The organism is Zavarzinella sp., assembly GCA_041399155.1.
In the GTDB taxonomy this organism is placed as follows: Bacteria; Planctomycetota; Planctomycetia; order Gemmatales; family Gemmataceae; genus JAWKTI01.
This window is the reverse complement of sequence record JAWKTI010000006.1, coordinates 1-115,343: the sequence shown is the minus strand read 5'-3', so window position 1 is coordinate 115,343 and position 115,343 is coordinate 1. Positions and strand designations below refer to the sequence as shown.

The following is a 115,343-nucleotide window of genomic DNA, read 5'->3' as shown; positions in this document are numbered from 1 at the left end:
ACCAGCCGGTGGGGTGGTATTACTTCCAGATAGCACCCATCGCAGGGAAATTCCTCTCCTTCTGGCGAACGCATCGTGGTATTGAACGCACCGCCAGCAATGAGATTGATTTCGCACGCTGCAAGCGACCACGGGCGTGGGCAGAACCAGGCTTTCAGGTGTTCGGCGATTGTCCATGCTGCCCAAATTTGCTCTTGAGGCACATCAACGACCCGCTCCAGAACCAGGTCGAGTTCAGGGTTCAAAACATATGGAACACTCATGAGTTCATTCCTTTACCGGATTTCCGTACAAGTTTCAGCAGGAGAAATGGTTTATTTCTCTCCCGCAATCCTATCAGTGGTGCAATAGAAGTGAAATGTCCGTTACAAAATCGAACTGGAAACAAAAATATTTTTAGTAGCATCGCCCAGAAGAACGTCTAGAACAAATCTACCGGAAGTTCATCCCCATCAAGGAGTTACGCGTGAAATTATCTGCGTTGATTGTCAGTTGTTCGCTGATCTTCTGCACCACATCGGTGGAGGCAGCAACACCCATCATTCTACCCAATAACCCGGCACTTTCCCCCGATGGGAAAACGCTGGCCTTCGACTGGGCCGGCAGCATCTGGGTGGCACCCAGTTCCGGTGGGACCGCAAAAAGATTAACATTTTCTAATGATGCTGATACTACGCCGAAGTTTTCGCCAGACGGAAAAACGATTGCCTTCACCAGCCGACGTGCGACCGGAACGCAGATTTTTACCATCCCCGCCACGGGTGGGCCTGTTACTCAGAAAACCTTTGATACCAACGGCTTTCAATTGTGTGATTGGCTGCCTGATGGTAAAGGCTGGCTGGTAACAACGGTGCGTGACAACGGCTGGAGCAGACGAAATGGCCAACGACTGCAAAAGGTTTTTGACTGGCAGGAAATGTCGAAGCGCCTCGCAGATGAAATGATTTTCGACGACTACGGCGCTGAGGGTGCGTTGAATCAGGCAGGAAACAAGCTGCTGTTCACTCGCGAAGGACCATCGTGGTGGCGAAAAGGATACACCGGCAGTCAAAGCAGTCAGGTTTGGCAGTACGACCTTGCCACGAAACAGTTTGAACAATTAAAACTGGGCGACTGGGACGCACGCTTCCCGATGTTTGGCAATGATGGCACCATCTACTACTGCAGTGGGCAAGGCGGATGTTTTAACCTCTGGGAACGCACGGCAGCGGGCAAAATGACTCAGCTAACCAAGTTTGCGGATGATTCCGTGGTGATGCCTGCCATTTCCCGTGACGGATCGACGATTGTTTTCCGGAATCTGGTTGATTTGTATGTCATGCTGCCTGGGAAATCCGAAAAGCCGCAGAAAATTTCCTTGTCCCACGATGAGGATTTCAGTGCCCGCGACGAGCTGAAACAGGTGCTCAGTTCTGCCACCCAGGTTGCGTTTACTTCCGATGGGCTGGAAATCGCCTTTCTTGCCGGTGGCGATGTATGGGTGATGGATACCGAACTGAAGGAACCACGCCAGGTTACGAATACACCGGAAGAAGAGCGTTCCATTCTGTTTTCCGACGATGGTAAGTTTCTGTTTTTCGTCAGCGATCGTGGTGGGAAAACGGAAATCTGGAAAGCAGAACGGAAATCGGCCAAAGAACCATGGTTTTTGAATCAGGAATTCCCACAGGTGGCCATTACGAATGATGGTGAGGATAAGACCAACTTACAGTTGCGACCCAAAACCAACGAACTGAGCTTTGTCCGCACCCGTGGGGATCTGTATCTGTGCGATTTCGATGGTAAAAAACAACGTTGTATCCTAGAATCGTGGAATGATCCGTCCTACGACTGGTCGCCAGATGGAAAATGGCTGGTTTACGCGATTTCGGATTCCGACTTTAACAGCGATATCTGGATTCATGAAGTGGATGGAGACAAAAAAGTTAATATTTCCAGCCACCCCTTTAATGAATATTCCCCGGTCTGGTCGCCCGATGGCAAAATGATTGCTTTTACTGGCCAGCGGGACACCAAAGATAATGTGGATATTTTCTATGTCTGGTTGAAGAAAGCGGATGCCGACCAATCAGAACGTGATCTGGCATTGGAAAAAGCGCTGAAAAAGTTCCCCAGCCAGGGCAAGCCGAAAGAAGAACAGCCAAAAGAGAAAAAAGACGAACCAGACGCACCGAAAAAAAATGATAACCTGGTGGAAATCGACTTTGATGGTCTCCACGATCGCCTGCAACGAATTACCATTCAAAACAGCTCTGAAGGTGGGCTGTTCTGGTCGCCCGATTCCAAACGTCTGGCGTTCAATGCCACTGTCAGCGACGTGCGTGGGATATACACGGTGGAGTTTCCCTCCAGCCTGAAGCCGAAATTACTGACTTCCACCCCAATCAGTGGGCAACGCTGGTTAAAAAATGGCCTGTTAACCTACCTTTCTGCTGGCAAACCGGGTTCATTGCGGGAACGTGGCGGTGTCACACCAACCACCACGACCTATAGTTTTTCCTGTTACCACAAGACGGACCTGGCTAAAAAACATCAGGCAGCTTTCGATATGGCCTGGAAGCGCATGCGGGACAATTGGTACGATGGCAACCTGGGCAATCGCAAATGGGATGCGGTGCGGGAAAAGTATCGCCCATTTGCCGCAACTCCTTATCCGGAAACACTTTCCACCGTTGTCAGCATGATGCTGGGTGAACTGAATGGCTCCCACCTGGGCTTTACTTACACTGGCGGTCGAGGTTCTGGTCGAGGCGGACGTGGAGCCAGCGAAGAAAGTTCTGCCACGTGGGATGAAACCACGGCCCACCTGGGGGTAATTTTTGACCCCACGTACGCAGGGCCGGGCTGGAAAGTGAAGACAGTGATTCCGAATACGACCGCAGCAGAAACGAAGAGTCAGTTATTTGTTGGTGATGTGATTCTGGAAATTGATGGCAATAAAATTGATCCCAAACTCAACCACACCATTTACCTGAACGTACCACCAAAACATGAGTTCACGCTGGAAATATTAGGAAAAGATGAGAAAAGACGCACGGTGAAGATTTTTGGGAACAGCCCCAGTTCTGTACGATTTCAACTGTACCCCCACTGGATCAGTGAAACCCGCAAAAAGGTGGAAGAACTTTCCAAGGGCACGTGCGGCTACCTGCACATTCAGGCGATGAATTTCAGCAGTTTTTCTCAATTTCAGGAAGATTTGTACCACGCGGGGGCGGGGAAAGACGGCCTGGTGATCGATGTGCGTGAAAACGGGGGTGGCAGCACTGCCGACTTGCTGCTGACCGCACTCACGCAGCCACGACACGCCTACACCATCCCACGTGGGGGAAATACACCTGGTTACCCACAGGACCGCACGGTGTTTGCTACGTGGCACAAACCGATTGTGGTACTCTGCAACCAGAACAGTTTCAGTAATGCGGAAATTTTCAGCCACGCCATTAAAACGCTGAAACGAGGTAAGGTTGTTGGTGTGCCCACTGCAGGTGGGGTAATCAGCACCGGTGGCACCACCATCATGGACGTGGGCTTCCTGCGGATGCCTTTCCGTGGCTGGTACTTAATTGAATCCGGCGAAGACATGGAATTGCACGGTGCCGTACCGGATGTGATTGTCTGGCCACAACCGGGAGACATGACTACAGGCAAAGACCGTCAGGTGGAAGCAGCAGTGAAAGAACTGCTGGCCGATGTGAAAGAATGGAAATCTCACCCACTGCCGAAGCCAATCAAAGCCACCAGCAGACCAGATTTTCCTGCGAAAAAATAGCACATTTTTTGGTGTCGCATGTAAAGCTTTTTACGTTACCGCCCAGTATCATTGGTGCCATTGGAAAACAGATTTTTCAAATTTAATGAGAAAAATTTCACAAAACTTCCTTGTTGGTCAGATATTGCGGTAATCGATCCCACAGTACAATAGCGTTGAAGCTGATGATACCACCGAATGACGGGTGGGATGCAACGTTTGCCTTTCCTTCAGCTAACTTTAGTGCACTGGAACTTGATTCCAGTTCCTTTCTCCTCTGAGTGACATCACTATGAAAAGCACAAGAATTTTGCTGGCAGCAATGTTCCTTGCCGGCGCAGTTGCGGCATGGCTCATCAAACAAGAACCGATTCTTCAGGCACAGCCTCAACCCAATCAAACGAAGCCTGAAGAACAGCCCGCCAAAATCACGAATGTCGAAGCGGGAATTAAAGCGATCACTGCCGAATATGTGAAGGCATTCAATGCTGGAGATGCCAAAGCGGCAGCGGAATTATTTACCAAAGACGGCGAATACGTTGGTGTTGATGATCTGACTTTGCAAGGTCGCGAGAAAATTGCTGAAAGCCTGGAAAAATATCTGAAAAACCACCCGAAAGCAGTGATCGAGATCAAAATCGAATCAGTTCGAGTTCTTTCCCGTGGACTAGCGAATGCCCAGGGCTTAATTTCTTTCAAGATGCCTGAAGATGAAGTTGCTTCCGAATCACGTTACAGTGCACTGCATGTGCTGGAAAATGGTAAATGGCTGGCAGCTTCGATCAGCGAATGGGCAACAGATCCAGCGATTGATGTTACTACCCGCAATCTCGATTGGTTGGTGGGTGAATGGACTTCTTCCGGCGAAGATGCTGATCTGAAAATTGTGTATGCGTGGGACAAGAACAAAGTGTTTATTACCGGCAAATATACCCTTACTTCGAAAGATGGAAACGAAATCGGTTCCGGCACACAAGTCCTGGGTACCAATCCCACGGGTGGTATCCGTTCGTGGATGTTTGACAGTTCTGGCACAACCAATGACGGACTGTGGGTTCGCGATGAAAACCGCTGGGTCTGCGAGTCCACTGGCTTGCTGCCAGATGGTTCGGAAGTGTATGCCATCAGTGTGATTGTACCCATCGGTAAAGATGCCTTTACCTGGCAGACAACGGATCGAGAAATTGATGGAGTTGCTGTAGAGGCACTACCACCGGTCAAAGTAACCAGAGTCACGAAATAACCACACCCACAACTGTAAAGGAGCAAAATATGCGTTTTACAATCAAAATAGCATTGGTTGGTCTCGTAACTGTGGTGACGGCACTGCCAGTAATGGCATTTGGCCGTGGTGTTGCGGTGCGTGGGGCGAGAGTCAGCCCGGCTGGAATACGCACTGGTACGGCTGCCCGCGGGGTCTCCACAGGACCATTTGGTGGAGTTCAGCGGGGTGCGGTAAAAACCAACACATTACGAACTCCCGGTGGTGTCACTGTTCAACACGCTGCTGGTCGTGGCGTTTCCCGTGGCCCGCTTGGTGGGGTGAAAACCGGTAGTGCTGGTGCCGTTCGTGTGACTGGTCCAGGCGGAAACAGCGTTACCCGTGGAGGTGCCAGTGGTGCCCGCGTTGGGCCTGCCGGGGGCGTGCGAGTTGGAGGAGTATCCGGGTCTTCGGTACGCACACCCGTTGGCCGATCCACAGTTACCAATCGAAGTGGCGTGGCTGTCGGGCCGTATGGGGGTGTTCGAGCTGGCAGTGCAACGCGATCAACAGTTGCCACCCCTTTTGGTGGCGCTTCCGTGACAAATCGGGCCGGTGTGGCAGTAGGGCCAGGTGGAGCACGGGTCGGAACCGTTGGCCATCGCACTACTTATTACAGCCACAATTACATGCGAACAACAGGAACCACCGTTCGCAGCACACGCTACGGCTACTTTACCCCGACATGGTATACTGCCCACCGAACAGCATGGGTAGCACCCCGCTGGGTGGCAGGTTACAACTATTGGCGGCCAGTACCATGGGTAACAACTGCAGCGTTTATCGGCCTCGCCAACACCCAGCCAATTGTTTACAACTATGGCAGCACGGTGATCATCGATAGTGGCAGCGTCTGGGTAAATGGGGAGAAAGTGGCAACTACAGAAGAGTATGCCGAACAGGCAGAGAAGTTAGCTAGTACCGGACAAGATGCGAAAATTGCTCAAGATGATGAATTTCAGCCTCTCGGTGTCTTTGGATTGATTCAAGGTGAAGAAAAAACTGCTCAACGGATTTTTCAACTGGCAGTCAACCGAGCGGGCATCATTAAAGGCAACTACTACGATGCAGTGGCGGACAGCACGTTACCCGTGGCTGGTTCCATCGATAAGAAGACCCAGCGTGCTGCCTGGTCGATCAATAACAAGAAAGATATTGTCTTTGAAACAGGCTTTTCCAATTTTTCTGAAGATGAATCGGCTGTATTAATCCACTTTGGAAAGGAAAGCACCCAACAAATGGTTCTGGTTCGCCTGGAAGAACCCACGGAAGGCGAATCGAACCAGAAGTAATGCTGCGATGATCTGTACTTTGACCATTCAGGCAACTTTCAACTAAGATAGAATAGACCACCTATCTGATGAAGGCTCTCTCATGAATTTCCATGGTATGATCGCTGGTTTTCTGGTGCTGATTGTTGCTGCTCCGGTAGTTCCCTGTTCCCGCGTCTTGTGGAACGATAATGGCCATTCGGTCATTTTCGGGCGGAACATGGATTGGTTTGAGGATATCAAAAGTAACATCTGGTTATTCCCACGTGGGATGAAACGAGATGGATTGTCGCCCACTAATCCGTTGAAGTGGACCAGCAAATACGGCAGCGTGGCAATTACCGCCTACGATACGGGCACTGCCGATGGGATGAACGAAAAAGGTCTGGCGGTGCACATGCTTTACCTGCCGGAAACCAAACCTGGCCCACGTAACGACAAAATCCCCGGCCTATCTATCAGTATCTGGCCACAATACTACCTGGATAACTTTGCTACAGTGAAAGAAGCGGTGGATGCGTTTCAAAAAGAGCCGTATCAATTGTTAATGGCTGTTGAACCATCCAGTAGTAAAGCAGCGACAGTTCATATCGCGATGAATGACGCCACTGGCGATTCGGCAATCATGGAATGCATTGACGGGGAGCTGAAAATCTACCACAGTCGGGATTTTGTGGTGATGACCAATCAACCCACATTCGATAAGCAGTTGGAAAATCTGAAACAATACCGTGGCTTTGGTGGAGAAAAGCGTTTGCCCGGCACCCACGAACCGGCAGATCGATTTGTTCGTGCGGCATATTACAGCAAAAATCTGCCAAAACCGAAAAGCGATCGGGAAGCAATTGCTGCCATGATGAGCGTGATGCGGAATGTTTCCGCACCGTTCGGGATTGCCGATCCGGAACGCCCGAATGTTTCAACCACGATCTGGCGTACGGTGGGTGATCTCACAAATGGGGTGCTTTATTACGATAGTGTTTTCAGCCCACAGGTATTCTGGATTGATCTGAAGAAACTGAACTTTGCTGAAGATGCACCAGTGAAAAAACTGACGGTGATTGAAAACTACAAGTTAAGTGGTGAAGTTTCAGCAGAATTCAAAGAGTCAAAGCCGTTTCCATTTCTTGCCCCCACGTTAGAAAGCAAGTAACGAGCATCAATTCTAGATTTACTCGATTACGGACACTACCTCAATTCTGCTTACAAACAAAATAGCTGACATATCAACTATCCGCCAAAGTCCGCTTTTTTCCACCATTTTGCTATTTTTGCCCAAAAACTTGATCATTCGGGTGGGGCAAAAGGATATATATTTAGGACGGTGCGAGCGAATGAATGCCTAACGGTCGATCTCGCCCATGACAATGTCGATGCTGCCCACGATCGCAGAAACATCCGCAATCAGACAGCCACGGCAGATTTCGTTCAGCACCGACAGATTGGAAAAACAACTGGAACGAGCACGCACGCGGAGTGGGACGTTTTCCGGATTGGGGCGGGCAACCACGTAAAAGCCCATCTGCCCACGTGGGCATTCGGTTTCGACGTAGACTTCTCCCGCTGGTATCGTGCGTGCTGGTTCGATTCGGTGAGAGTAGGTTGTTTTTGCTAATTCTGCCAGCCGTTTTGCTTCTGCCTTCTGCTCCTCGGCGGTGGCAGTCTGCATTGCCTGCTGCGATTGAGCCTGAATGGTGAGCCATTCCTGCTGCAGTTGATCGTACTTCGGTATTGCCTGCTGCAATATGCGGATGCTTTCGACCACCTCCCGCATTCGCACATAAAACCGGTGCCAGCAATCACCAATCACCGCTTCGGGTGGTGCTTCTGCAAACGGAGGCAGTGGGACATCGAAGTCAAACGAATCATACATACTGTACGGTTCAGTCTTCCGCAGATCCCAATGTGGGTCGCCATCGTTGCGGTTCAACGATGCACGCAGCATTGGCCCGGTGCAGCCATAGGCAATCGCACGATCACGCGACAGCACCCCCACGTTGGCAGTGCGTTTCACAAAGATGTGGTTGTTCGTCAGGAGGGCATGATATTCGGCAATCCGTGGCTGAAAATATTCCAGAAAGCTGGTGACCCGTGCCGTCCAGCCCGCGGGCAAATCATCGTGGGCCCCACCAATGGTTAAGTAGCTGTATGTCAGGCGGGCCCCACAGACATCTTCGAACAGATCGAGGATATGTTCCCGCTCGCGGAACGCATAGAGAAACGGGCTGAAAGACCCCAGGTCGAGGCCGTAGGCACCCATCCCAACCAGGTGGCTGGCAATCCGGTTCAATTCACAGATGATCACGCGAATCAATTGTGCTTTGGTGGGAATCTGCATGCCACATAGTTTTTCGATGGCCAGCGAATAGCCCAGGTTCATGTTCATTCCCGCCAGATAATCCATTCGGTCGGTGTAAGGAATGAACTGGATCGGTGTCAGATTTTCGCCGATTTTCTCCGCACAGCGATGCAGATAGCCCAGGTGTGGGGTGACTTCGGAAATGACTTCGCCGTCTGTTCGCAGCACCAGGCGGAGCACCCCGTGCGTGCTGGGATGTTGCGGCCCCATGTTCACCAGCATTTCATCGGTGCGAACATCAAATTCGATGAGTGTTGATTCTGTTTCGGCCGACATTATTCACCAACCTGGATATCAGCGAGGCACTTCGATGGAATTTTATGAAAAGCAGGCAGGAAAAAACTCATTTTCAGTGGGCAAGTGCAATGCAATGCCGGCACGAATCTTATCGCAACGCATCCAGAATAGGTTTCCGCATGCCACTGATACTCGGGATGATCCCGCCCAGGCGACCCATCACCAGAGCACTGAGCAAACCAATGACCAGGACATCTCGACCAAAAGCCAGTTTGGTGACAACGCTTTTCCCACCCTGACCACTGGAAATATTGCTGGAAATCGGGATACCATCGCCAAGAATGTTGAATGCTGCTTCGCCCAGTTTCAGCAGAATAATGGCCATCACTGCACCGACGAGTGCGATGCAGAGCGATTCCAGCAAAAACGAAACAAAGATCTGCACACGTTTGAAACCAATGACCCGCATCACACCAATATCCTTGGTGCGTTGGGAAATGGTGGCAAACATCACCAGCATAATACCGATGACCCCACCAAGACCCATAATGATACCCAGAATATTCACCATGTAAATCAGCTGGGCATTCGATTTGCCAAGGTCTTCGTAGTAGCGAATTTCAGATACCGCACGCAGTTTGGGATCGGTAAAGTTTCTGGTCAGGTGGGCAGCGAATATCTCGGCTCCTTCCTGGGTATCATCGGAAACGCGGATGACGACGGTCGTGGATGCTTCTTTGCCGAATTGCTTGCCTACCCGCTTCTGATTGGCCCAGGTTTCGGAGCCAAAGGTAGAGCCTTCGGACTTCATTACCCCCACCACCACCATGTTGAGGTCACCCAACTGAAAGCGGTCGTTGACACCGAATTGATCGACACCAAAATCTTCGGCGTAAGCCACTGCTGCACCCTCACCGATCACGCACGGTACTGCGGTGGAGCCATCAGGCAATTGAATGCTGCCCTTATCGTCAAACCATTCACCGTCAATCAATTCAATGTTGTGAACCTGACCAGCAATCAGGCCGTTATCGATCCCACGCAACTGAACGAAACGGCGTTTGCTCTTATCTCTGGGGTTTTCCTGGTTCACGACAAAGTAGGTTTCTTTACTGACCAGTGGCATCATTTTGCCATTGATCATTGCCTTCTTAGGCGTGATCGGATTTTTCAGTGGGGTAATCGGATCGTAGCGAACATCTTCCGTTGCTTTTTCCAGTTCGATCTTATCCATCGAACCATAACCAAGAGAACTGAACAGTTCATCGGTAGACCCTTCCGACAACACAAACACATTGCCTGGGATGCCACTTTGCTTAGTCAGGTTGTTGACGCTGTCAATAAATGCCATCATAATACTGACCAGAATCACCACCACGGCAAAGGCACTGGCGGTCATGATGGTGCTGATCCACCGTACTTTTAAGTTTCGCAGATTGTATTGCAGTGGGACACGGCCGATGAAGTAGAGCAGCACCAGGTCGGTCAGATACATGATCAGTAAAACGAACGGCCACCCACTGATCAAGGCTTTGGGCAAGCGTTTGACAATTCCTTCCGGTAACAGGTCGGTGGCAATTTTGCCAAAAATGTCATTCTGCAGCCCAACCATCGTCACAAGCTGCACCGTCAATGCCAGCAAGGCAAACAACAGGGCAAGCCCACTGAAAAACGCAAACAAGCGTCGTGGCAGGCCCTGCAACCAATTGGCTGGTTTTGATTGCACATCCTTGAGAATGTTTTCCTGGGAGAAGAAAAACGGCAGTGTGATCACCAGCCAACTGAGCGGCAGCAGGGAGATACACAGGATAATAGTGTAGGGCAGTAATGACAGAATCGTGCGTAAAAACGAATTCGGCCCCCACAGCCAGGCGGCAATAGGCACCCCACGAGTAAGGCGGGATGGCAACATGCCCGCAAGTGCCTGACCAGCAAGATTGGGTGCGGGGGAAGTATCATTGTTCTCGGCAGACATGGGAATACTCATCAGGCAATTCGGCTGAATACGTTGGTCACTTTGATGTAATAAACATTAATTGCAGGCAGAATGGTGCCGATCACTGCGGCCCCCAGCCCCACGGCAGGTCCCCACCAGAGGGCATTTTCTGGAATGAAGAACTTACCAAAAAAAGCAATTGGCAGTGGGATGCCACCCCGGGCGTTGATAATAGCAAAAGCAAGTGCGGTGGCAATGAAGGAACTCATTAAGCCAATCAACAGCGACTCACCAAATACCAGCATCATCACCATCCATGGCCGGAAGCCAAGTACTTTCAGCACTGCCAGTTCGGTGCGGCGTTCCCGCACGCCAATACTGACGACCAGCGAAATAATCAGCGTCATAATCACCAGCAAGCCCGGTGCCAGTGCCCACCGCATAAAGAATACCAGCGTTTTGAATGGCGAAAGGAAACTGGCATACGCGGATGATTCAATTTCCATTTTCACAGGCTGGCTGAAGTTCGCCGGATTATTCACCTGGGCTGAAAGCGTTTCAAACGCCTGCTTGTTCGGCAGCCGAATCCAGATCAGGTTCATGCACTTATCATGCAGTGGGTGGTAAGAGCCATTCGTTCCCTGATAACTATCTAGGGCATTATCCAAATACCGGCGGTTCATCACCGCACTTTGCTCCCAGCGGGTGCCACTTGGAAATTCTTCGATAATTTCAAAATCGAATTCAATGCCCTTGTAGTTCAAACTGGTTACTTTAATTCGATCACCAACCCGCTTACCAAGTTGGGCTAGTTTCCCCTGGCCAATCACTACCGCACGCGGGTTCTTTTCCATTTCAATAGCGGCAATTTCCAGCCGCTTGCGATACTCTTCCGACAGATCTTCAATGCCAGGGAACATTTTCAGCACTTTGCTTGGTTCGGTAGCAAAGAAAAAGAGCGAATTCTGTGGGGACATTTTTTTCGGATCGAGTGTCCCACCCACAAATGCCCAGGTCATGATGTTATCTTCAATGTTTTCCGGCTGCAAATCAGGTGGGAGTTCCGCAATCAGCTTTTTCACATTGTCCAATGTGCTGGGCTTCATCTGACTGGGAATCTGATATTTTTCGGTCACCAGTGCTTTTAAGTTGGAATCTTTTTCCACGGTCAGAGCACTTAAGAAGTCCAGCACGCTCCAGACACCCAGCAAAATCCAAACCAGCACAAAGATTGCCAGATAGGTCAGGCAGGTACGGAGAAAACTTCTTGTTAAACTGCGTAGGATCAGATTCATGCTTTTGCGGGCAAAAACGGCAACGATAATCGCTCCCAGCGGGATAGGACCTGCCAGTAGCAACAACAGCATCAGAATCCCACGGATCATGCCGATGAATTGCTGTTGCTTCTGGAACGAAGCCTGCACGGCATCCTGAACAATCTGCCGAATCCGCTTCTGTTCCTCACGGTCCAGTGGTTCCTTGTTGATTGCGGAGGGGCTTTCCGTCAGCGGACCTTTCAAAGACTGGGCAATCACACCCGCCACCCGTTCGTTGAATGCTGCCACCCGCTGGTTGTAAACAACGAGATTTTCTTCCCGCACTTTCTTCGCTTCTTCTGTCTCACCAAAGGGACCAGTTTCGTAATCCAGCTTCTTTGAAGGTGGGGCAAGATCTTCCTGGGCAATCAATCCCCGCGCCAGGTCCGGTGTTGTCGACCAGTCGATCTGGTATTGATCCGGGAAGCGTGGCACCATCTTTTCCAGCACACCACGAGTTTTGTCGTTATACTTTGCTTCAATTGTCCGCTGAATGGAACCTTTGGTGCCGTAGGGGCGTTTTTGAAAAATATCGAACCCACCAAAATAACCCAGCGAAATAATGGTGGCTGCCAGACTGAAGATGGGAAACAACACATAAATGATGTGGGCGCGAATTTTCCCTTCCCGCCTGGCTTCCGCAGCCCAGAACCAGCTTCGCAAAAACGCCAGTTTGATCAGAAAGATTGGCAAAGTTAACAAAGCAACGATAAACGCGACCAGCGTGAAGGTCAACATCAGCTTGGTAACCTGCCCCGTCGCTTCGTACAGCACAAAATCCGGAATGTAGGAATTCATTGGGTGGTTACCTCAGCCGCATCATCAGATGGAAAAACAGAGTATTGTCCAATCGCTGCACGGTTATTGCCTCTTCGCCAGTTCTGCGGTGCGGGTGTCATCAATCACCAATCGCCCTTTATCCAGGTGCAGTGTTCGCATTGCGCGATCAGCGGCGTGCGGGTCGTGAGTCACCATGATGATCGTTTTGTTCAGATCCTGGCAAAGAACATTCATCAGATTCAGGATTTCATCGGCAGACTTGGAATCAAGGTCACCGGTTGGTTCATCGGCCACAATCAGAGAAGGGTCGGTAACAATTGCACGGGCAATCCCCACCCGCTGTTGCTGCCCGCCAGACAACATTCCTGGGCGGTGGTCCATCCGCTGTGCCAGTCCCACCAGATCCAGTGCATTGGTGACCTGCTTGTGTCGCTGGGCTTTCGTCAGTGGGAGTAACAGCAGTGGCAATTCCACATTTTCGTAAGCAGTCAGCACGGGTAACAGGTAGTAGAACTGAAAGATAAAACCGACACTGCGAGTTCGCCAGCGAGCCAGTTCACTTTCACTCATTGCCGAAATGTGTTCCCCACCCACATAGATATTGCCACCGGATGGGGTATCCAGGCCAGCAATCAGGTTGAGCAGGGTGGTTTTTCCAGAGCCAGACGGGCCCATCAGTGCCAGAAACTCGCCCCGAGGTACGGTCAGGGACAATTGTTCCAGCACACGAATCTGTTCGGAGCCACGAGTGAATCGTTTGTAAAGGTCAACCACTTCAACCAGCGGTTCTTTTGCAAGTGCCATAAGTGAACTACAGTTTGTGAATCAGGATGATCGTTATTTCGGTACTAAAGAATCCCTTAAGAGCCTTTGGGGAAATTTTTCTTTGGTTCTGGTTTGGTTTTTGGTGGTGTTTCCTGCGAAATATCCGGAATAATATCCAGCTCTTCGTCTGCCAGCACCTTCTTCTTGTATTCTTCGGTCACTTTGCGGTTGTAGAACTGCACGGTCACGCTCATTTCCGGCTTCAGGTAACTCCCCTGAATCTCTGTGGGTGGGATCACCACTTTCACACGCACCGGTACCACGCTTTTGGCGCGGTTGGCGATCGGCATAATCCGTTCGACATAGCCTTCGTAAACACGGTCTGGCCAGGCGTCAGCACGTATCTTGCAGGCAAGGTCGTCTTCGATCGAACTGATATTTCGCTCCTGAACTTCCAGATCCACTTCAATTTTGCGTAAGTCAGCAATATTACAAAGACTTGTGGAAACCCCACCGACCACCGGATTCACCAGACTGCCCACTTCAGCCGATTTGGTCAGGATAATACCTGCCACCGGAGAGCGGATGGTGCAGTTATCGATACGCCACTGGGATTGTGCCAGCCGGGCCTTTGCAGAATCCAATTCTGCCTTGGCTGCGTCCAGCCGCTCCTGACGTGGGCCAAGTTCCAGTAATTTGAACGCTTTCTGCCGAGCATCTACCCGTTTGATGCTGGTGAGATAGTTCGCTTCTGCCTGTTCGTATTCCCGCTGGGAAATGAAGCCGCCGGAGTTCTGTTTTTTCAAGCGATCCCATTCCAGTTTAAACTGATCCAGAGTGGCCATGGCATCTTCCAGTTCTGCTTTGGCCTGGTCCAATTCTTCTGGTCTGCTGCCCGAAACAAGTTCCTGGTAGCGAGCTTCCGCTGCTGCGACATTTGCCACCGCTTCAGCATGCTGTGCCTGATAGGGGGTGCTTTCAATGGTGGCCAAAATGGCATTCTTGGAAAACCGTTTCCCTTCTTCAATAAACAGTTCCTTCACCCGCCCAGCCACGTCAATCGGGCTGACTGAAATCTGTTTGGTGGGAATCAAGTATCCTTTTACTTCCAGCAGCAATTCATCTGCTTTTTTCGGTTCGGTGGTGGGTGTTGTTCCCTGTGCTGAAGGTGGGCCACCTTTCATCTTGGCCAGCGGTTTCTTGCCATCATCCGGTGGGCGAAACGACTTGATCGCAAAGGTCGACCAGCCAATCCCCAGCATGATGCACAGCAGCCATGGGAGCCACGCAGTTCCGCGCGAAGTTCCTGTCTTGTCCACCCGATCCGTCAGATTCAGTTCCTTCAAACGATTGACCAATGTGGCGTGGCTGCCATTGCCATTAGAATCGTGGTTTGATTGATCATTCATGTTTATTCTCCCACCGGGGAGGCGTGTTCTGCCAACTTCGGAATCAACGGAATCAGACTTTCAATGCACAATTTCAACATTTCCTGGCGGTCAAATGCGTTGGGATCGGCGGCTAACTGCAACGTCAGCCCGTGCAGCAGTGCCTGCAGAAACGATGCCACCGTGCGGCCAGAATAACGCTGTTTCAGCCCTTCATCCGGCATCGTCACATGCCAGTGGGCACCCATCGTATTCCGCCATTCGCCATAGACATCCGCTAATTTTGCCCGAAAGTCTTCGCGAAAAGCGATTTGCGCCAAAAACGTATACTGCAACGTGTGAAATTCTTTGTTCAAGTCGCCTGGCTGGAGAATCAGTTGCAGTAACTGCTGCATGAAGTCCGCCATCGGGGGAATCCCACGTCGTTCATCAGGCTGTTGTGGGCTGGTCAGTTGCTGGTGCACCAGCAATAACATCCGGTCAAACACTGCCAGCAGAATTTCTTCTTTGGTGGCGTAATAGTAGGTCAGTTGCCCACGTTTCATGCCGGTCTGGGCTTCAATTTTGGAAAGCGACAGGCTGTGCAGCCCCTGGGCAGTAATGATTGCCACGGCAGCTTCAATGATCTGCTCCCGGCGTGCGCGAGCAACTTCAGTATTTTGGGCACGAGTTTGGGTTGCGACACTCATTACGGAAAATTCCACGAGATATGGTAATTTAGACTGATCGGTCTAATGATGTCAACGGGGATTATGTTAAAACAGATAAAATGCACCCGACTTTAACCGTTATAACCAATCTTACCCAGCGTGGTGGGGAAAAGTGTCTGTTCGAGCATCATTTTTTCACAGTTTCAGCCAAAATATTCCCACCCCGGCATGAAGATGAGAAAACCCTCACCTTTTGCTTCTTGCCTGATCGACTTCAGTGAGTAAAATTTCATTAAATTATCAATCAACTATTCATTAGTCGTGTAATAGGACCCACCGTGCTGAGTTGGCAGGCAACATCGTTTTCGTGTGAAACTCGGATTCCTGACGCGCGGGAATGACGCTTGTCGCAAGATGCGAATGACTGAATGTCGCGTTAGGTCATCTCCATCGGTTCCCGCTTCGAAGAATTGGCGCTTTTTAGACTACGTACTAACGGCGAAGTGAAGAAGATCGACAGGGTGATTCGTGTCGACTCCAAGATGTTCAAAGTAAGCATCACCTGATCGTAGGAGCCACGTCACCGAAAACCTTTTCGATGACACCCCTTCGAAAGGCTGTGGCATCAGCCCCGTTCAGCCAGTTTCTGGTAAAACTTAACATGGGCCTCAGGCGTACACCTGTTGTGCGACCAGGCGCTGAAGCCCCACCTCTCGCAGGCGACGAAGTAGGTGTGGTGGTCGGCGATTCTTAAATTATAGACGGTTTCCCATTCGCCTGTATCAAAGATTTCCTCTATGGATATCCATCGATCATCGTGCGACAGGAAGCGGTCGCCGGGGATCAAATCCTGTGCATCGATCCAGCCCTTATTCTCCACATAGAATGGGTGTTCCCAGTGGTATTAATTACCTGGCCACGAACGTGAATACTAAGAATCGGCGCAGTCTTACAAATACTTCTTCGACAACCTTCGCTTCAATTGGTGCTGTTGAGTTGTATTCATCGCGAGATAGAACCAATTCACCGACTACAAATTCCTCTAAATTCATGGACAGAGAAGAGTTTGAAGAGGAGTTCGGCAAGGTCTGGTTCGCACTTGATGCTGACATAGAACGCGGTTCAGCCTCTGCGAATTGACTTGCAGTAATCGGCAGACTGACTTCTCTTTCAAGAACTTGATAGGAAGTTGTTCTGATACTGAGGTGATGCCCTGCAACGAGCCGGTAATGCTGAGCGTGCAAGGGGCTGACAGCGGCACAGTTGGTCTGGAGCAACAGCGGCGACTATGTTTAGCATTGGACGATTATTCATCGTAGAACGAGTCATCTTCATCGCACTGCGGATCATAATTATACTTCGCATCGCATTCGCCATTACTACTCAAGTCAAGACGCAGCCCAAACCATTGTGGAGAAAACACCTCATCTTTGATTCTCCAAACTTCACCCACAATCTTCTCGATCAGGCTGTTTGTTTTCACTGAAACAACTTCGCCGGTTGATAGAACTGCTCGGATTTTCATCGACTGCGAAGTGCCATCTGTCGAGCCTCGAACATCCAAATAAGCGGATTGCCATTCCACGCTCACGTTATTCCGTATCAACTGCATTACAGCGGCAGCCATTCGACGAAGGATTTCGGAAAACAGATTCAGCTTAGGTGATGAAGACATTTGTTGCTCCAGTTAGATTGCCCCGAGGACATCGGCTTTGAAGACAGGATCGAGTTTACCTTGAGCTTCGTTTACAAATCGTTTTGTAAAAGTACGGCCGCAGAACGAGAACCTTACGTTGAAAGCGTCTGGGCGAATGCTGCTCAACTGACCATACTCTAGCATTATCTCGACATCAACCGTATGTCCACGTTGGCTGCTGATTTCCACTTAGTTTCCAAAGATTTGAACGCTCCATTGTTGAGTTTCGTGTTCCCCGGCACCAAATTGGTATAGAATGGCGATCCTTGTAGTGTATCAGCACGTAAATGGAATCCGATGTCTCCCGGCACACCACTCAACGATTCCCCGAACGGTTCGGTATGAGAAGATCTTGCAACCCTGGAATTCGGCGGATTTAACGAATGTTCATCAACCTTGAACGATGTTTTGACCAAACGTCCAGTTCCATCCGTCATGTGAACCGAACCATCTGGCGTCATGTACTTCGTGTGGGGAGTAAACACCGTTTCTTCCCCAGCAACGATTTGGCTCCGCAAGGCTATCAATTCGCTCTCGCTCAACTTAATTGGACGATTGGCCTCGTCAAACACCCGAGGGTCAAACAGACTTGGATCTGCTGCTTCGTAAGCCTGTTCGCGTGCGCCCCGATTACCTCCTGCAAAGTCTGTGATTTCATTGAGGTCAAAATATTCACTCCCCGCGTTATGTGCCCAGGCGCTGAAGCCCCACTCGTCGGAGCCCACGAAGTACGTGTGGTGGTCGGCGATTCTCAAATTATAGACGGTTTCCCATTCGCCTGTATCAAAGATATCCTCAATGGATATCCATCGATCCAGCCCTTATTCTCCACATAAAACGGATGCTCCCCGGTAGTATTAATTACCTGGCCATGAACGTGAATTGAAAGAATCGGTGCCAGTCTGACAAATACTTCTTCGACAACCTTAATTTCAATCGGCGCGGTTGAGTCGTATTCATTGCGAGATAGAACCAATTCACCAACCTTGAAATCCTCAATATTACGGGAGCCAGCAACGGAGTGCCCGCGGCGAAACATATTTATTTTGAAACTATAAGTTGAATCTAGCTTCTGCGGCTTCAGACCATTAACCGTGACGTTGACTGCCTCTGCGAACATACAAGATAACGAACGATGTTTGCCGGGGTGAGGACCACACCAAGAGCTAAATAGTAGCTAATCCATGAATTCACTACGGAATCGTCTTCCGCAGGCCAACTATGTTCTAGGTGCTTCGTCCGCAAAGCCTAATCTGCGCAATTCAGAAATTACCTTGTTGTGAGACTCCACATCACCATTCGACGGAGTAGTGAAGCAGACGTTATCAGCATTGGGAAAATACCTCAAATTATCGATGCAAACTCCAAAGATGGTCTTGCCACAGGCTTCGATGGCAGTGGAAAAGCTATGTTCTACGTTCTTGCGGCGAACGATGGCTTGCCGTTGTGGATCGTATCGGATGAGTTCTGGCGGAATACCGTACAGAGTCAGGTCTTTGGCAAAGGCAGTTGAAATGTCAATCGCCCAATCTACATCAGCGTATAAATCTCGATTAGCCTGATGAAGTGCGGCATCAAATTCCAACTCGATACAAGTTGCGTCTGACATCACACGGAAGGTGCCAACATCTCCCTTGATGGTGACTTGATCAAACAAAGCACCGTCAATACGTATGCCCCCTTCTTGCGTCCGCAATCCATCTATCGAGCAATTGCGAAAAATAGCAGGCCCAACAAGACAGTGATCTTCGGTGCAGTTCTGCAAGTGGCAATTGTTAAACACAATTCTATCTTCGAGTTCCAAGCGTCCCCGCGCTGCGCGAGGCTCGAGGACACATCGAAAAAAACTGCACTCGAGAAATTTGACATTCTCAAACTGACCTCCAGATTCAAAGCGAACCAATCTAAAATCTTGGTTATGGTATTCCATAGTTGATTAATCTACCCCCAATGAGAGTTCGTCCATGACTCTCCTCCATTGCCGCGCCAAATTGCGATGCCCAATCTCCGACCGTAGGGTCGATCAAGGTGAGGCTGTTCAAGACCCAGTGTTGTGGCGTCGTAATAAGCTCCCTGATTGTCCACCCAATCAATGTAACCTCGGGCCTCCCCTGCGCCATCTCGGTATGTCACCTGACGCTGTGGGAACACACCATGAAGCTCGGGATCTGCTGCAATCAGTTCATCGACACGTCTCTCAATCGCCTTCCCCATGTTTAAGGCTCTCATCTTTTCAGTAGTTTGCCTCTCTTCTGGTGTCAGCAGCCTTCGCAACAGTGCGGGGTTGTTTTGAACATCCAAAGCAGCCTGATCGACAACACGCTGCAACGTATTGATTTTGCAATCGGCTTGCACTGTCAGCGTCAATGGCACCTTTGCCTCTCAACTCTTGGATCAGATAGGCTTGGGTATCGGCATCCAAGTGACGGAAGATTCTTCCCAGTTCAGTCAATTGTCTTCTCGATAATGATCCGGTTTTCTCTGAACCCCCCTCAGTTAAGTAGTCGTTCCCAGCATTATGCGCCCAGGCGCTGAAGCCCCACGTTGCATCGCCCACGAAGTACGTGTGGTGGTCGGCGATTCTTAAATTATAGACGGTTTCCCATTCGCCGGAATCAAAGATTTCCTCAATCGCTATCCACTGTCCGTCGTGCGAAAGGAAGCAGTCGCCGGGGATCAAATCCTGTGCATCAATCCAGCCCTTATTCTCCACATCAAACGGATGCTCGCAGCAGGCTGGCGTGCTCTAACTTCCCAAAGAGAATGCAATTTTGCGACACCGGCCATGCAAAAGCGGGATTAAGACCCACTCTGTTGCTTAGCCAAGGAGATGCAATGCACCGTGCCGCAAATGCTGAGCTGGCAGCAGGTTGACAGCAAAACAGTGTTTCTGCCTTCACTCGACACAGAGGGTGTCGCCAGCCTTGATGAGGTCCAATCCTTCGCCAGTAACAATAACGGCTCCGGTTTGGTCGTAGAGTTCTTCGACCTCCGCTTCGTATGTAATCAGCTTCAGCATGTTCACTTGGACTGCTTTTGGGCTTCCGATCTGCTCTAAACTAATACCATTGGTATCTTTTACTGCAATCCTAGTACAGAGTCGTGTAAAAACCTGTATCACGGCGGATTTTTCCATCTGCCGCTCCTCGGAGGACCAAACCCTCCTTGATGGGTTCAATGCTTGCGATGTAAAACTCGGTAGTCACTGTCAACCTCCTGCCTGTTTCAAGAACTGTGCAACCTGTTCTGGAGACATTCGCGGCAAGTCAGCTAACGCATTCTCAATCGATTGCTGCACGCGTTGGGAAGTCAAGCACTTGATAGTTCTCAATTCGACCACATAGGATCTGGTATCCACCGTGGGACGAAATGGGATACAGTCGGTCTTCATCCGACGTGCACTTAGGCTGCAATCGTTGAAGCATTCTTGTATCAAGGCTTGTCATAAAGGTTTTTTCGGCGGCCCTCCACATCAAATATCGTGTCTAGCGGCATAGTCATTGATCGTAGGAACTCTCGAAGCTCATCAATGACCTGCTCAGCGTCTTCGCTTTCAATCTCAATATCGATGTTACCGCCTGTCGCCCCACCGCCACCTCCGGTGACCTCTCCACGGCTACCAAGGAAATCTTCGATAGCTGATTCGAGATCATCACGCGGAACTCCAAGTTTCGAGAAGTAATAGATGAATACATGCATGTTTTTCCCTCGTTAGTTGCCGGACGTCCTGGCACGTATCACGTCCAAGTATGCTTGAATCTTAGTAATCGACTCATTAGCACGGTCTACGGTCTTGTAGCTGAGGGCAGGATCAACGTTCTCAAGATGTATGCGCTCCCCATAGCCGAGGCGGTACACCTCCTCAGCTCCCTGAACAGCCCTCTTGCTTGGCAATACCTCCACTACTTCGCGCGTCAATCCATCTCGCCAGTGATCGTGACCACGGGAAATCCTGCCTCGGAGAACTTGTTCGGGAGTACCACGACCACTCGCTCTCCCAGTGTAAACTATCGTGTCCCCATCTTTGAAGACGTAGATGATGTGGTTCCTTTTGGCCCCCGTACCATCAGAGAAAGAGTGAAGAGCGACGGGGTGGCTTGTGTCGACTCCAAGATGTTCAAAGAGAGTGTCACCTGGACGTCGGGGCCCTGTCACCCCGAAAACTTCTTCGATGACACCCGTTCGAAAGGCTGTGGTGTCAGCACCCTCTCTCGCAAGCTTCTGGTAAGATTTAACCAGCTCCTCAGGCGTACAAGCATTATGCGCCCAGGCGCTGAAGCCCCACGTTTCATCCCCCACGAAGTACGTGTGGTGATCGGCGATTCTTAAATTATAGACTGTTTCCCATTCGCCCCGGATCAAAGATTTCTTCAATCGCTATCCACTGTCCGTCGTGCGAAAGGAAGCGGTCGCCGGGGATCAAATCCTAGGCATCGATCCAGCCCTTGTGCTCCACAAAGAATAAATTAATGAAAAATTGGTGAAAAAGCTTGCATTAACTGAATATATGTATACAATTTAAATAAATGACCTTCCCGCACTGATTGTGGGTGGGATCAGACATGGGTGCAGCTTCCACTGATGCCAATTCGCTGCAATGGTTCGCGCATTTTCCGATTTTCTACTCAAAAAAGTCTGAATCTCAAAATGCTGCAAGCTATCCAACGAAAGGGATGAACTCTCCAGTTTTCCATCCCATGCCCAACCTATTACATGAAGGAGTAACAGTGACACGGACCTCTCGAAGACTCATCGCCGCAACCAGCGTGGTGCTCGTGGCCGCAGGGGTAATTGCCTACGTGCGAACCAATGATCGCACCTTGCAGGCACAGGCGCAAGGAACCCCATTGACACCCCCCGCTACCGAACAAGCCACCTCCACCCAGGTGCTAGCGGGCCAGCCGGGTGAACAACCAGCCGATCCGATGGCAAAATGCCCCGTGCTTGGTGGGGTTCAAAAGCCCGCCATGCAGCGTCAAACCGCTGCTGGTGGCATGTCCAACGGCGACTGGTGGCCAAATCAGCTCAATTTGAAGATTCTGCACCAGAATTCCCAGAAAAGTAATCCCCTGAATCCAGAGTTCAATTATTCCGAAGAGTTCAAGAAACTCGATCTGGAAGCGTTGAAAAAAGATGTGATGACGCTGATGACCACCTCTCAGGAGTGGTGGCCTGCGGATTATGGTCATTACGGACCACTATTTATCCGGATGGCCTGGCACAGTGCAGGCACCTACCGCACCAGCGATGGACGTGGGGGGGCATCTTACGGCTTGCAGCGTTTTGCCCCACTGAATAGCTGGCCGGATAACGGCAACCTGGACAAAGCACGCCGCCTCTTGTGGCCAATCAAACAGAAGTACGGCCAGAAAATCTCATGGGCCGACCTGATGGTGTTCGCAGGTAACTGTGCACTGGAATCGATGGGCTTCAAGACGATGGGCTTTGCTGGTGGCCGTGCCGATGTCTGGGAACCACAGGAAGACATTTACTGGGGACCTGAAAGTGAGTGGCTTGGCGACAAGCGATACACCGGCAATCGCAACCTGGAAAATCCGCTGGCAGCCGTGCAGATGGGTTTGATTTATGTGAATCCGGAAGGTCCGAACGGCAAGCCAGATCCATTGGCAGCCGCACGCGATATTCGTGAAACATTTGCCCGTATGGCAATGAACGATGAAGAAACTGTGGCGTTGATTGCCGGTGGCCACACCTTTGGCAAGGCCCACGGTGCCGCACCGCCCGATAAAAATGTTGGCCCGGAACCAGAAGGTGCGGGTATTGAAGAGCAAGGCTTAGGCTGGAAGAACAAGTTTGGCACCGGCAAAGGGAAAGACACCATTACCAGCGGTCTGGAAGGCGCCTGGACTTCCACCCCAGCCAAGTGGTCGACTGGCTATTTTGATAATCTGTTTGGCTACGAGTGGGAACTGACCAAGAGCCCCGCAGGTGCCCAGCAATGGACCCCGAAAAATGGTGAAGGAAAAGGCACGGTGCCCGATGCACACGTTGCTGGCAAGTTCCACGCACCGATCATGTTCACCACCGACCTGGCGTTGAAGATGGACCCCGCTTACAACAAGATTTCCAAGCGTTTCCATGAAAATCCGAAAGAATTCGAAGTGGCGTTTGCTAAGGCCTGGTACAAATTAACCCACCGCGACATGGGCCCGGTGACACGTTGCCTGGGGCCGTTGGTGCCACCTGCACAGATCTGGCAGGATCCTGTTCCTGCGGTGGATCATCCATTGATCGATGCGAAGGATATCGCCGCATTGAAGAGCAAGATTCTGGAATCTGGTCTGTCGATTTCGCAGTTGACCTCCACCGCGTGGGCTTCTGCCAGCACCTATCGTGAAACAGACCGTCGTGGGGGTGCAAATGGTGCACGTATTCGTCTCGCACCACAAAAGGATTGGGAAGTGAATCAGCCAGCACAACTGACAAAAGTGATTGCTGCCTACGAAAAGATTCAGCAGGAATTCAACGCAGCACAGAAAGATGGCAAGAAGGTATCTCTGGCCGACCTGATTGTGCTGGGTGGTAATGCAGCCATTGAAGAAGCTGCTAAGAAAGCTGGCCATGCAGTGGAAGTGCCTTTCTGGCCCGGCCGCACCGATGCCACTGCAGAAATGACCGATGTGGAATCGTTCTCTGTGCTTGAACCAAAGAACGATGGCTTCCGTAATTACTTTGGCAAGACAGCAGACCGACCTGCGGAAGAATACCTGATTGACCGTGCTAACATGCTGACCCTGACCGCACCTGAAATGACGGTGCTGGTGGGTGGGATGAGAGTTCTGGATACCAACGTGGGCTACCCTGACCTGGGCAAGTTCACCAAAAAGCCAGAAACCCTGACCAACGACTTCTTCGTGAATCTGCTGGACAACAACACCACGTGGGAAAAATCGAAGATGTGCGACCACTTCTATGAAGGACGGGATAGCACCACCGGTAAGATCAAGTGGACAGCCAGCCGCGTCGATCTGATCTTTGGTTCCAACTCTCAGCTCCGTGGGATTGCCGAAGTCTATGGCAGTGCAGATTCACAAGAGAAGTTTGTGAAAGACTTCGTTGCCGCCTGGACCAAAGTAATGAACCTGGACCGTTTCGATGTGAAAGTGAAGAAGTAAGGAACTGTCGATTGATTAGGAAGTAGTTTACGCTGCGGTGCGGATGTTTTGTGGTACCCCCACTGTGGGGAAAAATGGTTCGTTCGCTTCTGCCCGGCGATACAATTCATCCGATACCTGAAACCGCCGACCGTAACGTGAACTCATTAATTGCAATTCTTCTGCAACATTCATAGCACCAAGTTCGTCAATCATTGTAAATGGTGCCCACGTGCCTGTTTGTGTGCCTAATAACAAACGGCACTGTGCATCAATCTGCTCTGGCGTGCCATAAAAATCATCTGCTAACAGGTTACCCGCCAGATTCATCAGCCGAAACTGAATACGGCGCAGCACGTGCTGGTGGTCCAGGTCGCTGCCCTGTCGGTAGTATGGTCTGGAATAAGGCAGAAAATCTCGCCAGACCAACATCCGCAGAACGTGATTGTCGCGTTTTCCCAGCCACGTGCGACGGTAAAAGCCTTCGTTCTCCGGCACGTTCGAGCCAAATGAAGCAAATATTCGCTTAAATGTCAGATTAATGACGTCGGTTTGCCAGTGTTCCGCACGTCGAGTGATCCAGCGTGCAATAGTTTCAAAGCCGATCCCATCCATAAAAGTCAGTGGGCCGAATCGAAAACCGCTTTTCAGACAAATTTTGTCCACTTCGGAAGGGGCAAAGCCTTCCGCAACCAACTGATACCCTTCGGACAGGTAATTCGCCAGTATTTCGTCGGCGGGAGTTCGCACTCCCATGTAGGTGGGAATCGTTTCGGCATCTGCCCAGGGACTTCGTATGCTATCTTGCAACATGAAACTCTTGACCTTCCTGGTTCGAGTGGGATGTATTTAAGCAAATGCCCTGAATATCGGTCAAGCCCAATAATTAATGCGACAGCTTAATGAAGTTTTTCTCATGAATGATTTGCCAGTAATACCAGGGTTTCCTGTCCACCAGGGGAAAGTTCGCTACGTCTACGATCTGGGCGAACGATTATTGTTGGTTGCCAGCGACCGCATTAGTGCGTTCGACTGGATTTTGCCCACCCGGATTCCGGATAAGGGAAAGATCCTGACGCAGATGAGCCTGTTCTGGTTCCGCTGGCTCGGCGTGGGGAATCACCTGATCAGTTCTGACCTGGCCGATTTTCCGCAACCCTTTCAGCGGGAAGAGTTTGCGGGACGTTCGATGCTGGTGCAAAAGACCACTGTTTTTCCCGTGGAGTGCGTCATCCGTGGATATCTTGCTGGCTCTGGCTGGGTAGATTACCAGAAAACAGGTGCTGTCTGTGGGGTACAACTGCCCGCAGGTTTACCGGAATCCGCGATGTTGGAACCAGCTATTTTTACCCCCGCCACCAAGGCCGCCATGGGCAGCCATGATGAAAATATTTCGTTTGCAACGATGCAGAACCTGATTGGTGAGCACGATGCGACCATTCTTCGCGACCGCAGCCTGGACATCTATGAACGTGCACGTGCGTATGCACGCACTAAAGGGCTGATTCTGGCTGATACCAAGTTCGAGTGGGGCCGCACGGCAAACAATGAGATTATTCTCATCGACGAAGTGCTGACACCGGACAGTTCCCGTTTCTGGCCGATGGACGACTACCAGCCAGGCAGGTCGCAAGTATCGTTCGATAAGCAGTTTGTCCGCGACTGGCTTCTCCGCACCACCTGGGATCGAAATTCACCCCCACCAGAACTGCCAGCGGATATCGTGGCACAGTCGCGGGAAAAGTACCTGGAAGCACTGGAACGGCTAAGTGGGCAACGTCTTGTCTGATCTGTGGACTGACAATACGAGCCCTGACCAAGAGCGACGGAAAAATCCTCCCCAAGGAATACGCCATGGTTGAGGCACCAGGTGAGGGAAACAAATGGACACCTTTCTGCTATCAGAAGAAAAATTCTGCTCTCGCTTACAGGATTCAGGCAGCTATTTTGCTAACATCTGATGTGAATTTGTTGTGAAAGATGAACTTGCAAATCGTGCTTACTTCCCATTGACAAGCATCATTTCCCGAACTAGAGAAGTGTACTGTCAGTGACGTACACCCCCTCGTATTTTCTGACAAAACATCAAAATAACAGGTAATTTCAGCTTTCTGAATGAACAACAGGTTCAGGGGTGGCACATGTCGAATGAAATAATTTATATGCTGGCTTTAACCACAATCTGTGGAATTGCAGTGGTGTGGCAGCGGACATTTTTCGTCCGGTTACAACGGATGCGTCGCAAGCGGGAACGCGTCGCATACATGCTGTGGATGGCCGCCCAGGATTAACCTGGCCCAACTGTACTTCCATGCCCACGGTGGGACTGTTTTGCATACACTACATGCAGATATGGTCCTTTCCACAGGCGATTTGTTTCATGACTACTGCGTTTAAACCCGTCAAATTAGGCATTCTGGGCGTTGCCCGCATCAATCATCGGCTCAAACCTGCTTTTGATCAGTGCGAACAGATTCAATTACAGGCGATTGCTTCACGTTCCATGGAACGTGCCAAAGCAGCCAGCAAAGAGCTGGGTATTGCAAAACCTTACGGCAGTTACGAAGATTTACTGGCAGATCCCGAAATTGAAGCAGTTTACATTCCCTTGCCCAATGCCCTGCACGGCGACTGGGTGAAACGTGCTGCAGACCATGGCAAGCATATTCTCTGTGAAAAACCCCTCTGCCCCACTGCGGCAGAAGCTCTGGAAGTAGTGGAATATTGCCGCACGAAGAATGTGAAGTTAATGGACGGCTTCATGTGGCCACACCACCCACGCACGAAAAAAATGCGGGCGATGATCGATCAGGGCAGTATCGGACAGGTGCTGCGCACCGTCACATCGTTCACGTTTATGATGGAAGAACTCAAAACCAGCGAAATCCGCCTGCAGCCCGAAATGGCTGGCGGTGGCCTCGGTGATGTGGGCTGTTATTGCATTTATGGCATCCGTTGGGCAATGCAGGCGGAACCGGTCAGTGTGTGGGCACGTGCCAACTGGTTTAACGATGTGGATGTCGATATGTGCGGTGTGCTGACCTTTGCCGATGGTCGCACTGCCCAGTTTGATTGTGGTTTTGCCCGCCCACTGCGCATGAATATGGAAATTGTCGGAAGTACTGGAGTGATCAGCCTTCCCGACATGTGGATCCCCACCGACGATGCAGCAGATTTCAACATCATCCGCAACCCAGGTGGGTTTGAATTTACATCGGAAAACCATCCCAATCCGGGTGCGGATCAGATGGTGAATATGCTGACCGAATTTGCCACCGCAATTCGGGAAAATCGTGAACCGACACCCTCACCGATGGAAGCAGTGAAATCGTTACGAGTGATGGACGCACTGCTACACTCGGCTCGAGAAAAACGCGAAATTGAAATTACTGCGTAAAAAGCATTTTTGTATGATATGCAGATTAATGATGTAACATTAACTCACCTGTCATTTAATCGCCGATTGTCGCCAAATAGCTTACGTGTCAACAAATCGCGGATTTTTTTGGCACAAGTCATCTAACTGGTAATCCACCTGCGCCCTTCCCATCTCATCGAATTGAACAACTAAACGTTGGCATTTTTCTTCGAAAGCGGTTAGCATGTAGGTGGGGTGCTGACAGGCATCCTTCTGAAAATTGATCCGAAATCTCTCAGGATGCCATCAATGCGTTGTTTGTGCTGGTTTTTGTTGTCTTGTTTTCTGCTTCCGGGCGGTGCATCTGGTGCGGACCTGTTCTCTCCCAAAGATAAAGTAGTGCTGATTGGCAGCACTCTGATCGAACGGGAACAGAAATACGGTTACTGGGAAACCGCACTGACGGTGCGTTATCCCGGGATTCAGTTTCGTAATCTCGGCTGGAGTGGCGATGATATTACTGGTCATGCCCGCCGACGCTTCGAACATAACGATCAGAACATTGGCCGTCGTCGCCTGGTGGAACTGACGCTGGCAGAAAAGCCCACGGTGATTCTGATTGCCTATGGAAACAACGATTCTTTTGCTGGGGAAGCGGGCCTGAACCCCTTTCTCGAAACTTACAACAAACTGCTCGATGAACTGGCACCCGCAAAAGCGAAGGTAGTTCTGATGACTCCCTGCCCAAGTGAGACGAAAGGGCAATTTGCAGAACTGGCGAAAACGCAGAACAAGAACAAAGCAATCTATGCCAAAGCAATTCGGGAATTAGCCAAACAACGAAAGCTGGTTGTGGCAGACCTCTTCACCCAACTGGGTGGGGAACTTGCCAGTGGTGTGGTGAATGCCACCGATAACAGCATTCATTTATCGGAAACTGGTTATGAAATCACCACGTCGGCATGGTTGAATGTGCTGGGGATTGCCAATAACGATGGTTACTCCGCACAGTGGGATGAGGTGCGGAAGCTGGTGGTTGAAAAAAATGAACTCTACTTTCATCGCTGGCGACCACAGAACGAACCCTACCTGTTTGGCTTCCGCAGGCACGAACAAGGCCGCAATGCCAAAGAAATTGTGGAATTTGACCCACTGATTGCGGCAGTGGAACAAAAAATTGTGGCAGCACTGAAAAAGTAAGTCACATCGATCTGATGCTTGCACGAATATTGAAAATGTTCCACGTGGAACACTGATACACATACGAATATTAGACTATTTGGCCCCTATTACCGACCATTGTTTCGACCCGAATTGAGAACTCTCCATGAATTGGAAATATTGTTACGCATATTTATTATTGTTGGGGCTGACACCTGCCATTTTTGGACAGGCAAAAGCCACCGTGCCGAATCCTGATCCGGAAATTGAACGCAAAAGCTTTATTCTGGGTGAAGGACTGGAAGTATCGCTCTACGCAGCAGACCCACTGTTGGCAAAGCCGATCCAGATGAATTTCGATCCCCAGGGCCGTCTGTGGGTGGCATCCAGCGAAGTTTACCCACAAATCCAGCCCGGCCAGAAAGCAAATGATAAAATTCTCATCCTTGAAGACACCAACAAAGATGGCGTGGCCGATAAAACCACCGTCTTTGCTGATGGCCTGCTGATTCCAACCGGTGTGCTGCCGGGCGATGGTGGGGCTTATGTGGCCAACAGCACCGAAATTGTGCATTTTCAGGAAGGAAAACCGGGCGAAAAGGCTACAAAAAGCCGTGTTGTCTTGTCTGGGTTTGGCACGGAAGACACGCACCACATTATTCACACGTTTCGCTGGGGACCTGATGGTGCGTTTTATTTCAACCAATCGATCTATATTCACTCCCACGTGGAAACGCCACACGGTGTTAAACGCCTCAACGGTGGGGGAATCTGGCGTTTTCAACCCAAATCGCTGAATATGGAAGTCTTTGTGCGTGGCTTTGTCAATTCGTGGGGCCACCACTGGGATCCGTATGGACAATCATTTATTACCGATGGTGCCGGTGGCGAAGGGATTAATTATGGCGTTCCAGGTGCCGCTTATATTACTGCAGTCGATGCCCCACGCATTCTGAAAGGATTGAACCCAGGCAGCCCCAAGTATTGTGGGCTGGAAATGGTGACCGGACGCCACTTCCCGGACGACTGGCAGGGCGATCTGATTACCAATGACTTCCGAGGCCACCGCGTCTGCCGTTTCAAACTTTCCGATGATGGCAGCGGCTATGCCAGTCGGGAAATGACCGAAATCATTAAAACGAATCACGGTGCTTTCCGCCCTATTGATGTGAAGATGGGGCCAGACGGTGCCTTGTACATTGCCGATTGGTACAACCCGATTATTCAGCATGGTGAAGTGGATTTTCGCGATCCTCGCCGCGATCATACGCACGGACGAATCTGGAAAGTTACATTCAAAAATCGTCCATTGGTAAAGCCAGAAAATCTGCAGCAGATGCCCACCGCAGAACTGGTGAAACGACTCCAGGCACCAGAAATGCACACCCGCGAACAGGCCCGTCGCGTGCTGCAGGAACGTGGGAAAGAGATCGTTCCCGACCTGCATCGCTGGCTCAACACCGTGAAACCGGACGCCAGTGGCGATCAGGCACGCCTGGAAGCGATGTGGGTTCTGCAATCATTAAATGTTTTTCACACAGAACTGCTCAAATCAGTTCTAGCCAGCACCGATCCCCGTATCCGTGCGGCTGGCGTTCGCATCCTGTCCCACACCACCATTATGTATCAGGATGCTTTTGCCTGGCTGAAAAAAGCCATCACCGATCCATACCCACGAGTGCGAATGGAAGCGGTGCGGGCGTTAGCCAGAATCCCACAGGCAGAAGCACTGACCGTCGCTTTGCAGGCACTTGATGCCCCAATGGATCGCTTTCTGGAAATGGCACTCTGGCTGACCGTGCGGGAATTAGAACCATACTGGCTGGCCAAGTTTGAAGCCAACGAGCTGCCACTGGCGAAAAATGCCCGCCACCTGGTGTTCGCATTGCAGGCAACCACCAGCCGTAAAACTGCCGGCAGTTTAACCCAACTTCTGACCACCGATCGTATTCCTGCTGATCAGCAACTGGAAGTGTGGCGACTGGTGGCCGATGTGGGGGGCAGTAAAGAACTGGAAATGGTCTTTGATCGGGTGAACAGAACCACTTCACTGGAAGAGAAGGAAGCCCTGCTGGCCAAACTGGCTGATACCACCGAGCAGCGAAAAGTTCGCTGGAACGCATCTGAAAAGCAGTTGCAGGAACTTTGCACCCCCACTGAACGGGTGGGTGTGGCTGTTCAGGCGTTGCGGTTAGCGGGATTGCTGAACAGCAAGTTTCTGCTGCCCCAAGTAGAGGCACAAGTGAAGAAAGAAACCACTTCGGACTATCGTAAGGCCGCTTTCGGTGCATTGTTACGTCAAAATCCGCCGGTAGGTCGTAAGTTGGTGGAAACGCTGGCCGAAAACGCCCCCACCCTGGTGCGGCAGGATGCCATCACGCAACTGGCTGCGGTGGCCCCACAACTGGCGGCAAAACATGCCAGTGGCTTACTCAGTCAGATAACACCGGAACAGTTGGATGCCGATCTGTTTCGTGCCTTCGTCAGCAGGCGGGGTGCGTCTAATCAACTGGCAGGCACCGTAAACAACATCAGCGTGGCACCCGATGTCGCCCGCATTGGCCTGCGGGTTGCACGTGCCGGTGGGCCAGACGCACAGAGCCTGGTGGCGGCATTAACCAAAGCGGGCAAGCTGGCAGAGCCAAAAACTACCCTAACTGCCGATGAACTAAAGAGTTACGTGGAAGATGTTCTGAAATCCGGCAACGCCCAGCGTGGCGAACAGATCTATCGTCGGGCGGAGCTGAACTGCATGACCTGCCACGCCATTGCAGGTGCCGGAGGCGCTGTAGGGCCGGATATGTCCAGCATTGGTGCCAGTGCTCAGGTGGATTATCTGGTGGAAAGCATTATCAGCCCGGTGAAAGCGGTGAAAGAAGGCTACCACGCCGTCCGTGTGGAACTGCTGTCCGGAAAGGCCATTGTGGGGATTAAAACCAAAGAAGCCAACGGCAAATTGTATCTTCGCACCGAAGAAGATAAGGAAGTGGTGATCGAGAATGATGACATTGCGGAAGTGAAACAATCGCGTTCGTTGATGCCTGATGGTCTCGCAGAACAACTGACGCGGGCTGAATTTGTCGATTTAGTGAAGTTTCTCTCCGAACTTGGCAAAGTAGGTGGGCCTTACGCACCGGACAAGACGCGGTATTTCCGCACCTGGAAAGTGTTGCAGGCAACACCAGAGAACCTGCACCGCACCCGCAGGACCCGGTTAACCGATGCCGGGGAAAATCCCGATTTGTATGTCTGGAACAGCACCTATTCCCAGGTGCGTGGAGAATTACCACTGGATGCACTGCCAAAACTGGTGGTCTGGAATGGCAACGACCCAATGAGTGTCATCAGCACCAGAGTTGATGTCACCACGGCAGGATCGGTGGGTCTCAAGTTCAATGATCCCACCGGGCTGGATCTGCTGGTCGATGGCCAGCCAGTCTTGTTCACCCAACTGAAGGACCTGAACTTGAAACAGGGTGTCCACACCATTACCGTGTTGATCAACCGCAACAAGCGCCAGCAGCCAGTCTCGCTGGAACTGGTCGATGTGCCTGGCTCCCCCGCCAAAGCCGCCGTGCAATTGGGTAAGTGAATGTTAATTATTTCAAGTAAGATTGATGCAAGCATCAATTCTTTGCTTGGTGTTACTTATGTATGCGATCAAAATGCGTTTAGTAAGATCACTTGAAAAATAATTTTCATTTTATTGTTGCTTATTCGCACAAGCATGGTAAGGTAAACCTCAGTTCAGTTCAGATATAAATAATTAACTCATATGATTGAACAAGCCACATTGCTTCAATTTGCTTAGAGTTTTATCTATAACTGTGCATGTGGATTTCATCATCTTGAAGTTGGCATGTTCGACCTATACCCACTAACCATTGGAGTAGCTCATGTTACATTTCAGATGGATCGCTTTGCACAGTCTACTATTTCTAGTAGTTTTTAACTCAATCTGTTTTGGCGATTTCCACGTGTATTTGAATGGCCTGCAGTGTTTTGACAAAACCGAAAGCGATGATGATGATATCTATCTTGATGTTAGTTTAGATGGCAAAGTTCTGCGATATCCTAACAAGGGTGAAGTAGGGATGTCGCCCAGCGGTAGTAAAAGATTTTGGATGACTGGTTTCAATTGGAATGTAAAAAAAAGCATCTCAATTTTTGTATGGGACAAAGACGGTGGTTTGCGAGGAAAGGATGATCATATTGGAACGATTACAATTAATGAGAAAACTGTTGAAGGTGAGTCCAGTAATACATTGACAGGTTCTAATACAAAATATGTAATTCGTTATTCGAAAGAGACTCGACCAGAACGTGATAGACGCGTACCTCAGGATTTCAGCATATTTGACAAAAAATACAATTTACTATCCGATCCGGTTGGTGATCAGGAGAACACTTCTGCTTGCGTCGCTTATTCAACTTCAGCAGCGCTGGGTACTCACTTTGTCCGGCAATACCTTAAAGTAAATCTTTCAGGGAAGCCTTCGCCGGATTTGTCAAAATTCAGCAAGGCGAGTATGAACATGTTTGACGCCGCGGCGCTCTATGAATTGCGAAGCAAGCAATACGACACTTTGGTGAAAACCTACGGTAGTTATCCGAAGCCGGGCAGCAAAGAATGGAATAATACCGGTTGGAATTTTCCATTGGCTCTTGAATTAGCAAAAACGCAAACCGTCCCATTCAAATATGGTGACAAAAATTTCGGAGTGCGTGTCAAGTCGTGGGGGAAGATTTTCAAAACTGGAAAGGTGTTTGAGAATAGCACATTATCGAGTAACGGAACTGAAATTAAAGCTAACCGTTTCACAGGTGTTTCTGAAATGCGTCGTTTGCTTGCAATGGGCTTGCCTTTGCTGGCTGATTATGATGTTTATGAAGATTTTAGTGTATTCCCGAAAGGACCGGGAGGTATTTACTACGGTCGTATTGGCGAAAAAAGAACTGGCGGACACGCTGTCATGATTGTCGGATACAATGATCCTGGTCCCAAGACACCTGGGGCAACTTACTGGGAAGTCCAGAATAGCTGGGGTAAAAACTGGGGCAATGGAGGCTTTTTTAACATCAAAGCAGGTGCTGTGTCCATTGATGATGTGATGTATTACATCCAAGATTATTATTTATGTGATTTAAATGGCAAAGCCGTATCTCAAGCAGAAGGTATTCGATTGTTGAATAGTGCAATTGATAGCATATCTAAATAATGATAATTGCTAAAATCACTGTGGAGTCTTGACGACTCAGTAACAAAATATTTATGCCTACATGTAGTACTATGGGTCTCAAGTTCAATGATCCCACCGGGCTGGATCTGCTGGTCGATGGCCAGCCAGTCTTGTTCACCCAACTGAAGGACCTGAACTTGAAACAGGGTGTCCACACCATTACCGTGTTGATCAACCGCAACAAGCGCCAGCAGCCAGTCTCGCTGGAACTGGTCGATGTGCCAGGCTCCCCCGCCAAAGCCGCCGTGCAAATAGGCAAGTGAGTAAATTTCGCTCATCGACGATCCATTTCTTTTGCAATAGGGTAATGAAAAATATCAATTAATGTTACTCCGTGGCCGCAGAAATTGATTGGGGCAAGAATTTTATCTAAGGCCGAGACGCTTCTCCATCGTGGACCTGTTTGGCGGAATTAATGAAAGCAGTGGAATACAAGACCGAGAAAGAGTTAGATGTGCCTCTGGTGATCGAGCTTTATCGAAAATCGACGTTAGGAGAGAGGCGGCCGGTAGATTCGCCCGAGATTTTCGCAGATATGATTCGGAATGCTGATCTGATTGTGACAGCATGGGATCACGGGCGGCTGGTTGGTATTGCACGAACGCTGACGGATTTCGCATATGTAGCATACCTGGCAGATTTGGCAGTAGACACGGAATACCAAAGAATGGGGATCGGAAAGGAATTGATCCGTCGAACAAGGCAGTGCCTGAAAGAGACTTGTTTCATTACGCTGCTTGCAGCACCATTGGCTGACGAATATTACCAGAAGATTGGGTTTGAAAGAAATCCAAGAGCCTGGATATTAAAGGCTGACCAGGAATTATAATTCTCCGGTACATGATTCAGTAGGTATTCACTCCGTGATTCCTCTCAAGCGCCAAACCAGTTTTTCACACCGATGAAACGTTATTGGATCGAGTATCGACCGACACGCACGCATAGCCCAATGACGTTTTGGGTCCATCGCGAAGCGGACGGAAGGCCGTGGTATGAAAGCGAGATCTTCGAACCGCCGTTGGAGGCGGTAGTTCCCGGGAAAGGTTTTCCGCTTTTTTTCGTTGAGTATCGTAACTTCACTTTTTTCTTCAGCTCATTGGCGGAAATGCGGGTCGCAATCGAGGTGCTGGGGAAGAAACTGCTTCCGACAACGAGGCGTTTATCCGCCGAACGGGCTAGCGGGATGGGTCCGAACCGTCACTTGCTCAGTCGATTGCCAGGCTTTGTGATGCCGTGGCGTTACCGTGAACGCGCAGTTGCTTACTTTGTGGAGGCGCTCAACGACTTCGAACGTGAACTCAGCCGCTCTTAGCGTACGCCGATTGTAGTCAGCTGTATTTTCTGAACCCCGCCATGGCTTCGCCACCACTCTCCAGCAAGGAATGGACAATTGCTTAACCTGTAAGTTGGCTAATCGCGGATCATTTCCAGCACCATCACGCCTGGCTGGATAATCAGTTGTGTGGGGCGGTCTTTGCCGGCACTCAGGGTGAGGGTTAATTTGTTGCCATTCAATCGGTAGATCCCACGTAACGTGGCAACTTCCCCTTTCGGTGGTGCCAGGTCAATTTCCTTGCGGCTCTCATCTGCCTCAAAGGTTGTCTGCATCAGAATCGGCCCACCCTGAAAGATAAACAGGTTCTTATCAAACGTCAGGCGGGCTTTTTCCAGGGCGGCTTTCGGTAATTCTGCCCCGTCTGGCCCCACGCCGTGGGTGACTTTCCAGATTCCTTGTAATTCCGTTGTTTTAGGTTCCGCACCAAAATTCAGCCCGCAGGTACAAAGCAGCACCAGGAAAGTGATTCGATACATGAAAATTCACCCTATGTCGTTAATTTAATCGTGTTACGATTCGTACAATCAGTGCCATCGGATCTTTTGTGGGCGTTGCGTTGGCGTAACAAGCTGGTTTCAAAGGAATTGCGGTAGATTTGCTTCGGTTTTGCGTGCTATGCTGGCTGAAGCAATCATAACGATTATGCCGATTGCAGCAATAAATACCCCCGCCTGATATCGCGGCGGCCCGATGCCTTTACGGCAGGATTATTCAATGACTCAACAAGGAATCGGTTTTCTGGGTGCGGGGCAGATGGCCAGCGCCCTCGCACGTGGGTGGGTCTTCACTGGCTTGTGCAATGTGGAACAATCCTTGGCCAGCGACCCGTTCGCCACATCTCGCCAGACTTTTCAGAGTAAAACGGGCATTACTGCAACCGAAAACAACCTGCTGGTGGTTGAGCGGAATCAGATTGTGGTGCTGGCCGTAAAACCACAGAATGTGGCCGTGGTTCTCCGGGAAATTGCACCCGCCATGACAGCAGATCACCTGCTGATTTCCATTGCTGCGGGTGTCAAAATCGCCCAAATGGCAGAACTACTCCCCACCGGCTGCAAAATTGTGCGGGTGATGCCCAATACCCCATGTCTGGTGGGGGCAAGTGCCACCGCTTTTGCGTGTAATGAGCTTGTAACCACGTTTGATAAAGAGACCGTAACTGAATTGTTTGCAGCAGTGGGCAAAGCTTTTGCCGTTGCAGAACATCAACTGGATGCAGTTACCGGACTGAGTGGCAGTGGGCCTGCATATGGCTATCTGATGATTGAAGCACTGGCCGATGGGGGAGTGCGCTGTGGTCTGCCCCGTGATGTATCATTGATGCTGGCCGCACAAACCGTGCTGGGTGCGGCCAAAATGGTATTGGAAACGATGATGCACCCAGGTGCGTTAAAGGATGCGGTCGCCAGCCCAGGTGGCACGACGATTGCGGGTCTGCACGCACTGGAAAAAGCGGGGGTCCGTGGGGCACTGATCGATGCTGTGGTGGCAGCCACGGAACGCTCGAAAGAATTGGGCAAAAATGCGGGCTGAATCACAACAAACAGTCTGAAAGCCTTCCATATTGCCTTCCAATTCAGGCAGTAAAGTTTGCGCAGATACCGTGAAGATTCGGCTGACTCGTATCTGGCAAGAGAAATCAAGCATCTTACGGAAGTGAGGGGATTCAAGTGGGTCAATCAATGGTCACTCGTGCCGGGGAAATAGCATGAGAAAAATCCTACAGTTCTTGGCCACCGAAGGTGCTTTTCTATACGAAAAGTTCGATTTTCGCATTGTGGATTCAGAGTACGTCGCAAGTTTTGGTGGAACCGGAAGTATCAAGCTCACAAACGATTTTGTTGAGTTGAATTTCTGGCTTGACCGAGATCGACTGTTCATGGATTTGAGGAGTACTAGTTCTCAGTCAAAGAACTCGTGGTTTTCCATGGACATAATTATACAATTGCTCACCGGTGAAGTGAGGGACAAAGCACTAATGGATCATGAGAATGTGAAGTTTTTGCAGGAACACTTTGAGAGGATTCAAGACTGCTTCACTAAGCAGAAATTGGCAACCACGGAGTCGACTTGCACAAAACTTGAGCGTCAGCGTTCAAAGAGGCTGTTTGGTTGAGTTACCTTTTTACAATTTTAGCAGGCTGTGCTGGTTTGAACGGTTGCACCATGGCCGGTTGAGGAGCTTTTAGCCTGCAAATTCTGGCTGCATCTTAATAATTACGCCAAAACCGACCCATCTGGGGATACTGTGTGCTATAAGTTTTACAGGCGGATTATTTGCCAAAATCGTTACAATCGCAATAACGGTTTTGAACCCGAAAAATAACGATTCGCGGCACCCGTACCGAGAACTCATGAGAACCGCACGCACCCCAAACGATTCCCATGCCCACGTGATGGTGGTATTCGGCACCCGTCCGGAAACCATTAAGGTGGCACCGGTCATCCGGCAGCTACAGCTTCATTCAAACATTCAGACAACCGTGGCATTCACTGGGCAGCACCGCAACCTGGTGGAACCACTCCTAAAACTGTTCAAAATTGATGTGAACATCACACTGGATGTGATGAAACCAAATCAACCATTGAACGGCTTGCTGGCCAATGTGCTGCACACCATCGATCCGGTGCTGGCAGAGCATTCGCCCGATCTCGTTCTGGTGCAAGGAGATACGACAACGGCTCTGGGCGGGGCTCTGGCCGCCTTTCATCGTAAAATTGCGGTCGGACACATTGAAGCGGGCCTGCGAACCAGCGATCCCCGCGTGCCTTTTCCAGAAGAAACCAATCGTCGCCTGATCAGTCAGGTGGCAGAGTTGCATTTTGCGGCAACGGGCGATAATCGCCGCAGATTACTGAAAGAAGGCATCCCACCTGCGGGTGTGTTTCAAACAGGCAATCCGGTAGTTGATGCCTTGCAGCAGATAGGCACCACGGTCAATCCATCAGATAAAACACAGACATTAATAGACAAAACTGCGCAATATCGTCGAATTGTGCTCACGACGCACCGTCGCGAGAGCATGGGCGATGTGATGGAAGGCAATTTGAAGGTGCTGGCCGATTTTGTCGAACGAAACCATGAGGCTGCTCTCATTTTTGCAGTGCACCCCAATCCGAATGTCAAAGAATGTGCGCAGCGAATTCTGGGCAATCGCCCACGGATCCATCTGGTGGAGCCACTTGACTATGCCGATTTCATCCACGTGCTGAAGCATTCGTGGCTGATCTGTTCAGATTCAGGTGGGATACAGGAAGAGGCACCCAGCCTGGGCAAACGAGTAATCGTGTTGCGAAACGAAACCGAACGTCCTGAAGCAATTGAGTCGGGATTTGCGACGCTGGCAGGTGATCCAGCGATTTTCGCAGAAAAGTTAGCTGCAATTTATCCCCACGCTGACCGTGTGCCACCTGCTAAGGACAATCCCTTTGGAAGTGGGGATGCAGCACAACGTATTGTGGAAGCGATCCAGGCCTGGTGGCAGGCAGGCAAAACCGCACCTACAGGAGCTGTTTATGCCAGTTGAACCCACGGAACAACGACAGCACATCCTGACAATCGGCCTGGAAGATTACTTCCAGGTGGGGGCGTTCAACCGCATTATTCAACGCGGACAGTGGTATCGCTTCGAGAATCGTCTGGAACGCAACACCAGGCGGATGCTGGAATTACTCGACGAAAATCAACAAAAAGCAACATTCTTCGTCCTGGGCTGGATTGCTGACCGGTTCCCCGAATTGGTGCGTTCCGTTGCAGATGCCGGCCACGAAATTGGCAGCAAAGGCTACTATCACCGTGGCGTCCAAGGGTTGACCCCAACGGAATTTCATGAAGATTTAATGAACTCCCGCCAGGCAATTGAAAAAGCCACCGGTAAACGCGTGCACGGCTTCCGTCTGGCAGATGGCTGGCTGGGTGAAGACGATCTGTGGGTTTTTGATGTGCTGGCCGATTGTGGCTTTCGCTACGATTCCAGCATCGCACCGCTGGGTCGCACCTTTGCCGATCAGGCGTTTCGTCGAGAATTGCACACCATCGATACGATGCACGGCCCGCTGGTGGAATTACCCATTTCCACCACGAAGGTGGGATGGTGGCAACTGCCATTTGCAGGAGGGAATTACCTGCGTCAATTCCCCCAGTGGTTCATTCGCAGCAAAATGCGAAAATGGCAACGCAAACAGACTTCGCCCATTGTGATGTACTGCCACGTCTGGGAAATTGACAGCGAGCAACCCACGATTACCGCGTCTGGCTGGCTCACGAAGGTAAGGCACTATCGCAATCTGCACCGCATGGAAGATTATCTGCGGTATTACTTCCAGCATTACCGCTTTACCAGTGCAGCAAATTATCTGAAGCTGCCAGTGGAGGATGCCGACACAACGGAACCCTTTACCTGGAAAGAACTTACGGATCATGCAGCAAGAAAGCCCATTGCCACCAGGTCGCACCGCCCCGGGGTGACAATTGTCATTCCGTGTTACAACGAAGAGCTGATTCTGCCATATTTGTCCAATACATTGGCCAGCGTACGGCAACATCTGGCACCTGCGTACGATTTGTCGTTCATTCTGGTGGATGATGGCAGCAAAGATGCCACGTGGGCGGGTCTGCAACAGACATTTGCGAATCAAAGCGATGTGCAACTGATCAAGCACCCTGTCAATCAGGGGGTGGCAGCCGCAATCACCACAGGAATACAGGCGGCAAACACCGAAATTGTCTGCAGCATGGATTGCGATTGCACTTACGATCCCCACGAATTGGCCAATATGATCCCCAAGTTGACGAAGGATGTCGACATGGTGACCGCATCACCTTACCACCCCGATGGCATGGTGCGAAACGTCCCCGGTTGGCGTCTGGTGCTGTCACGTGGGGCTTCGTGGTTATACCGACGGGTGCTGCACCACCGATTGTACACGTACACCAGTTGTTTTCGCGTCTATCGCCGCAGTGCGATTGTGCCACTCCAACTGACCAGAACTAATTTTTTAGGTGTGGCAGAACAATTGGGGCTGCTCGATATCCACGGTGGGAATATCGTGGAGCATCCTGCAACACTGGAAGTGCGGATGCTGGGTCGCAGCAAAATGAAGACAGTCCGCACGATTCTCGGGCATTTACGTTTGTTGTGCCACCTGACCCGCAAACGCTGGTCAACCAAAAAAACGATTCGACAACCACAATCCGTTTCCCCTGCCAAGGAAGAACAGGCGGAACAGCAACAACCGGTGTGTGTTGCCTAACTTATTGATTTCAAGGGACTTACAGAAAAGAGACTCGCATCTGATGAATATGCTGCCGAAACCACTGCAAGTAATGCAATTACCCTCTGATCAGGACGCCACCGGCCGCACGCTGGGTGCGGAAGAAATCGCTCTCATTACCGAAGCGATTCAAAGTGGCACGCTGACAGTCACCAAAGGAAAATTCGCCAAATCGTTTGAACAACAGTTCGGCGAAATGCACGCAAGTACCGCAGTGGCCTGTACTTCCGGCTCGGCTGCCATCCACTGTGCCGTGGCAGCACTCAATCCGGAGCCGGGCGATGAAATCATCACCACGTCGATTACGGACATGGGTGCTTTGACACCAATTTTGTACCAGGGTGCAATTCCGGTATTTGCCGATGTCGATCCGCTGACCGGCAATGTGACCGCACAAACGATTGCAGATCGGATTTCGGATCGCACAAAAGCGATCATAGTTACCCACCTGTTTGGCAATCCGTGCGACATGACTTCGATCATGGAACTGGCCAACAAACACCAGATTCCAGTCATTGAAGATACCGCACAGGCATTCCTGGCTACCCACCGTGGGCAGAAAGTGGGCACTTTTGGCAAACTGGGCTGTTTCAGCCTGCAACAAGGGAAGCACATTACCACTGGCGAAGGTGGTGTGGTGCTCAGCACCGATCCGGAATTAGCAAGACGGGTCTATCTGTTCGTGAACAAGGCCTGGGGCTATGGCGATCCCAAGCCGGATCACTATTTTCTGGCGTTGAACTACCGCATGAGCGAGCTGCAGGCCGCCTGTGCGTTGGGTCAATTGCCAAAACTGGCCGACATTGTGGAGAAACGACGCCAGACTGCGGACTGGCTGACCAAGCAGATCAGCGATCTGCCCGGCATTACCACCCCACCACGAGATGAAAACAATCAGCCAGTTTACTGGAAATATACCCTGCTGGTCGATCCCAAAGTCATCCCAGGTGGGACAGTGGGACTAGCACAGTCGTTAAAGCGTTGGAATATCGCCAGTGCCCCACGGTATATTCAAAAACCTGCCTTTCGCTGTCAGATTTTCAGCGAACAACGCACATTTGGCAACAGCCGCTGGCCATTTACGCTGGCACGCCCCGAAGCGGTGGATTACCACGCAGATCGATTTCCGGGCACATTCCGCTATCTCGATGAGGTATTGGTGCTGCCCTGGAACGAATGTTACACCACCGAACACCTGGAATATATCGCCAGCGCCCTCCACACGTGCGTGGGTGAACTGATTCAGGGGGCCAACAATGCCTGATCGTATTCGCTTTGGCCTCATCGGAACAGGTGGGATTGCCCAGAGCTATGTGACCGCGTTTGAAAACCACCCCGATGCCAATCTGGTGGCAGTATGCGATGTGCGTGCCGAAGCAGCACAGGCAATGGCAGAGCGTGTTCGCTGTGCCGCCTTTACTTCCATTGAAGAAATGGTCCAGCGTGGGCCGGAAATGCAGGCAGTCGTGGTCTGCACCCCACCCAGTACCCACGAAGAAATTGTCTGCAATCTGGCCAAATGGAACCTGCATGTGCTCTGCGAAAAGCCATTCGCCCTGTCGGTGGATAGTGCGAAGCGGATGATTGCGAGTGCCCAGCAGCATCGCGTGCAGTTGACCATGGCCAGCAAGTTTCGCTACACGCAGGATATGATCCGACTGAAAAGTCTGATCGCTTCTGGCGTGTTGGGTGAAATTCAGCTGCTGGAAAATGCCTTTACCGGCAAAGTGGATATGAGCCAACGCTGGAATGCGAAGCCAGCCGTTTCCGGTGGGGGTGTTCTGGTCGATAATGGCACCCACAGTGTGGATATTGTCCGTTATCTGCTGGGCCCGGTGAAACTGGTGCATGCCATTGCGATGCCCAACATTCAAAAACTGGAAGTGGAAGATTCTGCCCGCCTGCTGGTGCAGACCGCCAGTGGCATCCCCGCCAGCATTGACTTAACCTGGAGCCTGAACAAGGAACTGGATTGGTTTGTCAGCGTGTTTGGCACCCACGGTGTTGCTCAGGTGGGGTGGCGGGAATCTCGCTACAAGCAGAGCACCGCACGCGAATGGATTCGTTTTGGCAACGGTTACGACAAAGTGCAGGCATTTCGCGATGAGCTGGGCAATTTTGCCCGCTGCTGCCGTGAAAATGAGCAACTTCTCATTAATTCCGATGATGCACTGGCTTCGGTGCATGTCATTGAGCAGGCGTATCAGGCGATGAAAAACACAAACTGGCTTCCACTGGAATAGTTGCTGCATGTCGAATCCCCCACGTATTCACCCCACAGCTTTAGTGGAAGACCATGTATCGATTGGTCAGGACACATCGATCTGGGACAACGTCCATATTCGCCACCACACCACCATCGGCGAACAATGCATCGTGGGGGAAAAAACCTACATTGCTTACGGTGTTCGGATCGGCCACCGCTGCAAAATCAATGCGTTTGTCTATATCTGCAACGCAGTAACGATTGAAGATGGCGTGATGATTTCGGCGGGAACCATTTTTACAAATGATCGTTTCCCGCGGGCCACCACACCCGATTTGACGCAGTTGCGGCCCAGTGATCCCGATGAACATACCCTGCCCACGCTGGTGCGGGAAGGTGCCACCATCGGTGCGGGCTGTACGATCGGTAACGACCTGGAAATTGGCCGTTTTGCGATGATTGGGATGGGCTCACTGGTCACCAAATCAATTCCTGATTTTGTGCTGGCGATGGGCCATCCTGCAAAACCGGTGGGCGTGGTCTGTCGCTGTGGGCAGCTACTGGCACGCTACCACCCGGAACCGTTCCCCACAGACGAGTGGCTGACGTGTGCCTGTCAGCGAAGCTACCACGTGCAATCAACCAGCGTGCAGGAAGTAGCAGTAAGCACAATGAGTGGTGGTACGGGCATGCTGCCTGTGAACGAACATGGGCAAGATGCCCTTGCTACAGAAACTGGCACCTCGGAGAAAAACTGATGAGCGAGAGAATTGGCATCGTTGGTGGGGGGCTTTTGGGGATGATGCTGGCCCTGCGGTTTCGCCAGCAGGGGCACGAAGTAACCATTTTGGAAGCCGCACCCGAACTGGGTGGGCTGGCAGCTACCTGGCAGCTCGGGGATATTCACTGGGACAAGCACTACCACGTGATCCTGCTTTCGGACCAGCACGTGGGCAATTTGCTGGCTGAACTGGGCCTGAAAGACCAGATGCGCTGGGTGCAGACGAAAACGGGCTTCTACACCGATGGCAAGATGTATTCGATGTCGAATTCCGTCGAATTTCTGAAATTCCCACCACTGCGACTGATTGACAAGTTTCGGCTGGGTGCCACGATCATGCGGGCTTCCAAAATCAAAAACTGGCAGAAACTGGAGCAGATTCCGGTAGTGGACTGGCTGAAACGCTGGTCCGGTCGCCGCACCACCGAGAAAATCTGGATTCCCCTGCTGCGGGCAAAACTGGGCGACAGTTACGAATCAGCTTCGGCAGCGTTTATCTGGGCGATTATTGCCCGCATGTACGCTGCTCGCCGCAGTGGGCTGAAACAGGAACAGTTTGGCTACGTGCAGGGTGGATACGCCACAATTCTGCAACGTTTTCAGCAGCACCTTGAGCAGTTGGGCGTGGAAATCCTGACGAATACCCCCACCCAGCAGGTGCGTTCCAGCCAGGCCGGGCCGGAAATCGTCACTAACAACGGGGAACACTCTTTCGATCGCGTTGTGGTGACCACTGCTGCACCGATTGCGAGGCGATTATTGCCGGAACTTACCGCTGCGGAACAACTTACGCTCGATCAGGTCAAATATCAGGGGATTGTCTGTGCGTCTATTCTGCTGAAAAAACCCCTAGACCGCTACTATGTGACCAACATCACCGATACGTGGGTGCCATTTACTGCGGTCATTGAAATGACCACGCTGGTCGACCCACAGGAATTTGGCGGTAAAACCCTGGTCTACCTGCCCAAATATGTCGCACCGAATGATCCGATGTTTGAAGAGCCGGAAGAACAGATCAAAGAGCGTTTTCTGGCAGCACTGGCCCGGATGTACCCCCACTTTCAGCGGGAAGATGTGCTGGCGTTCCAGCTATCGCGGGTGCGGAATGTTTTTGCGATTTCGACGCTGAATTATTCGCAGCACGTCCCACCCGTCACCACGTCGGTGCCCGGTGTCTATTTGTTAAATTCTTCTCATATTGTCAATGGCACATTAAATGTGAACGAGACACTGCAACTGGCGGAGACAGGCTGGAAAACCGTCCTGAACTCCCACCAGAATCAGTTGCAGGGGGTGGGTGCCTGATGAATCGCCTTCTTTCCAGTGTTTCGCTCGATCTGGACAACCAGTGGTCGTACATGAAGACCCACGGTGATGCCGGGTGGGAGGCATTGCCGAGCTATCTGTCGACGGTGGTCCCACGTGTGTGCGACTTTCTGGCCGCACGGCAGTTGAAAATTACCTGGTTTATCGTGGGCCAGGATGCTGCCAAAGCTGGCGATCGTACTGTCCTGCAACGCTTGCCCGCAGATGGCCACGAGGTGGGTAATCATTCGTTCCACCACGAACCGTGGCTGCACCTCTACACGCGGGAACGGATTCATCAGGAACTGGCCGATACCGAAAACGCCATTCAGGAAGTGATGGGGGTGAAACCGAACACCTTTCGTGGGCCAGGCTTCAGTTTATCCCCACTGGTGCTGGATGTGCTGATGGAACGTGGCTACCTGTTGGATGCCTCTACCTTCCCCACCTACCTGGGGCCGTTGGCACGTGCCTATTACTTTGCTACATCGCGTGGGTTTACGGAAAAAGAGAAGCGGGAGCGAGCCCAGCTTTTTGGCAAGTTTGCCGATGGCCGCCAACCGCTGAAGCCGTACTACTGGCACGGCGACCGTGGGCAGATTCTGGAAATTCCCGTCACCACGATGCCAATTGCAAAGGTGCCGATCCACCTGAGCTACATCCTGTATCTGGCCTGTTACAGCGAGGCACTGGCCCTGACCTATTGGACCACCGCACTGCGGATGTGCTACCACGCGGGGGTGGAACTGTCACTGCTGCTACACCCACTGGACTTTCTGGGTGGGGATGATGTGCAGGCACTGGACTTTTTCCCCGCGATGAAGCTGCGCGGTGCCACCAAAATGGCCATTGTCGCACGCCTGTTTGATCGTCTAGAAAAGTTTTATCAGGTCATACCAATGGGCGATCACGCCCACGCGATTGCAAAACGCGGTGCGTTACCCAAAAAGCGATTGGCAATTTAACGCACCATGCATCGTTTTCGTTAAACAAACAGCATCACAATCGTTAAAAATCGTTCCGGATTTTACCAGGATGCCCCCACCTGTTTTTCATTGCATTTTTCTCAGAGGCGATTATCCTGAATCCAGGTGAAGTCGCGATCAGCCAAAATGAGCGATTGGAGCAGAATCGCATCGTATCCACTCTCGCGACTTTGCTCAATCGCGGATCATCTGGCGGCGAGGTTCTACCCATGGGTATGCGATGGCGGGCGGTTCTCACACGGGCTACTGACGCCGAGGCACGCGAGATTGCGGTTGCTGCCCAGCAACTTATCCCCAGCCTGACGAATAAGATTGACGCATCCGTTGTTTCCGAGCGATCACCAGCCGTTCCGGCCCCATGGCTTGTATTACAAATGTTCAATTTTCAGAGCCGTCGACCAGAATTTTGCAATATGCCGACATGCATTGGTGAGGCATTTTCGGACAGCGTTTTTCAGACATCGCCTGCGTCAGATGCACTGAAGGAGATTGCGAAAGAACCACATGTAGCTCTTGCAATTCTTGCCAGCAGAATACTCGGCGAGGCAACTTTCGTTATTTGCTCGGACACATTGTGTTGTTCGGGTTATCTGAGATTTACAAATGGTGATTTTGTCACCGGAGAAATATACGGATGGGAGGGAAACAGTTCACTATGGAGTATGTCACGGAACAGCTATCGTGAGGAGGAAATTGAACTGACTGATGAAGGAGACTATGACTACTACAAACCGGTTGTCGATGGGCTAATCGAAACAATTGGCCCAGGTGCAGACGAGTTATTTTTATCACCGATTGGTGGTGGTGCGGAGGGCGAATGCCTTCGCTACCAGATTCTGGCGAAGCGTGAGCTGATTACGCCAGTGGTCGCAATAAATGAAAACGCCGAAGATACAGTAAACGCAACGCCAATAGACAGCGTCGCAAAGGCGAAGCGTCCCTGGTGGAAGTTTTGGTAGAGAATCGAGTTCACATATTAAACCGTTGCTTGAAGGATTTCCGACAACGCGCGAAAATGAGTGGGGTTTCACTTTTGTCGGATTTCAAAAATGAAAAATAATTAATTCTCATTATTTTCTTCATTCTTTCGGCTATAGTGGGGATTCTTGGACAATTTGGTGCCCTGCCTTGAACAAGTTCGAAATCAATTGCATTAACTGTCAGGCCACACTCTATGTGAGTTCGACCGATGTTGGTAAACGCATTCGTTGCCCCAAGTGCCAGCAGTTACAGTTGGTACAGAAACCCGAACTGCCATTTGTGAAGAATATGCCCCCGCTTCCCACTGCCGGAGCGAACAAAAAAGTCGCCTGTGCCTGCTGTGGGGAGTTGATTTCTGCCGCTGCGGCAGCCAAAGACAAATATTGTGCATCGTGCCGTGGCAATCCGGCAGAAAAACCGGAATGGCAAAATGTTTCGGGGTATGGTTTCGCAGGTGAAGGCAGCAGCGAATCCAGCATCGATTTCGGTGCCACCCTGAAAGAATGGTGGCCCACAGGTGAAGGTACTCGCGTTCCTTATTCGTGGCGGGGTGCATTCACCACCAGTCGTGGCTATGCCCTGGAAGGGCGTTGGCAACCCGCCCTGAAATTACTCAATCCGCTCTATCTTCAGGCAGTGAAAGAAAAAGTGCTCGATGCACACACCCTGAATCGCCCACTGGCATACTGCCTGATTCGGTGGGCAAAACTGCAATTGCGTGATTTTCTGAGTTTCAAATACAAACTCACTGGCCCACTGCGTTATTTACTGAAAGTGGTTGCAGAGGCACAGAAATGGGGACGGCCCATTGATCCGTTTCAATGCCCACTTTGTGAAACGAAAACTAATTCATTGCTTGGCTGGGTACAACTTCGCACGAAGCAGGCGAATGTGTATACCTGCTGCGTGCCGATCGATCCCAAAGATAACAACATTGTAATGCAACTGTTCCAGATTCATCAAAAAATGGAACTGGCACAATATCTGGACAGCGAAGTTGCTGCTGCCGACAATTTGACCGCAAAAATACCCGCATGGTTTCATGTACTGCAGTTTCAGGAACAGACATGGATCAGCAAGGTGAATGATACCTTCTCCAATCGATTGGATAAAGCCACCGGGGGCATCCTCACACCGGAACGAGTTGAGCTGGCATTAAGAATCATCGCCGAGATGGCCTGACCTGCGTTGCGTTGTCTTTGTAACCCTTTTTCATTTCAATCACATCTTTTCCTCGGCTCGTTATTTGTAATTGAAGAGGAACAGCACCCTTTCACGTAAAACCTGGTTATACCTTGCCATTTTATTTAGTATTGCCTAAATTGTATTCTAGATGAACCAAACAATGGATTCAGGCATGTCGTATTCAATTTATAGGCGGGGATTTACCCTGATCGAACTGTTAGTGGTCATTGCCATCATTGCCATCCTGATTGGCCTGCTGCTTCCTGCGGTGCAAAAAGTTCGCATGGCAGCACATAAAGCCCAGTCCAGTAACAACTTAAAGCAAATGGGTATTGCGTTGCATGCCTACCACGATACTTACCAGCACTTCCCGGCTGGGTATCTGGCCGATTCGCGTGCCGCTACCCGCAATCCCGATACGTGGGATGGCCCGAACGGCTGGGCGTGGGGAACTGCCATCCTGCCTTACATCGAACAGGATAATCTGTATCGACAGTTGCGGCTTGATCTGCCTGCCTGGGATGCTGCTAATACCGCACTGGTTGCCCAGCCAGTGAAGACGTTTTTGAATCCTGGTGCACCTGATTCGCAGCCAACCATGAATGTGAAAGACACCACAGGCGCCACCATTGCCCAGTGGGGGCGTTCGCACTATGTGGCGAACAATGGCCAGGATGAAAGCTGGGGCTATCTGCAGCACGAACTGTCTGGTCTGGCCGGACGCGGGCCGTTTTATCGCAACTCGCGAGAATCTATTGCTTCAATTACCGATGGAACCAGTACCACCATTTTTCTGGGCGAACACACCACCATCAGCGACAAAACCTGGGTGGCGGTGCACCAGAATGCGGTGGTTTGTCCGACCGATCCAAACCGCTTCCCGTTCACCACTTGCGATGCTGCTGCCACCCTGGTGCTCTGCCATAGTGGGCCTGCAGCCGGCGAACCTGGGATTGTGCACCCACCAGGCTGGCCGACGTGCCACGTATGCCAGATGTACGCACCCTGGGCAGGCGGTGGCCTGGTGCTGATGGGCGACGGTCATGTGCAGTTTATCCCCACCACGATCAACATTAATGTGTTCTCTGCGATGTCCAGCGTCGCCGCAGGAGACCTGGCGGATGAATAGCACAAAGGTATCTCAGTGGAAAATCATTACTATAGTGATCAGCTTAGTAGGGATTCCTGTGGGGCTATTACTCTTTTCGGGCTGCCCCAGCTATCCCGAGGTGACATCGCCAGAGAGTTTGCAGTTAACCAAAAAGCTCTACGGTGCGTGCAACACCAAAAATGAGAAACTGCTGGCAGAAACCAAAGCAGATCTGACGAAACTTCTTGCTGAGCAAAAGGTTACGAAAAATGAAGCAGATGCATTTCAGGGAATTATTGCTTTAGCTGAGGCCCACCGGTGGGATAAAGCGACCCAGGAAGCGTTCCAGTTCGCCAAAGACCAGGTCGGGCGATAATCAATTTCTGTCGATGACCGTCCGCGAGCCGCCCCACCCCCTGGAACGTGCGATTACCGAAATGGTGAATGTACACATCCTTGGCCACCAGCAATTGAAAACCTGCTTGTAATGCCCGCACGCTCCAATCATCATCCTCAAAAAAGCCGGTGCCAAACTGTTCATCCAAAGGACCGATCTGCTGCACCACATCACGCCGCACCGCCAGACAGAAACCTTTCAGCCGTTCCACGCTGAGTGCCTGTTGGCTGTGCTGCTTCTGCACCTGCATCGCAAACAACGGCAATTCTTCCAGTTGCTGGTAGCCAGCTGCCATTTGCTGTAGGGCTGCGGTTTCGTTGCTCATTGGCCCCACCGTGCCCACTTTGGGGAGCACCATCTGCGCAATTTTGTGAGCCGACGGTGATAGCCACGGTTAAACTTGAGACGGTTGTGACAACAAACGCCATTCCCGCGCAGGCGGGAATCCAGTTCGTAGACTTTCTGATCTCCTTTTCTGAATCCTTGACCAGTAGCCTCTTCGTACTTCGTCCCTTGTAGGTCCAATCTTTTGGATGTCCGTGATCCACTAATCAGAATAATACTATTTATCCAGCAATAGAATATTTCATGTAGACCATCGATTATTGATAGCATACCGTTGAAATTGTGAAATGTCTGTCATTGTAGAAATAATCTCGTTAAGCAGTAACTTTCTTTCGAGAATAGGATCCCAAATACTCAAGCACCATGTTGCAGGAAAGCTTGCCAAAAAGCTTGTCCATTCTGAATAACGGAATTGTTTTCTGGACAACCGAAAACTCAATCCAATTTGTTTGACGTCCTTCAGATTATTCAATAAAATTAGCAATGCAATATCATCAAGCTCAGCTTCAACTATATCATCTTGCGAATCAACTATAGTAGCATTTTGTGCTTTGAGCCAAATGATAAGATCTGCCATATGTAATATTGGCCCTTCGGTGTCAGGTATAATTGTCAGAATTCTAACATCAGCTAAATCAGTTTCAGCATACACACAATTCCAGCTTGGTGTTAAAAGATTGATTCGAAGTTCGTTCCATGACATACTGTTACTGCCTGCAAATAAAGAGAATTTTGATTAGATTACTATTTTTATTTGATTCTAGGAGGATTTCTCCACCCAACATTTGGATTTAATGTATCATAGAGAAGAAGTTCCCATTGCTCAGGAGTGCATGCATAAACAGGAATGTCATCGGTAACTCCTTGTTGTCGTGCAGACTATATGCGATGATTTCCTTCCATAATTACACTCTAGCCTGCCCGGTAGCATAACCGCCATTATCGCGATTTTCGGTTTTATCGTAGGTAAACGTGCTGTCGCCATCGGCCTGCAACTGGGCGATGGAGGCCAGAAAGCCCTTGGCTCTTATCTCATCATTCAACCAGATAGCGACGATCGTTTTCGCGTCGCGTGAAGCCAATTTTGTCAAAATACTCACAAAGTGGCACGGCGTACTTCCGTGTGGTCTGCAGTTTTTCCCGTAGTTCGGAAACAGTGAAGCCGTTGCCACCTGTGGCCAGGGTGCGTGCGTGCTGCTTAGCGGCCTCCAGATGTTGCTGGTGCAGGAAAATTGTTGCCGTCAGTGGGACAATCTCCCCTTTCGCAATGGCCACTGCAATTACTTCCCCCAGTTCTCTTGATAACGTGCCAGCCATTTTGCGAAACTCTTCCAGTTCCGGTGGCTGCAGTCCACCTTGTAGAATTGCAGCAACAATTTTGTTCTTTAATTGCAACTGATTGTGGGTCAGGCGCGGGCGAAAGTCGGCGTGTGCCAGTTTACGACCTTGTTCTGTGGTGGTCACCTGTTGGGTGTCAACCAGGTGTTCAATCACCGCATCGACCATCGGGTCATTATTCAGGTAATGAAACCGCGAAATCAGGTGCTGTCGATCGTAATTCAGTTGCAGCGGATTGGCACGGTGCAGTGCCAGCAGTTCCTGCAGCACCTTATTCGCCAGTTCATTAATGATCGCGGCAGAAAAATAATGATTTCCTTTGCCCAATCTCTGCACCACCTGCTGTGTGGTGGCTGTCGCGATTGTGGGATCAATTTCGCCTGGCATAATGCCAATTTCACGTACCAATTCCGGTGGGGTAAACCCATTGCTGCCACGAAACCAGGCGAACGCTGTCAACCGCCTGAGCGGATCATTCGTTTGTAATTCCTGAAGTTGCCGCATTGGTTCGAGTTGCCGGCGATGAATTTTGCGGCTGGTGGGCTGAATCACTTTTCCCCCACCCAGCGTGATGGTGGCAGCAGAGTCCCGCACGATGAACGGTTGCCCCCATGTGACCGTGACTGGTTCATCCAGAAAAATCTGTGCGAGTGCGTGCTGTCCCGGGTTCAGGTGATCGGCCTCCAGCAGGCTGAGGACCCCCATTGCCTCGGTGGTACCTGCGTGCAGGCGGACCGGCAGGCGATGCCGCAAGCCACGTGGGTAGCGGGCAACGGCTTCCAGTTGTACCGTAATCAGGCGGCTGGGCTGCAGGTAGCCTGGGGTGGCCAGTTCGTGCCCACGATGCAGTTGGTGGGAATCAACGTCTGCCAGGTTGATTGCGGCACGCTGGCTGCGGCCAAGCTGATCGTGGGACAAACTGTGCGACTGCAACCCACGCACCCGTACACGGGTGCCTGCAGGTTGCAATTCCAATTCATCCCCCACGTGGGTGGTACCACTGATAATCGAACCGGTGACCACGGTGCCATGGCCCTGCACCACGAAAATCCGGTCGATGGGCAGGCGGAACCAGGAATTCCGATTGGCAAAAATCGCCGTATCTGCCTGCTGATCAAGAGCTTGCAGCAATTCTGCCTTGCCCTGCTCGGTGGGAATGGCGGTGCGGACAATCGGAGCTTCTGCCAGAAAAGTTTTTTCCATTGCGTCGCGGATTTCCAGTTCCAGCAACTCCAGTGCCGATTCATCCACCAGATCGGCTTTGGTAATCGCAATTACCCCACGTGGGATGCCCAGGTAACGCAGAATGTCGAGGTGTTCGCGGGTCTGGGGCATGATGCCATCGTCTGCTGCAACCACCAACAGGGCAAGGTCGATTCCTGTCGCACCCGCAAGCATGTTTTTAATGAATTTCTCATGACCTGGGCAATCCACCACGCCAAACTGGTGCTGAGGCGTGGTAATCTGGGCAAATCCGATGTCGATACTGATGCCACGTGCTTTTTCTTCCGGCAATCGGTCGGTGTCCACACCCGTCAGCATTTTAATGAGAGAGGTTTTCCCATGATCGATGTGGCCAGCCGTGCCAAGAATCAGATTCCGTGTCATAGTAAATTCAATCAACTGGGTAATGATGAAAGTTTTGTGAGAAGCTTTTGCCGGTAAACGTGCTCCCACAAGAGGAGTGCGGTGACAGTTTTCGCATCGCAGATCGTGCCATCGGCCACCATTTGCAGTGCATCGACCCGTCGCACCACGTGGGGAGTCAGTTGTTCATCAACTTCTGGTCGGGCGATCCCCTGTTCCAGATCCCACGCGAAGAAAAGGTGCAGTTTTTCGTTCAGCACCCCTGGGGATGCATAAAAGAAACCGTGGTAGTGCCATGAGGCAGCCCGGTAGCCCGTTTCTTCCGCAAGTTCTCGCTCTGCACAGACTTGCAACTTTTCGGCAGGCTCCAGGGTGCCCGCAGGTACCTCCCACAAGGTGTCTGCCACTGCAAAGCGGTAATTTTTCAGCAGGCAGATGTGGTCGGCATCAATAATGGGCAAAATCACCACCGCACCCGGGTGGAGAATCAGGTCGCGGGTAAATGAAACACCATCATCATTCGTTTCCTGATCGAGATAAACCTGAATTTTTCGACCTTGATGGATCAGTTCTCTAGCCAACTGTTTCTCCTGTGGATTTCACGAATAATGCCCGAATTGCAAAAAGAGTGCAGTTCATTCACTGGTCAGCCAGGCAATGAATAAAACGAAGATACCCAGCATAAAAACAACCAGCAAAATGAACATGTTCAAATTATCGCCGATCCACTGACGCAACTTCGATTTCGATTTCTGGTTGTGCGTTTCTGGAATAGTGCCACCAAGCAACCGAATGCAGTTGGAACTGAACGCACACAGGGCGGGGTATTCACGTTGGATTCTTTCAACGCGATCTTCCAGTTTTTCCGATTCGATGCCCCACAGGTCGCGGAATTTCGCTGCTTCACGAATGCGATCTCGCGGAGACATCGGATAGATATCCAAAATCGTTTGCACAGCACTTTCCAGATCGGGCGAAATCGCCTTCGGCGGGTTGTAATCCAGCCCACCCTTCAGGGAGTTGACATAATTACGCACCAACGGAAAATCGATCGAAATATTATTCAGATGCTGCCACTGTGCCTGCCGTTCTGGGGGATCGAGGGTCCAGTATTTCTTGCCAAACTCTTCCACCCGGGCAAAAAGAATTTCCTGTGCTTTATCGCGCAAAAAATGCAGTTCGGTAGTTTTGGCTTCAAAACCAAGCACGGATAATGCTTCCCGATCGATCTGTTCCAGCAGAAAACCGGTACGTTGCAGGCGTTGCATCACTGCCGCACGCTGCTCGCTTTTGGATTGGTTCGCATCCAGTGCCAGCACTTGGAGTGCTGCCTGGTGATAAGGATCAAAATCTGAAGTCATTTCGTTTGATTGTCCGGTGGGTTGCTGGAATCGCCCTCATCCGGAGGTGAGAAATCTTTGTCGTACAGATTCAAAAACTGTTCCAGTGCCGTGCGGTTGTTTTCAATCGCAAACGGATCCTGAGTGCCCAACGCTTCCTCAAACCCATCCAGCAGCATTCCCAGCACTTCCCGCAGATCGGTGGGCAGTTCCTGATAGAGCCGTTCTGCCCGTTTCAGCAGATAACGGTTGACGCTGTCTTCCCGAGGGTGCATCTTGAGCTTTTTCATCTCTTCCAATGCCCGCTGGATCTCTTCTTTCGAAAGATTTCCCTTGGTGGCTTTGGTAATGACGGTAGAAACCTTTGTTTTGGTTGCCACAATCTCTGCTTCTACTTCCAGCACGCCGTTCAGATCGTAGGTAAAGCGAACTTCCACCTCCTGCCCCGCAGGCCCAGGTGGGATACCTTTCACTTCCAGTTCGCCCAGTTGGTGGTTATCTTCCACCCGACGGCTTTCGCCCTGGAAGACCCGCAGAATGATCATGGTCTGGTTGGGATACAGCGTGGCAACCAGATCACTCTTGCTGACAGGGATCGTGGTGTTCCGTTGAATAATCGGCATGAAATAGCCATCACGCATTTCGCTGCCCATTTTCTTGCTGATCGCAATTCCCAGCGTAAATGGTGATACATCGGTGACCACCATATCCTCCAGCGAGGCATCCTGAGCAAACAGCCCTGCCTGCACTGCGGCACCCATCGCCACTACTTCGTCCGGATTCAGCCGACGGTGGGGCACTTTCCCAAGCATTCGGGCCACGCGGTCAAACAGTAGCGGGGTGCGTGTTGCCCCACCCACCAGCACCACTTCAGTTACATCTTCTTTTTTCACACGGCCGTCGCCCAGCACACGCCGAATCGGCAGTTCCACGCGGGCCAAAATTGGCTCAATCCAGGTTTCAAACTGGCTGCGGGTGACCGTAATTTCCATTGCATCGGCGGGTAGTTCCCCTTTGGCGTCGGGAATCCGAACCACGACACTTTCTTCGCGGGTTAACTTCTGCTTGGCACTTTCGCTCAGTTGCAGCATCCGCGACACTTGCAGTGGGGAACTCATTTCGGCACGTTCAAAACTGATACCTGCCCGTTCCAGCAACCGTGCGGCCAGTGTGCGGGTAAAATCCTCCCCACCGAGAATACTTTCACCCGAAGACGCCTTCACTTCCAAGGCACCATCAAACAGATCGACCAAGGATACGTCAAACGTGCCCCCACCCAGATCAATGATCAGAATGGTTTTATCTTCTTTTGTTTCGTGAAAACCGTAGGCAATTGCGGCTGCAGTGGGCTCGTTGATAATTCGTTCGACTTCAAAACCAGCAATTTTACCCGCTGCAATGGTCGCTTTGCGCTGGCGATCGTTGAAATAGGCGGGCACAGTAATGACAGCCCGCGTGACTGGTTCCTTGAGAAACGATTCTGCATCGGCCTTCAGCGACCGCAGGATCAGGCTGGAAAGCTCTTCCGGCTTGAGTTCCCGACCAGCAATTTTGGTGGTCCAGTCGGTGCCCATGTGGCGCTTAAATACCGAAGCGGCGGAATCCGGATACATCACCCGATATTCTTTGGCTTCTGCCCCCACCAGGACGCGGCCCTGATCGTCAATGGCCACCACCGATGGGGTAAGATTGGAACCCAAGGCATTGGGGATCAACGTGGGGCCGTTTTCACCCATGTAGGCAATCGCACTGTTTGTGGTGCCCAGATCGATTCCAACGATGCGGCTCATGGACTTATTTCCCTGTAAACGTGTTCTTTATTTTAGTCGAACTCCACCGATAGACGCTGATTTTTCCAAGATTGTTCGCGGGGCAGAATTAATGCCGAAAATGGCGAATGCCGGTAAACAACATCACCATATTGTGTTCGTTGGCTGCCTCGATCGATTCCTGATCCCGCATGGAACCACCAGGCTGCACCAGGCACTGCACGCCGTGGCCGGCTGCCTGATCGACATTATCCCGAAATGGGAAGAATGCATCTGAAGCCAGTGCGCTGCCACGTGCCAGTTCACCCGCTTTTTTGATGGCGATTTCCGTGGAATCAACGCGGCTCATCTGTCCGGCACCCACGCCGACAATTTTCGTCCCACGTGCCAGAACAATCGCGTTACTTTTCACATGTTTGCAGACCAGCCAGGCAAATTTCAGTTCTTCCAGTTCTTCTGGGGTGGGCTGGCGTTTACTGACTACTTTCCAGGTTTCCGGGTGGTCCGCACCCACGTCGCGGTTCTGCACCAGCATCCCACCATCGACGCGACGATAATCCCACCCTTGCGGGGGAAGACTGATTTCTGGCGTGGTCAGCAACCGCACATTCGCCTTCCAGGTGGGCTTGGTGGTGAGAATTTCGACCGCTTTCGGTTCAAACCCTGGTGCAATGATGCACTCCACAAACCGGCCCGGTTCGGCAATCAGATTCGCTGTCTCTTCATCCAATGGACGGTTAAACGCCAGAATCCCACCAAAAGCGGATTTGGGATCACCCGCCCAGGCATCTTCAAACGCTTTGACAAGCGTTGGAGCACTGGCCGCACCGCACGGATTGTTGTGCTTGACCACCACCACGGCAGGTGGGGCGAATTCCCGCACCAGGTTGAAAGCGGAATCGACATCCAGAATGTTGTTGTAACTGAGTTCTTTGCCGTGCAACTGGCGTGCTGTCGCCACGCACGCATGGTGGACACCTGGTTCCAGATACAATGCCGCCTTCTGGTGGTTATTTTCGCCGTAACGTAAGGTGCTGGAAAGAGTTGCGTTGATTTGCAGGTGGGGGGCAAATTCGGTTGTACTCTCCTCTTTTGCAAAATAATTCGCAATGGTGCTGTCGTAAGTTGCCGTCATTTGGAACGCCGCCGCAGCAAGTTGTCGACGGGTATGCAATGTTAACGAACCCTGATTTGCCTTCAATTCGGCAACAATATCCCCATACTGGCTGGGACTGGTAACCACCGCCACGGCGACAAAGTTCTTCGAAGCCGACCGCAGCATCGAAGGCCCACCGATATCGATATTTTCAATCAGTTCTTCTTCCGTAACTCCCTGTTTGGCAAGTGTTTGCGCAAACGGGTACAGATTGCATACCACCATGTCGATCGGTTCTATGCCGTGTTCTTCCATTGTCTGCAAATGTTCCGGCAAATCGCGTCGCCCCAGCAGCCCACCATGGATCTTGGGGTGCAGCGTTTTTACCCGCCCATCCAGCATCTCGGGAAAGTGGGTCACTTCGCTGATATCTTTGACCGTAAATCCTTTGGCAGCAAGAAGTTGCCGCGTTCCGCCGGTGGAAATCAACTCCACGCCAAATTCCGTGAGCACCCGCACCAGATCTTCAATGTGGGTTTTGTCCGAAAGGCTGATCAACGCTCGTCGGATGGGTAATTTCGTCATGCTGTCCCAGGTTCTCTGTGGTAGTTTCAATGCCAGAAATCCATTTTTTAGTTGTTCAGGTGCGAACGGGAAAGAAAAAGTGCGAAGAAAATATCACTGCAGATTATCTGAGGTTCCTGATTCGCTTGAAAAATGTGCGGCAAGTGATGGGTAAATTCTCATTAATGAGTTTACTTTCATAAAGATGGCCCACGGTGCGGTCAAATGGACGTTTTTTCGACGCACAACATCATATAACAACCTTGGTTTAACTACGTAGAACTTATGAACGATCTGGAAAAAACAGACCCAGCAATCTGGGCAGCAATTCAGGCAGAACGCCAACGTCAGCAGCACGGCCTGGAGATGATTGCATCCGAAAATTACACCAGCCGTGCGGTCATGCAGGCTCAGGGGAGCGTGCTGACCAACAAATACGCGGAAGGCTATCCCGGCCGTAGATATTATGGCGGCTGTGAGAATGTCGATGTGGTAGAGCGACTGGCCATTGAGCGGGTTTTGAAGCTGTTTCAGGCAGAAAAGGCCAATGTGCAGCCCCACTCGGGTGCTCAGGCAAATATGGCAGTCTTTCTGGCCGCACTGCAACCTGGCGACACCTTTTTAGCGATGGATCTGGCCCACGGTGGGCACCTGACGCACGGCATGAAGTTGAACATCAGCGGCAAATATTTTCAGCCGGTGGGTTACGGGGTGGATGCCAAGACCCACCAGATTGATTACGATCAGGTGGAATCTCTGGCGAAGCAGCACCAGGTAAAAATGATCATTGCGGGTGCCAGTGCCTACCCACGTCAGATTGATTTTGTCCGCTTTGGGGAAATCGCCAAATCAGTGGGTGCCCTGTTCATGGTCGATATGGCCCACATCGCTGGTCTGGTGGCAGCAAAACTGCATCCGGATCCGGTTCCCCATGCCGATTTTGTCACGTCCACGACCCACAAAACCCTGCGAGGCCCACGCGGGGGGATTATTCTTTCCAAAGAAAGCTGGGGCCCCAAGATTAATTCTGCTGTTTTCCCTGGCATCCAGGGCGGCCCGTTGATGCATGTGATTGCGGGCAAAGCAGTTGCGTTCGAAGAAGCCCTGCAACCCAGCTTTCAGCAGGATATGCAGCAGGTGATTCGAAATGCCCAGGCACTGGCCGCCACGTTTCTGGAACAGGGTTTTCGCCTGGTTTCCGGTGGCACCGACAACCACATGATTCTGGTGGATGTCTGGTCGAAAGGTGTCAGCGGTAAAGTGGCCGAACATGCCCTCGATCAGGCGGGCATTACGGTGAACAAAAACATGATTCCGTTTGATGAACGCCCACCACTGGACCCCAGTGGTATTCGCGTGGGCACGCCCGCATTGACCACCCGTGGGATGAAGGAAGCCGAAATGGCCACGATTGGCAAGTGGATCAGTCAGGTGCTGGAACGACCGGAAGACACCACGCTGCACGCTACCATCCGCGGTCAGGTGGCAGAACTGGGCAAAGCATTCCCCGCACCCACGGTTTGAGCAAATTCTGAATCGGTTACTTACCGATCTATCTGTTGAGTGTTTCCATTTTCCGATCATCCCGGCGTGATGATCAAACAACTATTTGAAACCACCCTTGATTCAGTGGAATGTCAAAATTAATTAGTTTTTCTTCATATTTCTTTGGCAGTGGGAAGGAACCCATCAACGGCACTCATGCTAACTGCTGAAATGGTAAGCACTTACGACAAATGATGCTGTTTTACTTGGCCAGCACCTTGCGAATGCCAAATGGTTGTGAAAACCATGGCATGTTAAACACGGGGGTCTGGGCATTCTGTGTGGCATGCCTCACTTCGTCATGGACAACATTGTACAGTTGGTTCACATACAACTGCCGTTCATACCGATTGAAATGAACCCCCTCTTCTACTTTAAGGCCCTTCAGCAACGCCGCAGTAAAGTGCCCGTTTTCACGACTGGCAAACGCCTGCTCCCTGGACATTGCTGCCGACATCACTGTGACTCCCACCCGTTCGTCAATCATCGTACGTGTCAGATCATCGGTGGCTGACCGAAATTGTCTCGTCGCGCTCACCGAATGTAACGACTTGATTGCTTCCGCCGAGTGACACGCATCCAGGAGCAGTAAAACAGGGCATTCGATATCCGCAAGTGCTTTCTGAAGGTCACTTCCGGAAAGTGAACAACCAGTAAGATCTTTTTGTGTATTCGCTTCATAAGTCAGCAGAAAATAGTCCGATTTCTCTTCTTCATCATCCTTGCCCGGGATAACCTGTTTCACACCGTGGCCAGCAAAGAATATCACCAGCAAGTCGCCTGGCTTCGTTGCTTTGCGAGCTTTCTTGATCTCTTGGAGAATGCGGTCCCTGGTGGCATCCTGATCGAGAATCAGTTCACCACCAGTAACGCCGAAGAGATTCCCCTGGCCCACACAGTTCGAGGCAAAGCTTTCGAAAATATCCTTGGCATCTTTCGTTGCTGCGTTCAGTTTCGTAATCGAATTCTGGTACTCATTAATGCCGATGCACAGGCGATATAACTTCGAGCTGTTGGCGGCTTCTGGTTTGCCAATCACCATCACCGGTTCGGAACTGTTTGAACCTTGAGCGTTCCGCACAAACAGTCTGAATTCAAATGGACGTTCACCAGTGGGGATATCGAGCTCGAAAGTTGCTTCCGCTGAACCGTTTATTGCTGGCGACCAGTCCCCTTTACCATCGGCAATTGGGCGACCATCCAGAAACACACGCATGGACAACACCGGCTTTTCTTTGTCACTGGACCATGCTTCTGCTTTCAGAATAACTTTTGTTTCGGTTTTTGAGACAAGTGTCAGCTTCGCCTGTGGCAATGTAATATTATTCTGATCGGCTGGCTTCACGCTGAGTGACAGCAACGCATCCTGTACCGATCCTTTTTCAATTGCCAGTTTGATGATGTCCGGTCTGCGGAACTGCTTGGCAAATTTCTCTGCAGGATGAAAACTAACCAGGGAGTTTTGCCCATTGTTGATAGCCCAGCCAAAGAGTTTTTCCCCACCGGGACTGGCCGCATAATACCCTTCCGGAGTCCAGCAGACCCATTCACCGTTGAGTTGTGCAAAGGACAACAGAGGATACTGTGAGCCATCCGTCCGATAGATAACGATCCGCGGGGTGCCTGTGGTACAGATAAGAAATCGACCATCTGGTGAGGAAGCCATGTATGAAAACATGTTGGCGTACGGCAGCACCTGTGTCAGAAGGGTCCCATCGGACTTGTAGATCTGGCCTACGTCTGGTCCCTCAAACGACGATTTTTGTCGCAGTGCTACCAGAGGTGGCTGGTCTCCATTTGGAATCAGGGTGTGGGCATTGTCCGCACCGACTGGTATACCCGCTATTGCCTTCTCCCCTTGCATCAAACGCGAGAGCCCACGAAAGCCATCGTCAGGTGCTTTTGCACCCCTGTTCATATTTTTTATCGACCACTCGCCATGTTTGAAGCGAGCAGTGTCGTACTGGCCAACAACGACATTGGCAATTGGCTCCATCGTCGTCAAGTCAAATCCCTGTTTCAACCCGGAAGTATCCCAGTCCTGTAATCTACCTTTGGGAATGTCGCCCGTGTTCCAGGCAAATCCAGGTCGGGAGGGATTTTTCGACCAACCGAGGTAATATGGTGCGGGACTGCGCTGACCACAACGAATTTGTGCAGTCCCGTCTGGCCTGCTGACAATCACTTCGGTATTACCAGTAACGGTGTAGGCAACGAGTTTGCCATCCGTCGTTGCAGCACAGACGGGAATATTGACCATCCCTTCTTGGTGAGAACTGAGCTGACGCGACTTTCCAGTGACCAGATCAACCACCACAGGAATGGTCCCACCACCTGCACCAGCGAGGCCACCATTCGCTGCTACGAAAATAGTTTGTGCGTCCAGATATTGAATTCCAAAGATGGTAACAAACCCCTTCCCCAGAGGAGGGGTGAGGTCTGGTATGCGCCAGGGCTTGACCAGCGTGCCATCAGCAGAGCGTATGTCAAAGCCACGGATTCGACTCTCTTCCGTGTTCGTTTTCACCGTATATGCAAACTGCCTGCCATCTGGCGACCAGGCCAGCCCCAGGGTTTCGAGTTCTGGCAGCAGTTCTTTCACAAGTTTCGCCTGTGGAGCAGCTACCCTGGGGATCTCCCAAATGGATATTTTTTGTGAGCTATCACTCATCAATAATTGTTGACCATCCGGCGAAAATGCCAATTTGTTGATTGTTCTGGGTACCAGTGTTTGATGACAGTCTGTGGTCCTGATCATGGGGTTGGCAGTCTTGATTCGTTTCTTGAGGTCACCCACCATCATCAGAACTGGATTTTCTTTTGGTCCTGTTTCGATTGAAATCGCCAGCATCTCTCCATCAGGGGAAAAAGCCAATGCAGTTACTGGTCGATTCAGCCCGGTTCGAATCTGGACGCGATTTACCGTGCGTTTCACAACATCCACAATGACTAACCGACCAGTACGGTCATCGCCCGTTGAGCTCAGCAGTTTCATCTGCCCACCGATGGCCACCAGATTGCCATCAGCGGAAACCGCTGCAACATCCCAGCGCCCGGCATCGTAACCTTTTTCACGGCCATATCCTGGCAAGCGGAGGACATCAAGTCGTTCGCCAGTCGAACTGCTCCAAACCTGCACCGTAAAATCCTGTCCGACGGTGATCAGTTTGGAATTATCCTTGCTGAAGCCCATGGCACTGATCGCCTGGGTATGGGAACCTGGATCAAAAACAGGCAACACCCGTGAAGTATCTTCTTTAATATCTTCCGGCTTTGGCTCAGGAATTTTGGCAATCCCTTTTTTCTTTTTTCCTTTCACTTGGGCGTAAGTAGACCAGTGATTCGTTGAATCGAAGGTGATTGTGGCGATGCCAATCAAAAGTACCAGCAATGCAAGTCGAGACATTTGTCAATACCCCAAACAATTTCAGCAAAATCAATACAGAAAACTGGCATCAGTAAAGTAGGCAGGAATTCAGCGAATCCACGATTGCAATCAGTTTGTCACCATTTGATAGACGGTGGGTGCTTTCCCAATGTTATAGATGTTGATGGTAATCAGCCGCGGCTGTTTTCCGCGCGCTGTCGATCACAATTTTTTCAACTCATCATTGGCAGCGATTGTTTATCAATAAGGTAATCGCCACAAACGAATCGAATGATCTTCGCTACTTGAAATTGCTGATCGCTCGTTTGGGGTGAACAATACCCCGCTGACCGCTTTCGTATGTCCTTTGAATTCGTGCAACAGCGCACCATCGGGCAATGACCACAATCGCACGCACCCATCGTCTCCACCACTCAGCAATCGTTTATCATCTTTCGATACCGCCAAAGAACGCAGGACAGTCCCTTTTTTCACTCGATTCACCTCACGAGGAGTGAAGGTGTCCCGATCCCACAGGCGGATCACGCCATCATCCCCTGTTGTCAGAAATCCATTCTGAAGGAAGGCGATTGCGGTAACACCACCGGTAGACCCGGTCGTCATCGCATTCATCTTCCGCAAAAATTTGACCTGCTCGAGATCCCACAGAAAAAGAAAGCCTTCCTCGTCTCCCGTAAGGATCTGTTTTCGATTCGGGTCAAACACAATTGCTCGCACCTCGCAATCCCGGTGACCTTCCAGGATATCGCTGGTACCTTTGGCGATGTCCCACAACAGGAGTTCCGCGAAAGCAGACGAGACCAGTTGTTTTCCATCTGGAGACAGTGCGAGCGTTGAAACCCGACGTGTATGTCCCTGAAGTAGCTGCCCGCGTTTTTGCAGCGTTCTCCCGTTGAACAGGTGAACATCCAGATCAAAGGGCTGCCGTTTGTTTCCCCCAGCGGTCGCTACCACAGAGCCATCAGACGTGGCAGACAGGCACAGTGCAGGGCTGTCGAGGTTCACAAATTTCGGTGCTTCTTTGCTGCCAGGCTCCCACGATCCAAGGGTGCGATCCAGTGAGCTGGAAAGTACCGTGTAGGAGTCTCCTTTTGTAATCACTGCGATTCCGGTAACGATACTCGAGTGGGCTTTCGTCATCGCTTCCTGGCCAACCAGTGCCAGACTGATTGTCTTCGGTTCTTTTGGCAGTACCACGAGGGTCTGGGGGAATAAATTTCGATTGTTGCGTGATTTCACCGCACGGATCTGGTAGTCACCGGGTGCCAGCAGCTGATCTTTCTCTCGTGAAGGATCGAATCGCTCTTCGATCCCATCACGTGAAAGGATGACCGTACCTACATCAGAATCTGCATGAAATGTAATCGTCACAGGAACGGCTGGCCTGGGCTGGTTCGCCTGAAATAAGCCCCAGGCGGAGATAGTTCCAATCACTCCCGCGGCAGCCACCCCGGCAATCCAGCGCCGGCGGGTGATCCGTGCCTGTCTTCTGACCATCGCGGCAGTAATCGATTGCAGTTGTTGCAGGGCAGCTTCTGTACTTGCAGGTCGATTCTGGGGTTCCTTCGCCAGCAGACTGTCGATCCAGCTTGTCAAGGGTGCTGGCAGCTTCGGGTTCAGTTCGCCAATTGGAGGAGGCGATGATGTCAGGGTGCGGACAATCATCCCCACGGGAGTATCAGCTGGAAAAGGCCGTTGCGAAGTGGAGATATGGTAAAGGACACAACCCACGCTGAATAAATCAGCACGCCCATCGATATGCTGCCCATGTGCCTGTTCTGGTGCCATATACCCCGGTGTGCCAGCGAACCTGCTGTCACCATCACCGTTCAACGGCATCGCGAGTCCAAAATCCAGAATTTTCAGGCGATCGGTGGGATGTTCCAGCCAGAGATTACCTGGTTTGATGTCCCGATGGATCAGGCCACGTTCGTGGGCCGCCTGTAAGCCAGAAAGCAACTCCGTGGCAATCCTTACAATTTCGACGGCTCCCAGCGGTGCCTTTTGCTGCCGCATCCGCTTTTCGAGTGTTTCTCCCTCGAGGAGTGGCATGGTGATGCAGGATATTCCATCATGCTCTTCGATGGAGTAGACGCCGACGATATGGTCATGCTCAACTGCTGCTGCAGCACGGGCTTCTGCAAGAAATCGGATTTTGATGCTGTTGTCATCGAGTAGATTCGGGCGGATGATCTTCACAGCGATGGATCGTTCCAATCGCGGATCGTAACCGCGGTAGACCACTCCCATCCCACCCGCACCGAGAATCTCGTTGATGGTGTATGGGCCCAGACGTCCGATCTCACCGGGAGCTGATGGTGCGGCCAGATAATCTGTAGTATCCGCACTGCCAAACCAGGATGATGTGGCAGGATTTCCTTCTGGCATAAGCTGACGAAACACGGAAATAAGCGTCGAGACGATTTCTGGCTCCGGTGTCTGTTTCAACTGGGCGGAGTCACGGATTTGGCGAACCAGTTCATCATCCGATTGCAATTCTTTCGCCAGAGTGGTGCATTTTGGGCAAATCGTCAGATGTTGCTCCCACAAGTCGGCTGTCGCATCATTGCCGTACCCCAACAGTAACTGCTGAAGCATTTCGGCAGAAGGACATTCCGAAGCCATTTGCATTGGGGGAACCTCAAGGATCAGTGATCTGAACTGATCAGTTACGTAATGAGTACACCGATCAAATTGAAATCTGTCAGAGAAATAAAAAGAATGTTCGACTTAATCGAGTAGCCCGGCAAGTTCCGTTCGGAGGTGGCGCAGAACGCGGGATTTCGCAAGATAAACCGCATTGACCGTGATCTGGAGTTCCGCAGCGACTTCTTCCGCTGGGCGATTCCGCACGACAAATTCCCAACAGGCTTTCCAGGAAGTGGGTTCAAAATTCACCTGAGCGATTTCCAAGGCCCGTTTCATGAGAAATGCCCGATGTTCTGCCTCATCGATCAAATGGCCAGGATCGCTATCTGCGATTAATTCTGCATTTTCCCCAGCTACAGGTAACCGTGAACGCTTACGTTCATAGTTGCGCCAGACGTTCATTAGAATTGTTTTCAACCATGCTCGGAAGCTCTGTTTGGGATCGTAGCGAAACCGTGGAAGCTGGTAGACCAGGATCAGAAAGACATCCTGAATAAAATCCGCACTATCGGACTCTGTTAAGCGCAGACGGTGACACCAGTGGTGCAAAATGGGGGTATACAATTCGACAAAACGCGACCAGGCCGATGGGTCTGAACCAGTGCGAACCCGATCCAACAAGCTAGCAGAGGTCGTTACCATCGATGAGATTCCATCAGCGGATAATTGCCGACTTTTTCATTTTACGCGGTGTATTTCAAGAAATACAGTGAATTCTGGGGACTGAAAGCCAATCAGCGTTTATTCGTCCAGGTGGGGTGGGCATATTTTTCGGCGGCGATTTTTTCTGCCAGCACCAGTTCATCTGCGGTCCACTCTGCCTGAAGGAATTTGGTACTGGTCGCTTCGGCAAATTTCGCACAAATGGCGGTTTGCAATTCGTCTCCAGCCACAGAAATACCAGAAAGTTCCAGCACCCCAGGTAAGGTGGGGGTCAATGGGCTTTGTGCCAGTAAAATACTGCCGTGCTGCATCAGTCCCTGTCGAGGTCGTCGCTGGGCACTGCCCACAATTTTCTGCATATTGATATGCAGGTCGCCCGGTGTCAGGTGCTGGAAGCAAAGGAGCGGATCGCGTTTCGTTTCCAGCCCACATATGAGTGCGTCCGTAACCACCCCGAATGTCAGAAAGGCTTCCTGAATGATGTGGTGCATCCGGCACAACCAGTTTTCTGACGTAAACCACTGTGGCTGTGGGGGTAACGCCAGACAATAGGTCAATTCCAGGTGGTGGACAATCGCCCCACCGCCGGTATGGCGACGCACCACGTCGGCCTGCAGTAACTGTGGGTGGGTCTGTAGCAGTTCGATCGGCTGAAAATACCCCAGGGATACCGTGGGGCGTTCCCACGTGTAAAACCGCAGGCAGGCCTGGCTTTCCTGCAGCGCATACTGAAACATCGCTTCATCCAGTGCCATGTTCAGCGCACCACTGGCGGCAGCGGTGGGTAAAATCCGGCAGTTCAAGAATCAATCTCCTGCTGTTCAACTTCCCATTTATTCTGTTAAGATATGATCTGCCCCAAAGAGAACCTAAACCGGTCCTCGTCTGTCTAACTAACTGGATTGTTGGGTGGGATCACCCGTGGAGTCTGATTATTAGTTCATCGTTTGAGCAAACACGTCATGAAATGACCGCGAACCAGGAACGGGCGATCCTGGTGAGTGTTGATTTACCCGGTCGACACTGGCTGACAGATGATCCGTGCGACGAAATTCGTGGTCTGGCGGAATCTGCTGGTGCCGAAGTGGTGGGGGAATTAACCCAGAAAAGGCACGGAATTGACCCTGGCACCTATATTGGCAAAGGAAAAATGGCCGAATTGGTCGAATTAGCCACGGCCACCGATGCCGACTTGATCATTTTTGACAACGATCTGACACCCGGACAGGGCAAAAGCCTGGAAAAAGCCACCAAAATCAAGGTGCTGGACCGCAGTGAACTGATTCTCGATATTTTTGCCAGCCGAGCCCGGTCTCCGGAAGCAAAATTGCAGGTGGAACTGGCCCAACTGGAGTATTCTTTGCCTCGTTTGAAGCAGATGTGGACCCACTTGTCCCGCTATTCTGGTGGGATTGGTATGCGTGGTCCTGGTGAAACCCAGTTAGAAGAAGACCGCCGGATCATTGCTACCCGGATTCGGGATCTGAAATTGAAGCTGACGGTGGTTCAGGCACGCAAAGAACGCGAAGTCCGCAGTCGGGCGGAAGAATACACGGTTTCGCTGGTGGGATACACCAACGCGGGTAAAAGTCGACTGATGAATCGGCTGACCCACGCCGATGTCTATGTGGAAGATAAGCTCTTTTCCACGCTGGATACCCGCACGCGACAGTGGCACATCCGCGATTTTGGCAAATTGCTGCTCAGCGATACGGTAGGATTCATTCGTAACCTTCCCCACCACCTGGTGGCATCATTCAAAGCAACGTTAGAAGAAGCCCGCCAGGCTCGCCTGCTGCTTCACGTGGTCGATTGCAGCCACCCGTACGCGGAAGAGCACATTAAAGCGGTCAACAAAGTGTTAGATGAACTGGGATGCCTCAATAAGCCGACAATTCTGGTATTAAACAAAGTCGATAAACTGCAGGATCGCACCGTGCTCAGTCTGTTATCCCAGGCCCACCCCCATGTGGTGGCGATCAGTGGGGCAACGGGGGAAGGGATTGAAGAGTTGCAGGAAGCCGTGATTGAGCAGTTGACGGAAGATTTTATCGAAGCGGATATTTCGATGGAGCTGGGAAACTCTCGTCTTCAGGCCTATCTGCAGGCCCATGCGGAAGTGTATCATCAGGAATACCTGGAATCCACTGCGAAAATGCGGTGTCGCCTCCCACGCTACCTGGTGCGGCACGTCGAGCAGGATGGTGGAGAAATTCGGATGATTGCGGGCAAGTCGCTGAGTGCCCCCACCGTGGCAGATGAAAATCCTTTAGAGTTGGAATAACAGAGCCTTTTTTGTCTTTATAGCCCGCAGCGCCAGCAAGGAAATTTCTTCATTTTCAAAAGTAGTCGCACACATGCGTATTGACCGCCAAGACGCCACGTCGCCAAGAAGACAAATTCTTCATTAATTCCCAAAGGACATAACGAGCGGGATGCGTCAGTGACGAAATTTGCCTGTGAGCAGCGGTTTGTCTTCATAGCCCGCAGCGCAAGCAAGGGAATTTCTTTTTCAAGATCAACCGCAAAGCCGCGAAGACGCAAGGTAGTTCTGAATCCGTTCCGTTTCCAAAGGCTGCACCCCACCATGCGTACCGATGGGTAAATGAAATGGTCAATCGTGCGGAAAAATGATTTCGCAGGAAATTAATTTGGGAAGTAATAAGTCCAGCCGAAGCGGGCACCATAATTCGTGATGCCGAGGTTGCGTTCACCCAGTGAGAAATTCGACATATGCTCGAAACCCACTTCCACATCAAAAGAAACGTCATCAGACAACATGATGCGGATACCGGCAGCGGTACCCAGCAGAAATTCAAATGCCTGTCCGATTGCCCGCTGGGAACTATCCTTGTAGGCATCATTGATCACAAAACCAGCACTTGCCTGAATGTAGGGATTAACCGCACCTTCCATGGCAGGAATGTTGTAACGGAAGATTGCCGACGGTCCACCGTGTATATCACCGTAACTACTGGTCACCACGGCTAAAGACAGATCCAGCAGCACTTCAAAACTGCCGGGATAGATGTTTTTCTCTGGGAACAGATTGCCCAGCATCCAGCCCCGCCGAATTGATAGTGGGGCATACTCATATGGTGGGACAGTTGGCCCCACTGCCGTAGAAAAGAAGCCGCCCATCAGAATTTGCCAGCTTCCAGTGCCTGGGTACAGCCACTGACCGGGTAAGCGGTGCCCAAAATCACACTCCGAACGACAATAAATCGGTGCGTGAGTGGAATACGTATCAACGGGCGTACCCGTGTAAAATTCATTCGCCGGTGCCGACTGCTCCACTACTGGTGGGGTGTTTGCAGGTATTACAGGCATTGCTGGGCCCGCTGGACTTGCCGTGTAGTTGGTGGGTTGCAACGTAGTACTTCCTGTCGGTGGTAAAATAGGCAGACTGACAGGTTTAGGAGACTCTTTGCCCACAGGTGTGGCAGGTGGCAGACTATGAAACTGCTGCGGCACGGGTGGCAGTCGATGTTCTGGCGGCATCACCGACAGACCAGCCGGGCGGTAACGTTCTGGCACCACTTTTGGAGCAACGGGTGCGGGCTTGGTTGCACCGGGTCGCGTGGTTGCAGGGGAATCGCTTGAAAATAAACTCCGTGGCTTCCCAAGGAGATTATCAAGGAATTCCTGCCCAAAGGTGCTACTCAGCGGGAGTAACAACGCCAATAAACCCGTACTGAATTTCCAACTGGACAAAGGATTCCCCCCACCTTCGTGTGCCAGGCTCTTTCGAGTGCTTCCGGCTGCCCATAAACGAAATGGGGTTTTTCTGCAAGGGCAAATCTATTGGATCAATTATTGCGAAGTCATCATTCCCACCTCCACGATGTTCTGAACTCCACGTTCAAGCCACCGATTCGAATTCCTGTCAGAACGGGAACATTTTTACAGTCCCACTACAAATAAGTAACGGGGCAAATACGAAAAAGTTTGCAGAAAAAATGAAAATTTGTACAGTTTTTTAGAATTTTGTATTTTTTTTCTCAAGTTTTGCGCAAGAAGTGCGTTCGCTGGCGTTCGCAGGTTGCCCATTCTTCCCTGTCGGGCACTATCTCTTCCCCAAGAGTTGCCAGCCGTCCTGGGCGGTCCAGGACGGCTTATATTTTCTTTGCAGAAATATGTGAAGAATTTCTCATGATAAATCTCTCACCAACCCCCAGGAATGAATTGAGGAAATCGATCCCGTCGGGTACAATGCCACCTTTGTCTACGGTGTCTGTTTAGGCATTTCGCGGGGAACCAAGTTACAATGGTAAGTAAACTGAGATGGGTAGCATGTTCAACGCACATGAAATGAAGCGACGATTGGTGCAGTCTGGAATAGCCAGCCCTGATCATATTCGCGGGTGCACGCACATGGAGGTCGAGTCGTTGGAGCGATGCTTCGGCCTGGAGTTGCCCTCTGCGTACAAAGACTTCCTGTACAGCTTCGGGCATTCTGCCGGGGGTTTCTGGCGGGACTTAGAGTTTACGCTTGATAAATTGGAGTGGAACAATCGTGAGATGCGAGAGATCCTTGCGGAGCTTGAAGAGGTCGATTTGACACTTCCTCAAAAGGGCTTTGTTTTTGGCTCTCGTCATGGAGAACAATTCCTGTTCTTCCTGGCGGATGGAAAGAACCAGAATCCGCCAATCTACCACTTTCTCATCGGTTATTCGGAGTTCAGGAAGGCCTGCGACACTTTTTGGGAAGCGATTGAAGGAGAACTCGAAATCTGTGAGCAAGCCTACAAAGATGTTCCACCAGGGATATTTCCATGGATGCGACATTGTTAATTTATTCAGACAAAAAGTCTCATTGCCTGCGAGGTATTGAATATGCGAGCGACTGTCCCTTTGTTGATGATAATTTTACTATTATTCCTTGCAGATAGACGTTCAAACAAGCTCGCAGATAACAATAAGTTTCGAGAACTGACTAAACCTGTCTTAGAAGGTAGCGATCGAAGCAGTAGAATCGCACCACCGCCTAACCAGCTCAACATACAAAAACCGTCAAGTAGTCGACTTGACATTTTTAATAATGAAGCAATTTTCAAGGCACTAGAAAGTGGCAACATAGATGAACGGCTAGAAGCTCTCAGGTTGATTTATCACCTTGGGGGCGATGGAATATCATTTGAAGCCGTCGTAAAATTAACACGAGACTCAAATGCTGAAGTAAGATCCTGGGGTGCAGCACTTATGGTGTTTTTTCCTGCCAATTCTTCAATATATGAAACGCTTTGGGAGCTTATTAATTATGATTGCGATGTCAAAGTTGTCAATGCAAGTTTTTCTGCTCTTCGACAGATAAATGAACACCACCCTGCTCGTGTTGCTCACTTAGCCCCATCCATGTTCGAGTTCACAAAACATGAATCGGCCGAAATACAACGTAATTCATTTGCAATTTGTTATAAGCATAATTTGCTAAGTGAAAACCAGCTAACAAATTTTTTGTTGGCCATTCTTGTAAGCACCAAAACTGTTGAGACACAAGAATTCGCTTTGGACACAGTATCATATTTTGGCAATAATGCAATTTCTGCAATCCGAAAAAGCTTAGAAATTGATAATAATTTTGTCAAACTTACGGCTATTAAAACACTGAAACAATTCCGAAGAAATGAATTAGTGGTAGCTGGCAAGATAGATAGCAAGTATTATGCAGATCTAGTTGCCATTTTGATACAGGTGATAGAATCAGATGACAGTGTATTAGTTGATGACGCTTTAATTATTATTGAAAGAGCAAATTTATTTCATGATACAATAACATTGCATTGCACGAAACTTGTTCAAAGTTCTAGCCCAATAATTTCCAGAAGTGCATTGCTTGCATTAACTTCAATGGGCAGTCCCGCTATCTCTGCACTGCCTTCAGTCATTAATGCCCTAAAGCACTCCAACGTTCACGTTCGCTGTGCGGCACTTTCCGCGATTACTGCGATTTCTCCCCAGCAAGCGATATTATACTTGCGAACAGCGTTGTCTGATCAAGATCGCAGGATGCGATACACAGCTGTTGATTCTATAAAAATATTGATAAAAAATTATTCAAATAATTCCAACATTACTTCATTGGCATTACTTGCTCTGAAGGATCCTGATGAATCTATTCGTGCTACAGCCACCTCGATCTTTACCAAAATGAAATTTACGCAAACGATAGTTCTGTCGCTTATCCACTGTCTTCGTACAGATCCAAGCACACTTGTAAGAGAAGATGCTGCATCTTCTTTGGCAGAAGCATCCGATTATTGCGACATAGTATATCCGGCATTTATTCAGGCAATGAATGACAATGGGAGATACGTCCGCTTGCGTGCCATTCAATCAATGGGAAAACTAAAAAAAATGCCAGAGATTGCTGTTCCAGCATTGATTCTGGCACTTGATGATAGTGATTCAATGGTTGTTTCGGGTGCAATTAGAGCACTTGCAGAGTATGGCCAGCATTCTGTTTCTGCAGTACCAAAATTGCGTAACTTAACAGGTATTTCTGAATTATCTTCTGAAGTCGCTCAAGCAATAAAAGCGATACAAGGCGATTAACACTCTATCAATCAGCAAGGAGGTTAGACTATCGTGAATCCTGATGCAACATGGAAACCCAGTCGAAGAAGATTTCTTCGTCGGGCTATCCAGGGTGGGGCAGTGCTGGCAGGTTCAGCCGGGCTGGGATGTGCCTATTGCTTCTGGGAAGCAGCCCAGATCCGGATTCGTCGACAGTCTATTCTGTTACCCCGCCTGCCGCACGCGTTTGAAGGGAAAACGATTGCTATTCTGGCTGATTTCCACCACGGACCTTTTGTGGGGATCGACTTTATCCGCAGGGCGGTGTCGATGGCACAGGAATTGACTGCCGATGCCTACGCTTTGGTGGGCGATTTTGCCCATAAAGGATCGCAGACGCAGGTGCAGCTTCCCCCGTGTCTGGAGGCGGTATCGACACTATCCGCACCACTTGGAGTTTTTGCGGTACCTGGTAACCATGACATGCAGGCCGAGGGTCGGGTGTATCGTGATGCCGTTCGAAATACCCCGCTGATCGATCTGACGAACCGTGCGGTGAAAGTGGCCATCGGCACTGATGAACTCTGGTTTGCGGGGGTTGATGATCTGTGGTGGGGCAAACCAGATTTATCGCAAGCCTTGCAGGATGTGCCAAAGGATGCTGAAATTGTGCTGCTTTCCCACAATCCGGATTTTGCAGAACTTCGCCCAAATCCACGCGTGGGGCTGATCTTAAGTGGTCATACGCACGGTGGTCAGGCGTATCTGCCCCCACTTGGCAGTGCGTGGATGCCATCCCAGTTTGGAACGAAGTACCAGGCTGGGTTGGTTCAAGGACCAGCATCGCAAGTATTTGTGTCGAGAGGACTTGGGGAAGCGGGGGTGCCTTTGCGGTTTAATTGCCCACCCGAAATCAATCTACTGACACTCACTCGCGGTTAACTTGAAAATATCCTGCATGTCATCTGTCTATTAGGGAATATTCTTAACACAAAGAATCTTAGCTCGAAGATAAAAGCAATCGACCGAACGGATCTCCTGTGATGTTGCAATACGAATACGCCCACATTTGGTATGTCTTTGCGTTTGTGAATAAGAAGAGATATTTTTATGTCTGCGAAGTTTGCCAGCGTGGAGTGGAACTGGACAAAAAAGAAATTGAAGCCAAGTTAGAGAAAATCCCCATCCCGTCTATGCACCGTTTTGGCTGCCTGGTTCTTATTGCAATTATCGCACTGATAATACTATTCGAAAGGATCTTCGATTGAAATTTGGCAAGGGGGCAACTAAAATACCATATCAATTATATAACCAAGTAGATATAAAAGCGGGTGGATTTATCCGTTTGGGATTGTGATTGCACTTACTATCATTAGTTACGTGAAATTTTGTAGAGCAACCTAATGGCGAGGCAGTACCCAAATCTGAATCCAGATAAAGCGTTGATTTGGCGAATTGTGCACCGTGAAAACTTGCCATGGATTCTGGATAATGGACTGCATTGTGGTAACAGCTGCACGAAGGCACCAACATGGGTTAATATTGGCAACGAAGAATTGATCACTAAGCGGAGTACACGTCCAGTGCCAATAACCCCTGGCGGATATCTCAGCGACTATGTGCCGTTTTACTTTACACCATTTTCACCCATGTTGTACAACATTACGACTGGGCGGGGAGGAGTCCAAAAGCGGTCAAATGAGGAAATTATCATCTTCGTTTCCAGTCTCCACCACCTAGCAGACCTGGGAATCCCTTTTTTGTTTACAGACAGCCATGCTTACCCCATTTTGACGATTTTTTATTCCGATTTGGGAGAACTGGATCATATCGATTGGAATCTATTGCAGAGCAGGGATTTCAAGCGAGACCCAGAAGATCCAGAAAAATTCGACCGTTATCAGGCAGAAGCTTTGATCTACAAACATTTGCCGATTCATGGACTACTGGGTGTCATCTGTTTCAACGAAAAAGTACAATCAACAATTGAAGAAGAGATAGGTGCACACGGTGCTGTACTGCCTGTATATGCACGACCGAAATGGTACTTCACATGATCAAATATACCCATGGCAATTTACTGGATGCCCAAGTCGAGGCATTGGTCAACACCGTCAACACCGTTGGGGTGATGGGTAAGGGCATCGCTTTGATGTTTAAAGAACGATTTCGCGAAAACTTCCGGCTTTACAAAGCTGCCTGCAGGAAAAACCAGGTGCAAACTGGCAAGATTTTTGTTACCACCACGAATGAAATTTCTGGCCCTCGCTGGATCGTGAATTTTCCCACAAAACAGCACTGGCGATCTCCCTCCCGCTTGGAATGGATAGTTGATGGATTACAGGATTTGCGACAGTTTTTGATCGAGAAGCAAGTGAAATCGATTGCGATTCCACCATTGGGGGCAGGAAATGGTGGACTTCTTTGGGCAGAAGTGCGCAAACAAATTGAGTTAACTTTGGGCGATTTAAGTACCGAAATACAAGTGTTTGAACCAACTACAGAATATCAGAACATTTCTAAAGCAACTGGTGTGGAACAACTTACTCCATCCAGAGCGCTCATTGCAGAATTAGTCCGACGGTATTGGGTTTTGGGAATCGAGTGCAGTTTGTTGGAAATTCAAAAATTGGCATGGTTCCTGGACCGTGCAATCGATGAATTCCATCCGGGTAACAATCTGCTAAACCTACAATTCCAGGCACACAAGTATGGGCCATATGCCAACCGACTTGATCACCTTTTGAACAACCTTGACGGAAGCTACCTGCACAGTGAAAAACGCATTAGTGATGCCAACCCGTTTGATGTGATTTGGTTTGCGGATGAGCGTAAGGGTGATGTGCAGACATTTTTGCAAAACCATGCAAAAGAATTCGTGCAACCACTAGATTTTGCCACATCTATAATCGATGGCTTCGAATCTCCGTTTGGCATGGAATTACTGGCAACCGTTGATTGGTTATTGGTACGAGAGAACGTGGCACCAACGGTGCCTGCAGTGCGAGAAGCTTTACATAAGTGGCCAGGTGGGATCAATGCTTCAGCTCGAAAATTGCGTTTGTTTAACGAGCGAGTATTGGGTATCGCATTAGAGCGATTGACCCAAATGCCCACCCCAGAACCAGTGGGATAACAAACTCGAACATGGAATGATTTTGAAATAGCTTCAACGCAACTTCAAAATGCCCAATATTCTGGCAGATGAAATACATTAAAATGGTGGTACAGTTCGGGGCGGAGCATCATGAAATATCTCTTGTTACTTGCACATACACTGATTTTCGGTGGGGCTCTCGGTGCACAGCAAATGCTGCCAACGGTTCCTCAAGCAACCGATTTGCCTGCTGCAAAGAAGGCCCCTGCTGTTGATTTTGATTTCGAATATCGCGATTCATTGCCACAAACAGACACACCGAAAGAGAAGTGGAACACCACCTGGGGACCGAAAGCGAAGGTATACCCACCATTGAAGATACCTGATGGCGTTGCTGATCCGCTTGATTTTCAGCGAAAACGCTCCATTGCTGTCGCGAAGAAATATCTCGGTTTGCCGTATCAGCACAAGCATATCCCTGCTGCAGGTGGGCTCGATTGTTCCAACTTCACATCTTGGGTGTACAACTATGGTTTCGGCATCAAGTTTACTTCCAATGTTCGCGAACAGGCACGCACGGCGGGCAGGCAGTTAAAGCCCACAGAACCTTTCCTTCCAGGTGATCTGCTGTTTCAAACCGATCAAAGTGGCAAGGAAATTGCCCACGTGGTGATTTTTTTCGAAGACGGGAAGATCATCGATTCCACCAAAGGAAAAGTCGCTGTCAGAGAATACAACGGATGGTACAAAACCCGCCATTCGCATGCCCGTCGAATTATTGAATAGTGTTGTTACGCCACACCCCACTTTACCATCCGGCAGGGATAACGCGTCCATCACGAGTTAGTTGATAATCACACAAATGTGGCACATCCGCCAGACGAGTTAAAATCTCTGGGTCTTTACCGCCATAACGTAAGCTGTGTACGTGACAAATACGTATTGCAGCACATGCTTGCTCAATTTCTAAAGGTGTTTCTGGTTGTCGAAGGAAATAAGTCTGATAACGTGGAGGGCCAGTTGTAGCTAAGAGCGTCGGTGCCTCTCCTTCTGGTAGCAGACAGCCACAATCTGTACCAATATCCTCTGCATAAAATGGTCCGGGAGCATTTTCGCTTGCGATTTTGCGTAAATTCATGAAAATCAATTTTTACAGATAAAAATTCTTTATCGACTGATGAGCTTTTTCACTACTGCACTTAAAAATCAAAAGGCTCTCAGTTTCTGGCCAGATTATCTTGAAAGCCGTTAATTAATTTTGATGTCAACATGATTGCCGAACTCAGACAGATTGAAAAGGTTGCACCTGCAACTGTTGCCCAGATATCGTTCCAATCAAATGTGCGGCGTGGCATCCACAATTGTGCGATCTCGTAAGCAACGAGCATCATCGCACTGAAGGCTGCCATCCAGAGTGTGTCCCGAAACTGAATGGTACGACGGGACAGAAAAATGGCTATTGGAATCATGCTCGCACAGACAAAATTGGGCAGCACTGCAGCAAGCCATTCCGGTGCCAGAAAAATGTCACTTTGACGGGTAAGTTTTACTGCCAGGGTGCATCCTGCACCTGCTGCCATCATGGTGCCGGCGGCAATCTGCCGAACAACATAGCGTTTCGATTCCGGCAACGATAAGGGAGAGTGCATCACTTTCATGCCTTTACCATTGCATCGCATTTTTGACTACTTGCTGCATCTTTTCCAGGCCGGTTTTCACCACAGTGTAAGCATCCTGCTTGTAATATTCCGGATTGAACAGTTCCAGCGACAACATTCCCTGGTAACCAATGCGGCGAAGTTGCCGCAGAATTTCAACCAGTGGGGCGTCACCATCACCCGGATAGACACGGTCTGCATCAACAATTGTTGCGGGCGGTTTGCTCTTGGGATAATCGTTCATGTGAAAGATTCCGATCGCCTGGCCCTGCAGCCAATTGAGCCCACTGAAACCGGATTCTCCTTTATACAGGTGGTAGACATCGGGCAGAATACACGCTTGAGGGTGGGCACTTTCCATTGCCACCAGTACCGTTTCGCCCAGGCGGGACAGCGTTTTGGAAAAGCCCCACAGTTCCAGTTCAGGAATAATGCCAATTTTGCTGCCCAGATCGGCCAAGGTGCGGTAACGCTGCGTGATTTTGCCAAAATCGGTCATTTTCTGGTTGGTCGCACCGATCGGTGGGGCTGCAATCCGTTTGCCGCCAATGGTCAGCACCATTTCCATGTCGCGTTTGGCTTCATCCAGCCCCTTGGTGCGTTCCATGTCGTCATCCACAATCCATTTGGCAAAACCGATCGCACTTTCCACTTTCAGACCGAGATCGGCCAGCTTTTTCCCCAGGTCCTTCAGCGATTTTCCCTGCTGCTGGTGCGTCTGCAGTTCGCGAATCCACGGTTCAAACCCCTGGTAGCCGGCCTTGGCTGCCATTTCAGCCTCTTGTTCCACGGGGATCTTCTGCCCACGGATGGTGCTGGTGTTCAGGCAGAACTCAAATGGTTTTTTGCCCACTTCCGGTGCAGCAATCAATGGTGAAACGAACGATCCTGCAGCAATTCCAGCAGCACCACTGAGCAATACTTGACGACGATCCATTGTGAAAACCCCACGAAGAGACAGTTTGATAGTTGTTTTAGCAAACAATGTGGGGAATTCAGTGAGAATCAATCGATCCATCGCCTACGCAAACGGGATCTGATGTTCGTTTGATCGTTATTTTGCTGATTTTCACAATTTTTGGCCATTTTCCGTAAATACTTATTTTCAAATGACTTGCGTTGACTGATTTCAACGCAACTTGTTAACGTTACAATCTTCCAATTAACGTTGAATAAAATCATGCATGCTTAACTCGTCTGAATACATGATTTTCTTGCTATTTGAGAACAACACATGGCTTGGTTGCTGTTTTTAGATGAAAGCGGACATGATCACAAACAGATGCCATACGAAGTGCGCGGCGGAATTGCGATTGAAGATAGTAAACTTTGGTCGTTAACGCGAGCGGTCAAGCAACTGGAGCAATTTGCCTTTGGTTGTTCTTTGCTTGAGTTTCAAAAGGAGATTAAAGGAAGTACACTTTTGGATAGAAAGCGCTTCCGATTTGCTAAACAAGCTTCTGTGATGGCAGACCAGGAACGTCAGAAACATGCGAGAGCATTCTTAGCCAAAGGCCTTCAAAAGTTAAATCCGACGAGCACTGAATTTTGTGCATATGGGCAAGCCTGTATTGAAATGGCGATAGGAATTTTCCATTTGCTTCGCGATCAAAAAGCGGTGTTATTTGCAAGCATGACGCCAAGAGGTTTTGTAAAATCCAGCGTTCCTAACGAAGATTATCTGCGAAAAGATCAGGTATTTCTTTTTGAAAGATACTTTTATTTTTGTGAGGCAAAAAAGCAAAATGGCCTTATTGTGATGGATGGGACAGACAAATCTCTCGACAAAAAATTCATCCGGCAGATTGAAAACTATTTTTCTAAAACTGCCAGTGGGAGATTTCGCTCTCAATGGATTGTACCTACTCCATTATTTGTATCTTCGGATATGTCCTATCCTGTGCAAATTGCAGATCTGTGTATCTATTGTGTGAATTGGTGCTTTCGGTTGCCTTCCCAAGGAATGAATGAACCAGTTCGCGAAGAAATTCAATCTGAATTTGATCAATGGATAAAGCAACTTCAGTTCAGTGGTGAAGGATCCAATGAAAGTGGTCGGTTCCCCACTTGGGGTATTTGTTATGTTCCAAACCCATGTGGGCCAGGAAGAAAAGCATAAAAAAAGAGACAAAGAATTCGTGGCCAGCTTTCGCTCTCCCCGAAGCCGAGTCTCCGATAGTATTGTACTGTAGACACAGATAAAAATCAAATCTTACTTTGCAATATCCCTGAAAAGGTTGGTTATGCAGTTTGTTTGATGTTCGTTTGATCGTTATTTTGCTGATTTTCACAATTTTTGGCCATTTTCCGTAAATGCCTATTTTCAAATGACTTGCGTTAGCTGTTTTCACGCAGTACGTGCCATTTTCAACATAAAATTATGCACAAATATACAGTACATGGATATATTAATATACGCATGTGCAATAGTTGTGCGTGCGGTTACTTTTTGGGCACCACCTTCAAGGAGAATCACCATGCCCACTGAGATTTCGATTCCGCTGCCTGGGGCATTCCTCGGCCTGCAGTGCGATATCGTTCGACCACTTGGTTCGGGAACAATTGTTGCCAGTAGCGTGCCTTGTCAGGTGACAGCAGATTTTGCAGGTGGCAGGCGAAGTGCCAGTGAACCACGCTGGACGCACGTGATGATGCTGAACAGCGATGTTGATATTCGCGATGGCTGCACCCGCACGGCGAATGAAGGCGACATTACCTTTGCCGATGGCGACGAAGTTCGCCTGCCCAGTGGCACCACGGACGATCAGTTTGCTGTGGTCTGGGTGGAGAAGGTTCACCAGGGCACATCCCGCACGTATCAACGAGTGTTTATGTTGCGATTGTAAGTTTTGGTTGTTTTTCTGCAATAAAACCTCACCCCGGCTTCGCCACCCCTCTCCTTGCAGGAGAGGGGAAAGTAGGTTAGGTTACTGCTCATTTTCTTCACTTTACTTTCAAGGAACACATCATGGGTTTCACACATCAACAAGTGATTCAAATGCTTACTCAGGCGGCGAAGTTACGTCTGGCAGGCAATTCGTGGGAAAAGATAGCCAAGGAATTGTCAATTGGCAGCACGACGATCCGCACGTGGGCACAGCACCGTTATCGCGATCTGTGGCAGCAACTACTGCACGAACTTCGCCAGGACATTACCGAAGAAACCGTCAATGAAGCTCGCGAAGTACTGCGCACCCACATGCGGGATCTCAGTCAACCGCAGTACAGCGTGCAGGCCGCACGAGAGCTGCTGCGGACACATCAGGAAAAATTATCCCAGGCCACGCCAGTCAATCTGGAAGAACTGTTAGCTCAGTTAATCAAGGATTACGCCGATGAACTCCAGCAAGCAATCAATGCCCTCCCCACTGTGCAAGTTGTCGCCACCAATGCTGAAGCCATTACTGCTGGCGATCGTGCGGGCCCGACGTGATCCCGCAGCATTCATCAGTTTTTGTGGGCGAAACACCGATGGCACGCCACTGAAGCTGGGGCAGGTCCATTGTGAACTGCAACAGTTTTTGTGCCAGCACAGCAAAGCTCTGGTGCAACTCCCACGTGATCATGGCAAAAGCACGCAGATTTGTGGGCGAATCCTTTGGGAACTGGGCCGCAATCCATCGCTTCGTGTCAAGATTGTTTGTGCCAGCGAAGCACTGTCACGCGAACGTGCTGACTATATCCGCACGGCCATTCGCAACAATCCCCTTCTGAAGTGGGTATTTCCTGGCTTGCAGCCTGCCCAGCCATGGACAACACAACGCTTTTCAGTGCAGCGCCCTGCAGCAGGTATCGGCCCCAGCGTGGCAGCACTTGGGATCGATAATGCATCCACCGGCAGCAGGGCAGACCTGATGGTGTGTGATGATATTGTGGATGTGAAAAGCCTGACCAGTAAAGCAAGTCGCGAACATGTGAAGCAGGTCTTTCAGAATAATCTGGTGAATATGCTGGAACCTGCAGGCAACCTGTGGTGCCTCAGTACGCCGTGGCATCGGGACGATCTGAACGCACAGTTGATTGCCAATCCCGGCTTTGCATTATTTCGCCGTGCAGTGGGACCCCATCTGGAGCCAGTGTGGCCAGAACGCTGGTCGATTGCTGCTTTAGAAGAACGTCGCCAGGCGATTGGCAATGCAGCATTTGAACGTGGCTATCGACTGAACTTTGTTTCGGAAGAAGAACTGCTGATCCCCACGCACTGGGTAAAGTATTATCAGCACGCACCGTCTTTCGATCAGTTGATCCTGGCAATCGATCCCGCGTTAAGCACATCGGCCCAGGCAGATCGTTCTGCCATTGTGGTGCTGGGCAAGGCAGAGCAAACGATTTACTGTCCACACGCAGCAGCCTTTCGGCTGAATACGCCCGACCTGCTGGATACCATTGTGGGTTATCACGATCGGTATCAGCCCGATCTGATTGTGATGGAAGCCAATGGTGCCTTTCGTGGTTTCACCGAATTGCTTGGATTGAACAAACAGTTTGGCTCGAAGATTCGCCCGGTGGTGCACCACGTTTCCAAGACGAGTCGCATTGCGATGCTGAGTGCGGCAATTCAAAGGGGCGAGGTATTGCTGCACGGCACCGTGGCTGGTTTTGCCACACCCGATGTGCAGGAATTGCTGGGCGAAATGACTGAGTATCCCCTGGGCAATCACGATGATCTGGTTGATGCCCTGGCTATGGGGACTGATTTCCTACAGAAGCAACGTCAACCCAACATTCGTTAGTTATTGTGAGCCAATTTTGTATGTGGCATGCGCATCTTGCCCATGTGCTTTCACGGGCAGGATGCCCGTGCCACGTTTTCTAATCACAAACTCCAAGGAGCATGTTCATGTTACTTTCTATCGAGTATCCTTTTCAACCAATCCATCCTTCCCCAGCCGGGCGTGCAGTGTGCCAGTTATTTGGGATCAGGGCAACAACGACGCCACATCGCATTTGCCACCAGTATGAATTGCAGTTGCAACCCAACGACCTGGTGTTGATCACTGGTGCGTCCGGCTCAGGGAAAAGTTCCATCCTGCGTGATCTGAGCAATCGCCTTGGCGGTGTAATGTTACCGCAGATTCCGCCTGGGCCGCAGGCCGTGATCGATCTGTTTGAATTGCCATTGGCAGAACGATTTTCGCTTTTGGCATCCTGTGGCCTTGCAGAATCTCGCCTATTGTTGCGTTCTGCCCAGGCACTTTCGGAAGGACAGCGATATCGGCTTCGCCTGGCCCTGGCATTGGCTGCATCACACCAACGACCGATCGTGGCAGATGAGTTTGCGGCATTACTGGACCGCACTACGGCGAAGGTGCTGGCATACACATTGCGGCGACGCTGGCAGCACGATCCCAGGACAATCCTGCTGGCAACCAGCCATGATGATCTGTTGCCGGATCTTCAGCCCACGGTTCACATTCATTGCCAGGAAAACCAGCCACTTCAGGTGCGGCGATTGTCGCAGGATCTGCAACGCCCGATTTCATTTCACCCGGAACTGCACATTGAAGATGGCACCATGCTGGATTGGTATCCCTTCGCTCAGTGGCATTATCGCAGCAGAAACATTTCCTTTGTCCGCAGCGTGCAGGTGTTGAAGCATGTCGACAAAACTGTGGGGGTGATTGTCTTTGCGGCACCGGCAGCATCGTTACGTTTACGAACAATGTTCTTCGGCTGGAAACACCCACGCACTTCGGAAGCACTGCGGGAAATGAATCGTTCTCTGTGGGTGTTGTCCCGCGTAGTGATGCATCCCCAGTATCGTGGTGCAGGCCTGGGCCGCTGGCTGATTGAAGAAGCCTGCAAACGCTGCCCAGTTCCCTGGATTGAAACACTGGCCGCGATGGGAGAGGTAAACCCGGTATTTGAACATGCCGGCTTTGCCAGGATTGGCCAGATTGAAGCTCAGGCGAACACCCACGCGGGTGACCAGTACGGCAGAAAGTACGCGCCACATGCAGCTGGTACCCCACAATACCGTGGGCCTGTTTACTACATTCGGGATAATCGGAAGGAGATCGCCCATTATGTTTCGGAAGCATAAACAAGGTGGTGCAGCACGGCAGGCACTTCTGTCGAATACTTGCGGTAAGTATTTCCCAAGTGATGCTGGGACATGGTGGCCAATGCGAACCATCCAGGATTTGGTTTGCCAAGGCACCTGGAAAGATAGGCAAGCAACGCAATTTGACAGGTTTGTCGACAGTTGTAATAACTACCACCGTTGTAAAGAAAGCGGTTGTAACAATTACAGCGATTGGCCGTCAGCCGTCATAATTCGCGCATGCCACAAAAATTGTAAACCCATGCAAATTAATACTTTCGGGAGTTTTTTCCTGTTATTTCCCAACTGCCAAACCGGCATGGCCTGCGTTTTGCGTGTAGCTTTCCATTGGGTAACAGACAAATTGGTTTTGTCTTTCAGCAGGGGAGAAGCCGGGATGGCCATCCGAACAGTAATCATGGTGCTGCTGGCAGCATTCTCCACGATGGGGAATCTGCAGGCGGCGACGTTTCGCACCAAGAACTTTATCGTGGAAGCGCCACGTCAGGTGGATGCGGAAGAGTTTGGTCAACTTGCGGAGCATTTCCGTAAAGTGAAAGCCCAGGAATGGCTGGGTCAGGAAATGCCCGATTGGCCCCAGCCGTGCCCATTAAAAGTCATCATTACCCCAGCAGGTGCCAGCGGGGTCACATCGTTTACGTTTGGTCGCGTGATTTACCAGGAAATGGAAATCCAGGGCCAGCGAGAGCGACTGAAAAATAGTGTACTACCCCACGAAATTACACATACTGTCTTTGCCCATCATTTCCGTCAGCCGGTACCACGCTGGGCCGATGAAGGTGGCTCTGTTTATTCCGAAGACGAACTGGAACGTACGCGACACGACCGCTTGTGCCGCGATATTCTGAATAGTGGCAAAGGCATTCAGTTGCGGGCATTGTTCCCGATGAAGGAATATCCACGCGACATGATGACGTTGTATGCCCAGGGCTATTCTGTGACCAAATTCCTGGTGGAACAAAGTAACCGTCAGACCTTTCTGAACTTCGTGGCATACGGACTGACTGAAAACTGGGATGATGCCTGCCAGAAATATTACAGTTTCCGCAATGTGCCCGACCTGGAAAGTGCCTGGATCAAGCACCTGAAAGATGTCGCACGTGGCACAGCAGTGGTACGTGAACAACCTTCAGGACCACGCACAGCACCGGAAGGTTTCAGTAAAGTGGGAGGCAGCAGCGTGACACGTGTTTACGACAGCCTGCCCCCTTCAGCACCATTGTTCGACCCGATCCCACTGGTCCGTGGTTCCAGCGATCACTTGTCATCACCTGGGCCACACGACAAAGATATCGGCTGGACACGGCCTCGCTCGATTGGCGAACCACCTGCCCCACGTGCTAATCAGCGAATTGAACCTGCATCGTGGAATCGATCGGAACTACCCACACCACCTACGGGCTATCGACCAGCACCCGTGGGCTTTGATGCACGTTCCAATTCACCGGCAGCCCAGGCACCTTATCGCCCGGCAGCAACTTTGCTGCCACCCGTGCCCGAGCCATTCCGGAAGTAAAGGTTTCGCATTGGAGCACATTCAAATCGAGATTTTGATCTCGGAACCAATTTCTTGATCCACAGTTTCAGCATCGCCGAACATTTATGAACAAATGTTCATTAATCGCAATTGTACGCAACGATCTCCTACAATATAATTTGTTTTCCACTAGCAGAATAGTGACAGAATCATAAAGTTCGCTGTTTGATGGTGCGGCGATGCCCTTAGAGTGAGATTGAATGTCCAAACGCGATTATTACGAAGTGCTGGGTTTGGCCCGCAATGCAAGTACGGATGAGATCGAGAAGGCCTACCGCAAGCTGGCGCGGAAATACCACCCCGACCGCAACGTGGGCGATCCCCAGGCTGAAGCCATGTTCAAGGAAGTGGGGGAAGCCTGCGAGGTGCTGCTCGACGACCAGAAACGTGCCATTTACGACCAGTACGGCCACGAAGGACTACAGAACGGTGGTGGCGGATTCGGAGGTGGTGGTTCGGCCTTTAACGATCTGGTGAACGAACTGTTCGGTGCCTTCACTGGTGGCGGACGCAGGCAGACCGGCCCCCAGCGTGGGTCGGATATTCGTGTTCCTGTCGATATCGATCTGCTGGAAGCCTCCCGAGGCATCAAGAAGGAAATCAAAATTCGCCGTTACGAAAACTGCGAAGATTGTAAGGGAACTGGCAGCAAAGACGGCAAAAAGCATTCCTGCATGCGATGCGGTGGGCGTGGCGAAGTTGTCCAGCGACAGGGCTTTTTTGAATTCCGCCAGCCCTGCCCCAATTGTAACGGGTCTGGCAGCACCATCACCAATCCGTGCGGCAGTTGTCGTGGTCAGGGGCGTGTGCAGCAGGAACGCACCGTTTCGGTAACCGTGCCAGCCGGTGCGGATACCGGTTTACGCCTGCTGATTGGTGGGGAAGGTGATGCCGGTGAGCCAGGTGGGCCTCGAGGCGACCTGGAAGCAGTGGTACGGATTGCCCCCCACCCGGTGTTCGAGCGGGAAGGGATCGACCTGTTCCTGAAGCAATTGCCGATTACCTTCAGTCAGGCAGCGCTGGGCACTACAATAACCTTGAAAACGCTCTATGGCAGCACCGATCTGACGATCCCTGCGGGCACGCAAACGGGTACGGAATTTCGGATTCGCAACCATGGGATGCCAGAACTGAAGATTTCACGCCGTGGTGCGGTGGTCGATTCCAGCACACGGGGCGATCTGCGGGTGACGGTTCGTATCGAAACACCCAGTAACCTGACCGAGCGTCAGGAAGAACTGTTCCGTGAACTGGCAGAAATTGAACACAAACAGGTTTCGCCCCACCGGAAAGGCTTTTTTGAAAAGCTGAAATCGTTCTTTACCGGGGACGATGAAGAAGCAAAATAATATTGAATGGACCGTTGTTGATAACAAAGTAGATTATGAACGAGAATCATCCTGATGAACCGCTGCCAAACCACCCGCAAGACGGTGGGGCAGACACCACTGAGGCCACCAACACCCCACCTGAACCTGGGAATGTCGCCCAGTTACAGGAACGGATCAATCAACTGGAAAAGCAGAATGGCGAATTTCTGCAGGCACTGGCCGAATTTCAGAACCGCCACAACGAAATGACGCAGGTCATGAAGCGGAGTGCCCAGGATATTCAGCATCAGTTGAAGTTTGCCCACGAAAAGTTTGCCAACGATCTGCTGATCCCACTGGATAATCTGGAACGGGCGATTGCTGCCGCCAGGCACAGTGGGGATAATCCCGGGCTGGTTGCGGGGATCACCGCCACGATGACCCAGTTACAGGATGTCCTGAAACGGCACGGCATTACACCCATTGAGGCCCTGGGCAAGGCATTTGACCCCCACTACCACGAAGCAGTGAAGGCGGAAGCCAGTGCCGACGCCGCACCGAATACCGTCATTCAGGTGCTGCAGCAGGGTTACCTGATTCACGAAAAAGTAATGCGCCCAGCATATGTCGTCGTGGCCCAGGGGTAAATTGTTAGAGGGTTTCATTGCCCTTCAGGTGAAACTTCCCATCCTTCGGGTGTTAGCGTAAACCTGAAATCATGCGAATTGAATCGTGCTTCTAGAATCCAGATGAAACTCGTAAGCGATTCCACCCACCGGAACGAAACTTCCAGCTATGATAATTCGAATTTAATTCACTAATTCTTCAATAAACGTCTGGCTAATCCGGTGTGCATCTGACTCGAAAGGGCACGTGTTATAATGCAGCAGCCAACATGAAACAAACTCAAGGTATGGCATGTTATGATGGTAATTGTTTCAGAAGAAGTTGCAGATGTTTTCGAAGTCCAGTTTGTATGAGATGAAAATGCGGATGCCACAGCTTGAAGTAGGAAGAACTTATCGATGGGATGAATTGACTGGGGTGGTACATGATGAGGATTTAGGCCCTCTTTCGATTGGTTTTCCTAAGTCAATTGAATATTGGCCACATGAAGATATTCTGAATTGTCGTCCAGATGAAAAATTTGTATTTGAGTATGCTGAATGGCCGGTTGAACGGCTGAAATCACATATCACAGAAAACAGAGAGCTGTTTATGAGTCATACTTACCACAGGGATCGGATTCAAACAATCAAGAATTTACTCGTGCAAGGAGAGCCTGTTTTCCCGATTTTCGTGCAAAAGAATGACCCAATGAATCGCATAGTTGAAGGGATGCACAGGTCGGTAGCTTTTTATGAGTTAGGTGCAGATTTTATCCCAGTACTTCTTACAAAATACGCTGATTGGTGATGTGCTTTGCAACATAAAAAGCTGGTACCCTTGGTAACGCCCACTCAACAAGATGCCAGCTATTTTTCATTCTTTGGAAGGTTGAGAAAAACCACCAACAAATTAATATTGAATAAATCTGTCAAAATAACTATGTCGTGGTGGCCCAGGGGTAAATTGTTAAAGGAAACCCATCAAGTCGATTTAATGGCTTTCATTGCTCCATGTTGCTATTTGCCAGTGCCTTGCGATCGACCAGAAAATCGCTGAATGGCCGGACGAGGTCGCGAAAGGCTTCCGTAGAAACGTGCATCGTATCCCAGACTTCGGAACGCAGGCTCATCACTGGGGCATAATCTTCCACCGCGACGGCCCGCACCAGATAACGTGCTCCCTTCCAATGCCACAAATCCGGGGTGGGTGCTGGCAAATCAACCATCGGCCCCAGCCAGTACATAAACACGATTAACGCCAGATACTGTTCGCCGAAACTTTCCTGCCAGCGGAGGAGATCGGAAATGTCCCGCCGATTGACCCAGTTGTGCCACGTGTAGCGAGGGGTGCCATTGCAGATATAAGGGAACTTGCGGCCTTTGATATCGATCAGCAGTCGCCCACCTTCGCGGGAATGGACCAGAAAGTCAACGCTTTTGATCCCTTCATCATTCATCAGCGTCCGGCGGGATTCATCCACAGCAATATAAGACAACCGTCTGTCCCGCAGATAGCCTTCGAATGCCGTTTCGTAATGGTTGCCACGATCCATGGAAGCATTATACTCGATTTTTGTTCAATGGAATATAGTGCACATCAGCCAATTTGCACAGGCCAACAGCTTGATGAGTTAAGCTTGAGGCCGATGAGATGTCAGTTTCAGTACCAAAAGCTGGATTCCCGCCTACGCGGGAATGACGGTTGTGGTGGGTTTCAGCTGATTGGGTGTACTTGAAGATTCAGCACTGGATTCCCGCCTTCGCGGGAATGACGTATATGATCGGATAAGATGATCTGATATTTGTACAAATGAGAAACGTTCCACGTGGAACATTTTTGTTATTCGTACGAACATCAGATCAAATTGGCTGGCTGCCAGTCATTTTTTTCCCAGCCCAGGTGTCCTGGTGCATAACCTAACTTAGTGGTAAGGACATCAAATTCATGAAAATTTTGTTAACAAACGACGATGGGGTATACGCACCTGGTCTGCAGGCATTGCGGAAAGAATTGCAGCAGCTAGGTGAAGTGGTGGTTTGTGCTCCTGCGACCGAACAGAGTGCTGCCGGCCATTCCGTAACCCTGCTTTGGCCGCTGATTGTGCAGGAAGTAAAGGACGACCAGGGCCAGCCAATTGGTTGGGCTGTGGAAGGTCGGCCTGCGGATTGCATGAAACTGGCACTGTGCGAATTGCTGAAAGAACCACCTGATCTGGTTGTCAGTGGGATGAATGCCGGTTCGAATGCCGGCATCAATGTGCTTTATTCCGGCACGGTTGCGGCAGCAGTTGAGGCTGCATTTTTTCGGCATACCGCGATTGCGGTTTCCCAGGCATATCTGGATCCGAAAAAAGTCGATTTTCCTCAGGGGGCAAAATACGCACGTCAGGTGGTGGAACAGATTATCGCCCTGAAGCCGGAACAAGGTTCATTGTTCAATGTGAATATTCCCCCACCTGAACTGGGGCCGCCCAAAGGGATTCAGGTGACACCACAAAATTATGCACCGTACCAGGAAAGTTTTGTGCGTAATGTCGACCCACGTGGGCGATTGTATTACTGGCTGGGTGCCGATTATGCCTGTGCCGAGCCCCACCCCGGAACAGATGAGGCGGCACTGAAAGAAGCGTATATCACCGTGACACCGCTGCATTTTGATCTGACGAACTACCAACGATTGCGCGATCTCGCCTCGCACACGTGGGAAACTCCGCAATAGTGGCACAATCCCACTATTGCAACCGATTCCACTTTTCAGCCCAGAATATCTCAAATCGCCAGAATGCCTGTTTTACCAAATTCGACTGGTGTGATACCATAGATAGGTAATGGTGCAGTTCTGCAGACCCAATTACCTGCACCAATACCACGTGGGATCAGGTTTACGGTCATGGTGCAACAACTCCGATTATCGACCCACCTCTGGTGCATGGTGTTGTTGTCATTTTTGGGCTCTTCGCTGCAACTGTTGGCTCAACAACCAGTTACGCCAAAATCCGGTGAAAAGCAACCGGAAGTCACTCCCTCTGCTGATCTGGAACGTGAAAACGAAGAATTGCGGAATCGCCTGCAACAATTGGCTCCATTCGCACCACGTGCGGTGGAAATTGACGCACGTATTGTGAAGGTGGGTCTGGTAGAAATTGTTCGCGGCAAATTAACATATCGTCTGAAGAATCAGCCCAAGTCCCGCCTGATGGTACTTGGCCTGCGGGATCTGGAACCCACCGCGTTGCGGCTGGATGGGAAAGCCCTGCCGGATATGGTGTTTACCAAAGAAGGGTTAACGGTCGATGTGGGGCCACCGGGTGAACATACCGTTGAAGTGGAATTTGAAAGCCAGTTAGCCGCACCCAACCCAGGTGGGGAACAGGTTTTTCGACTGGACCTGCCAGGGGCATTAATTACGTTGCTGCAATTTGACGGTCCGAAAGAGATTTCCAGGCTGCAATTGCAACGCACCATCAAAAAAGCGATTTCCGGCAGCAATAGCTTCACCAAAGAAAGTGAAGAAGTAGATCGAAGCCGTTTTCAGGCAGGTGGGCCAGGAATCCCACTGGGGCAGGTTTATCAACTGGAAGTTCGCTGGATTCGACCCGGAAAACAACAGCCAGAGCCACGTCGGGCAGATGTCAGCAGTCGCGTGACGGTTCAAACGAAGGAAATTCTGCTGGAAACTCGCTATGAACTTTCTGGTTCTGTGCGGGACTGGGTGTTTCGGGCGCCAGCCAACGCCGATGTGGTGGTAGAAAAAGTAGAGCCCGTCCGGTTGACTGCTGTCCGAACGGCGTTGCCCACCCCACAGTTGGTGCGGCCGGAACGTGGCAAAAATGAATGGCGGGCCGAATGGGCCGAGCCACAGGATGCCATTTTGACAGTGAAAGCCACCTACCGCATCAGCAGGTCGAATCAGAAAACTCAACAGATTATCCTCGGTCCGTGGGGCGTGCGACAGGCGATTTCCCTGACAGGCCAATTAGTGGTAGATCATCCTGCCAGTTTGCGAAGTCGGTACAAAGTGCCTGAGGAGATGAAAAAACTCAGCAGCGACAACCCACTTCAGGACCGGTACAGCTTTGCCGAACGAGCTGATAAGCCATTGGAAGAAGGGCTGACGGCCACACTGTGGCTGGATGAAACCCCAGGGAGCTTGTTGTCTGAGTTGGATCATCAGTTTCAGTTTTTTGTGGGTGATGCGTGGAAGTTTTCGTTTGTTGCCACCATTTACCCTCAATATCGCACGGTGGAAAAGGTGGACCTGTTGCTGCCCAACGAATATCAGGTGGAACGGATCAGCCACAATTCCACTGATGCGGAATGGACCACCGCCAAAGCAAGTAATGGCGAAACCGCTTACAGTGTGGCACTGCAGGTACCGGAAGCCCGCAAGTTTACCATCACTATTACTGGAAAGTGGAAAAATCCAAAATCAGAGACCAATCAGTTTGCAGTGGATCGCTTCCCCAGTCTGCGGGAAGGCACCACGATTGAAGAAAAAGTAACACTGGTGCTGCCGGAGTATAAAAAAGCCACCTCCCAGTTACTTGAAAAGGTAGAAGGGGTCGAAAAAAGCCAGCAACTGACGTGCGGCAAAATTGAAAACGGCTTGCGTCGCTACAGTGGTTTTCGCACCCGATCTTCCGCACAACTGGTGGCAACTCTGCGGGATGCGATGGATGATGTTCAGTCCCGAATTCACTATCGAGTGACCCTGCTGGAAAAAAGTGCCCGTGTGGAAGCTGATTTAACGCTGGTGAATAACACCATCGAAACCGGTCGACTGGAACTGCTTCACACAATGGGTGCCACGGGTTTCCGCACCACCAACGGTTCTATGGTTCAGCAGCAGGAAAAGTGGTATCTGTTGCTGGATGGGAATCAGACTGATGCGAATATTACCCTGATTTATGATGTGGAACTGGCTGAAAGCGATTCCCAGCGCATCCCACTGGTGCACCCTACCAATACCATTTCGCGCACGGCTGAAGTGTGGCTGAAAAACTCGCGACAGTCTTCGTATTCACTGGTTTCGGAAGATTGCACGGAACTGCCACCGATAACCCGGCCCGACAGTGGGGAGTTTTTGCCCACCTACACGTTGCTGGTGCCAAACAATGTGCCGGAGATTACTTTTCAGCGGGTCCAGGCCGAATCTGCCACACAGGCAGAAGTGGTGGTAGAAAAAAGCCTGCTCGAAGTGGAACATACTTCTAAAGAGATCAGTTGTCGTAATCGCTTACTGATCAAGTACTTAAGCGAAACAAAGCTCTCATTGCGGATCAATGTTTCTACACAGAATATTCAGTTGTGGTTGAATCAGACTTCCCTGGGCGCATCCAGCAAAGTATTCGACGCGAATACTACCATTGTCGAATTACCACCATTTAAGGCGGGTACCACATTTGTGCTCGAAGCCCGTTATACCTATCCGTTGAATGCCCCACGTCACGAAATTGCCCCGCTGGTGCCACTGAACCCTCATAAAATTCTCATTTCTCGGTGGGTGGTGCACCCACCTGCTGATGGTGCGGTTCTGGTTTATTCCCCAGCCAACCTCGACCTGGGGATTCGGAATCTGAAAGAACCCCTCGGCAGCGGGGTCCATCCTACGATGCTGGATGACTGGTTTACCAATGATGCACCGATCAGAAAACGCCTGATTACCAACCACACTTACCTGTCGGGCACATTTCAGCAACCGATGGAACTGTCGTACGTGGTGGTAAACAAATTCGTGGTGGTCTTTGCCGCACTTGGCATTGTGATGTTTACGGGCATGTTATTGCTGGCGAAACGTCGTAGTGCTTTCATTCTGGGAGTCTGTGTCTGCATTCTGCTGGTGGGCGTCGGCATCGCGTACCCGATTTTTCTGATCCAGTTCATTCAAACCGGATGGATTGGTGTTTTAGGAATCCTGCTGTTACTGTTCAGTAAGCTGTTTCTCAACTGGCGACGGACATACATTCTTCGTCGCCTGAGTGGTTTTCGTGCAGATCGCCCACGGCCACGCGATCATAGTAGTACCAGTGTTCCAATGAGTGGCTCCCGTGCGTAATTCGGCAAAAGGTCAGGGGACAATGCAATCTCAGGTCGCACCATGAATCTGTTGTTGGCTATTCTTGGCTTGCTTTTCCCCACCTTGGAGAAAATACGTAGTTTGCCAATGCAGTTGCCTGTTACGTTTCAAGCCAAATTCCGTGGCGATATTCAACTGCAGAATGAACGATTGACCGCGAAGGGCAGTGTGGAATGGCGGGCAGACAACCTGGCAGGGAATCCCCAGATTGTTGCCTATCCCACGAAGCACCTGTCGCTGTCAAAACTGCGCTGGAGCAACGGTCAGCCAGTGGTCTATGGTGTGGCCTATCCTTCGCAGCAGCAGGCGATCTGGATTCCAGCGGGTGAAAATCTGCAATTTCTGTCCGAATGGCAGACTGCCACGGAAGTGGCCCGGCAGCAGCCCCTGATTGTGGAATTGCCACCGAGTTGTCGGGCACTACTGGAACTGCGGTGCCCTGCTCAGGTCAGTCTGCACCCATTGGAAAATTCCGGTCAGATTGTCAGTGAAATCGTGCAGGATCAATATCGACTGTATCAAATTCGGGCATCTGGCCGGAACCAGTTGATGCTGGGTTGGCAACTGGCCCGTCAGGTGCCCAGCGTAGAAACTTCCATCACCACGTGGGATTACCGAACTCGGAAAGGAACAGTGCAATACACGTGGCAAAGCCTGGAGCCGAAACTCCCACGGCTGGTAATGCCGTACGATCGACAACTGGAAATTACCGATGTTCGTGGGAATCTGCCAATCCAGTGGCTTACCAGAAATGGTGAAAAATCGCGGGTGCTGGTTGTGGAATCGAGCCAGCCCGCCACCCGATTACAATTGACGATTCAAATCAGTGCCCAGAGCGCGACAACCGTGCTGCTGCAGCCAATGATGCACCAGCCGAATCTGTTCTCTCGTTCTGAAATTCTGCTGAAAAATGCCCCACCCCCAGGCGCGGACCTGCAGGTAGTTGATGCGGATACCACCTGGGTCAAAATTGTGGGCAATCGGCTGGCCGATTATCAGTTTCGGAATCCCACCAATCATCGTTTTGGGGTGCAGTTAAGCTGGCCGAAAATCAGAAATCAATGTCAGTTGTTCTCGAATCTCGAAATTTTGCCAGATTCTCTGCAAGTTCGCCTGAAGATGCAGCTCCGCACCGGTACCAGCGAATTACGCCTGAAAATGCCCACCAGCCAGCCGTATCAGCAAGTTCGTTTGCAACAATCGGGCGTGCCTTTGGTCTTTTCGATGCAGCAACACCAGCTTTTTGCCACAATGCCCGATTCTGCACGTGAATTAGAACTTCGCTACACCATTCCGTGGGCGAACAGCAGCAGCTTTCTGCAGCGTTTCGACCATACACTTGCAGAATTGCTGCCACAATTGAATGAAGGGGAATGGCTGGTGACGCAGGACCAATTGCAGGTGGCCAACCTCAGCTCAAACATTCATGCAACGTTGCGGTCGTCTTCCGGGAATCCGGTGGTTATTTCCAATACCGCAAGTAAGTGGGATTTAACGAAAATTGCCGCCAGCCAGTTGCAGGTTCGGCTATTGATCGGTGCGGGAACGCTCCCGCCACTACCGATGCAACAGGTGCGGCAACATCGCTTTCATCCCTACCCAATGGTGCACCGCCTTACCGAATTTCTGGATGATCCAGAGCCGATCGAAGCAAGCGCAGACCAGTTACCTGAACCAACAGACCGCACCGAAGGGCTCATTGCCAATCAACAGTACATTATCACTTCGGCACGTTATGAAATGGCCCTGCATGCGGACCGAGTGGTGGTGCAATTAACGATCAAATTGACTACATTACAGCCCCAGGTGGCGATACCTGCGTTTTTTGCCACCCAGCGACTGATGGGCTACACCATCGATGGTGCGGCGGTCACGGTCAATATGACAGAACCTCCCACGTTGATGATCACCGAGGCGGGAGACCACCTGTTGGTGGGGTCGTTTGAATCTCCTCTGTCCAATCGTGTGGGCACGATCGCACAATGGCAGTTGGAAGTACCCAAAGCGGGTGAAAACACAGTTCTGCTGACCAGCAACACCCCCGAGACGCTACTGGATGCCACCGGATTTTTGCCCACTACTGAGGTTAAGTTAGGCAACAAGCCTGTAGAAATCAGTTTGCCGACAATCACCACTTTTACCGCACAGTGGGGGAATCTGTCGAAACCGAAACAGGATGCGGTAGCAGACATTCTGCATGAGTTTCGTTCACCGGGCGATACCACGATCAGTAAACTGATTGTCCAACCACAGGGAAATCTGCTTCATACATTCACTCTCCGCACCAGTAACGAACTCCTGCTGCAGAATCTGGTCTACGAACCGATCATCCCCAGTATGTTCGACAGTACTTTATCACAGCCGCTGATTACCAGGACCGGGCCGAATGTCTATCTGGTGAAGCTGAGGCAGCCTCTGACAGAACCAACGATTTTTCGTGCCACATGGTGGACGGCGGGGAAAGCGAATCAACGGCAATTACTCCCCAGCCTCACTGTCGACCGAATGCCTACGTCCGAATGGTATGCAATTCCCAAAACCTATCAGCCCACAAATCCGGCGATGTTTGCTGCTGAACCGGGCGATTTGCAGGCACTGTTTCGCTGGCTGGGTGGGAGCCAGCAGGAAGCCATGACCTATTTTCTGGCGAAACAACGATTATCCACCGGTCCGACGATCCAGCCACGCCCACAAGTTCAGCAAGTGACGGTCAAGCAAGTTCAGACAACCATTCAATCATCACGGACTCGTCTGGATGCCTCCATTCAGGCCAGGTGGGAAGCCAGCCAGCCACAAAGTCTCGTGAAGTTGCCAGTAATGCGCGGTTGGACAATCGATTCCGTAGTGGGCAGCGATCTGCAGCAATGGTCGCAGGCGGGAGATCAGCTTTACCTGCAACTACCCACTGCTGCTTTGCTGGGAGACCTGACAATCCGCGCTTCGTTGCCAATACCCGCCACTGGCAATTCGAGCAACAAAATACCCGTTTCATCGGTAATCCTGGGCGATGATCCTGCCCAAGTGAGCGTGCAGGTAACAGCACCGATGGGTGATGAATTCGTCCCACCTGCCAAAGCGAATGCTGACCTGCAATTAACGACACCTTCTCAGGCCGTGGTGAAGGGAGTACTGGCCAAATTCACCACCCTGGCGATCAAAGAATCGAAACTGGTGCTGCCTGCAACGATCCAGTTTCACTGGTTCAACACGTTGAAGAAATATCAGGTAACCTTCACGTTTTCGGCCAAAGATATTCCGAAATTTGCCCACTCCGTGGTGCTTTATCTCCCATTTGCGCACCAGATAGTCGCACCCACAGTGGGCACGGATCTGGTGCCAGGTGGGTTTTATCATTTTCCGGTGGCAGAAATGGGCGATGAATGGAGCGTGCGATTTTTTCTGCCAAAGGGACAGTATCTGGTGCCACGTTTTGTCTGCTGTGCGGATCACTTGCCCCTGGAACTGCACTTCACCTATCAATTCGATCCGCAACTGACTACGAAAGATGTTTACCCACCAGATTCGTGGTCTGCATCGGAATCGTTGCGTGGGGAGGGTGACAATTTAAGGAAAGTCACTGTCGATACGGATTGGTGGTTCCAGTTGCTGGAAATCCCACAGGATGAAGATCTGGTAATACCTAGCAAACCCGAAGCGGAGCCCGCACTAATTCTTGATTTCTACCCCCGACCCTGGTGGCAGCGAATGTGGGAACAGTATGCCCTGCATGTGTGGACGGCAGGAACAATGTTGTTGTTGATGATCTGGCGGAAGCTGATGCTGTAAATTGATGTCGAACTATTTCTTCGGCATGGTATCAAAGACCCGCACATTCGACTTTTTCAAAGTGGCAATTTCTGCCGCACCATCTTTCAGTGGGTTGCCCGCCAGATACACCCGCAAATAGGGTGCGAATCGGCGTTGGCCTTTCATATCGGCATCCACTGCTTTCATCAGTGGTGCAAGGGTGGTAATTTTGTTGTTGTCCATCATCAGAATCCGCAAATCAGTGTAATCGCTGACAAAACTCAGATCTGTCAGCTGATTGTTGCTGATGCGGAGATTTTCCAGTTTTTTCAAACCAACCAGTGCTTTGGCATCGGTCAGTTGATTGTCACCCAACTGCAGTGTCCACAGTTTTTTCAATTCAGCAGCGGGTGCGGGGTCTTTTATTTTGTTCTGGTTCAGGTACAGCGCAGTTAAGGCGGTCATCCCACGGACAGCATCGATCTTTTCAATGGTGTTCCCACTAAGATCAAGGAATTGCAGTTTCGCCAATTTTTCGAGTGGGCTAATATCGCTGATTTTGTTGCGGGCAAAATCAAGCGATTGCAAATTCGTTAAACCAGCAATCGGCTTTAAATCGCTGATGGCGTTGCCAGCCATGCGGATCTGCAGGAGATTAGGGCATTTTTCCAGACCTGTCAGTGTGGTGATTCCCTGACTGTTTGCTTCCAGAACAAACAGGTTACGCAATTTGTCATCGGTCAGGTCGCCTGTGGGCAGTTGAAGCGTTTTGCGGACAACTGCTTCGAGCTTGGCATCCGTAATCGGGCCAGCAGCCTGAGCAATGCTGCCCCAGCAGCCACACAGGAAAACAAAGAGGATCCGTTTCATGATGAGAACTCGCTTGTTGAGAGGGGGCGAACAAGTAATTGCTGCTTGCGTCTGGCGGTTTAACCCACAATGGGTAACGATGTTTTATGCGAAATTACTGGTGCTGGCATCGATATTGGCTGCAGATCCTCACCCGCTACCATGTGTGTGGGCACATCACCATAGAGCGTAAAGGAACTGGCTTCCTTAATTTTCACGGGAACGGTATGCCCAATCAACCGTTCTCCACCATCGAACACCACAATATGATCGGCCATGGATCGACCCATCAACTGGCGAATCGGGCCAGTGCCCTGCTTGCTGGCAAGTTTGCTCGGACCTTCAACCAGGACTTCCACGGTCTGACCGATGCGTGCACGGTGGTCGTCCAGACTGTTCATATTCTGCACGGCCAACAGTTCATTATTCCGGCGTTTCTTCACAATTTCCGGGATATCGTCGGGATACAATTCATCCGCTTTCGTGCCGGTGCGGGTGCTGTATTTGAAGATGAAACTGTTCTTGAAGCGGGCTTCGCGTACCAGGTCGAGCGATTTCTGGAACGATTCTTCACTTTCCCCACAGAAGCCCACAATAAAATCGCTTGAAATAGATACCCCAGGTACTTTCTCGCGACAGCGGTGCAGCATTTCCCGATAGAGTTCTACCGTATACATGCGTTTCATCCGCTTCAGGACCTCGTTGCAGCCTGATTGCACCGGCACGTGCAGGTATTTGCACGCTTTGGGCAATTCCCGCACCGCATCCAGCAGGTCATCGGTCATATCTTTGGGGAAATTGGTGACAAACTTAATCCGCTCCAGGCCGGGGATGTCGTTCATTGCTGTCAGTAAATCACTCAACCGCGTGGTGCGTCCATCCCCATGTTTGAAGCGGTAACTGTTCACGGTCTGGCCCAGCAAGGTGACCTCTTTACAGCCTTCCGCCGCAAGATTGCGACATTCCGACAGAATCGATTCTGGTGTGCGGCTCTGTTCCGGTCCTCGCGTGCTGGGAACCACACAGTAGGTACAGAATTTGTCGCACCCAATCTGAATACGGACATACGCCTGAAAGGGCGTGGGCCGCATGCTGGCATCACGTGGGGGATCGAAACTTTCAAAACTTTCTTCCACCACCGAACGACCTGCATCGGTGCGTCCCAGGCTTAATGCGTACTGTGGCTGACGGGTTTCCTGCACATTGCGAACCAGTTCTGGCACACGGGCCAGTTGCCCCGTACCCACGACCATGTCGACAAAGGGGGCTCGTTCCCGAATATATTCCTGATCTTTCTGTGCCATGCACCCCAGCACACCAATTACTTTATCCGGGTTTTTCTCTTTGTGGGTTCGCAACCGTCCCAGTGCAGAATAAGTTTTGTCTTCTGCGTGCTGCCGCACGGAGCAGGTATTGAACAGTATCACGTCGGCTTCGGTGGGTTCATGGACCAGTTCGTAGCCGTCTCTGCGCAAACTTCCCACCACCAGCTCGCTATCCAGCACGTTCATCTGGCAGCCAACAGTTTCAATAAACAATTTGCGTTTGGTAATGGTATCGCTCATCATTCTTATGTCGGTACGGAACTAATTAGTTATTGTCCGTAAAATCCGCCCCACTTTCTATAGCAAAATTATATTCTTTTCCTCGGGAGAGGTTGACTTCAACTCCGCCCCGGCTTCAGAATTCTACCAATGACATGGACAAATCCCGACCAGAAGGTGAAGAAAAGAACCGAATTTTCCCCCACGTGAATATATATTGCCTTTTGGGGTGTGCGATTGAGCAACTATTTGGCACAAAATGCAGAAATGGTGGAAAAAAGCGTGAAAGAGCGGATAGTTGATTGATCAGGTAATTTCTTAATTCTTCACCTTCTCTGCAAGAGCAAGGGGAAAGCATTTGGCACAAGTTAATACCTCACCCCGGCTTGGAAAGCGACTTCATAGCCCGAAGCGCCAGCGAGGGAATTTCTTCATGACTGGTGTGCTGGCGCTTTGACCGCCAAGACGCAAAGACGCCAAGAAAACAAATTGCGTCTTCATCGCTCAAAGCGCCAGGGAGGGAATTTCTTATTCAAATTGACCGCAAAGCGGCAAAGTCGCGAAGGAGTACTGGAAAACGTCATTCCCGCGAAGGCGGGAATCCATTCTTGCTCACCTTCCCTGCGAGGAAAGGGGGCTGGGGGGTTAGGTTATCTTTGTCCTGCTTCCCATTCCAACTTACAATAACCTCGAAAGCTCAAAAGTAACAGCATCCATGGCACCAATGAAGACCTGCATCAGCCAATGTACCCTCATGAATACCCCCATGCCGGAAGATCTGGCAGCAATTGTTGATGTGGGCTGGCAGGCTGTAGAACTCTGGCTGACCAAGGTGGAACAATATCTGCAGACGCACACCACCGAACAGTTGCAGGGTCTGTGGCAGCAGCACCAGGTAAAGCCTGTGGCCGCATCGTATCAGGGTGGGCTGTTGATCAGTCAGGGCGAACAACGCCAGGCCATGTTCGATCAGTTTCGCCAGCGGCTGGATCTCTGCCAGCTAATTGGCGTGCCATTAATGGTGCTGGCCCCCGATGTTGCCCCACAGTTAGATGAAATCAGCCTGCAACGCATGCTGGTTTCACTGACCCAGGCTGCCCAGTGGGCCAGTGGGTACGGTATCGAGCTGGCAGTTGAATTTCGCACTGGAACGTGCTGCACCAATCTGGAAACAGCCATTGAACTGGTGGAACAGTGCCAGCAGGAAAACCTGGGAATCTGCCTGGACCTTTACCACTTCATCAAAGGACCATCAAAAACCGAAGATCTGGATCGTCTCACCCCACACAATCTGAAACATGTACAATTGTGCGACTCACCATGGCTTCTGCGGGAAATGATGGTCGATTCGGAGCGTGTAATGCCGGGTGATGGCAATCTGCCCATTGCCAGCATCGTCAGCAAATTGCAGGCGATTGGCTACGCCGGGCACTGTTCGCTGGAACTGATGAATCCCACCATTTGGGCGATGAAGCCTACCCAGGTGGCCGAATTGGGTAAAATGGCAATGGACCGCATACTGGAGAGCAAACAGTGAGGCAGATAACCAAACCTGGCATCCTTGGCGTGCTGGCATTATTGCTGGGCACAGTTAGTACTGCGGGTGCGGCACCAGAACCGCCAAAGCTGCTGGTACTGGTGGTATTTGATCAGTTGCGGGGCGATTATGTCGCTCGCTGGTCGAAGCACTACAGCAAAGATGGTTTTGAACGCATCAAGGCCGAAGGTGCCTGGTACGACAACTGCCACTATCCCTACGCGGGCACGTTCACTGGTCCTGGGCATGCTTCGTTAATGACAGGTTGCAGCCCCAACGATCATGGTATCGTGGGGAATTCCTGGTTTGATCGAAAATCGGGCAAAGTAGTGAATTGTGTGACCAGTCCCCGCCACCAGCGGGTACCAGCACCGATTCAGAGAGAGAAGCAGGATCCTGCGAAAGACCCAGCCACGACTGGAACCGCAGAACGACTGATTGCAGAAACTTTCGGCGATGTGCTGAAAAAACATACCCAGGGCAAGGGAAAACTGGTGGGCCTGTCTTTCAAAGACCGTGGGGCCATTTTGCCCGTGGGTGCCAAGGCAGATGCCGCTTATTGGGTGGATAGTAAAGACGGTATGCTGATCACCTCCACTTTTTTCCGTGCAGCGCCCCACGCGTGGGTCAGCAAACTGAATCAATCGCGAATGATTGACCAATGGTTTGGCAAAAACTGGGACTATTTTGTTTCCGACCTTGATTACACTCCTGAAAGTGGGCCGGATGATATTCGATATGAAGGGAAAGGGTCGAAGCAGGGGATTACTTTCCCCCACCCCACAGATGGCGGGCTGAAAAAGCCGGGCAGTGCCTATTACAGTGCGTTGTACAATTCGCCTTACGGCAACGAATTTCTGCTGGGAGTGGCCAAAACGGCGATTGTGGCCGAATCACTTGGGAAAGATGATGTGCCAGACCTCTTAACAATCAGCTTTTCCAGTAACGACAGTGTGGGCCACTGCTGGGGGCCGGATTCCCACGAAGTGATGGATATGACCATCCGCACCGATCGGATTGTGGCCGAATTGCTGAAATATCTGGATGCCACCGTGGGCAAAGGGGAATACCTGCTCTGCCTGAGTGCGGATCATGGTATTTGCCCATTACCTGAAGTGGCAGCCAGCAAAAAACTGGATGCTCAGCGGCTATCGGCGAAACTGGTGCAGACCACCATTCTGAAACATCTGGATAAAACATTTCCCAGCGATGTACCTGCTGGCAAAACCAAGTGGATCAACAGCACTTCCAACGGGTGGGTGTATCTCAACGAAAAAGTGCTGGAAGCCAGAAAACTCGATGCGAAAAAAGTAGCTGCAGAAGTGGCTTTGGCAGCAAGTGCGATCCCAGGTGTGGCCCGCATGATAACAGCCGATCAGATCACCAGTGCGACGGCGGAAAAATTAATGAATGATCCGATATTGGCCCAGATGAAGCTCTCTTATCATCCCGAGCGGTGCGGCGAAGTAACCTTTGTGCTGAAGCCATATTGGTTGTTTGGTGAATTGAACGCCACCGGAACCACCCACGGTGCCCCGTATGAATATGACACCCACGTGCCACTGATGGTGTATGGTAAAGGGGTGCAACACCTGCGTTCTGGCCAGAAAATCGCCCCACAGGCGATTGCCAGTATTTTCGCAGACGCAGTGGGTTGTGCCCCACCTGCGAAGGCAGCGTTTCAAGTGCCCCAGGGGTTGTTTGCAGAGGATCAACCCAAATAGCAATTTCAGGAAGATGCGATGATGGAACCTTCCCAGCCACCCCAGAATCCCGACGACCAGCCCACGCGGGTGGGGAAGTTTCCTGATATGGAAACGCCTGACCAGCAGCAGGCACCGTTGACCGAGGTAGAATCGGCAGATGGTCCACCGATGACCAGCAGGGAACAGGGCATTGAACCGATCCAGAAAGTGATTGGCAGACATGCCCTGAAGACAATTCTGGGCCGAGGTGGGATGGGTGTGGTGTATCTGGCACGGCACCTCGATTTGAACCGCGACGTGGCATTAAAGCTGATTCCATCCGGCCTGGGGGCAGATCCTACCGAAGTGGCGCGATTTGTGGCAGAAGCGGAGACCGTTGCCGCACTGAACCATCCGAATATTGTGCAGATTTATGATGTGGGCCGCGATGGTGATTACAGTTTTCTGACAATGGAATGCATCAACGGTGGTACGCTGTTTCAATTGATCCAGAAACAACGCTTACCATTAATCACAGCGGTGCAACTGGTCCGCACGCTGACAATGGCGATCCATTTTGCCCACCAGCGGGGGATTATTCACCGCGATTTAAAACCAGGCAATGTTCTGTTGCAATATGTGGATGGCATTCCCACCGATAGTGAAAGTGTGGTGTGGCTGCCTGGGAAACAGGAAAGTGATCCCGCACGGGCCGCTTTGCTGAAACTGGCCGACTTTGGGCTGGCAAAACGCCTGGACAAGCCACTGCATCTGACCCAGGATGGGCAGGCAGTGGGCACACCCAATTACATGGCACCAGAACAGGCACTGGGGCAGACCGAAAATGTTTCGGTACGCACCGATGTTTACGCACTAGGGGCAATACTGTATGAACTGGTGACAGGCAGGCCACCATTTGTGGGCAACAGTACCATAGAGATCCTGAAAGCCGTGTGCTTTGAAGACCCCGTGCCACCCAGCCAGTTGCGAACCGATTGCCCCAAAGACCTGGAAGAGATTATTCTGCGCTGCCTGGCAAAGAACCCCACCGATCGGTACTTTGATGCGTTGGCATTAGCCAGTGCCCTGGGGCGGTATTTGGATGCTCGCGAAGATCGCACGCGGTTATTGAAACCCGTTTCTTTGAGCCCCCGTAGGAAAGTTCCCTGGCCGATATTCGGCTTGATTCTGCTTTCGCTGGTCGCATTGGGTTGGCTGGCACGGGAAATCTGGCGCGACGGATCTGTAAAAGAACCCAACAGCACTGCTATCGAGTTCGCAGAAAAACAAAATGCCAGCCAACGCACCGCGGTGCTGGAGGCGGTGGAGAAATTAAATCGAACTTATCCGGCAGGCTATCCCGATGATGAGGAATACGAATCGGGCATGGAAACATTGCGGGAAGAGATTCGCACGGCGAGAGCAAATCCCAATTTAGCGATTCCTGTCGAAACGCTGATGGAAATGGAACGAGCCTGGGCAGGCAAAAAGTTAATGGAAGTGCAGAGTACAACGGTACCCGGTTGTACCACCGTGGCGATGCACCCCCAGAATAAACTGGTAGCGATTGGTGCGGGCAAAGAAGTGAAGTTCTGGCGCAAACGACCGGGCGAACAGACATTCAGCAGCATCGAATCTAATGGTACTATTCAGGCACTCTGCTGGTCAACGAATGGCGAGCAGCTGGCAATTGCCAGCACCACAGGTGTGCTGGAAATTTATCTTGGCGAAACGCGGCGCAAGTTAAAAACCAGCCCCACATGGCCGGGAAAAGGAGTTCCGAGACATTTACGTTGGCTATCCGATACCCAGTGGGTGCTGGAAGAACAGAATGGTCGCCCGTGGTTGTATGATACGGTGGCTAATCGCTGGGATGCCCCACCAGGTGTGACCGATGAATTGATGAAGGATACGAGAGTCATTCGTTGGCATCCCAGTGTATTCGTCAGAATCGGTGCTGATTACAAATACTACAAGCATATAGGCTCAAATAAGCCAATCCAGTGGGTACCTGATTTTTCCTGGGCAGGCGGAATTGCTGTCTATGACACACTATTTGTAACTAGGGATGGCACCGTAACAGTATATGTGCCACCGTTCGGCATCAGAAAAACTACATTTGCTGCAGATATAGAGATAACATCATTTTATGCACCTTTTTGTGCTGCACATAATGTAGTTCATTCCAGAAATGAGATGGTTACCTCATCTAGAAATCTTGGAGAAATTTGTCTCTTTGATTCTACGATTGGCAATGTTCTAACTTTGCCATTGAACCGAATTGTTGATAGGGACTATGCTGCCTTATCCGATGATGGCTTTCACCTTTTGTTTGTCGATTCCGTTGGAAAAATCACCTGGTACGAACGACAGCCCGCCATCTACCCAGTGGTGGACTTTTCCATTCGTGAAGTTCATCAGCCAGTGCTTGATCTGCAACTCAGTAAAGATGGGCTGACGCTCTACTCTCTGCACGCGGGTGGGATTGCGGTGCGGAACGCCACAACGGGTAAAGTCGAACGGCAGATCGCCATCGTAGATGGTGCCCCACAGGTGGTGCGGGAATTGCCCGAAAAACCTGCCCAGCCGTGTGTCGCTTTTCAGGTATGCCCTTCCAACGGTGACGATCCCGAATCACTTCTGGTGGGCTGTGCCGATGCCAATCTTTACCTGATCAATGCCCAGACGGGCAGAAACCGCAAAAAGCATGAACTGTCACCGCAGGGAGCCAAAATTTCCCTAATTGATTATTCCACAAGCACTTTGGGCACATTGGTGCTGGCAGAAGATGCCCACACCACTGGGTTTGCGGAATACTGGTCGGGACCGTTTGGGACACACTCTTCGGTAAAATTGCCGCACCACTGTCGCTTTGTGGATGGGCGTATATTGCGAAATCGCTCTATCGCAATATTGCTGGATGAGAAAGGATTCATTTTCCTCTGGAAGCCAGGAAGTCCGGCAAAGAAAATAGCTCACCGGGAAAATCTCCCCCACCTTGGGTGGGTGAAAAGTCTCGCACCACTGATTGAACAGTGGGAACGCAACGGGTTAGACAAAGTTTTACCGGAGTTGAGTGTCGAACGGCTGGATTTGCCCGAAAAAAGCGAAATCATCCACAATCACCCACTGTGGGTTAAGAAGAACATCAGTTCTTTTGAAGACACAGAAAAGTCGATTCAGCTTTGGTCGCGGGAACACAACCTGCCACTGGCACCCGCGATCAGTTTTCCGAGCGATGTGACCAGTATTCTGGTCGATGGCGAACGCTTCTGGACCGCCACCAGTCTTGGGGAAATTCGGCTGTGGCACCACCGCATCCGGAAATGATTTTTGTTCCCATCACCCACCATAATGTATAACATCAGAAACCTGTTTGTGGGAAGGTGCAGCAAATGCAAATATTACCGGCAATCGATCTGCGTGGGGGAAAATGCGTTCGATTGCGGCAGGGCGATTATGCCCAGGAAACGATTTTTGGCCACGATCCGGTCGCCATGGCCCGCAGGTGGGTCTCCGAAGGTGCCACCATGCTGCACCTGGTGGATCTGGATGGGGCGAAAATCGGCCAGCCCGCCAACACCGAAGCAATCACGGCGATCGTGCGTGGGGTGGATGTCCCCTGTCAGGTCGGCGGGGGAATGCGAACGGAAGAGCATATCGCCCAGACCCTGGCCGCAGGCGTCCAGCGGGTGATCATTGGCACGCGGGCACTGCAGGACCCACTGTGGGTGCGGGAAATAGTCGAACGTTTTCCCGGAAAAATTGTCTTGGGTTTGGATGCCCGCGATGGTAAAGTGGCAACACATGGATGGTTAACCACCTCGGATGCCAGCTTGCTGGATGTGGCCCGTGAATTTGCCCAATGGCCACTGGCAGCAATTGTTTACACCGACATTGCCCGAGATGGTATGATGAATGGACCGAATCTGGAAGGACTTACTGAGTTGGCGAATGCTGTCCCGCTGCCAGTGATTGCTTCCGGTGGGGTGACAACGCTGGAAGATGTGGTTACCCTCTCCCAACGTGGCCTGGCGGGATGTATTATTGGCCGGGCCTTGTACGAAGGACAGTTGGAATTGACTGCTGTTCTGGAGGCATTATCTGCCGCAGCAGGAAACAAGACGACCCCGACGGAGTCGACCTGATGACAAGTGCTCTCGATGTAACTGGTGAAGACAATCGCCAGACGGCCTCCGTGCTGTCTGGCCGGGGTGCCTGAGTGCCTCCTTGATCACCTGGTAGTTCCGGCGAGGCCGCCTTCCCTTAAACGATCGAACTGATCGGCTTTATGAAGGAGGTTTTCGCCATGTTAACGTATCACGAAAAAGACATCCGCACCATTGCCCTCGTGGGCCATCGTGCCAGTGGAAAGACTTCCCTGGCGGATGCATTGTTGCACAAAGCCCACGCGGTCGAGCGGCTGGGCAACGTCGACGATGAAACCAGCATTTCCGACTATGACGATGAAGAGCACAAGCACCACTTTTCCATTGATACATCGGTGCTGCACTTCGAGCATGAAGGCAAATTTGTCAATCTGTTAGACGCACCCGGCTATCCGGACTTTATTGGTGCGGCAATGGAATCGCTGACCGCAGTAGAAACCGCCGTTACGGTCATTTCCGCCACCAGTGGGGTAGAAGTAATGACTCGCCGCATGTTTGAAGCGGCAGGCCGGTACGGTCTTACCCGCCTGATCGTCATCAATAAGTGCGATGCAGACAACATTCATTTTCCGGAATTACTGCAGAATATTCAGGACACGTTCGGTCGGCAGTGCGTGCTGTTTAATGTACCCGATGGGCTGGGGGCCGATTTTCACGGAGTGCTGTCTGTGATGAATCCCCCTGCAGAAGTTCCAGCGACCGCACCGATGCGGCCTGCGGATCTGCGGGCCCAGTTGGTTGATGCCATTGTTGAGTGTGATGAAGAGATGATGACCCGCTACCTGGAAGCGGGTGAATTATCGCTGGAAGAACTGGAACAAGCCGTCCCACGTGCGGTGGAAGCGGGAACGGTGATACCGATTTTCTGCACGGGTGCCAAACAGGAACAGGGCATTGAAGAATTATTGCACGCACTGGCGATGTATTCCTCCACCCCGTGGCACGCCAAAGAACGCCTGAATGGTTATCTGGCGGGTGCAAACGGCCACACAGATTCGTTCGCAGCGGCTGATGAAGCAGGTGAATTTCTTGGGCTGGTCTTCAAAAACGTCCACGATAAGTACGTGGGTCACCTCAGTTTTATTCGGGTGCTATCGGGCAAGATGGATAGTGCCCACCAGTTGCTGAATTTGCGGACGAAAAAGGCGAATCGCATCCCACAGATCCTGATGATTCAAGGAAAAACACTGCAGCCGGTGCAGGAAGCCTACCCTGGGGATATCGTGGCGGTGGCAAAAATCGACGACCTGCACATCGGAGATACGATTGCATTCACCAAAGATGCCCCCCAGTTGCCGCTACCGGAATTTCCGAAGCCGATGTACGGTTTGGCGGTAGAACCCAAAAGCCGTGGGGATGAGCAGAAAATCTCACAAAGTCTTCATAAAATGGCCGACGAAGACCCCACGTTTATCATTTCGCACGATGAACAGACCCACCAGATGGTGATGAATGGGGTCAGTCAGTTGCATCTGGAAGTCATTCAGGAGCGTCTGAAGCACCGCTTCGACCTGGAAGTGGTCACCAAAGAGCCGAAAATTCCCTATCGGGAAACGATCACCACGGATGCGGCAGGGGAATACAAGCACAAGAAACAATCAGGCGGACGTGGGCAATTCGGCGAGGTGCATCTGCGGATTTACCCACTGTCGCGAGATATTCACACCAAAGAGGAACTGGAAGCGCAGTTTGCCAATAAACACCGATTTGAGAAATTGCGCCATGTGAGTTACCACCCAGAGTATAATTTCGCATTTATCGACCACATTGTGGGTGGGACAATTCCCAACCAGTTCATGCCTGCCGTCGAAAAAGGCTGCCTGGAACTCCTCGCACGTGGGGCGATTTCGGGCAACCGCATCCAGGATCTGGCGGTGGAAGTGCACTTCGGCAAAGACCACCCAGTGGATAGTTCCGAAGCGGCCTTCAAAATTGCTGGTCGACTGGCACTGAAAAAGGCGATTCTGGCTGCCCACCCGGTGTTGATGGAACCGATTGTGCATCTGGAAGTTAACATCGCTGCCAAATACACGGGTGCGATTCTTAGCGATCTGAACAGCCGACGTGGTCACGTGCACGATCAGGATAGCCTGCCAGGCGACATTACGGTGATTAAAGCCCACGTGCCACTGGCCGAAATCACCCGCTACGCCGCCCAGTTGGGCAGCATTACCCAGGGAACGGGATCTTACACAATGGAGTTCAGCCACTTCGACATCGTGCCGATGAACGTGCAGCAACAGATTATCAGCAAAGTTGCCGCCCACGCTGATGAGGATGAGGCGTAACCCGGCGCAGCAAATAGATTCTTGTGAGGTACCAAGATTGCATCACTTGGTCAATTATTCCGCTAATTTCGCCCGCAGATCGGCAATGATGGCATCCAGTTCTTCCAGCGATTTTTTCTGCAGTCGGGACGACGGGGTAATTTTCAGATTAAGCAATTCCTGAATCAAACGAATTTGTCCAATTCGCTCACCCACTTCTTTGCCAGTTACCAAGCCCTGTTCAAGTCCTTCCTGACGGCCGCGTTCGATTGCACGGAGTTCTCTGGGGGATAAGAATGGCATTTTCATTTCCTCTTCCAGCAACAATAACTCTGCCTGGAATCTCTCATCTTCTTCTCTGGGTAATTGTATCATCCATTCCAGCAAGCGGAAGATGTTGACAATCTCATCGGGAGTGATGCCACGGAGAAGCAGTTGGCGTGTCAGGCGGATTTTCGCCTCCCGCTGCAATCTTGCGTTGCTACTATGGATCAGATTCTGAACACATGCGGCCAGCACCAACCCCACCGGACTGTGGTGGGCTTCCAGTTCCGCTAATTTGTCGCGTAAGTCCAGAATCTTAAACGACTTTAATCGAAAAATGAGCTCGTTTTCATCATTGCTTTCCAGAAACTCTGTCGGTCGCCACGTGGGGTGCGGATCGGCCAGAATTGCCACGCTGCGAATGTTCGGTCCGTATTTATCAATCAATCGGATAAAGTAACGAAGCATACGCTCTTCAAAAGCGGTGTCCTGTTGCGACTGAACCTCGATATGCAGGTACAGGGTGATGGGTGTAGTGTTCGATTTCAGATAAACCTCGTAAAGACAATCCACATGCTGGTTGTTTGTCAGTGCGTCCTGGTCGCGCTTTCGGAGCTGGGTATTCAGTGGTTTGTATTTTTTGTCCCACCGTATCGCTTGATGTAACGTGGGGAACAGTAATTCGCATACCGGTTCCAGGTAGTGATCCAGCAACTCCTTCCAGGGAGAATCGTTATCCCGTCGTTTTGGCTTCGTTTTCGCCATGATGATTTCCGAAGTGGGTTCGAATTTCGAGATCTGGTGGTAGATTTCATTCTAAATCGATTTCAGAAGTCTGCCAAACTCTAGGTGGGCAGGCTTGCCATGTTGTAGAATAACCGAATGAATCTCGAGTTACCGTTACTTTCGACTGCCAAAAAGGCGTTTTTGGATACCCCAGTGGGCGATATCCAGCAATGGGTGGCTGCACAGCAACAACCTGCATTCCGCACTGCCCAGGTGCTGCGCTGGCTTTATCAGGCACGTGCCGCCAATTTCGACAGCATGACCGACCTGCCCGCAGCATTCCGCACTGCCCTGCAAGATCAATTTCACCTGTTTCAGGCCAATGTGGTGGCCCACCGGATTGCGACAGACGAAACCCACAAGTTAGTACTGGAGTGGCAGGACGGCAAATCGATTGAGTGCGTATTATTGCAGGAAGAAACCCGCCGCACCGCCTGTATCAGCACCCAGGTGGGGTGTGGCATGGGCTGTGTCTTTTGCGCCAGTGGCCTGAAGGGCGTTGAACGTAACCTCTCTGTTGGTGAGATCTTAGAGCAATTAGTCCTGTTGCGAAACCTGACCGCACCTGGGGAACGCCTGTCCCACATTGTGGTGATGGGGATGGGTGAACCATTGGCCAATCTGGATAACCTGCTGGCGGCACTTGAAATCGCTGTTTCGCAGAAAGGACTGGGCATCGGTGCCCGCCATATCACCATTTCGACCGTGGGACTGCCCGCAAAAATACGTGCCCTGGCTGATGCGGGCAAACAGTACCACCTGGCTGTTTCTCTGCACGCACCCAACGATGCATTGCGGAATCAGATTGTGCCCACCAATGCCAATATTGGGATTGAAGCAATTCTGGACGCGGCAGACTATTTTTACGCAACTACTTCCCGGCAAGTAACTTACGAATATGTTCTGTTGGGCGAATTGAACGATCAGCCTGCTGATGCCCGCGAATTAGCCCGCCTGCTGCGGGATCGCAAGGCCCACGTGAATCTGATTCCGTGGAACAATGTTGTGGATCTGCCCTATCGTCGCCCCGCACCCGAGGCACAGAACGCCTTCGTTACCACCCTGCGTCACGCGGGAATCAGCGTGAAGGTGCGGAAACGCAAAGGTGCGGATATCGATGCTGCCTGCGGACAACTTCGCAGAAAAGTGCTGGAAAACATGCCACAAATCGCTGCTGCCGCACAGTAATTGCTGTATTCGGTTGGGATTTCGCAAAAATGGCGAATTGTTGACGTATAAATATTTCACTTAATCAAATAATCACATGCAAGGTAAATGGCTGCACGTTTTGTGGTGAACTTTCCTGCCCTTTTCCGATGATCCCCCCACAACAACGTGCGTGGGAGTGCTATAACTACCTTTTTCGCTGTTACCACAAAAGGAATGTTTATGTCTGCGACGGCTGATCCCTGGTTTCAATCGCTTTTTGCCGACCGTATTGGTGGTGCCAACTACGGGAAAGGCACCGAAATATACAAATTTGAAAAAATCAAACGTGCGAAGCGAAAAGCCCTGGCAGACCACCCGGAATTGCGATTGCTGGACTTTGGAATCGGCGAAAACGACGATATGGCCGATACCAGCGTGCGGGAAGCACTGAAAGTACAGGTCGATCGTGCGGAAAACCGGGGTTACGCTGATAATGGCATTGCAGCCTACAAACAGGCTGCCGCTGATCTGATGGCACGCCAATTCGGTGTGACTCTGAATCCCGATACCGAAATCTGCCACTGTATTGGCTCCAAGCCAGCGTATGCAATGCTGCCTGCCTGCTTCATCAATCCGGGTGATGTCACACTGATGACGGTGCCAGGGTATCCGGTTGCTGGCACCCACACCCGATATTACGGTGGGGAAGTGCATCGTTTGCCGTTACTGGAAAAAAATGGCTTCTTTCCCGATCTGGATGGTATTCCATCAGATATCCGCAAGCGGGCGAAATTACTGGTGATCAACTATCCCAACAGCCCCACCGGTGCGGTGGCCACCACCGATTTTTACAAGAAAGTGATCGAATTTGCCCACACTAACCAGATTATTGTGGTGCAGGACGCCGCCCACTGCATGTTGAACTATCAGGGTCCACCCACCAGTTTTCTGCAGGTGGATGGTGCCAAAGAAGTGGGTGTGGAAGTTCATTCCATGTCCAAAGGCTATAACATGATCGGCTGGCGACTGGGCTGGGTCTGTGGTCACCCCAAAATCGTGCAGGCTTATGCTGATGTGAAGGATAACAGCGATAGCGGCCAGTTTATGGCCATTCAGATGGCCGCAGCACAGGCACTGGCAAATCCAGAGATCCCACGGGCCGTGTGCGAAAAATACCGCCGTCGGCTGGAAAAGCTGGTGGCAGTCCTGAAAGATGTGGGTTTTGCAGCCCAGATGCCCGGTGGCACCTACTTTCTGTACACAAAGGCCCCAACTGGTGCAGGGGAGCGAAATTTTGCCAATGCGGAAGAAGCATCCCAGTTTTTGATCCATGAACAATCGGTCTGCACTGTGCCCTGGGACGATGCAGGTTCCTATTTACGCTTCTCTGCCACATATATTGCCCCCACCGAAGCGGATGAGGATGATTTGATGTCTGAAACACGTAAACGACTACACAATCTGAACTTACGTTTTTCGTAACACATTTCCCTAAAAAAATAATCACGAAATTTTCACACTTTGAGCAGAATTTTTTTTTTTCTTGTTGACATCCAGCAATTTTCGGCTTAAATTAATATTAGTTCATCGCGAGTGGGCGACGTGATGAGCTAGGCCCGGGGGCAACCCTGGGTCTTTTTTTATGTACACATCAATGCTCAAATAATCGTACAACACTATATTGCTTTAATTGTACAAATCATCGCATTTGCAATATCATGTACGCGTAACGCCCAAACCTATTCTGGGCGGTTTTTTGCTGCTGCATCCAACCGCAGGAATGACAGCACGATCACTCGATAGGGGTCTTATTCAGATGGAACTCACGCCAAACATGATTGGTCGTTTGTGCTCTGTGGTGATGTTCGGGTGCATCCCACTGATTTTTCTGGTGTTGGGCTTACGTGGCCGCACTCCCACACCTCGACGACTGGCATATTTATCTTTGTTCTGTGGCTTGATGGTTTTTGTGGTTCCTGAAATCGTCTTGAAACCATTCCCAGAACATCATTCCACCGTCTTGATCAGCTCTGGAATTGCCAGAGTAATCATGAGCCTCACGGGTATCGTGCTCGCGGGTATTGCACTTGCCACCCGTCGCTCGTCAGACATGAGAGCCTTACCACCCATTGCAGGACTGATATTCTGTGTCCTTCATTTGTTTGCTGGTGCAGGCATGACCATCATGGGCTTCATTGGAAAAAATCTGCAACCAGAAAACAATTCTGCATCGTGGGATTATTCATCGCCCGATGGAAAGTTTGAAGTGACATTACCTTCCAGAAAATGGGAAGTAGTCAATTTTGCAAACTTGAACAATAAAGCAGGATTTTTGCACCGAGGATTTCCAAACATGAAAGCCGTCGTGCAATCGGTTATCGAAAACCAGACGGAACAGGATTTTGATCGAATTGCGAACTCATTTCATGATTCTGGCAACGAGAATACAATCATTGATGCAAAGGATGGTTTGAATGCCGCGGATCAACGATGCTCGTCTTTCATTGGTATAGAGCAGTCGGAAGGTAAAGAGCTTTTCATTGGCTATTCAATTACCTGGTGTGCAGAACGAAAAGTGGTCGTTGTGATACTGTTTGAAGGCGTTTTCCAAATGAAATCCCAGGCGGGCAAAGAAACCGAACGCCAGGCAATGAAAACAGCCGCAGAGACCATTCTGTATTCCGTGCGCTAAAATCTGGTGGTGCTGATTCTGAACTGCAAAGAGAATTTCTTCACGCTGTTCGCATTATTATCGACGCATTACGAACTATTTCTGGACGGTATTCCATTTTCGTTCACTCTGACAACTTGTACAGGCTGGTTTTAATGCTAGCCCCTCTGCAGTGTAGCTGGCATTGATACTTGAAACAACCGTCATTCCCGCGCAGGCGGGAATCCAGGGCGATGCCTTGAATTACCACCCGCAATCCGATGCCCACTACCAACCGTCATTCCCACGCAGGCGAGACTCCATTGCAGAAACTCGAAGTGCAACCAATAAACTGTTACGTACCGTCATAGCCCGCTGCGCCAGCAAGGGAATTTCTTAAGATTCTACAGTGTCTTCATGCACAGACGCAAAGAGATTCTTGAAACAACCGTCATTCCCGCGTAGGCGGGAATCCAGGGCGATGCCTTGAATTAGCACCCGCAATCCGATGCCCACCACCAACCGTCATTCCCACGCAGGCGAGACTCCATTGCAGAAACTCAAAGTGCAACCAATAAACTGACCTACCACAACGTCATTCCCGCGAAGGCGGGAATCCAGTTTTGCCGTGTCCTTTATGTTTCCGTATTGCAATCTGTTTTTTTCATTGCACCCCTTGGATCTACTGAGTATATTACAGCCCAATGAGGGCGCTCCTCATGATGTACCTTTTCATGCGCAGTGGTACATTGCACACAGAAAGTGATAGCCAGAATCGCCGAAAGAATAGACGGAAATCAATTCTTTCTAATTATAGTTAAGCCGGCCGGCGGCCGGCTTAACGTGGTCAGCGATTGAGCATATATTAAATGTGACGGCCGCAAGCGGCCTAACCAGCGATTGGAGCAGGAACGATGGCAAAGCACACGAGGCCAGTACTGTGGAACGGGCATGTCGATTTTCGATGGGAGGGTGGAGGAGTTACTATCAACTCGCCTGATGGCTTCCCTATAATGGTCCCGATGGCTGGCCTGTATTTTCAAGGCAACTATCTTCACGACTGCAACAGTGAAACGGTCCTACCGGTCCTGAACAACAACAATGAGCGCATGGAGATTCTTTGGGGAACAGGCGTTGAGTATCCTGCCTTGGATACAGGGGAGATGCAAGACCGTAACTGGTACGGTGTGTTCGCCGTCAACGAAAACGGTGTCCTCCGCGGGAAGTTTGTCTCGTTTATCCGCGTGTTTTGTCTCGATGGGAGGAGTCTCACGTTCAGTAGTCATAGGGATAAGGACGTTTCAATCAATTACGGTTTCTGCCCTGGTGCCTATCTAGGCTCACGTTACGTCGTTCTGACGGGTCTCGATGCAGGGAAGACAGGAACAATTACGAAAAGTCTGGCGAATTCGTTCGATTTGGCTGACCCCACTCCTCACCGTCTCGCCAAAGGAGACTGGCTGATGGTATCTCCGGCAAAAGGTCTTCGCTCCGACTCGGACGTGATCGAATGCTATCGGGAATACTGCTATCTCGGCTCAGTCTTGTCCGACAATCTGCGGGAAGGGCAGTATGAGCCGAAGAATTTCTACAAGTATCGAAATCGCTATTTCATCGACAACAACAACGACAATCTCTATGACAAGCCTTTTAACATACTCAACCAAGCAAACATCGGATGGGAGAGCCCCAATGAACCTGGATGGATAGAGGTCGAT

General features: G+C 50.7%; 96 protein-coding genes (1 of these 96 running past the window's edge). 57 read left to right on the top strand and 39 right to left on the bottom strand.

Translation table 11 applies throughout. The features are described 5' to 3' along the window. A protein-coding gene (locus R3B84_22580; GenBank protein MEZ6143364.1) for an SRPBCC family protein crosses the window boundary here: on the bottom strand, window positions 1-263 show its 5' portion. It extends 238 nt beyond the left edge of the window; 263 of the gene's 501 nt are visible here — the first part of the coding sequence; it begins with the start codon at window positions 261-263; its stop codon lies off the left edge, out of view. Window positions 264-466: 203 nt separating this feature from the next. Here R3B84_22580 and R3B84_22575 point away from each other — a divergent pair, with 203 nt between their 5' ends. From R3B84_22575 to R3B84_22560, 4 genes are all read left to right on the top strand, one after another. Further along, window positions 467-3,772, top strand: coding sequence for a S41 family peptidase (locus tag R3B84_22575; GenBank protein MEZ6143363.1), 3,306 nt, complete (start codon window positions 467-469; stop codon window positions 3,770-3,772). A gap of 271 nt (window positions 3,773-4,043) precedes the next feature. Continuing rightward, window positions 4,044-4,994 (top strand): SgcJ/EcaC family oxidoreductase, encoded by a 951-nt coding sequence (locus tag R3B84_22570; GenBank protein ID MEZ6143362.1) that lies wholly within the window; start codon window positions 4,044-4,046, stop codon window positions 4,992-4,994. A gap of 29 nt (window positions 4,995-5,023) precedes the next feature. Beyond that, on the top strand, window positions 5,024-6,304 hold the full coding sequence (locus R3B84_22565) for a hypothetical protein (protein MEZ6143361.1): 1,281 nt from the start codon (window positions 5,024-5,026) through the stop codon (window positions 6,302-6,304). A gap of 82 nt (window positions 6,305-6,386) precedes the next feature. After that, the gene (locus R3B84_22560) at window positions 6,387-7,436 is read left to right on the top strand and encodes a linear amide C-N hydrolase (GenBank protein ID MEZ6143360.1); all 1,050 of its coding nucleotides are present in this window, start codon (window positions 6,387-6,389) and stop codon (window positions 7,434-7,436) included. A gap of 189 nt (window positions 7,437-7,625) precedes the next feature. Here R3B84_22560 and R3B84_22555 read toward each other — a convergent pair whose 3' ends face one another. The 6 genes from R3B84_22555 to R3B84_22530 all read right to left on the bottom strand — a co-directional run bounded on the left by R3B84_22555 (window position 7,626) and on the right by R3B84_22530 (window position 15,753). Continuing rightward, a complete protein-coding gene (locus R3B84_22555; GenBank protein MEZ6143359.1) occupies window positions 7,626-8,918 on the bottom strand; it encodes an NADH-quinone oxidoreductase subunit D in 1,293 nt (430 codons plus the stop codon). Between the two features lie 109 nt (window positions 8,919-9,027). After that, on the bottom strand, window positions 9,028-10,854 hold the full coding sequence (locus R3B84_22550; protein ID MEZ6143358.1) for an ABC transporter permease: 1,827 nt from the start codon (window positions 10,852-10,854) through the stop codon (window positions 9,028-9,030). An 11-nt stretch (window positions 10,855-10,865) separates the two neighbouring features. Beyond that, on the bottom strand, window positions 10,866-12,929 hold the full coding sequence (locus R3B84_22545) for an ABC transporter permease (GenBank protein MEZ6143357.1): 2,064 nt from the start codon (window positions 12,927-12,929) through the stop codon (window positions 10,866-10,868). Between the two features lie 63 nt (window positions 12,930-12,992). Next, window positions 12,993-13,715: an ABC transporter ATP-binding protein gene (locus tag R3B84_22540; GenBank protein MEZ6143356.1), complete on the bottom strand. Its 723-nt coding sequence runs from the start codon at window positions 13,713-13,715 to the stop codon at window positions 12,993-12,995. A 56-nt stretch (window positions 13,716-13,771) separates the two neighbouring features. Then, window positions 13,772-15,085, bottom strand: a complete 1,314-nt coding sequence (locus R3B84_22535) for an efflux RND transporter periplasmic adaptor subunit (GenBank protein ID MEZ6143355.1) — start codon at window positions 15,083-15,085, stop codon at window positions 13,772-13,774. A 2-nt stretch (window positions 15,086-15,087) separates the two neighbouring features. Beyond that, window positions 15,088-15,753 (bottom strand): TetR/AcrR family transcriptional regulator, encoded by a 666-nt coding sequence (locus R3B84_22530; GenBank protein MEZ6143354.1) that lies wholly within the window; start codon window positions 15,751-15,753, stop codon window positions 15,088-15,090. Window positions 15,754-16,312: 559 nt separating this feature from the next. Here R3B84_22530 and R3B84_22525 point away from each other — a divergent pair. Continuing rightward, on the top strand, window positions 16,313-16,468 hold the full coding sequence (locus R3B84_22525; GenBank protein MEZ6143353.1) for a hypothetical protein: 156 nt from the start codon (window positions 16,313-16,315) through the stop codon (window positions 16,466-16,468). Between the two features lie 552 nt (window positions 16,469-17,020). Here R3B84_22525 and R3B84_22520 read toward each other — a convergent pair. The 8 genes from R3B84_22520 to R3B84_22485 all read right to left on the bottom strand — a co-directional run bounded on the left by R3B84_22520 (window position 17,021) and on the right by R3B84_22485 (window position 21,784). Then, complete coding sequence (locus R3B84_22520; protein ID MEZ6143352.1) at window positions 17,021-17,305, bottom strand: hypothetical protein; 285 nt, start codon at window positions 17,303-17,305, stop codon at window positions 17,021-17,023. A 248-nt stretch (window positions 17,306-17,553) separates the two neighbouring features. After that, window positions 17,554-18,165 carry a DNA/RNA non-specific endonuclease gene (locus R3B84_22515; protein MEZ6143351.1) on the bottom strand — a complete coding sequence of 204 codons (612 nt, stop codon included), beginning with the start codon at window positions 18,163-18,165 and terminating at the stop codon, window positions 17,554-17,556. Further along, window positions 18,162-18,530, bottom strand: a complete 369-nt coding sequence (locus R3B84_22510) for a polymorphic toxin-type HINT domain-containing protein (GenBank protein MEZ6143350.1) — start codon at window positions 18,528-18,530, stop codon at window positions 18,162-18,164. The genes R3B84_22515 and R3B84_22510 overlap by 4 nt, the downstream gene beginning before the upstream one ends. 99 nt (window positions 18,531-18,629) lie before the next feature. Continuing rightward, the gene (locus R3B84_22505; GenBank protein ID MEZ6143349.1) at window positions 18,630-19,214 is read right to left on the bottom strand and encodes a hypothetical protein; all 585 of its coding nucleotides are present in this window, start codon (window positions 19,212-19,214) and stop codon (window positions 18,630-18,632) included. Window positions 19,215-19,351: 137 nt separating this feature from the next. After that, the gene (locus R3B84_22500; protein MEZ6143348.1) at window positions 19,352-19,783 is read right to left on the bottom strand and encodes a hypothetical protein; all 432 of its coding nucleotides are present in this window, start codon (window positions 19,781-19,783) and stop codon (window positions 19,352-19,354) included. 523 nt (window positions 19,784-20,306) lie between these two features. Beyond that, window positions 20,307-20,546 carry a hypothetical protein gene (locus R3B84_22495; GenBank protein MEZ6143347.1) on the bottom strand — a complete coding sequence of 80 codons (240 nt, stop codon included), beginning with the start codon at window positions 20,544-20,546 and terminating at the stop codon, window positions 20,307-20,309. Window positions 20,547-20,842: 296 nt separating this feature from the next. Next, window positions 20,843-21,109 carry a hypothetical protein gene (locus tag R3B84_22490; GenBank protein ID MEZ6143346.1) on the bottom strand — a complete coding sequence of 89 codons (267 nt, stop codon included), beginning with the start codon at window positions 21,107-21,109 and terminating at the stop codon, window positions 20,843-20,845. Window positions 21,110-21,121: 12 nt separating this feature from the next. Further along, window positions 21,122-21,784, bottom strand: a complete 663-nt coding sequence (locus R3B84_22485) for a hypothetical protein (GenBank protein MEZ6143345.1) — start codon at window positions 21,782-21,784, stop codon at window positions 21,122-21,124. Between the two features lie 353 nt (window positions 21,785-22,137). On the opposite strand from R3B84_22485, the gene katG reads away from it, so the two are divergent. Next, complete coding sequence (gene katG, locus R3B84_22480; GenBank protein MEZ6143344.1) at window positions 22,138-24,546, top strand: catalase/peroxidase HPI; 2,409 nt, start codon at window positions 22,138-22,140, stop codon at window positions 24,544-24,546. A 27-nt stretch (window positions 24,547-24,573) separates the two neighbouring features. On the opposite strand, the gene R3B84_22475 is transcribed toward katG, so the two are convergent. Continuing rightward, window positions 24,574-25,338, bottom strand: coding sequence for a 3-hydroxyacyl-CoA dehydrogenase family protein (locus tag R3B84_22475; GenBank protein ID MEZ6143343.1), 765 nt, complete (start codon window positions 25,336-25,338; stop codon window positions 24,574-24,576). A 103-nt stretch (window positions 25,339-25,441) separates the two neighbouring features. On the opposite strand from R3B84_22475, the gene R3B84_22470 reads away from it, so the two are divergent. The 9 genes from R3B84_22470 (at window position 25,442) to R3B84_22430 (ending at window position 35,596) form a co-directional block, all read left to right on the top strand. Continuing rightward, window positions 25,442-26,314 carry a phosphoribosylaminoimidazolesuccinocarboxamide synthase gene (locus tag R3B84_22470; GenBank protein MEZ6143342.1) on the top strand — a complete coding sequence of 291 codons (873 nt, stop codon included), beginning with the start codon at window positions 25,442-25,444 and terminating at the stop codon, window positions 26,312-26,314. Between the two features lie 352 nt (window positions 26,315-26,666). Then, entirely contained in the window at window positions 26,667-26,816 is a 150-nt protein-coding gene (locus tag R3B84_22465) for a hypothetical protein (GenBank protein MEZ6143341.1), read from the top strand. Between the two features lie 89 nt (window positions 26,817-26,905). Beyond that, window positions 26,906-27,922 (top strand): Gfo/Idh/MocA family oxidoreductase, encoded by a 1,017-nt coding sequence (locus R3B84_22460; GenBank protein ID MEZ6143340.1) that lies wholly within the window; start codon window positions 26,906-26,908, stop codon window positions 27,920-27,922. A gap of 270 nt (window positions 27,923-28,192) precedes the next feature. Then, window positions 28,193-29,083, top strand: coding sequence for an SGNH/GDSL hydrolase family protein (locus tag R3B84_22455; GenBank protein ID MEZ6143339.1), 891 nt, complete (start codon window positions 28,193-28,195; stop codon window positions 29,081-29,083). 127 nt (window positions 29,084-29,210) lie between these two features. Continuing rightward, on the top strand, window positions 29,211-32,636 hold the full coding sequence (locus tag R3B84_22450) for a HEAT repeat domain-containing protein (protein MEZ6143338.1): 3,426 nt from the start codon (window positions 29,211-29,213) through the stop codon (window positions 32,634-32,636). Window positions 32,637-32,940: 304 nt separating this feature from the next. Continuing rightward, window positions 32,941-34,263, top strand: a complete 1,323-nt coding sequence (locus R3B84_22445; protein MEZ6143337.1) for a C1 family peptidase — start codon at window positions 32,941-32,943, stop codon at window positions 34,261-34,263. Window positions 34,264-34,334: 71 nt separating this feature from the next. After that, window positions 34,335-34,547, top strand: coding sequence for a hypothetical protein (locus R3B84_22440; protein MEZ6143336.1), 213 nt, complete (start codon window positions 34,335-34,337; stop codon window positions 34,545-34,547). 152 nt (window positions 34,548-34,699) lie between these two features. Continuing rightward, window positions 34,700-35,113, top strand: coding sequence for a GNAT family N-acetyltransferase (locus tag R3B84_22435; protein MEZ6143335.1), 414 nt, complete (start codon window positions 34,700-34,702; stop codon window positions 35,111-35,113). A 120-nt stretch (window positions 35,114-35,233) separates the two neighbouring features. After that, complete coding sequence (locus R3B84_22430; protein ID MEZ6143334.1) at window positions 35,234-35,596, top strand: hypothetical protein; 363 nt, start codon at window positions 35,234-35,236, stop codon at window positions 35,594-35,596. Between the two features lie 98 nt (window positions 35,597-35,694). On the opposite strand, the gene R3B84_22425 is transcribed toward R3B84_22430, so the two are convergent. Then, window positions 35,695-36,096, bottom strand: coding sequence for a TIGR03067 domain-containing protein (locus R3B84_22425; protein MEZ6143333.1), 402 nt, complete (start codon window positions 36,094-36,096; stop codon window positions 35,695-35,697). Window positions 36,097-36,334: 238 nt separating this feature from the next. On the opposite strand from R3B84_22425, the gene proC reads away from it, so the two are divergent. The 12 genes from proC (at window position 36,335) to R3B84_22365 (ending at window position 49,807) form a co-directional block, all read left to right on the top strand. Next, a complete protein-coding gene (proC, locus tag R3B84_22420) occupies window positions 36,335-37,153 on the top strand; it encodes a pyrroline-5-carboxylate reductase (GenBank protein ID MEZ6143332.1) in 819 nt (272 codons plus the stop codon). An 821-nt stretch (window positions 37,154-37,974) separates the two neighbouring features. Next, window positions 37,975-39,147, top strand: coding sequence for a UDP-N-acetylglucosamine 2-epimerase (non-hydrolyzing) (gene wecB, locus R3B84_22415; protein ID MEZ6143331.1), 1,173 nt, complete (start codon window positions 37,975-37,977; stop codon window positions 39,145-39,147). Beyond that, entirely contained in the window at window positions 39,137-40,873 is a 1,737-nt protein-coding gene (locus R3B84_22410; GenBank protein MEZ6143330.1) for a DUF3473 domain-containing protein, read from the top strand. Before wecB ends, R3B84_22410 begins: the two co-directional genes overlap by 11 nt. 43 nt (window positions 40,874-40,916) lie before the next feature. Continuing rightward, window positions 40,917-42,158: a DegT/DnrJ/EryC1/StrS family aminotransferase gene (locus R3B84_22405; GenBank protein ID MEZ6143329.1), complete on the top strand. Its 1,242-nt coding sequence runs from the start codon at window positions 40,917-40,919 to the stop codon at window positions 42,156-42,158. Further along, a complete protein-coding gene (locus R3B84_22400; GenBank protein ID MEZ6143328.1) occupies window positions 42,151-43,137 on the top strand; it encodes a Gfo/Idh/MocA family oxidoreductase in 987 nt (328 codons plus the stop codon). Before R3B84_22405 ends, R3B84_22400 begins: the two co-directional genes overlap by 8 nt. Window positions 43,138-43,144: 7 nt before the next feature. Then, window positions 43,145-43,858, top strand: coding sequence for an acyltransferase (locus R3B84_22395; GenBank protein MEZ6143327.1), 714 nt, complete (start codon window positions 43,145-43,147; stop codon window positions 43,856-43,858). Next, window positions 43,858-45,189, top strand: coding sequence for an NAD(P)/FAD-dependent oxidoreductase (locus R3B84_22390; protein ID MEZ6143326.1), 1,332 nt, complete (start codon window positions 43,858-43,860; stop codon window positions 45,187-45,189). The genes R3B84_22395 and R3B84_22390 overlap by 1 nt, the downstream gene beginning before the upstream one ends. Beyond that, window positions 45,189-46,154, top strand: a complete 966-nt coding sequence (locus tag R3B84_22385; protein MEZ6143325.1) for a polysaccharide deacetylase family protein — start codon at window positions 45,189-45,191, stop codon at window positions 46,152-46,154. The genes R3B84_22390 and R3B84_22385 overlap by 1 nt, the downstream gene beginning before the upstream one ends. Before the next feature lie 155 nt (window positions 46,155-46,309). Beyond that, window positions 46,310-47,134, top strand: a complete 825-nt coding sequence (locus tag R3B84_22380; protein ID MEZ6143324.1) for a hypothetical protein — start codon at window positions 46,310-46,312, stop codon at window positions 47,132-47,134. 169 nt (window positions 47,135-47,303) lie between these two features. Beyond that, complete coding sequence (locus R3B84_22375) at window positions 47,304-48,338, top strand: hypothetical protein (protein ID MEZ6143323.1); 1,035 nt, start codon at window positions 47,304-47,306, stop codon at window positions 48,336-48,338. A 175-nt stretch (window positions 48,339-48,513) separates the two neighbouring features. Continuing rightward, window positions 48,514-49,470 (top strand): DUF1559 domain-containing protein, encoded by a 957-nt coding sequence (locus tag R3B84_22370; protein ID MEZ6143322.1) that lies wholly within the window; start codon window positions 48,514-48,516, stop codon window positions 49,468-49,470. Beyond that, window positions 49,463-49,807: a hypothetical protein gene (locus tag R3B84_22365; protein ID MEZ6143321.1), complete on the top strand. Its 345-nt coding sequence runs from the start codon at window positions 49,463-49,465 to the stop codon at window positions 49,805-49,807. Before R3B84_22370 ends, R3B84_22365 begins: the two co-directional genes overlap by 8 nt. On the opposite strand, the gene R3B84_22360 is transcribed toward R3B84_22365, so the two are convergent. The 8 genes from R3B84_22360 to purH form a co-directional block, all read right to left on the bottom strand. Next, window positions 49,725-50,186 (bottom strand): glycosyltransferase, encoded by a 462-nt coding sequence (locus R3B84_22360; protein MEZ6143320.1) that lies wholly within the window; start codon window positions 50,184-50,186, stop codon window positions 49,725-49,727. The genes R3B84_22365 and R3B84_22360 overlap by 83 nt on opposite strands. 228 nt (window positions 50,187-50,414) lie before the next feature. Then, window positions 50,415-50,876 carry a hypothetical protein gene (locus R3B84_22355; GenBank protein ID MEZ6143319.1) on the bottom strand — a complete coding sequence of 154 codons (462 nt, stop codon included), beginning with the start codon at window positions 50,874-50,876 and terminating at the stop codon, window positions 50,415-50,417. 202 nt (window positions 50,877-51,078) lie between these two features. After that, window positions 51,079-51,255, bottom strand: coding sequence for a hypothetical protein (locus R3B84_22350; protein ID MEZ6143318.1), 177 nt, complete (start codon window positions 51,253-51,255; stop codon window positions 51,079-51,081). After that, on the bottom strand, window positions 51,209-53,119 hold the full coding sequence (gene selB / locus R3B84_22345; protein ID MEZ6143317.1) for a selenocysteine-specific translation elongation factor: 1,911 nt from the start codon (window positions 53,117-53,119) through the stop codon (window positions 51,209-51,211). The genes R3B84_22350 and selB overlap by 47 nt, the downstream gene beginning before the upstream one ends. Before the next feature lie 11 nt (window positions 53,120-53,130). Next, entirely contained in the window at window positions 53,131-53,679 is a 549-nt protein-coding gene (locus R3B84_22340) for an NUDIX hydrolase (protein ID MEZ6143316.1), read from the bottom strand. A 54-nt stretch (window positions 53,680-53,733) separates the two neighbouring features. Continuing rightward, window positions 53,734-54,459 (bottom strand): hypothetical protein, encoded by a 726-nt coding sequence (locus R3B84_22335; GenBank protein MEZ6143315.1) that lies wholly within the window; start codon window positions 54,457-54,459, stop codon window positions 53,734-53,736. Beyond that, window positions 54,456-56,228 carry an Hsp70 family protein gene (locus R3B84_22330; protein MEZ6143314.1) on the bottom strand — a complete coding sequence of 591 codons (1,773 nt, stop codon included), beginning with the start codon at window positions 56,226-56,228 and terminating at the stop codon, window positions 54,456-54,458. Before R3B84_22330 ends, R3B84_22335 begins: the two co-directional genes overlap by 4 nt. 88 nt (window positions 56,229-56,316) lie before the next feature. Continuing rightward, a complete protein-coding gene (purH, locus tag R3B84_22325; GenBank protein MEZ6143313.1) occupies window positions 56,317-57,888 on the bottom strand; it encodes a bifunctional phosphoribosylaminoimidazolecarboxamide formyltransferase/IMP cyclohydrolase in 1,572 nt (523 codons plus the stop codon). A gap of 264 nt (window positions 57,889-58,152) precedes the next feature. Here purH and glyA point away from each other — a divergent pair, with 264 nt between their 5' ends. Continuing rightward, a complete protein-coding gene (gene glyA / locus R3B84_22320; GenBank protein ID MEZ6143312.1) occupies window positions 58,153-59,391 on the top strand; it encodes a serine hydroxymethyltransferase in 1,239 nt (412 codons plus the stop codon). 223 nt (window positions 59,392-59,614) lie between these two features. Here glyA and R3B84_22315 read toward each other — a convergent pair whose 3' ends face one another. The 4 genes from R3B84_22315 to R3B84_22300 all read right to left on the bottom strand — a co-directional run bounded on the left by R3B84_22315 (window position 59,615) and on the right by R3B84_22300 (window position 66,915). Next, window positions 59,615-62,818: a caspase family protein gene (locus tag R3B84_22315; GenBank protein ID MEZ6143311.1), complete on the bottom strand. Its 3,204-nt coding sequence runs from the start codon at window positions 62,816-62,818 to the stop codon at window positions 59,615-59,617. A 222-nt stretch (window positions 62,819-63,040) separates the two neighbouring features. After that, complete coding sequence (locus R3B84_22310; GenBank protein MEZ6143310.1) at window positions 63,041-65,431, bottom strand: serine/threonine-protein kinase; 2,391 nt, start codon at window positions 65,429-65,431, stop codon at window positions 63,041-63,043. 99 nt (window positions 65,432-65,530) lie between these two features. Next, the gene (locus tag R3B84_22305) at window positions 65,531-66,091 is read right to left on the bottom strand and encodes a sigma-70 family RNA polymerase sigma factor (GenBank protein ID MEZ6143309.1); all 561 of its coding nucleotides are present in this window, start codon (window positions 66,089-66,091) and stop codon (window positions 65,531-65,533) included. A 92-nt stretch (window positions 66,092-66,183) separates the two neighbouring features. Continuing rightward, entirely contained in the window at window positions 66,184-66,915 is a 732-nt protein-coding gene (locus tag R3B84_22300) for a biotin/lipoate A/B protein ligase family protein (protein MEZ6143308.1), read from the bottom strand. A gap of 164 nt (window positions 66,916-67,079) precedes the next feature. Here R3B84_22300 and hflX point away from each other — a divergent pair, with 164 nt between their 5' ends. Beyond that, window positions 67,080-68,396, top strand: a complete 1,317-nt coding sequence (gene hflX, locus R3B84_22295) for a GTPase HflX (GenBank protein MEZ6143307.1) — start codon at window positions 67,080-67,082, stop codon at window positions 68,394-68,396. A gap of 362 nt (window positions 68,397-68,758) precedes the next feature. On the opposite strand, the gene R3B84_22290 is transcribed toward hflX, so the two are convergent. Next, window positions 68,759-69,826: an acyloxyacyl hydrolase gene (locus R3B84_22290; protein ID MEZ6143306.1), complete on the bottom strand. Its 1,068-nt coding sequence runs from the start codon at window positions 69,824-69,826 to the stop codon at window positions 68,759-68,761. 579 nt (window positions 69,827-70,405) lie between these two features. On the opposite strand from R3B84_22290, the gene R3B84_22285 reads away from it, so the two are divergent. From R3B84_22285 to R3B84_22255, 7 genes are all read left to right on the top strand, one after another. Continuing rightward, window positions 70,406-70,906, top strand: a complete 501-nt coding sequence (locus R3B84_22285) for an SMI1/KNR4 family protein (GenBank protein MEZ6143305.1) — start codon at window positions 70,406-70,408, stop codon at window positions 70,904-70,906. Window positions 70,907-70,948: 42 nt separating this feature from the next. Beyond that, complete coding sequence (locus R3B84_22280) at window positions 70,949-72,667, top strand: HEAT repeat domain-containing protein (GenBank protein MEZ6143304.1); 1,719 nt, start codon at window positions 70,949-70,951, stop codon at window positions 72,665-72,667. 33 nt (window positions 72,668-72,700) lie between these two features. Next, entirely contained in the window at window positions 72,701-73,570 is an 870-nt protein-coding gene (locus R3B84_22275; GenBank protein ID MEZ6143303.1) for a metallophosphoesterase, read from the top strand. A 101-nt stretch (window positions 73,571-73,671) separates the two neighbouring features. Beyond that, on the top strand, window positions 73,672-73,896 hold the full coding sequence (locus tag R3B84_22270) for a hypothetical protein (GenBank protein ID MEZ6143302.1): 225 nt from the start codon (window positions 73,672-73,674) through the stop codon (window positions 73,894-73,896). A 135-nt stretch (window positions 73,897-74,031) separates the two neighbouring features. Then, window positions 74,032-74,685 carry a DUF4433 domain-containing protein gene (locus R3B84_22265; protein MEZ6143301.1) on the top strand — a complete coding sequence of 218 codons (654 nt, stop codon included), beginning with the start codon at window positions 74,032-74,034 and terminating at the stop codon, window positions 74,683-74,685. Next, window positions 74,682-75,764 carry a macro domain-containing protein gene (locus R3B84_22260; GenBank protein MEZ6143300.1) on the top strand — a complete coding sequence of 361 codons (1,083 nt, stop codon included), beginning with the start codon at window positions 74,682-74,684 and terminating at the stop codon, window positions 75,762-75,764. Before R3B84_22265 ends, R3B84_22260 begins: the two co-directional genes overlap by 4 nt. 111 nt (window positions 75,765-75,875) lie before the next feature. Continuing rightward, on the top strand, window positions 75,876-76,511 hold the full coding sequence (locus R3B84_22255) for an NlpC/P60 family protein (GenBank protein MEZ6143299.1): 636 nt from the start codon (window positions 75,876-75,878) through the stop codon (window positions 76,509-76,511). A 22-nt stretch (window positions 76,512-76,533) separates the two neighbouring features. On the opposite strand, the gene R3B84_22250 is transcribed toward R3B84_22255, so the two are convergent. The 3 genes from R3B84_22250 to R3B84_22240 form a co-directional block, all read right to left on the bottom strand. Further along, a complete protein-coding gene (locus tag R3B84_22250; GenBank protein ID MEZ6143298.1) occupies window positions 76,534-76,863 on the bottom strand; it encodes a hypothetical protein in 330 nt (109 codons plus the stop codon). A gap of 79 nt (window positions 76,864-76,942) precedes the next feature. Further along, window positions 76,943-77,383: a VanZ family protein gene (locus R3B84_22245; GenBank protein ID MEZ6143297.1), complete on the bottom strand. Its 441-nt coding sequence runs from the start codon at window positions 77,381-77,383 to the stop codon at window positions 76,943-76,945. Between the two features lie 4 nt (window positions 77,384-77,387). Next, window positions 77,388-78,320: a sugar phosphate isomerase/epimerase gene (locus R3B84_22240; protein MEZ6143296.1), complete on the bottom strand. Its 933-nt coding sequence runs from the start codon at window positions 78,318-78,320 to the stop codon at window positions 77,388-77,390. Between the two features lie 297 nt (window positions 78,321-78,617). Between R3B84_22240 and R3B84_22235 the strand changes: the two genes are divergently transcribed. The 5 genes from R3B84_22235 (at window position 78,618) to R3B84_22215 (ending at window position 83,426) form a co-directional block, all read left to right on the top strand. Further along, complete coding sequence (locus R3B84_22235) at window positions 78,618-79,502, top strand: DUF3800 domain-containing protein (protein MEZ6143295.1); 885 nt, start codon at window positions 78,618-78,620, stop codon at window positions 79,500-79,502. Window positions 79,503-79,860: 358 nt separating this feature from the next. Further along, a complete protein-coding gene (locus tag R3B84_22230; GenBank protein ID MEZ6143294.1) occupies window positions 79,861-80,229 on the top strand; it encodes a hypothetical protein in 369 nt (122 codons plus the stop codon). Between the two features lie 122 nt (window positions 80,230-80,351). Next, window positions 80,352-80,816: a hypothetical protein gene (locus R3B84_22225; GenBank protein ID MEZ6143293.1), complete on the top strand. Its 465-nt coding sequence runs from the start codon at window positions 80,352-80,354 to the stop codon at window positions 80,814-80,816. Then, entirely contained in the window at window positions 80,719-82,116 is a 1,398-nt protein-coding gene (locus tag R3B84_22220) for a hypothetical protein (protein ID MEZ6143292.1), read from the top strand. The genes R3B84_22225 and R3B84_22220 overlap by 98 nt, the downstream gene beginning before the upstream one ends. A 107-nt stretch (window positions 82,117-82,223) precedes the next feature. Next, window positions 82,224-83,426: a GNAT family N-acetyltransferase gene (locus tag R3B84_22215; protein ID MEZ6143291.1), complete on the top strand. Its 1,203-nt coding sequence runs from the start codon at window positions 82,224-82,226 to the stop codon at window positions 83,424-83,426. 204 nt (window positions 83,427-83,630) lie between these two features. Here R3B84_22215 and R3B84_22210 read toward each other — a convergent pair whose 3' ends face one another. Next, complete coding sequence (locus R3B84_22210; GenBank protein ID MEZ6143290.1) at window positions 83,631-83,831, bottom strand: hypothetical protein; 201 nt, start codon at window positions 83,829-83,831, stop codon at window positions 83,631-83,633. Between R3B84_22210 and R3B84_22205 the strand changes: the two genes are divergently transcribed. The 4 genes from R3B84_22205 to R3B84_22190 all read left to right on the top strand — a co-directional run bounded on the left by R3B84_22205 (window position 83,824) and on the right by R3B84_22190 (window position 87,710). Next, window positions 83,824-84,963, top strand: coding sequence for a hypothetical protein (locus R3B84_22205; GenBank protein MEZ6143289.1), 1,140 nt, complete (start codon window positions 83,824-83,826; stop codon window positions 84,961-84,963). The two genes, R3B84_22210 and R3B84_22205, sit on opposite strands and share 8 nt — an antisense overlap. A gap of 221 nt (window positions 84,964-85,184) precedes the next feature. Beyond that, entirely contained in the window at window positions 85,185-86,333 is a 1,149-nt protein-coding gene (dnaJ, locus tag R3B84_22200; GenBank protein ID MEZ6143288.1) for a molecular chaperone DnaJ, read from the top strand. A 35-nt stretch (window positions 86,334-86,368) separates the two neighbouring features. Further along, the gene (locus R3B84_22195) at window positions 86,369-86,941 is read left to right on the top strand and encodes a nucleotide exchange factor GrpE (GenBank protein MEZ6143287.1); all 573 of its coding nucleotides are present in this window, start codon (window positions 86,369-86,371) and stop codon (window positions 86,939-86,941) included. 346 nt (window positions 86,942-87,287) lie between these two features. Beyond that, window positions 87,288-87,710 (top strand): hypothetical protein, encoded by a 423-nt coding sequence (locus R3B84_22190; protein ID MEZ6143286.1) that lies wholly within the window; start codon window positions 87,288-87,290, stop codon window positions 87,708-87,710. A 193-nt stretch (window positions 87,711-87,903) separates the two neighbouring features. Here R3B84_22190 and R3B84_22185 read toward each other — a convergent pair whose 3' ends face one another. After that, complete coding sequence (locus R3B84_22185) at window positions 87,904-88,455, bottom strand: HYExAFE family protein (protein MEZ6143285.1); 552 nt, start codon at window positions 88,453-88,455, stop codon at window positions 87,904-87,906. A gap of 392 nt (window positions 88,456-88,847) precedes the next feature. Between R3B84_22185 and surE the strand changes: the two genes are divergently transcribed. Beyond that, window positions 88,848-89,621 (top strand): 5'/3'-nucleotidase SurE, encoded by a 774-nt coding sequence (gene surE / locus R3B84_22180; protein ID MEZ6143284.1) that lies wholly within the window; start codon window positions 88,848-88,850, stop codon window positions 89,619-89,621. 50 nt (window positions 89,622-89,671) lie between these two features. On the opposite strand, the gene R3B84_22175 is transcribed toward surE, so the two are convergent. Then, the gene (locus tag R3B84_22175) at window positions 89,672-89,794 is read right to left on the bottom strand and encodes a hypothetical protein (GenBank protein ID MEZ6143283.1); all 123 of its coding nucleotides are present in this window, start codon (window positions 89,792-89,794) and stop codon (window positions 89,672-89,674) included. Here R3B84_22175 and R3B84_22170 point away from each other — a divergent pair. Beyond that, window positions 89,793-92,957, top strand: coding sequence for a hypothetical protein (locus R3B84_22170; protein ID MEZ6143282.1), 3,165 nt, complete (start codon window positions 89,793-89,795; stop codon window positions 92,955-92,957). The two genes, R3B84_22175 and R3B84_22170, sit on opposite strands and share 2 nt — an antisense overlap. Window positions 92,958-92,999: 42 nt before the next feature. Continuing rightward, window positions 93,000-96,764, top strand: a complete 3,765-nt coding sequence (locus R3B84_22165; protein MEZ6143281.1) for a hypothetical protein — start codon at window positions 93,000-93,002, stop codon at window positions 96,762-96,764. A gap of 12 nt (window positions 96,765-96,776) precedes the next feature. On the opposite strand, the gene R3B84_22160 is transcribed toward R3B84_22165, so the two are convergent. Beyond that, window positions 96,777-97,595 (bottom strand): leucine-rich repeat domain-containing protein, encoded by an 819-nt coding sequence (locus R3B84_22160; GenBank protein ID MEZ6143280.1) that lies wholly within the window; start codon window positions 97,593-97,595, stop codon window positions 96,777-96,779. 59 nt (window positions 97,596-97,654) lie between these two features. Further along, the gene (gene miaB / locus R3B84_22155; protein ID MEZ6143279.1) at window positions 97,655-99,142 is read right to left on the bottom strand and encodes a tRNA (N6-isopentenyl adenosine(37)-C2)-methylthiotransferase MiaB; all 1,488 of its coding nucleotides are present in this window, start codon (window positions 99,140-99,142) and stop codon (window positions 97,655-97,657) included. A gap of 691 nt (window positions 99,143-99,833) precedes the next feature. Between miaB and R3B84_22150 the strand changes: the two genes are divergently transcribed. The 5 genes from R3B84_22150 (at window position 99,834) to R3B84_22130 (ending at window position 108,797) form a co-directional block, all read left to right on the top strand. Beyond that, window positions 99,834-100,655 carry a sugar phosphate isomerase/epimerase family protein gene (locus R3B84_22150; protein ID MEZ6143278.1) on the top strand — a complete coding sequence of 274 codons (822 nt, stop codon included), beginning with the start codon at window positions 99,834-99,836 and terminating at the stop codon, window positions 100,653-100,655. After that, complete coding sequence (locus R3B84_22145) at window positions 100,652-102,379, top strand: alkaline phosphatase family protein (GenBank protein MEZ6143277.1); 1,728 nt, start codon at window positions 100,652-100,654, stop codon at window positions 102,377-102,379. Before R3B84_22150 ends, R3B84_22145 begins: the two co-directional genes overlap by 4 nt. A gap of 18 nt (window positions 102,380-102,397) precedes the next feature. Next, the gene (locus R3B84_22140) at window positions 102,398-105,670 is read left to right on the top strand and encodes a WD40 repeat domain-containing serine/threonine protein kinase (GenBank protein ID MEZ6143276.1); all 3,273 of its coding nucleotides are present in this window, start codon (window positions 102,398-102,400) and stop codon (window positions 105,668-105,670) included. Between the two features lie 65 nt (window positions 105,671-105,735). After that, window positions 105,736-106,488, top strand: a complete 753-nt coding sequence (gene hisA / locus R3B84_22135) for a 1-(5-phosphoribosyl)-5-[(5-phosphoribosylamino)methylideneamino]imidazole-4-carboxamide isomerase (GenBank protein ID MEZ6143275.1) — start codon at window positions 105,736-105,738, stop codon at window positions 106,486-106,488. 161 nt (window positions 106,489-106,649) lie between these two features. Then, the gene (locus R3B84_22130) at window positions 106,650-108,797 is read left to right on the top strand and encodes an elongation factor G (protein MEZ6143274.1); all 2,148 of its coding nucleotides are present in this window, start codon (window positions 106,650-106,652) and stop codon (window positions 108,795-108,797) included. 54 nt (window positions 108,798-108,851) lie between these two features. Here the strand turns inward: R3B84_22130 and R3B84_22125 are convergent, their stop codons facing one another. Continuing rightward, the gene (locus R3B84_22125; protein ID MEZ6143273.1) at window positions 108,852-109,805 is read right to left on the bottom strand and encodes a hypothetical protein; all 954 of its coding nucleotides are present in this window, start codon (window positions 109,803-109,805) and stop codon (window positions 108,852-108,854) included. A gap of 117 nt (window positions 109,806-109,922) precedes the next feature. Between R3B84_22125 and rlmN the strand changes: the two genes are divergently transcribed. The 4 genes from rlmN to R3B84_22105 all read left to right on the top strand — a co-directional run. Next, window positions 109,923-111,014, top strand: coding sequence for a 23S rRNA (adenine(2503)-C(2))-methyltransferase RlmN (gene rlmN, locus R3B84_22120; GenBank protein MEZ6143272.1), 1,092 nt, complete (start codon window positions 109,923-109,925; stop codon window positions 111,012-111,014). A 201-nt stretch (window positions 111,015-111,215) separates the two neighbouring features. Further along, the gene (locus R3B84_22115) at window positions 111,216-112,457 is read left to right on the top strand and encodes an LL-diaminopimelate aminotransferase (protein MEZ6143271.1); all 1,242 of its coding nucleotides are present in this window, start codon (window positions 111,216-111,218) and stop codon (window positions 112,455-112,457) included. 334 nt (window positions 112,458-112,791) lie between these two features. Continuing rightward, window positions 112,792-113,667: a hypothetical protein gene (locus R3B84_22110; protein ID MEZ6143270.1), complete on the top strand. Its 876-nt coding sequence runs from the start codon at window positions 112,792-112,794 to the stop codon at window positions 113,665-113,667. An 872-nt stretch (window positions 113,668-114,539) separates the two neighbouring features. After that, a partial coding sequence (locus R3B84_22105; protein MEZ6143269.1) for a hypothetical protein occupies window positions 114,540-115,343 on the top strand: 804 nt, incomplete at its 3' end.

Bases quoted from the DNA above. Each gene is read 5' to 3' on its own strand.
- R3B84_22570 (MEZ6143362.1), top strand. From the start codon at position 4,044: ATGAAAAGCACAAGAATTTTGCTGGCAGCAATGTTCCTTGCCGGCGCA.
- R3B84_22565 (MEZ6143361.1), top strand. From the start codon at position 5,024: ATGCGTTTTACAATCAAAATAGCATTGGTTGGTCTCGTAACTGTGGTG.
- R3B84_22560 (MEZ6143360.1), top strand. From the start codon at position 6,387: ATGAATTTCCATGGTATGATCGCTGGTTTTCTGGTGCTGATTGTTGCT.
- R3B84_22555 (MEZ6143359.1), bottom strand. From the start codon at position 8,918: ATGTCGGCCGAAACAGAATCAACACTCATCGAATTTGATGTTCGCACC.
- R3B84_22550 (MEZ6143358.1), bottom strand. From the start codon at position 10,854: ATGTCTGCCGAGAACAATGATACTTCCCCCGCACCCAATCTTGCTGGT.
- R3B84_22545 (MEZ6143357.1), bottom strand. From the start codon at position 12,929: ATGAATTCCTACATTCCGGATTTTGTGCTGTACGAAGCGACGGGGCAG.
- R3B84_22540 (MEZ6143356.1), bottom strand. From the start codon at position 13,715: ATGGCACTTGCAAAAGAACCGCTGGTTGAAGTGGTTGACCTTTACAAA.
- R3B84_22535 (MEZ6143355.1), bottom strand. From the start codon at position 15,085: ATGAATGATCAATCAAACCACGATTCTAATGGCAATGGCAGCCACGCC.
- R3B84_22530 (MEZ6143354.1), bottom strand. From the start codon at position 15,753: ATGAGTGTCGCAACCCAAACTCGTGCCCAAAATACTGAAGTTGCTCGC.
- R3B84_22525 (MEZ6143353.1), top strand. From the start codon at position 16,313: ATGACACCCCTTCGAAAGGCTGTGGCATCAGCCCCGTTCAGCCAGTTT.
- R3B84_22510 (MEZ6143350.1), bottom strand. From the start codon at position 18,530: ATGTTCGCAGAGGCAGTCAACGTCACGGTTAATGGTCTGAAGCCGCAG.
- R3B84_22495 (MEZ6143347.1), bottom strand. From the start codon at position 20,546: ATGGAAAAATCCGCCGTGATACAGGTTTTTACACGACTCTGTACTAGG.
- R3B84_22490 (MEZ6143346.1), bottom strand. From the start codon at position 21,109: ATGCATGTATTCATCTATTACTTCTCGAAACTTGGAGTTCCGCGTGAT.
- R3B84_22475 (MEZ6143343.1), bottom strand. From the start codon at position 25,338: ATGTTGCAAGATAGCATACGAAGTCCCTGGGCAGATGCCGAAACGATT.
- R3B84_22470 (MEZ6143342.1), top strand. From the start codon at position 25,442: ATGAATGATTTGCCAGTAATACCAGGGTTTCCTGTCCACCAGGGGAAA.
- R3B84_22465 (MEZ6143341.1), top strand. From the start codon at position 26,667: ATGTCGAATGAAATAATTTATATGCTGGCTTTAACCACAATCTGTGGA.
- R3B84_22460 (MEZ6143340.1), top strand. From the start codon at position 26,906: ATGACTACTGCGTTTAAACCCGTCAAATTAGGCATTCTGGGCGTTGCC.
- R3B84_22455 (MEZ6143339.1), top strand. From the start codon at position 28,193: ATGCGTTGTTTGTGCTGGTTTTTGTTGTCTTGTTTTCTGCTTCCGGGC.
- R3B84_22450 (MEZ6143338.1), top strand. From the start codon at position 29,211: ATGAATTGGAAATATTGTTACGCATATTTATTATTGTTGGGGCTGACA.
- R3B84_22445 (MEZ6143337.1), top strand. From the start codon at position 32,941: ATGTTACATTTCAGATGGATCGCTTTGCACAGTCTACTATTTCTAGTA.
- R3B84_22440 (MEZ6143336.1), top strand. From the start codon at position 34,335: ATGGGTCTCAAGTTCAATGATCCCACCGGGCTGGATCTGCTGGTCGAT.
- R3B84_22435 (MEZ6143335.1), top strand. From the start codon at position 34,700: ATGAAAGCAGTGGAATACAAGACCGAGAAAGAGTTAGATGTGCCTCTG.
- R3B84_22430 (MEZ6143334.1), top strand. From the start codon at position 35,234: ATGACGTTTTGGGTCCATCGCGAAGCGGACGGAAGGCCGTGGTATGAA.
- R3B84_22425 (MEZ6143333.1), bottom strand. From the start codon at position 36,096: ATGTATCGAATCACTTTCCTGGTGCTGCTTTGTACCTGCGGGCTGAAT.
- proC (MEZ6143332.1), top strand. From the start codon at position 36,335: ATGACTCAACAAGGAATCGGTTTTCTGGGTGCGGGGCAGATGGCCAGC.
- wecB (MEZ6143331.1), top strand. From the start codon at position 37,975: ATGAGAACCGCACGCACCCCAAACGATTCCCATGCCCACGTGATGGTG.
- R3B84_22410 (MEZ6143330.1), top strand. From the start codon at position 39,137: ATGCCAGTTGAACCCACGGAACAACGACAGCACATCCTGACAATCGGC.
- R3B84_22405 (MEZ6143329.1), top strand. From the start codon at position 40,917: ATGAATATGCTGCCGAAACCACTGCAAGTAATGCAATTACCCTCTGAT.
- R3B84_22400 (MEZ6143328.1), top strand. From the start codon at position 42,151: ATGCCTGATCGTATTCGCTTTGGCCTCATCGGAACAGGTGGGATTGCC.
- R3B84_22395 (MEZ6143327.1), top strand. From the start codon at position 43,145: ATGTCGAATCCCCCACGTATTCACCCCACAGCTTTAGTGGAAGACCAT.
- R3B84_22390 (MEZ6143326.1), top strand. From the start codon at position 43,858: ATGAGCGAGAGAATTGGCATCGTTGGTGGGGGGCTTTTGGGGATGATG.
- R3B84_22385 (MEZ6143325.1), top strand. From the start codon at position 45,189: ATGAATCGCCTTCTTTCCAGTGTTTCGCTCGATCTGGACAACCAGTGG.
- R3B84_22370 (MEZ6143322.1), top strand. From the start codon at position 48,514: ATGTCGTATTCAATTTATAGGCGGGGATTTACCCTGATCGAACTGTTA.
- R3B84_22365 (MEZ6143321.1), top strand. From the start codon at position 49,463: ATGAATAGCACAAAGGTATCTCAGTGGAAAATCATTACTATAGTGATC.
- R3B84_22360 (MEZ6143320.1), bottom strand. From the start codon at position 50,186: ATGGTGCTCCCCAAAGTGGGCACGGTGGGGCCAATGAGCAACGAAACC.
- R3B84_22355 (MEZ6143319.1), bottom strand. From the start codon at position 50,876: ATGTCATGGAACGAACTTCGAATCAATCTTTTAACACCAAGCTGGAAT.
- selB (MEZ6143317.1), bottom strand. From the start codon at position 53,119: ATGACACGGAATCTGATTCTTGGCACGGCTGGCCACATCGATCATGGG.
- R3B84_22335 (MEZ6143315.1), bottom strand. From the start codon at position 54,459: ATGACTTCAGATTTTGATCCTTATCACCAGGCAGCACTCCAAGTGCTG.
- R3B84_22330 (MEZ6143314.1), bottom strand. From the start codon at position 56,228: ATGAGCCGCATCGTTGGAATCGATCTGGGCACCACAAACAGTGCGATT.
- purH (MEZ6143313.1), bottom strand. From the start codon at position 57,888: ATGACGAAATTACCCATCCGACGAGCGTTGATCAGCCTTTCGGACAAA.
- glyA (MEZ6143312.1), top strand. From the start codon at position 58,153: ATGAACGATCTGGAAAAAACAGACCCAGCAATCTGGGCAGCAATTCAG.
- R3B84_22315 (MEZ6143311.1), bottom strand. From the start codon at position 62,818: ATGTCTCGACTTGCATTGCTGGTACTTTTGATTGGCATCGCCACAATC.
- R3B84_22310 (MEZ6143310.1), bottom strand. From the start codon at position 65,431: ATGCAAATGGCTTCGGAATGTCCTTCTGCCGAAATGCTTCAGCAGTTA.
- R3B84_22305 (MEZ6143309.1), bottom strand. From the start codon at position 66,091: ATGGTAACGACCTCTGCTAGCTTGTTGGATCGGGTTCGCACTGGTTCA.
- hflX (MEZ6143307.1), top strand. From the start codon at position 67,080: ATGACCGCGAACCAGGAACGGGCGATCCTGGTGAGTGTTGATTTACCC.
- R3B84_22285 (MEZ6143305.1), top strand. From the start codon at position 70,406: ATGTTCAACGCACATGAAATGAAGCGACGATTGGTGCAGTCTGGAATA.
- R3B84_22280 (MEZ6143304.1), top strand. From the start codon at position 70,949: ATGCGAGCGACTGTCCCTTTGTTGATGATAATTTTACTATTATTCCTT.
- R3B84_22270 (MEZ6143302.1), top strand. From the start codon at position 73,672: ATGTTGCAATACGAATACGCCCACATTTGGTATGTCTTTGCGTTTGTG.
- R3B84_22265 (MEZ6143301.1), top strand. From the start codon at position 74,032: ATGGCGAGGCAGTACCCAAATCTGAATCCAGATAAAGCGTTGATTTGG.
- R3B84_22260 (MEZ6143300.1), top strand. From the start codon at position 74,682: ATGATCAAATATACCCATGGCAATTTACTGGATGCCCAAGTCGAGGCA.
- R3B84_22255 (MEZ6143299.1), top strand. From the start codon at position 75,876: ATGAAATATCTCTTGTTACTTGCACATACACTGATTTTCGGTGGGGCT.
- R3B84_22250 (MEZ6143298.1), bottom strand. From the start codon at position 76,863: ATGAATTTACGCAAAATCGCAAGCGAAAATGCTCCCGGACCATTTTAT.
- R3B84_22245 (MEZ6143297.1), bottom strand. From the start codon at position 77,383: ATGAAAGTGATGCACTCTCCCTTATCGTTGCCGGAATCGAAACGCTAT.
- R3B84_22240 (MEZ6143296.1), bottom strand. From the start codon at position 78,320: ATGGATCGTCGTCAAGTATTGCTCAGTGGTGCTGCTGGAATTGCTGCA.
- R3B84_22235 (MEZ6143295.1), top strand. From the start codon at position 78,618: ATGGCTTGGTTGCTGTTTTTAGATGAAAGCGGACATGATCACAAACAG.
- R3B84_22230 (MEZ6143294.1), top strand. From the start codon at position 79,861: ATGCCCACTGAGATTTCGATTCCGCTGCCTGGGGCATTCCTCGGCCTG.
- R3B84_22225 (MEZ6143293.1), top strand. From the start codon at position 80,352: ATGGGTTTCACACATCAACAAGTGATTCAAATGCTTACTCAGGCGGCG.
- R3B84_22220 (MEZ6143292.1), top strand. From the start codon at position 80,719: ATGAACTCCAGCAAGCAATCAATGCCCTCCCCACTGTGCAAGTTGTCG.
- R3B84_22215 (MEZ6143291.1), top strand. From the start codon at position 82,224: ATGTTACTTTCTATCGAGTATCCTTTTCAACCAATCCATCCTTCCCCA.
- R3B84_22205 (MEZ6143289.1), top strand. From the start codon at position 83,824: ATGGCCATCCGAACAGTAATCATGGTGCTGCTGGCAGCATTCTCCACG.
- R3B84_22210 (MEZ6143290.1), bottom strand. From the start codon at position 83,831: ATGGCCATCCCGGCTTCTCCCCTGCTGAAAGACAAAACCAATTTGTCT.
- dnaJ (MEZ6143288.1), top strand. From the start codon at position 85,185: ATGTCCAAACGCGATTATTACGAAGTGCTGGGTTTGGCCCGCAATGCA.
- R3B84_22195 (MEZ6143287.1), top strand. From the start codon at position 86,369: ATGAACGAGAATCATCCTGATGAACCGCTGCCAAACCACCCGCAAGAC.
- R3B84_22190 (MEZ6143286.1), top strand. From the start codon at position 87,288: ATGCCACAGCTTGAAGTAGGAAGAACTTATCGATGGGATGAATTGACT.
- R3B84_22185 (MEZ6143285.1), bottom strand. From the start codon at position 88,455: ATGGATCGTGGCAACCATTACGAAACGGCATTCGAAGGCTATCTGCGG.
- surE (MEZ6143284.1), top strand. From the start codon at position 88,848: ATGAAAATTTTGTTAACAAACGACGATGGGGTATACGCACCTGGTCTG.
- R3B84_22170 (MEZ6143282.1), top strand. From the start codon at position 89,793: ATGGTGCAACAACTCCGATTATCGACCCACCTCTGGTGCATGGTGTTG.
- R3B84_22175 (MEZ6143283.1), bottom strand. From the start codon at position 89,794: ATGACCGTAAACCTGATCCCACGTGGTATTGGTGCAGGTAATTGGGTC.
- R3B84_22165 (MEZ6143281.1), top strand. From the start codon at position 93,000: ATGAATCTGTTGTTGGCTATTCTTGGCTTGCTTTTCCCCACCTTGGAG.
- R3B84_22160 (MEZ6143280.1), bottom strand. From the start codon at position 97,595: ATGAAACGGATCCTCTTTGTTTTCCTGTGTGGCTGCTGGGGCAGCATT.
- miaB (MEZ6143279.1), bottom strand. From the start codon at position 99,142: ATGATGAGCGATACCATTACCAAACGCAAATTGTTTATTGAAACTGTT.
- R3B84_22150 (MEZ6143278.1), top strand. From the start codon at position 99,834: ATGGCACCAATGAAGACCTGCATCAGCCAATGTACCCTCATGAATACC.
- R3B84_22140 (MEZ6143276.1), top strand. From the start codon at position 102,398: ATGATGGAACCTTCCCAGCCACCCCAGAATCCCGACGACCAGCCCACG.
- hisA (MEZ6143275.1), top strand. From the start codon at position 105,736: ATGCAAATATTACCGGCAATCGATCTGCGTGGGGGAAAATGCGTTCGA.
- R3B84_22130 (MEZ6143274.1), top strand. From the start codon at position 106,650: ATGTTAACGTATCACGAAAAAGACATCCGCACCATTGCCCTCGTGGGC.
- R3B84_22125 (MEZ6143273.1), bottom strand. From the start codon at position 109,805: ATGGCGAAAACGAAGCCAAAACGACGGGATAACGATTCTCCCTGGAAG.
- rlmN (MEZ6143272.1), top strand. From the start codon at position 109,923: ATGAATCTCGAGTTACCGTTACTTTCGACTGCCAAAAAGGCGTTTTTG.
- R3B84_22115 (MEZ6143271.1), top strand. From the start codon at position 111,216: ATGTCTGCGACGGCTGATCCCTGGTTTCAATCGCTTTTTGCCGACCGT.
- R3B84_22110 (MEZ6143270.1), top strand. From the start codon at position 112,792: ATGGAACTCACGCCAAACATGATTGGTCGTTTGTGCTCTGTGGTGATG.